The 111990-nt window shown below is 72.4% G+C and carries 101 protein-coding genes (2 of these 101 cut by a window edge); 63 read left to right on the top strand and 38 right to left on the bottom strand.

Going from position 1 to position 111990, the window contains the following annotated elements; translation table 11 throughout:
* The 3 genes in view from ACFVTH_RS11335 to ACFVTH_RS11345 are tightly spaced (at most 54 nt apart) and all read left to right on the top strand, a layout consistent with a single transcriptional unit that may run on beyond the window.
* Positions 1 to 505, top strand: partial view of a CaiB/BaiF CoA transferase family protein gene (locus ACFVTH_RS11335; protein WP_387090596.1) — the final stretch only. It extends 731 nt beyond the left edge of the window; the window shows 505 of its 1236 coding nt (coding positions 732–1236); the start codon falls outside the window, past its left edge; the stop codon is at positions 503 to 505.
* On the top strand, positions 502 to 1629 hold the full coding sequence (locus ACFVTH_RS11340) for a phosphotransferase family protein (RefSeq protein WP_387090599.1): 1128 nt from the start codon (positions 502 to 504) through the stop codon (positions 1627 to 1629). Before ACFVTH_RS11335 ends, ACFVTH_RS11340 begins: the two co-directional genes overlap by 4 nt.
* A 54-nt stretch (positions 1630 to 1683) precedes the next feature.
* Positions 1684 to 3192, top strand: a complete 1509-nt coding sequence (locus ACFVTH_RS11345; RefSeq protein WP_387090602.1) for an aldehyde dehydrogenase family protein — start codon at positions 1684 to 1686, stop codon at positions 3190 to 3192.
* A gap of 41 nt (positions 3193 to 3233) precedes the next feature.
* Here the strand turns inward: ACFVTH_RS11345 and ACFVTH_RS11350 are convergent, their stop codons facing one another.
* Positions 3234 to 4532, bottom strand: coding sequence for a TetR/AcrR family transcriptional regulator (locus ACFVTH_RS11350; protein ID WP_387090604.1), 1299 nt, complete (start codon positions 4530 to 4532; stop codon positions 3234 to 3236).
* Positions 4533 to 4680: 148 nt separating this feature from the next.
* On the opposite strand from ACFVTH_RS11350, the gene ACFVTH_RS11355 reads away from it, so the two are divergent.
* Positions 4681 to 6255 carry a long-chain-fatty-acid--CoA ligase gene (locus ACFVTH_RS11355; protein ID WP_387090607.1) on the top strand — a complete coding sequence of 525 codons (1575 nt, stop codon included), beginning with the start codon at positions 4681 to 4683 and terminating at the stop codon, positions 6253 to 6255.
* Positions 6252 to 7943 carry an alcohol dehydrogenase catalytic domain-containing protein gene (locus ACFVTH_RS11360; RefSeq protein ID WP_387090609.1) on the top strand — a complete coding sequence of 564 codons (1692 nt, stop codon included), beginning with the start codon at positions 6252 to 6254 and terminating at the stop codon, positions 7941 to 7943. Before ACFVTH_RS11355 ends, ACFVTH_RS11360 begins: the two co-directional genes overlap by 4 nt.
* A gap of 89 nt (positions 7944 to 8032) precedes the next feature.
* Here the strand turns inward: ACFVTH_RS11360 and ACFVTH_RS11365 are convergent, their stop codons facing one another.
* Complete coding sequence (locus ACFVTH_RS11365) at positions 8033 to 8827, bottom strand: SDR family NAD(P)-dependent oxidoreductase (protein WP_387090612.1); 795 nt, start codon at positions 8825 to 8827, stop codon at positions 8033 to 8035.
* Entirely contained in the window at positions 8811 to 10133 is a 1323-nt protein-coding gene (locus ACFVTH_RS11370) for an acyl-CoA dehydrogenase family protein (protein WP_387090615.1), read from the bottom strand. Before ACFVTH_RS11370 ends, ACFVTH_RS11365 begins: the two co-directional genes overlap by 17 nt.
* Positions 10134 to 10348: 215 nt before the next feature.
* Between ACFVTH_RS11370 and ACFVTH_RS11375 the strand changes: the two genes are divergently transcribed.
* From ACFVTH_RS11375 to ACFVTH_RS11390, 4 genes are read left to right on the top strand one after another with little or no spacing between them, the layout of a single operon-like run.
* Positions 10349 to 11524, top strand: a complete 1176-nt coding sequence (locus ACFVTH_RS11375; RefSeq protein ID WP_387090618.1) for an acyl-CoA dehydrogenase family protein — start codon at positions 10349 to 10351, stop codon at positions 11522 to 11524.
* An 11-nt stretch (positions 11525 to 11535) separates the two neighbouring features.
* Positions 11536 to 12744 carry an acetyl-CoA C-acetyltransferase gene (locus ACFVTH_RS11380; protein WP_387090621.1) on the top strand — a complete coding sequence of 403 codons (1209 nt, stop codon included), beginning with the start codon at positions 11536 to 11538 and terminating at the stop codon, positions 12742 to 12744.
* A 41-nt stretch (positions 12745 to 12785) separates the two neighbouring features.
* Positions 12786 to 14975, top strand: coding sequence for a 3-hydroxyacyl-CoA dehydrogenase NAD-binding domain-containing protein (locus ACFVTH_RS11385; RefSeq protein WP_387090624.1), 2190 nt, complete (start codon positions 12786 to 12788; stop codon positions 14973 to 14975).
* 9 nt (positions 14976 to 14984) lie between these two features.
* Positions 14985 to 15968, top strand: a complete 984-nt coding sequence (locus ACFVTH_RS11390; protein WP_387090626.1) for an NAD(P)H-dependent flavin oxidoreductase — start codon at positions 14985 to 14987, stop codon at positions 15966 to 15968.
* 63 nt (positions 15969 to 16031) lie between these two features.
* Here the strand turns inward: ACFVTH_RS11390 and ACFVTH_RS11395 are convergent, their stop codons facing one another.
* Positions 16032 to 16685, bottom strand: coding sequence for a TetR/AcrR family transcriptional regulator (locus tag ACFVTH_RS11395; protein ID WP_387090629.1), 654 nt, complete (start codon positions 16683 to 16685; stop codon positions 16032 to 16034).
* Between the two features lie 85 nt (positions 16686 to 16770).
* Between ACFVTH_RS11395 and ACFVTH_RS11400 the strand changes: the two genes are divergently transcribed.
* Entirely contained in the window at positions 16771 to 17514 is a 744-nt protein-coding gene (locus ACFVTH_RS11400) for a formylglycine-generating enzyme family protein (protein WP_387090632.1), read from the top strand.
* Between the two features lie 110 nt (positions 17515 to 17624).
* On the opposite strand, the gene ACFVTH_RS11405 is transcribed toward ACFVTH_RS11400, so the two are convergent.
* A complete protein-coding gene (locus ACFVTH_RS11405) occupies positions 17625 to 19421 on the bottom strand; it encodes an acyl-CoA dehydrogenase (RefSeq protein WP_387090635.1) in 1797 nt (598 codons plus the stop codon).
* A gap of 170 nt (positions 19422 to 19591) precedes the next feature.
* Here ACFVTH_RS11405 and ACFVTH_RS11410 point away from each other — a divergent pair, with 170 nt between their 5' ends.
* Genes ACFVTH_RS11410 through ACFVTH_RS11425 form a run of 4 tightly spaced genes read left to right on the top strand, consistent with a single transcriptional unit; the run spans position 19592 to position 23601 of the window.
* Positions 19592 to 20368 carry an electron transfer flavoprotein subunit beta/FixA family protein gene (locus tag ACFVTH_RS11410; RefSeq protein WP_387090638.1) on the top strand — a complete coding sequence of 259 codons (777 nt, stop codon included), beginning with the start codon at positions 19592 to 19594 and terminating at the stop codon, positions 20366 to 20368.
* A gap of 10 nt (positions 20369 to 20378) precedes the next feature.
* Complete coding sequence (locus ACFVTH_RS11415; RefSeq protein ID WP_387090641.1) at positions 20379 to 21365, top strand: electron transfer flavoprotein subunit alpha/FixB family protein; 987 nt, start codon at positions 20379 to 20381, stop codon at positions 21363 to 21365.
* A 6-nt stretch (positions 21366 to 21371) separates the two neighbouring features.
* Positions 21372 to 23015 (top strand): cytochrome b/b6 domain-containing protein, encoded by a 1644-nt coding sequence (locus ACFVTH_RS11420; RefSeq protein ID WP_387090643.1) that lies wholly within the window; start codon positions 21372 to 21374, stop codon positions 23013 to 23015.
* 1 nt (position 23016) lies between these two features.
* The gene (locus ACFVTH_RS11425) at positions 23017 to 23601 is read left to right on the top strand and encodes a TetR/AcrR family transcriptional regulator (protein ID WP_387090645.1); all 585 of its coding nucleotides are present in this window, start codon (positions 23017 to 23019) and stop codon (positions 23599 to 23601) included.
* Here the strand turns inward: ACFVTH_RS11425 and ACFVTH_RS11430 are convergent.
* Complete coding sequence (locus tag ACFVTH_RS11430) at positions 23591 to 24736, bottom strand: acyl-CoA dehydrogenase family protein (protein ID WP_387091849.1); 1146 nt, start codon at positions 24734 to 24736, stop codon at positions 23591 to 23593. The two genes, ACFVTH_RS11425 and ACFVTH_RS11430, sit on opposite strands and share 11 nt — an antisense overlap.
* A 216-nt stretch (positions 24737 to 24952) precedes the next feature.
* Between ACFVTH_RS11430 and ACFVTH_RS11435 the strand changes: the two genes are divergently transcribed.
* Positions 24953 to 25864, top strand: a complete 912-nt coding sequence (locus ACFVTH_RS11435) for a lytic transglycosylase domain-containing protein (RefSeq protein WP_387090648.1) — start codon at positions 24953 to 24955, stop codon at positions 25862 to 25864.
* A 45-nt stretch (positions 25865 to 25909) separates the two neighbouring features.
* On the opposite strand, the gene ACFVTH_RS11440 is transcribed toward ACFVTH_RS11435, so the two are convergent.
* On the bottom strand, positions 25910 to 26338 hold the full coding sequence (locus tag ACFVTH_RS11440) for a winged helix-turn-helix transcriptional regulator (RefSeq protein ID WP_387090651.1): 429 nt from the start codon (positions 26336 to 26338) through the stop codon (positions 25910 to 25912).
* Positions 26339 to 26466: 128 nt separating this feature from the next.
* Between ACFVTH_RS11440 and ACFVTH_RS11445 the strand changes: the two genes are divergently transcribed.
* Positions 26467 to 26826, top strand: coding sequence for a DoxX family protein (locus ACFVTH_RS11445; protein ID WP_387090654.1), 360 nt, complete (start codon positions 26467 to 26469; stop codon positions 26824 to 26826).
* A 12-nt stretch (positions 26827 to 26838) separates the two neighbouring features.
* On the opposite strand, the gene ACFVTH_RS11450 is transcribed toward ACFVTH_RS11445, so the two are convergent.
* Positions 26839 to 27786, bottom strand: coding sequence for a LysR family transcriptional regulator (locus tag ACFVTH_RS11450; RefSeq protein ID WP_387090656.1), 948 nt, complete (start codon positions 27784 to 27786; stop codon positions 26839 to 26841).
* A 74-nt stretch (positions 27787 to 27860) separates the two neighbouring features.
* Between ACFVTH_RS11450 and ACFVTH_RS11455 the strand changes: the two genes are divergently transcribed.
* Both ACFVTH_RS11455 and ACFVTH_RS11460 read left to right on the top strand, forming a co-directional pair.
* Positions 27861 to 29363 (top strand): aminotransferase class I/II-fold pyridoxal phosphate-dependent enzyme, encoded by a 1503-nt coding sequence (locus ACFVTH_RS11455; protein WP_387090660.1) that lies wholly within the window; start codon positions 27861 to 27863, stop codon positions 29361 to 29363.
* Between the two features lie 81 nt (positions 29364 to 29444).
* Complete coding sequence (locus tag ACFVTH_RS11460; RefSeq protein WP_387090662.1) at positions 29445 to 30923, top strand: amino acid permease; 1479 nt, start codon at positions 29445 to 29447, stop codon at positions 30921 to 30923.
* A gap of 169 nt (positions 30924 to 31092) precedes the next feature.
* Here the strand turns inward: ACFVTH_RS11460 and ACFVTH_RS11465 are convergent, their stop codons facing one another.
* Positions 31093 to 32787, bottom strand: a complete 1695-nt coding sequence (locus ACFVTH_RS11465; RefSeq protein ID WP_387090665.1) for a glycoside hydrolase family 13 protein — start codon at positions 32785 to 32787, stop codon at positions 31093 to 31095.
* A 66-nt stretch (positions 32788 to 32853) separates the two neighbouring features.
* Positions 32854 to 33234 carry a DUF2255 family protein gene (locus ACFVTH_RS11470; RefSeq protein WP_387090668.1) on the bottom strand — a complete coding sequence of 127 codons (381 nt, stop codon included), beginning with the start codon at positions 33232 to 33234 and terminating at the stop codon, positions 32854 to 32856.
* Between the two features lie 139 nt (positions 33235 to 33373).
* On the opposite strand from ACFVTH_RS11470, the gene ACFVTH_RS11475 reads away from it, so the two are divergent.
* The 4 genes from ACFVTH_RS11475 (at position 33374) to ACFVTH_RS11490 (ending at position 39491) form a co-directional block, all read left to right on the top strand.
* Positions 33374 to 33910 carry a bifunctional nuclease family protein gene (locus tag ACFVTH_RS11475; RefSeq protein WP_387090671.1) on the top strand — a complete coding sequence of 179 codons (537 nt, stop codon included), beginning with the start codon at positions 33374 to 33376 and terminating at the stop codon, positions 33908 to 33910.
* A gap of 69 nt (positions 33911 to 33979) precedes the next feature.
* On the top strand, positions 33980 to 34792 hold the full coding sequence (locus ACFVTH_RS11480; RefSeq protein WP_387090674.1) for an alpha/beta fold hydrolase: 813 nt from the start codon (positions 33980 to 33982) through the stop codon (positions 34790 to 34792).
* 182 nt (positions 34793 to 34974) lie between these two features.
* Positions 34975 to 38913 (top strand): hypothetical protein, encoded by a 3939-nt coding sequence (locus ACFVTH_RS11485; protein WP_387090676.1) that lies wholly within the window; start codon positions 34975 to 34977, stop codon positions 38911 to 38913.
* A 113-nt stretch (positions 38914 to 39026) separates the two neighbouring features.
* Positions 39027 to 39491 carry a recombinase family protein gene (locus ACFVTH_RS11490; protein WP_387090678.1) on the top strand — a complete coding sequence of 155 codons (465 nt, stop codon included), beginning with the start codon at positions 39027 to 39029 and terminating at the stop codon, positions 39489 to 39491.
* Between the two features lie 3 nt (positions 39492 to 39494).
* On the opposite strand, the gene ACFVTH_RS11495 is transcribed toward ACFVTH_RS11490, so the two are convergent.
* The gene (locus tag ACFVTH_RS11495; RefSeq protein WP_387090680.1) at positions 39495 to 40052 is read right to left on the bottom strand and encodes a TetR/AcrR family transcriptional regulator; all 558 of its coding nucleotides are present in this window, start codon (positions 40050 to 40052) and stop codon (positions 39495 to 39497) included.
* 136 nt (positions 40053 to 40188) lie between these two features.
* Between ACFVTH_RS11495 and ACFVTH_RS11500 the strand changes: the two genes are divergently transcribed.
* Positions 40189 to 42777 carry an MMPL family transporter gene (locus ACFVTH_RS11500; RefSeq protein WP_387090683.1) on the top strand — a complete coding sequence of 863 codons (2589 nt, stop codon included), beginning with the start codon at positions 40189 to 40191 and terminating at the stop codon, positions 42775 to 42777.
* Between the two features lie 16 nt (positions 42778 to 42793).
* Here ACFVTH_RS11500 and ACFVTH_RS11505 read toward each other — a convergent pair whose 3' ends face one another.
* Positions 42794 to 43684, bottom strand: coding sequence for a LysR family transcriptional regulator (locus tag ACFVTH_RS11505; RefSeq protein ID WP_387090686.1), 891 nt, complete (start codon positions 43682 to 43684; stop codon positions 42794 to 42796).
* Positions 43685 to 43779: 95 nt separating this feature from the next.
* On the opposite strand from ACFVTH_RS11505, the gene ACFVTH_RS11510 reads away from it, so the two are divergent.
* The 7 genes from ACFVTH_RS11510 (at position 43780) to ACFVTH_RS11540 (ending at position 53566) form a co-directional block, all read left to right on the top strand.
* Positions 43780 to 45330 (top strand): aminotransferase class I/II-fold pyridoxal phosphate-dependent enzyme, encoded by a 1551-nt coding sequence (locus ACFVTH_RS11510; protein WP_387090689.1) that lies wholly within the window; start codon positions 43780 to 43782, stop codon positions 45328 to 45330.
* A gap of 61 nt (positions 45331 to 45391) precedes the next feature.
* Positions 45392 to 47854 (top strand): family 20 glycosylhydrolase, encoded by a 2463-nt coding sequence (locus ACFVTH_RS11515; protein WP_387090692.1) that lies wholly within the window; start codon positions 45392 to 45394, stop codon positions 47852 to 47854.
* A 199-nt stretch (positions 47855 to 48053) separates the two neighbouring features.
* Positions 48054 to 49292, top strand: a complete 1239-nt coding sequence (locus ACFVTH_RS11520) for an ROK family protein (RefSeq protein WP_387090695.1) — start codon at positions 48054 to 48056, stop codon at positions 49290 to 49292.
* Between the two features lie 28 nt (positions 49293 to 49320).
* Positions 49321 to 50148 carry an ABC transporter permease gene (locus tag ACFVTH_RS11525; protein WP_387090697.1) on the top strand — a complete coding sequence of 276 codons (828 nt, stop codon included), beginning with the start codon at positions 49321 to 49323 and terminating at the stop codon, positions 50146 to 50148.
* A complete protein-coding gene (locus ACFVTH_RS11530) occupies positions 50145 to 50951 on the top strand; it encodes an ABC transporter ATP-binding protein (RefSeq protein WP_387090699.1) in 807 nt (268 codons plus the stop codon). The genes ACFVTH_RS11525 and ACFVTH_RS11530 overlap by 4 nt, the downstream gene beginning before the upstream one ends.
* A 23-nt stretch (positions 50952 to 50974) precedes the next feature.
* Positions 50975 to 51991 (top strand): aliphatic sulfonate ABC transporter substrate-binding protein, encoded by a 1017-nt coding sequence (locus ACFVTH_RS11535; protein ID WP_387090702.1) that lies wholly within the window; start codon positions 50975 to 50977, stop codon positions 51989 to 51991.
* Positions 51992 to 52102: 111 nt separating this feature from the next.
* Positions 52103 to 53566: a sulfatase gene (locus ACFVTH_RS11540; protein WP_387090705.1), complete on the top strand. Its 1464-nt coding sequence runs from the start codon at positions 52103 to 52105 to the stop codon at positions 53564 to 53566.
* 54 nt (positions 53567 to 53620) lie between these two features.
* Here the strand turns inward: ACFVTH_RS11540 and ACFVTH_RS11545 are convergent, their stop codons facing one another.
* From ACFVTH_RS11545 to ACFVTH_RS11555, 3 genes are all read right to left on the bottom strand, one after another.
* Positions 53621 to 53962 carry a CHY zinc finger protein gene (locus ACFVTH_RS11545; protein WP_387090708.1) on the bottom strand — a complete coding sequence of 114 codons (342 nt, stop codon included), beginning with the start codon at positions 53960 to 53962 and terminating at the stop codon, positions 53621 to 53623.
* Between the two features lie 22 nt (positions 53963 to 53984).
* Positions 53985 to 55259 carry a diaminobutyrate--2-oxoglutarate transaminase gene (ectB, locus tag ACFVTH_RS11550; protein WP_387090711.1) on the bottom strand — a complete coding sequence of 425 codons (1275 nt, stop codon included), beginning with the start codon at positions 55257 to 55259 and terminating at the stop codon, positions 53985 to 53987.
* 128 nt (positions 55260 to 55387) lie between these two features.
* Positions 55388 to 56413 carry a LacI family DNA-binding transcriptional regulator gene (locus ACFVTH_RS11555; protein ID WP_387090714.1) on the bottom strand — a complete coding sequence of 342 codons (1026 nt, stop codon included), beginning with the start codon at positions 56411 to 56413 and terminating at the stop codon, positions 55388 to 55390.
* Between the two features lie 162 nt (positions 56414 to 56575).
* Between ACFVTH_RS11555 and ACFVTH_RS11560 the strand changes: the two genes are divergently transcribed.
* The 7 genes from ACFVTH_RS11560 (at position 56576) to ACFVTH_RS11590 (ending at position 64033) form a co-directional block, all read left to right on the top strand.
* On the top strand, positions 56576 to 58207 hold the full coding sequence (locus ACFVTH_RS11560; RefSeq protein WP_387090717.1) for an ABC transporter substrate-binding protein: 1632 nt from the start codon (positions 56576 to 56578) through the stop codon (positions 58205 to 58207).
* A gap of 26 nt (positions 58208 to 58233) precedes the next feature.
* A complete protein-coding gene (locus tag ACFVTH_RS11565; protein ID WP_387090719.1) occupies positions 58234 to 59181 on the top strand; it encodes an ABC transporter permease in 948 nt (315 codons plus the stop codon).
* Positions 59178 to 60110, top strand: coding sequence for an ABC transporter permease (locus tag ACFVTH_RS11570; RefSeq protein WP_387090722.1), 933 nt, complete (start codon positions 59178 to 59180; stop codon positions 60108 to 60110). The genes ACFVTH_RS11565 and ACFVTH_RS11570 overlap by 4 nt, the downstream gene beginning before the upstream one ends.
* Positions 60110 to 60940 carry an ABC transporter ATP-binding protein gene (locus tag ACFVTH_RS11575; RefSeq protein WP_387090725.1) on the top strand — a complete coding sequence of 277 codons (831 nt, stop codon included), beginning with the start codon at positions 60110 to 60112 and terminating at the stop codon, positions 60938 to 60940. Before ACFVTH_RS11570 ends, ACFVTH_RS11575 begins: the two co-directional genes overlap by 1 nt.
* The gene (locus ACFVTH_RS11580) at positions 60937 to 61764 is read left to right on the top strand and encodes an ABC transporter ATP-binding protein (RefSeq protein WP_387090728.1); all 828 of its coding nucleotides are present in this window, start codon (positions 60937 to 60939) and stop codon (positions 61762 to 61764) included. Before ACFVTH_RS11575 ends, ACFVTH_RS11580 begins: the two co-directional genes overlap by 4 nt.
* A gap of 88 nt (positions 61765 to 61852) precedes the next feature.
* A complete protein-coding gene (locus ACFVTH_RS11585; protein WP_387090731.1) occupies positions 61853 to 62938 on the top strand; it encodes a C45 family autoproteolytic acyltransferase/hydolase in 1086 nt (361 codons plus the stop codon).
* Between the two features lie 111 nt (positions 62939 to 63049).
* Positions 63050 to 64033, top strand: coding sequence for a CPBP family intramembrane glutamic endopeptidase (locus tag ACFVTH_RS11590; RefSeq protein ID WP_387090734.1), 984 nt, complete (start codon positions 63050 to 63052; stop codon positions 64031 to 64033).
* Between the two features lie 45 nt (positions 64034 to 64078).
* Here the strand turns inward: ACFVTH_RS11590 and ACFVTH_RS11595 are convergent, their stop codons facing one another.
* Both ACFVTH_RS11595 and ACFVTH_RS11600 read right to left on the bottom strand, forming a co-directional pair.
* On the bottom strand, positions 64079 to 64369 hold the full coding sequence (locus tag ACFVTH_RS11595) for a DUF4287 domain-containing protein (protein ID WP_387090736.1): 291 nt from the start codon (positions 64367 to 64369) through the stop codon (positions 64079 to 64081).
* Positions 64370 to 64410: 41 nt separating this feature from the next.
* Positions 64411 to 64800 (bottom strand): cupin domain-containing protein, encoded by a 390-nt coding sequence (locus tag ACFVTH_RS11600; protein WP_387090739.1) that lies wholly within the window; start codon positions 64798 to 64800, stop codon positions 64411 to 64413.
* Positions 64801 to 64908: 108 nt separating this feature from the next.
* On the opposite strand from ACFVTH_RS11600, the gene ACFVTH_RS11605 reads away from it, so the two are divergent.
* Positions 64909 to 65898 (top strand): DUF5937 family protein, encoded by a 990-nt coding sequence (locus ACFVTH_RS11605; RefSeq protein WP_387090741.1) that lies wholly within the window; start codon positions 64909 to 64911, stop codon positions 65896 to 65898.
* A gap of 25 nt (positions 65899 to 65923) precedes the next feature.
* On the opposite strand, the gene ACFVTH_RS11610 is transcribed toward ACFVTH_RS11605, so the two are convergent.
* From ACFVTH_RS11610 to ACFVTH_RS11630, 5 genes are all read right to left on the bottom strand, one after another.
* Complete coding sequence (locus tag ACFVTH_RS11610) at positions 65924 to 66868, bottom strand: hypothetical protein (protein ID WP_387090743.1); 945 nt, start codon at positions 66866 to 66868, stop codon at positions 65924 to 65926.
* Between the two features lie 92 nt (positions 66869 to 66960).
* On the bottom strand, positions 66961 to 67386 hold the full coding sequence (locus ACFVTH_RS11615; RefSeq protein WP_387090745.1) for a DUF1801 domain-containing protein: 426 nt from the start codon (positions 67384 to 67386) through the stop codon (positions 66961 to 66963).
* Between the two features lie 31 nt (positions 67387 to 67417).
* The gene (locus ACFVTH_RS11620; protein ID WP_387090747.1) at positions 67418 to 68797 is read right to left on the bottom strand and encodes an FAD-binding oxidoreductase; all 1380 of its coding nucleotides are present in this window, start codon (positions 68795 to 68797) and stop codon (positions 67418 to 67420) included.
* Between the two features lie 100 nt (positions 68798 to 68897).
* Positions 68898 to 72110, bottom strand: a complete 3213-nt coding sequence (locus tag ACFVTH_RS11625) for a glycoside hydrolase N-terminal domain-containing protein (protein WP_387090750.1) — start codon at positions 72108 to 72110, stop codon at positions 68898 to 68900.
* 135 nt (positions 72111 to 72245) lie between these two features.
* Positions 72246 to 72821, bottom strand: a complete 576-nt coding sequence (locus tag ACFVTH_RS11630) for a GNAT family N-acetyltransferase (RefSeq protein ID WP_387090752.1) — start codon at positions 72819 to 72821, stop codon at positions 72246 to 72248.
* A gap of 125 nt (positions 72822 to 72946) precedes the next feature.
* Between ACFVTH_RS11630 and ACFVTH_RS11635 the strand changes: the two genes are divergently transcribed.
* Positions 72947 to 73819, top strand: a complete 873-nt coding sequence (locus tag ACFVTH_RS11635; protein WP_387090754.1) for a bile acid:sodium symporter family protein — start codon at positions 72947 to 72949, stop codon at positions 73817 to 73819.
* 60 nt (positions 73820 to 73879) lie between these two features.
* Here ACFVTH_RS11635 and ACFVTH_RS11640 read toward each other — a convergent pair whose 3' ends face one another.
* The 4 genes from ACFVTH_RS11640 to ACFVTH_RS11655 are packed head-to-tail and all read right to left on the bottom strand — an operon-like array spanning position 73880 to position 76975.
* On the bottom strand, positions 73880 to 74521 hold the full coding sequence (locus tag ACFVTH_RS11640) for a GntR family transcriptional regulator (RefSeq protein WP_387090757.1): 642 nt from the start codon (positions 74519 to 74521) through the stop codon (positions 73880 to 73882).
* A 56-nt stretch (positions 74522 to 74577) separates the two neighbouring features.
* The gene (locus tag ACFVTH_RS11645) at positions 74578 to 75474 is read right to left on the bottom strand and encodes a cytochrome c biogenesis CcdA family protein (protein ID WP_387090760.1); all 897 of its coding nucleotides are present in this window, start codon (positions 75472 to 75474) and stop codon (positions 74578 to 74580) included.
* Between the two features lie 6 nt (positions 75475 to 75480).
* Positions 75481 to 76323 (bottom strand): DsbA family protein, encoded by an 843-nt coding sequence (locus ACFVTH_RS11650; protein WP_387090763.1) that lies wholly within the window; start codon positions 76321 to 76323, stop codon positions 75481 to 75483.
* A 40-nt stretch (positions 76324 to 76363) separates the two neighbouring features.
* Positions 76364 to 76975 carry a hypothetical protein gene (locus ACFVTH_RS11655; protein WP_387090766.1) on the bottom strand — a complete coding sequence of 204 codons (612 nt, stop codon included), beginning with the start codon at positions 76973 to 76975 and terminating at the stop codon, positions 76364 to 76366.
* A 169-nt stretch (positions 76976 to 77144) separates the two neighbouring features.
* On the opposite strand from ACFVTH_RS11655, the gene ACFVTH_RS11660 reads away from it, so the two are divergent.
* The 3 genes from ACFVTH_RS11660 to ACFVTH_RS11670 all read left to right on the top strand — a co-directional run bounded on the left by ACFVTH_RS11660 (position 77145) and on the right by ACFVTH_RS11670 (position 79547).
* A complete protein-coding gene (locus ACFVTH_RS11660; protein ID WP_387090768.1) occupies positions 77145 to 78515 on the top strand; it encodes an NAD(P)/FAD-dependent oxidoreductase in 1371 nt (456 codons plus the stop codon).
* Between the two features lie 124 nt (positions 78516 to 78639).
* Complete coding sequence (locus ACFVTH_RS11665) at positions 78640 to 79020, top strand: cupin domain-containing protein (RefSeq protein WP_387090771.1); 381 nt, start codon at positions 78640 to 78642, stop codon at positions 79018 to 79020.
* A 38-nt stretch (positions 79021 to 79058) separates the two neighbouring features.
* A complete protein-coding gene (locus ACFVTH_RS11670) occupies positions 79059 to 79547 on the top strand; it encodes a GNAT family N-acetyltransferase (RefSeq protein ID WP_387090773.1) in 489 nt (162 codons plus the stop codon).
* Positions 79548 to 79561: 14 nt separating this feature from the next.
* Here the strand turns inward: ACFVTH_RS11670 and ACFVTH_RS11675 are convergent, their stop codons facing one another.
* Entirely contained in the window at positions 79562 to 79936 is a 375-nt protein-coding gene (locus ACFVTH_RS11675; RefSeq protein WP_387090776.1) for a hypothetical protein, read from the bottom strand.
* Positions 79937 to 80001: 65 nt separating this feature from the next.
* Between ACFVTH_RS11675 and ACFVTH_RS11680 the strand changes: the two genes are divergently transcribed.
* Entirely contained in the window at positions 80002 to 80499 is a 498-nt protein-coding gene (locus ACFVTH_RS11680; RefSeq protein WP_387090779.1) for a DUF2975 domain-containing protein, read from the top strand.
* Complete coding sequence (locus ACFVTH_RS11685) at positions 80499 to 80729, top strand: helix-turn-helix domain-containing protein (RefSeq protein ID WP_387090782.1); 231 nt, start codon at positions 80499 to 80501, stop codon at positions 80727 to 80729. Before ACFVTH_RS11680 ends, ACFVTH_RS11685 begins: the two co-directional genes overlap by 1 nt.
* Before the next feature lie 10 nt (positions 80730 to 80739).
* Here ACFVTH_RS11685 and ACFVTH_RS11690 read toward each other — a convergent pair whose 3' ends face one another.
* Entirely contained in the window at positions 80740 to 81207 is a 468-nt protein-coding gene (locus ACFVTH_RS11690; RefSeq protein WP_387090785.1) for a VOC family protein, read from the bottom strand.
* Between the two features lie 322 nt (positions 81208 to 81529).
* On the opposite strand from ACFVTH_RS11690, the gene ACFVTH_RS11695 reads away from it, so the two are divergent.
* Positions 81530 to 82015, top strand: a complete 486-nt coding sequence (locus tag ACFVTH_RS11695; RefSeq protein ID WP_387090788.1) for an FBP domain-containing protein — start codon at positions 81530 to 81532, stop codon at positions 82013 to 82015.
* Between the two features lie 54 nt (positions 82016 to 82069).
* Here the strand turns inward: ACFVTH_RS11695 and ACFVTH_RS11700 are convergent, their stop codons facing one another.
* Positions 82070 to 83626: a PucR family transcriptional regulator gene (locus ACFVTH_RS11700; protein ID WP_387090790.1), complete on the bottom strand. Its 1557-nt coding sequence runs from the start codon at positions 83624 to 83626 to the stop codon at positions 82070 to 82072.
* A gap of 146 nt (positions 83627 to 83772) precedes the next feature.
* On the opposite strand from ACFVTH_RS11700, the gene lysA reads away from it, so the two are divergent.
* The 8 genes from lysA to ACFVTH_RS11740 all read left to right on the top strand — a co-directional run bounded on the left by lysA (position 83773) and on the right by ACFVTH_RS11740 (position 92820).
* Positions 83773 to 85089: a diaminopimelate decarboxylase gene (lysA, locus tag ACFVTH_RS11705; protein ID WP_387090793.1), complete on the top strand. Its 1317-nt coding sequence runs from the start codon at positions 83773 to 83775 to the stop codon at positions 85087 to 85089.
* A 62-nt stretch (positions 85090 to 85151) separates the two neighbouring features.
* On the top strand, positions 85152 to 86087 hold the full coding sequence (locus tag ACFVTH_RS11710) for an ABC transporter substrate-binding protein (RefSeq protein WP_387090796.1): 936 nt from the start codon (positions 85152 to 85154) through the stop codon (positions 86085 to 86087).
* Positions 86084 to 87070: an amino acid ABC transporter permease gene (locus ACFVTH_RS11715; protein WP_387090798.1), complete on the top strand. Its 987-nt coding sequence runs from the start codon at positions 86084 to 86086 to the stop codon at positions 87068 to 87070. The genes ACFVTH_RS11710 and ACFVTH_RS11715 overlap by 4 nt, the downstream gene beginning before the upstream one ends.
* Positions 87067 to 87882, top strand: a complete 816-nt coding sequence (locus ACFVTH_RS11720; protein ID WP_387090800.1) for an amino acid ABC transporter ATP-binding protein — start codon at positions 87067 to 87069, stop codon at positions 87880 to 87882. Before ACFVTH_RS11715 ends, ACFVTH_RS11720 begins: the two co-directional genes overlap by 4 nt.
* Positions 87883 to 88055: 173 nt before the next feature.
* The gene (locus tag ACFVTH_RS11725) at positions 88056 to 88634 is read left to right on the top strand and encodes a TetR/AcrR family transcriptional regulator (protein WP_387090802.1); all 579 of its coding nucleotides are present in this window, start codon (positions 88056 to 88058) and stop codon (positions 88632 to 88634) included.
* Between the two features lie 87 nt (positions 88635 to 88721).
* A complete protein-coding gene (locus tag ACFVTH_RS11730; protein ID WP_387090804.1) occupies positions 88722 to 90116 on the top strand; it encodes a cytosine permease in 1395 nt (464 codons plus the stop codon).
* The gene (locus ACFVTH_RS11735) at positions 90113 to 91240 is read left to right on the top strand and encodes a DUF917 domain-containing protein (RefSeq protein ID WP_387090806.1); all 1128 of its coding nucleotides are present in this window, start codon (positions 90113 to 90115) and stop codon (positions 91238 to 91240) included. Before ACFVTH_RS11730 ends, ACFVTH_RS11735 begins: the two co-directional genes overlap by 4 nt.
* Entirely contained in the window at positions 91240 to 92820 is a 1581-nt protein-coding gene (locus ACFVTH_RS11740; protein ID WP_387090809.1) for a hydantoinase/oxoprolinase N-terminal domain-containing protein, read from the top strand. The genes ACFVTH_RS11735 and ACFVTH_RS11740 overlap by 1 nt, the downstream gene beginning before the upstream one ends.
* 71 nt (positions 92821 to 92891) lie before the next feature.
* On the opposite strand, the gene ACFVTH_RS11745 is transcribed toward ACFVTH_RS11740, so the two are convergent.
* The 3 genes from ACFVTH_RS11745 to ACFVTH_RS11755 all read right to left on the bottom strand — a co-directional run bounded on the left by ACFVTH_RS11745 (position 92892) and on the right by ACFVTH_RS11755 (position 94881).
* Positions 92892 to 93251 (bottom strand): DUF1048 domain-containing protein, encoded by a 360-nt coding sequence (locus tag ACFVTH_RS11745; protein ID WP_387090812.1) that lies wholly within the window; start codon positions 93249 to 93251, stop codon positions 92892 to 92894.
* A 194-nt stretch (positions 93252 to 93445) separates the two neighbouring features.
* Complete coding sequence (locus tag ACFVTH_RS11750) at positions 93446 to 94126, bottom strand: hypothetical protein (RefSeq protein WP_387090815.1); 681 nt, start codon at positions 94124 to 94126, stop codon at positions 93446 to 93448.
* A 62-nt stretch (positions 94127 to 94188) separates the two neighbouring features.
* On the bottom strand, positions 94189 to 94881 hold the full coding sequence (locus ACFVTH_RS11755; RefSeq protein WP_387090818.1) for a TetR/AcrR family transcriptional regulator C-terminal domain-containing protein: 693 nt from the start codon (positions 94879 to 94881) through the stop codon (positions 94189 to 94191).
* A gap of 101 nt (positions 94882 to 94982) precedes the next feature.
* On the opposite strand from ACFVTH_RS11755, the gene ACFVTH_RS11760 reads away from it, so the two are divergent.
* The 3 genes from ACFVTH_RS11760 (at position 94983) to ACFVTH_RS11770 (ending at position 96960) form a co-directional block, all read left to right on the top strand.
* Entirely contained in the window at positions 94983 to 96050 is a 1068-nt protein-coding gene (locus tag ACFVTH_RS11760) for an NAD(P)-dependent alcohol dehydrogenase (RefSeq protein ID WP_387090820.1), read from the top strand.
* 122 nt (positions 96051 to 96172) lie between these two features.
* A complete protein-coding gene (locus ACFVTH_RS11765) occupies positions 96173 to 96646 on the top strand; it encodes an SRPBCC domain-containing protein (RefSeq protein WP_387090823.1) in 474 nt (157 codons plus the stop codon).
* Entirely contained in the window at positions 96643 to 96960 is a 318-nt protein-coding gene (locus tag ACFVTH_RS11770; RefSeq protein WP_386938224.1) for an ArsR/SmtB family transcription factor, read from the top strand. Before ACFVTH_RS11765 ends, ACFVTH_RS11770 begins: the two co-directional genes overlap by 4 nt.
* Here the strand turns inward: ACFVTH_RS11770 and ACFVTH_RS11775 are convergent.
* From ACFVTH_RS11775 to ACFVTH_RS11785, 3 genes are all read right to left on the bottom strand, one after another.
* Positions 96935 to 98206 (bottom strand): glycosyltransferase, encoded by a 1272-nt coding sequence (locus ACFVTH_RS11775; RefSeq protein WP_387090825.1) that lies wholly within the window; start codon positions 98204 to 98206, stop codon positions 96935 to 96937. The genes ACFVTH_RS11770 and ACFVTH_RS11775 overlap by 26 nt on opposite strands.
* A gap of 111 nt (positions 98207 to 98317) precedes the next feature.
* Positions 98318 to 100402: a discoidin domain-containing protein gene (locus ACFVTH_RS11780; RefSeq protein WP_387090828.1), complete on the bottom strand. Its 2085-nt coding sequence runs from the start codon at positions 100400 to 100402 to the stop codon at positions 98318 to 98320.
* 92 nt (positions 100403 to 100494) lie between these two features.
* Positions 100495 to 100947 (bottom strand): Lrp/AsnC family transcriptional regulator, encoded by a 453-nt coding sequence (locus ACFVTH_RS11785; protein WP_386938219.1) that lies wholly within the window; start codon positions 100945 to 100947, stop codon positions 100495 to 100497.
* A gap of 105 nt (positions 100948 to 101052) precedes the next feature.
* Here ACFVTH_RS11785 and ACFVTH_RS11790 point away from each other — a divergent pair, with 105 nt between their 5' ends.
* On the top strand, positions 101053 to 101769 hold the full coding sequence (locus ACFVTH_RS11790) for a LysE family translocator (RefSeq protein WP_387090831.1): 717 nt from the start codon (positions 101053 to 101055) through the stop codon (positions 101767 to 101769).
* Between the two features lie 144 nt (positions 101770 to 101913).
* Here the strand turns inward: ACFVTH_RS11790 and ACFVTH_RS11795 are convergent, their stop codons facing one another.
* Positions 101914 to 102588 carry a CatA-like O-acetyltransferase gene (locus ACFVTH_RS11795; RefSeq protein ID WP_387090834.1) on the bottom strand — a complete coding sequence of 225 codons (675 nt, stop codon included), beginning with the start codon at positions 102586 to 102588 and terminating at the stop codon, positions 101914 to 101916.
* Positions 102589 to 102804: 216 nt separating this feature from the next.
* Between ACFVTH_RS11795 and ACFVTH_RS11800 the strand changes: the two genes are divergently transcribed.
* From ACFVTH_RS11800 to ACFVTH_RS11810, 3 genes are all read left to right on the top strand, one after another.
* Positions 102805 to 104397, top strand: a complete 1593-nt coding sequence (locus ACFVTH_RS11800) for an ABC-F family ATP-binding cassette domain-containing protein (RefSeq protein ID WP_387090837.1) — start codon at positions 102805 to 102807, stop codon at positions 104395 to 104397.
* An 81-nt stretch (positions 104398 to 104478) separates the two neighbouring features.
* Complete coding sequence (locus ACFVTH_RS11805; RefSeq protein ID WP_387090841.1) at positions 104479 to 105555, top strand: winged helix DNA-binding domain-containing protein; 1077 nt, start codon at positions 104479 to 104481, stop codon at positions 105553 to 105555.
* Positions 105556 to 105587: 32 nt separating this feature from the next.
* Positions 105588 to 106124 carry a dihydrofolate reductase family protein gene (locus tag ACFVTH_RS11810; RefSeq protein ID WP_387090844.1) on the top strand — a complete coding sequence of 179 codons (537 nt, stop codon included), beginning with the start codon at positions 105588 to 105590 and terminating at the stop codon, positions 106122 to 106124.
* 322 nt (positions 106125 to 106446) lie between these two features.
* Here ACFVTH_RS11810 and ACFVTH_RS11815 read toward each other — a convergent pair whose 3' ends face one another.
* Positions 106447 to 108807: a beta-N-acetylglucosaminidase domain-containing protein gene (locus tag ACFVTH_RS11815; protein ID WP_387090847.1), complete on the bottom strand. Its 2361-nt coding sequence runs from the start codon at positions 108805 to 108807 to the stop codon at positions 106447 to 106449.
* Positions 108808 to 109111: 304 nt separating this feature from the next.
* Here ACFVTH_RS11815 and ACFVTH_RS11820 point away from each other — a divergent pair, with 304 nt between their 5' ends.
* Both ACFVTH_RS11820 and ACFVTH_RS11825 read left to right on the top strand, forming a co-directional pair.
* Positions 109112 to 110350: an ROK family transcriptional regulator gene (locus ACFVTH_RS11820; protein ID WP_387090850.1), complete on the top strand. Its 1239-nt coding sequence runs from the start codon at positions 109112 to 109114 to the stop codon at positions 110348 to 110350.
* A gap of 4 nt (positions 110351 to 110354) precedes the next feature.
* Entirely contained in the window at positions 110355 to 110777 is a 423-nt protein-coding gene (locus ACFVTH_RS11825; protein WP_387090853.1) for a hypothetical protein, read from the top strand.
* A gap of 19 nt (positions 110778 to 110796) precedes the next feature.
* On the opposite strand, the gene ACFVTH_RS11830 is transcribed toward ACFVTH_RS11825, so the two are convergent.
* Complete coding sequence (locus ACFVTH_RS11830; protein ID WP_387090855.1) at positions 110797 to 111504, bottom strand: flavin reductase family protein; 708 nt, start codon at positions 111502 to 111504, stop codon at positions 110797 to 110799.
* 150 nt (positions 111505 to 111654) lie between these two features.
* Here ACFVTH_RS11830 and ACFVTH_RS11835 point away from each other — a divergent pair, with 150 nt between their 5' ends.
* Positions 111655 to 111990: the 5' portion of a carboxymuconolactone decarboxylase family protein gene (locus tag ACFVTH_RS11835; protein ID WP_387090858.1), read on the top strand. The gene runs 270 nt beyond the window's last position; 336 of the gene's 606 nt are visible here — the first part of the coding sequence; the start codon lies at positions 111655 to 111657; its stop codon lies beyond the right edge, outside the window.

Below are 111990 nucleotides of genomic sequence, written 5' to 3' on the forward strand. Positions count from 1 at the left end.
CTCCGCCAACCTCATCGACGGCGGCGCGCCGTTCTACGACGTCTACGCCTGCGCCGACGGGGGCCACGTCGCGGTCGCCGCCCTCGAGCCGGCGTTCTACGCGGCGCTCGTCGACGGGCTCGGCGACGCGCTCGATCCGGCCGCCGCGAGACTCGACGAGCGCGAGCGGCAGGATCGCGCGAACTGGCCCGTGCTGCGTTCGGCCCTCACCGCCGCCTTCGCGGGCCGGAGCCGCGACGAGTGGGCCGCGCACTTCGACGGGACCGACGCCTGCGTCACGCCGGTGCTCGATCTCGGCGAGGCCGCGCGACATCCGCACCTCGTCGAACGCGGCTGGACCGGATCGTGGGGCGGGCACGAGGCGCCGGCGCCCGCGCCTCGCCTCGACCGCTCGGGTGCCGCGACGCCCGCGTTCCCGCCGCGCCTCGCGGGCTCCCTCGACGAGGCGATCGCGCGGTGGCATGGCCTGGCGGCGCGCCGCCCCGACGAGAGGACCGCCCGATGACGCTGCGCCACGACCCCGACGGGCGCGACGTCGTCGCGACCGACGCCGAGGCATCCGTGCTCGCCGTACCGCCGCTGCTCGTGCTCGATCGCGTCGCCAGCTATCTCGACGAGCAGCGACTCGGCGAGGGGTCCATCGCCTGGTCGCGCGTGGGCGAGGGGCAGTCGAACGCGACCTTCCTGCTGCGCCGCGGCGAGACCGAGCTGGTGCTGCGGCGCGGGCCGCGTCCTCCGCTGCCGAGGTCGGCGCACGACATGCTGCGCGAGGCGCGCGTGCAGCGGATGCTCCGCGACGCGGAGTTCCCGGTGCCGCGCATCCTCGCGGTGTGCGACGACGAGCGACTGCTCGGGGTGCCCTTCTACGTCATGGAGTACCTCCGGGGTGACGTGATCACCGAGACGCTGCCGGCGCGGTTCGACGAGCCGGCGTCGCGCCGGGCCCTCGCCGAGGCGGCGATCGAAGCGCTCGCGAGACTGCACGCGATCGACGTCGCGACCGGGCCGCTCGCCGAGCTCGGCCGCCCCGACGGCTATCTCGAGCGGCAGCTGGCCCGCTTCGGCGGGCTGTGGGAGCAGGTGTCGCGCCGACGTCTCCCCGAGGTCGACGGCGTGGCCCGGCTGCTCGCCGAGCGGGTGCCGCCGACCCCGCGCGCGGCCGTCGTACACGGCGACTTCCGGCTCGGCAACCTCATGTTCGGCCCCGGCGCCCGGCCTGCGGTGTCGGCGGTGCTCGACTGGGAGATGGCGACGCTCGGCGACCCGCTCGCCGACGTGGGCTACTTCACCGCCACCTGGAGCGAGCCGGGATCGCCCGGCACCACCATGGAGCTCTCGCCCGTGACCCGCCTCGACGGGTTCCCCGACCGCGCCGGCCTTGCGGCGCGGTACGCCGAGCTGACCGGCGCCGACCTCGACGCGATCCGCTGGTACCAGTCGCTCGCGCTCTGGAAGTCGGCGGTGTTCAGCGAGGCGATCTACACCCGCTGGCTCGCCGGCGAGCGGCCCGACGACACCGACTTCGCGCCCCGCCTCGAGCACGGCGTGCCCCAGTTGCTCGCCCTCGCCGAGGAGCTCGCGACGGCCGGCCGAGGGGCGTCCCTTGTGGCGGATCGCACCAGACCCTAGAGTGAACCCGCATTCACTTCAGGCTCCAGTTCATTCACTGAGGAAGGGACGGCCATGACGCTCATCGCCGACGACCACACGGATTCGCAACTCGTCTCGACCGACCCCCGCGACGGGTCGCCGGTCGGCAGTTGGCCCATCGACGGCCCGGCGCAGGTCGACGCCGCGATCGCCGATGCGCGGGGCGCCGCCGAGTGGTGGCGCGCCCAGGGCTTCGCCGGCCGCCGCAAGCACCTGCAGGCGTGGAAGACCGAGATCGCCGAGGGCGCGCGCGAGCTCGCCGCGGTCATCTCGCAGGAGACCGGCAAGCCCGAGGGCGACGCGCTCCTCGAGGTCGTGCTCACGCTCACCCACCTCGATTGGGCCTCGAAGCACGCCGGCAAGGTGCTCAAGCGCCGCAAGGTCGCGTCGGGGCTCGCGAGCTACAACCAGTCGGCCAGCGTCGGCTACGAGCCCTACGGCGTGGTCGGCGTCATCGGCCCGTGGAACTACCCCTTCTACACGCCCATGGGCTCGATCTCGTACGCGCTCGCCGCGGGCAACGCCATCGTCTTCAAGCCGAGCGAGCTCGCACCGGCGACTGCCAAGTGGATCGAGGCGGCCTGGAACCGCGCGGTGCCCGGCCACGCCGTCTTCGGCGTCGTCGTCGGCGACGGCGCGACGACCGGCGCCGCGCTCGTCGCCGCGGGCGTCGACAAGGTCGCGTTCACCGGATCGGCCGCGACGGCCAAGCGGGTGATGGCCGCCGCTGCCGAGCGGCTCACCCCCGTCGTGATCGAGGGCGGCGGCAAGGACGCGATGATCGTCGCGGCCGACGCCGACCTCGACGCCGCGGCCGGGTTCGCCGTGTTCGGCGGCATGGGCAACGCCGGCCAGACCTGCGCCGGCGTCGAGCGCGTCTACGTCGAGGAGGGGGTCGCCGAGGCCTTCGTCGTGAAGCTCGCCGCGGCGGTCGGGAAGCTGCACCCCGGGCCCGAGGCATCCGACAGCTACGGACCGATGACGCTCGCGCGCCAGTCCGAGATCGTGGCCCGGCACGTCGGCGAGGCGCTCGATCGCGGCGCGGTCGCCGTCGTCGGCGGACGCGAGTCGATCGCGGGCGGCTACGTGCAGCCGATCGTGCTGCGCGACGTCCCCGAGGACTGCGCCGTCGTCACCGAGGAGACCTTCGGGCCGGTGCTCGTCGTGAACGCGGTGCGCGACCTCGACGAGGCGGTCGCCCGCGCGAACGCCACCGACTACGGCCTCGGCGCCTCGATCTTCACGAAGGACCTGCGCAAGGGACGCGCGCTCGCCGAGCGGCTCCGCACCGGCGCGGTGACGGTCAACTCGGTGCTCGGCTTCGCCGGAATCCCCGGGCTGCCGTTCGGCGGCCGCGGCGAATCGGGCTTCGGGCGCATCCACGGCGCCGACGGCCTGCGCGAGTTCAGCGTGGTGAAGTCGGTCGCGGTGCAGACCATGAAGCCGATGCTCGACCTGCTCACCATGGAGCGCTCCGCGAAGGACATGCACCTCGCCGAGCGCATGCTGCGCATGATGCACGGGCGGCGCGGCAAGCGCTGAGCCGCTGAGCCGCGGCCGGCACGGCCGGCGCGGCCGCGCGGTCAGGAGCTCGGGGCCGGCTCGTAGGTCGGGCCGACCCCGAGCGCCGAGCGCACGAGGGCCGACACCACCGCGCGATTCGAGTCCGACGGCGCGAAGTGCAGCAGCCGCCCGATGTCGACGACCACGTTGAGCCCCGCGTGCACGCGGAACCGCGCCTCGGCGGCCGAGAGCTCGGGGCGCACCGCCCGCAGCAGTGCCGTCCACTCGTCGACGTGGTTGCGCTGCAGCGTGCGCAGCCGCTCCTGTTCGGCGAGCGGCAGTGCTCCGGCGTCGGAGAAGTACACGCTCATGAGGTCGTGGTTCGTGAAGCTGTGGGCGACGTACGCGTCGACGAGCCGGTCGAGCCCGATCGCGGGGGAGTCGGAGCGCCCGAGGGCGTCGGCGGTGGTGGCGACGAGGCGCTCGCTCGCTCGCAGGCACGCCTCGAGCAGCAGGTCGGACTTGCTCGCGAAGTGCCGGTAGAAGCCCGAGGTCGTGAGGCCGACGGCGGCGCTCAGGTCTTCGATACCGGTGTCGTGATAGCCGCGACGGTGGAAGAGCACGAGCGCCTCGCGGATGATGAGCTCGCGCTTGGACGTGCTCGGCAGCCCGGCCGGGTCGGCCGCGGGGGCGTCGACGCGCGCGGGCAGCGCGGTGTCGGCGACGTCGTGCGAGGTGGTCAGCAGCAGCTCGGCGAGCGGTCGCCGGGGAAGGCTCGTGTGGTGGGCGGTGATGCTCGCCACGACGCTGAGCACCCCGGCGGCGAGCAGCATGCCGTCGTCGTGCGACACGGGCCGCCCCGCTGCGCGGCGCATCGGCTCGAGCGCCCGCGCGACCCGGGCGGTGAGCTCGACGAAGTCGCCGCGGATGCGGGAACGGTCGTCGGGCTCGAGGTAGCGCCCCTCCCAGCGGTACAGGCCGCCGGTGCGGCGGTTCTCGATGGTCACCGCCGTGACCGCCGCGACGATCTCGTCGAAGCGGGCGCGCGCCTCGTCGAGCTCGTCGGTCGCGTCGGCCGCCGGGCCGCGGTCGTCGAGATCGGATGCCCCGCCGCCGACGGATGCCGCGTCGAGGCCCTCGGTCGCGTCGAGGAGCCCGTGCGCGAGGCGTTCGGCCGCGTCGACGAAGAGGGCGTACTTGTTGGGGAAGTGCCGGTAGAGCGCGGGCGCCGAGATGCCCACGGCCGCGGCGACCTCGCCCATGCTCACCTGGTGGTAGCCGCGCTCGGAGAACGCCTCGGCGGCCGCCATCGCGATCTTCTGCCGCCGGTCCTTCGGCCTGGTGCGGCCGGGCACGGTGGTCGCTTCGATCGCACTCATCGCCTCAGGCTAGCGCAGGCGATCCGAGATAGGTGAATCGCGATTAACAAAAAGCGTGACATCCTGCGCCGTGCGTTGCATACTGGCTTCACCTCGCCCGCCGACCCGACCGGCGGACGTACAGCGACGTACGAAAGGGACCCCCGACATGAGCACCGCCGCCCAGAGCATCCCGCCGGCCGTCCGCCGCAACCACTGGATGGCGCAGGTCGCGACCCACGCGGCCAACCGGCCCGAGGCGACCGCCTTCAAGTACCTCGGCCGCACGACGAGCTGGCGCGAGGTGCACGAGCGCGTCACGCACCTCGCGGCCGCACTCCGCCGCCGCGGCGTCGCCGAAGGCGACCGGGTGCTGCTGCTCACCCTCAACAGCCCCGAGGTCGTCGAGGCGGTCTTCGCCGTCAACACCCTCGGCGCGATCGCCGTGCCGATCAACGTGCGACTGACGCCGCCCGAGATCGCCTACATCGTCGACGACGCCGACGCCTCGGTCATCATCGTCGACGCGCCGCTCGCGCCGCTCGTCGGCGTCGTCTCGGGCCTCACGCAGCGCCTCACCCGCGTGCTCGTGCTCGGCGAGTCCGGTGACGGCCAGGAGTCGGTGCCCGAGCTCATCGCCGAGCCGCTCGACGGCTTCGAGGCGCCCGACGTCGCCGAGGACGCGACGGCGCTCATCATGTACACCTCGGGCACGACGGGGCGCCCGAAGGGGGCGATGCTCGACCACCTCAACCTCGCCGCGCAGGCGCTCACCTGCATCCGCGCGAACGCCCTGGTCGACGAGAGCGACATCTCGTTCATGACCGCGCCGCTCTTCCACATCGCCGGGCTCGGCTCGATCGCGCCGAACTTCATCGTCGGCATCCCGACCGTCATCCACCCGCTCGGCGCGTTCGACCCTGCCGCGATCGTCGACGCCTGGGAGGCCGAGCGGGCGACCATCGTGTTCAACGTCCCCCAGCAGTGGCAGGCGATCTGCGCGCTGCCCGGCATCCGCGAACGCGACCTCGCCCTCCGCATCATCAGCTGGGGCGCCGCCCCCGCCTCCGACACGCTGCTGCGCCAGATGGAGGAGTGCTTCCCGAACGCGATGAACGTGGCCGTCTTCGGACAGACCGAGATGTCGCCGATCACCTGCGTGCTGCGCGGGCCCGACTCGTTGCGCAAGCTCGGCTCGGTGGGCCGGCCGATCCCCACGATCCAGTCCCGCGTCGTCGACGACGAGATGAACGACGTGGCGATCGGCGAGGTCGGCGAGATCGTCTACCGCGGCCCGACGATGATGAAGGGGTACTGGCGCAAGCCCGTCGAGACCGCCGAGGCCTTCGAGGGCGGCTGGTTCCACTCGGGCGACCTCGTGCGGCAGGACGACGAGGGCTTCGTCTGGGTCGTCGACCGCAAGAAGGACATGATCATCTCGGGCGGTGAGAACGTGTACTGCGCCGAGGTCGAGAACGTGCTGGCCGCACACCCCGAGATCCTCGACGTCGCCGTGTACGGTCGCGCCGACGAGCGCTGGGGCGAGGTGCCGGTCGCCGCGCTCGTGGTCGCGCCGGGCGCGCAGGTCACCGCGGAGAGCCTGGCCGGGTTCCTCGCCGACCGGCTGGCCCGGTTCAAGCAGCCCAAGCACGTCGTCGTGCTCGAGGTGCTGCCGCGCAACGCGGGCGGCAAGGTGAACAAGGTCGCGCTGCGGGCGGCCGATCGCGAACTCACCCCGGCGTGACGACGGTGGCGGTGGCGGCGCTCGTGCGCGAGGCGGGCGGCGGGCCCGCGCTCGCCGAGGTGTCGCTCGCGGCGCCGGGCGAGCACGAGATCGTCGTGCGCGTGAGGGCCTCGGGCGTCTGCCCGACCGACCTGTTCGGCATCGACGGCGGGGCGGGCGACCGGTTCCCCGCGGTGTTCGGGCACGAGGGCGCCGGGGTCGTCGAGGCCGTCGGCCGTTCGGTCACCGCCTTCGCGCCCGGCGACCATGTCGCGCTCGGATTCGCCTCGTGCGGCGACTGCGACGCCTGCCGCGACGGCCACCCCGCCTACTGCGACCGCTTCGCCGCGCTCAACTACGCGGCCCGGCCGGGGGCGGCCGGTGCCGCCGGCGAGCCGGTGACGACCGGGTGGATGGGCCAGTCCGCCTGGGCCACGCACGTCGTCGTCGACGAGGGCAGCGCGGTCGCGATCGGCGAGGACGTCCCGTGGCCGGTCGCCGCGACGCTCGGCTGCGGCGTGCTCACGGGAGCAGGAGCGGTGTTCAACGTGCTGCGCCCCGGCCCCGACGACGGACTCCTCGTGATCGGGGCGGGAACGACGGGGCTCGCCGCCGTCATGGCCGCGGCGCACCGCGGCGTCGCACGCATCGTCGTGAGCGACCCGCTCGCCGAGCGCCGCGCGCTCGCGCTCGAGCTCGGGGCGAGCGCGGCCCTCGCGCCCGGCGACCTCGCTGCGGCGCTCGCCGGCGCCCCGCCGTTCACGCACGCGCTCGACACCGTCGGGTCCGAGCCGGCGATCGACGCCGCGCTGACGGCGCTCGCGCCGCGCGGCGTCGTCGCGACGGTCGCCCTGAAGCCGGGGTCCAACCGCATCGCGGTCTCGCAGACCCGGCTGCTCTGGGGCCGCACGCTCACCGGGGTGATCGAGGGCGACGCCGAGGTCGCCCGCGACGTGCCGATGCTCGCGGCGCTGTGGCGGGCGGGGCGGTTGCCCGTCGAGCGGCTCATCACCCTCTACGCCTTCGACGACGTCGAGACGGCGGTCGCCGACGCCCGCGACGGACGCGTCATCAAGCCGGTGCTCGAGATGCCCGGCGGCATGGGGTCCGCGGCCGTCGACTCCGAGACGACGCGTTCCGAGAGGTTCGGCTCCGCGCCGGTCGGCTCTGCGATCGACGACCGCGACGGCGCCCGCGAACCCGCCCGGTCGGCGACGCGGTCCCGGACGGGCGAACTGCTCGCCGACCTCCTCGCGGGCCGGGTCGCCGCCGACGACCTGCCCCGGATCTGGCGCTCCCTGCCCGCCGTCGACCCGGCCGAGCTGCGCGGCCTCTGGCGGGGCAGCGGTCTGAGCGACGATCACGCCGCCCACCGCATGCTCGTGCGCAGCCGCTGGTACGGAAAGCTCTTCCGTTCCGCCGACGACGTGGCGCCGATCGTGTGCGAGACCGACGACGGCGCGCTCGTCGTCGATGCGGCGCTCGCGCGCGGCGGGGCGAGTCTCTCGCGAGCGGAGCACGACGGGCTGTCGACGGCCGCGATGGGCTACGACGGCCAGCCGATCGTAGATCTGTTCGTGCGGATCGGCCCCGGAGCCGTGCTCGGGGTGATGACCGGCCGCCACGCGCTCGACGACGGGCGCGCCTACTACTTCGTGCTCGAGCGGGTCGCCGACCGCGAGGTGCGTGCCGAGGCCCGCGAACCGTAGCGTCGCGTGCGCGATGGTGACGGTCGCCCCGCGCGACCGCGCCGCGAGCCCGCGCTCGGCTCACGCGCGGGGCGACGGCCCTCGCGGCCTCACGCCCCCCGGAGTCCGCCCTGGGCCCGGTGCACCGCGATCGACGGCACGGCGGCGTTGCGGGAGAGGCGGGTGAGCGAGACCGCGAGCTCGGCGAGGTCGGCCGCCCGGATCATGTCGGCCGGGGCGATCTCGTCGTGCTTCCACGCCGCCATGTCGGTGTCGACGTAGCCCGGGCAGAGGGCGGTGGCGCTGACGCCGGTCGCCGCCTCTTCCAGGCAGATCGACTCGCAGAGCGAGACCACGGCGGCCTTCGTCGCACTGTAGGCCGCGAGATCCGGCTCGGCCATGAGCCCGGCGAGCGAGGCGAGCGCGATCACCCGGGTGCCGCGGGGTTCGTCGACCGCCGTGCGCCTGAGCAGGGGGAGCGCGGCCGCGACCATCGCGAAGGTGCCGCGCAGGTTCAGCGCGTAGTGCTTGTCGACGCGGCGCAGCGGCGTCTCGGCGATCGGGCTCGCGAAGCCCATGCCCGCGTTGAGCACGAGTGCGTCGAGTCTGCCCCAGGCCGCTTCGTGGCGCGCGACGAGCCGTTCGATCGCCTCGGGGTCGGCGGCGTCGGCCTCCACGGCGACGACGTGCGCGCCGCTCGCCTCGAGCGCGCCGGCTGCCGCGTCGAGCGTCTGGCGCGAGCGCGCGGCGATCGTGAGCGAGAAGCCCTCGGCGGCGAGCCGTTCGGCGATCGCGAGCCCGATGCCGCGCGAGCCGCCGGTCACGAGCGCGGCTCGCTGCGGGCCGCCCGGTGCGGCGGACGGCGGCACGGCGGCGGCTTCGGCGTGGTCAGCGGGCGAGGTCATGGCGGAGTCCCTTCCGGTGGAGGCGCGCGGCGCGCTTCGCGATCGACCAGCGATGCGTCTCGCTGGATCCGTCGTAGATGCGGAACGGGCGCACCTCGCGCCAGTACCGCGCGAGCAGCAGCTCCTCGGAGACGCCCTGGCCGCCGGCGAGCTGCATGCTCCGGTCGACGATGCGTCCCACCGCCTCCGCGACGAAGGTCTTCGCGATCGAGGATGCCGCGCCCGGGTCGGCGGCGCCGAGGTCGGCGCCGGTGCCGGGGGCGACCGCGGCGGGCGACTCCGCGGCATCCAGCACGCGCGCCGTCTCGCGCACGAGCGCCCGGGCCGCCGCGAGGTCGATCTCGTTGTCGGCGAGGTGCTGCTGGGCCAGGCCGAGGTCGGCGATCGGCGAGCCGAAGGCACGGCGGTCGACGACGTGCGCGAGTGCGAGGTCGTGGGCGCGGGCCGCGAGGCCGAGCCAGCGCATGCAGTGCGTGAGGCGTGCCGGGGCGAGGCGCACCTGCGCGGCCTCGAAGCCCCGATCGACCTCGCCGAGCACGGCCGAGTCGGGCACGAGGCATCCGTCGAATCGCACGACGCTGTGGCCGCCGTAGAGGCCCGCGTCGAGCGTGCGCACGTCGCGCACGACGGTCATGCCCGGCGTGCCGCCTGCGACGAGGAACATGGTCGCGCCCCCCGCGTCGCCGGGCTCGCCCGAGGTGCGCGCGAGGCAGATGACGAGCCCCGCCCCGCGGGCCCCCGTGATGAACCACTTCTCGCCGGTGATGCGCCAGCCGCCGGCGACGCGCTCGGCGCGCGTCGCGAGCGCTCTCGGGTCGCTGCCCGCGCCGGGCGGCGGCTCGGTCATGGCGAAGGCCGAGTGGAGGTCGCCGGCGGCGAGCGGGCGGAGCCAGCGTTCGCGCTGCTCGTCGGAGGCCGCCTCGAGGAGGAGGTGCATGTTGCCCTCGTCGGGGGCGGCGATGTTGAGGGCGATCGGGCCGAAGAGCGAGTACCCCGCGGCTTCGAAGACCGCGGCGCGCTCGAGGTGCCCGAGCCCGCGGCCGCCCCAGGCGAGTGGCAGTTGCGGCACGAGCAGGCCCGCCGCGCGCGCGGCCGCCTGCAGCTCGCGGCGGAGCGCGCGCTCGCCGGGGTCGATGGCGCCGCGGCGCTCGCCGTCGCCGGTGCCTCCGCCGCCCGCGCGGCCCGACCCGTCGTGGGCCCGGTGCAGCACGCCGTGCTCGGCGAGCTCGACGGGGATGACCTCGTCGCGCACGAAGTCGCGCACGCGGCGCACGAGCGCCTCGGTGGTCGGTTCGGTCTCGTGCACTCGCATCCTCGCGTCGGCTCGGCGGTCGAGGCCGCGGCGACCTCGTCTTCGCATCGGGATTCGAAAACCCCGTGACCCGATTCTGCGAGAGCCCGGGCGGAAGGGCAAGGCGTGCGACGAAGATTTTCTAATCCAATATAGAAAATGCTCGGCGTTCGTCGTAGAGTCGTCGCAGGCCGGGGCGTCGACCCCGATGATCGAGGGAGATCGAGCACATGCCCCAGACGACGCTCGCCGCGGCGGACCGGGTCCGCACCGTCTACGACGAGGAGCACGAGCAGTTCCGCGCGCTCGTGAGGGAGTTCGTCGACACCCACGCGGCACCCCACGCCGATCGATGGGAGGCCGAGGGCCGGGTCGACCGCGAACTCTTCACGAGGGCCGCCGAGGCGGGACTGCTCGGCTTCACCATCCCCGAGGAGTACGGCGGGGGCGGCACCGACGACTTCCGCTTCAACGCGGTCATGGGCGAGGAGCTCGCCCGCAACCCCGTGACGAGCGGGATGGCGGGCATCGCCCTGTCGAACGACATCGTGATCCCGTACTTCCTCGAGCTCACGAACGACGAGCAGAGGGCGCGCTGGCTGCCCGGCATCGCGGCGGGCGAGCTCGTCACGGCCGTGGCGATGACCGAGCCGGGCACCGGCAGCGACCTCGCCGGCATCCGCACCTCCGCGGTGCGCGACGGCGACGACTACGTCGTCAACGGCACGAAGATCTTCATCTCGAACGGGCAGAACGCCGACCTCGTCGTCACCGCCGTCCGCACGAGCGACGACCCGCACCAGGGGCTGAGCCTCCTCGTGATCCCGACCGAGCTGCCGGGCTTCTCGCGAGGCCGCAACCTCGAGAAGATCGGGCTGCACGCGCAGGACACCTCCGAGCTCGTCTTCGTCGACGTGCGGGTGCCCGTCGCGAACCTGCTCGGCGCCGAGGGGCAGGGCTTCCTCGGCCTGATGCGCAACCTGCCGCAGGAGCGGCTCTCGATCGCGGCCGCCGCCGTCGCCTCGAGCGAGGGCGTCGTCGAGCGCACGCTCGCCTACGTGAAGGAGCGCCGGGCGTTCGGCACCTCGATCGGCTCGTTCCAGAACACCCGCTTCGAGCTCGCCGAGATGCACACGGCCGTGCAGGTGAGCCGGGCGTACATCGACCAGTGCATCGTGCGCCACGCGAACGGCGAGCTCTCGGCCGAGGATGCCGCAGCGGCGAAGTTCTGGACGACCGAGCAGTACGTGCAGGTCGTGGGCCGCTGCCTGCAGCTGCACGGCGGGTACGGCTACATGCGCGAGTACCGCATCGCGCGCGACTACGAGGACGCGCGCATCACGACCATTTACGGCGGCACGACCGAGATCATGAAGCAGATCGTCGGCCGAGGCCTGGGACTCTGAGGGGGCATCGCATGGGCGAGGCATACATCTACGACGCGGTGCGTACGCCGCGCGGCAGGAACCGGGGCGGCGCGCTCCGCGGCACCAAGCCGGTCGACCTCGTCGTCGGCCTCATCGACGCCGTGATCGAGCGCAACCCCGGCCTCGATCCGGCCGCCATCGACGATCTCGTGCTCGGGGTCGTCTCGCCGGTCGGCGAGCAGGGAGGCGACATCGCCCGCACCGCCGCGCTCGTCGCGGGCCTCCCCGAGACCGTCGCGGGCGTGCAGCTCAACCGCTTCTGCGCCTCGGGCCTCGAGGCGGTCAACGTCGCCGCGCAGAAGGTCGCCTCGGGCTTCGAGGACCTGGTGATCGCGGGCGGCGTCGAGTCGATGTCGCGGGTGCCGATCGGCTCCGACGGGGGCGCCTACGCGCAGGACCCGACGACGAACTACGACCTCCACTTCGTGCCGCAGGGCATCGGCGCCGACCTCATCGCGACGATCGACGGATTCTCCCGCGACGACGTCGACGCCTACGCGGCCGAGTCGCAGCGCCGCGCCGAACAGGCCTGGAGCAACGGCTGGTTCGACCGCTCGGTCGTGCCGGTGCGCGACCGGAACGGCGTCACCCTGCTCGCCACCGACGAGCACCGCCGCCCCGGCACGACCACCGCGACCCTCGGCGAGCTGCCGGCCTCGTTCGCCGCCCTCGGCGAGAACGCCGGCTTCGACGCGGTCGCCCTGCAGAAGTACCACGCCCTCGAGCGCGTCGCGCACGTGCACACGGCCGGCAACTCCTCGGGCATCGTCGACGGCGCCGCCCTCGTCGTCGTCGGCAGCCGCGAGGTCGGCGAGCGCTTCGGCCTGGCCCCGCGCGCCCGCATCGTCGCGACGGCCGTCACGGGCTCCGAGCCGACGATCATGCTCACCGGCCCGACCCCCGCGACGCGCAAGGTGCTCGACCGGGCCGGGCTCACCGTCGACGACATCGACCTCTTCGAGCTCAACGAGGCCTTCGCGGCCGTCGTCATGCGCTGGATGGGCGACCTCGACATCCCGCACGAGAAGGTCAACGTCAACGGCGGCGCGATCGCCATGGGGCACCCCCTCGGCGCCACCGGTGCGATGATCCTCGGCACCCTGCTCGACGAGCTCGAGCGCCGAGACCTCCGGCGCGGGCTGGCGACGCTCTGCGTCGGCGCCGGCATGGGCATCGCGACCGTCATCGAGCGGGTCTGACCGCCGCGCACCCCCGCGGAACGAACTGAGAAGAGGCATCCATGACCAGCACCATCGAGGACGTGCGCGTGGCCGAGGGCTACGCCTGGCAGCAGCACGACGACGGCATCGTCGTCATCACCCTCGACGACCCCGACAGCGTCGTCAACACCATGAACGCGCATTTCGTCGCCTCGCTGCGCGCGACCGTCGACCGGCTCGAGGCCGAGCGCGAGGGCATCACCGGGGTGATCCTCGTCTCGGCCAAGCGCAGCTGGTTCGCCGGCGGCGACCTCAACCTGCTGCGCGCGGCCGACCCGGCGAACTCGGCGGCCGAGACCGCCCACATCGACGCGGTGAAGCACGACATGCGGCGCCTCGAGCTGCTCGGCCGGCCCGTGGTCGCGGCCATGAACGGCACCGCGCTCGGCGGCGGTCTCGAGGTCGCCCTCGCCTGCCACCGACGCATCGCGGTCGACGCGAAGGGCGCGCAGTTCGGCGTGCCCGAGGTGACCCTCGGCCTGCTGCCCGGCGGCGGCGGCATCACCCGACTCGTGCGCATGCTGGGGCTTCAGCGGGCGCTCGCCGAGGTGATCCTGCCCGGCACGAAGTTCGGCCCCCGCGATGCGCTGGCCGTCGGCATCGTCGACGAGCTGGTCGCGTCCGAGGCCGAGCTCGTGCCGGCCGCGAAGGCGTGGATCGCCGAGCACCCGACGGCGGCGAAGCCGTGGGACGAGCCCGGCTTCGCGCTCCCGGGCGGTGCGCCGACCTCGCCCTCCGTGGCATCCATGCTGCCCGCGATGCCCGCGCTGCTGCGCAAGCAGCTCAAGGGCTCGCCCATGCCCGCGCCGCGCGCCGCGATGGCCGCCGCGGTCGAGGGCGCCCACGTCGACTTCGAGACCGCCTCGAAGATCGAGACCCGCTACCTCGTCTCGCTCACCCACACGCAGGTCGCGAAGAACATGATCAAGGCCTTCTTCTTCGACCTCCAGCACATCAACGCGGGCGGCAGCCGCCCCGACGGGTTCCCGAAGCACACGGCCCGCAAGGTCGGCGTCATCGGCGCCGGCATGATGGGCGCGGCGATCGCGTACGTCTCCGCCAGGGCGGGCATCGAGGTGGTGCTGAAGGACGTCTCGACCGACGCCGCCGAGCGCGGCAAGGACTACTCGCGCGGGCTCGAGGAGCGTGCGCTCGCCCGCGGGAAGACCACGCCCGAGCGCTCGGCCGAACTGCTCGCCCGCATCACGCCGACCGGCGACGCGGCCGACTTCGCGGGCGTCGACTTCGTGATCGAGGCCGTGTTCGAGTCGGTGCCCGTCAAGCAGGGCGTGTTCCACGAGATCCAGCACGTCGTCGAACCCGATGCCGTGCTCGGCTCGAACACCTCGACGCTGCCGATCTCGCTGCTCGCCGAGGGCGTCGATCGCAGCGACGACTTCATCGGCATCCACTTCTTCTCGCCCGTCGACAAGATGCCGCTCGTCGAGATCGTGCGCGGCGAGCGCACGAGCGACGAGGTGCTCGCGAAGACCTTCGACTTCGTGCAGCAGATCCGCAAGACGCCGATCGTCGTGAACGACGCCCGCGGCTTCTTCACCTCGCGCGTGATCGGCGAGTTCATCGCCGAGGCCGTCGCCGCCGTCGGCGAGGGGGTCGAGCCCGCGTCGATCGAGCAGGCCGCCCTCCAGGCCGGCTACCCGGCCGGGGCGCTGCAGCTGCTCGACGAGCTCACCCTCTCGCTCACGCAGAAGATCCGTCGCGAGACGCAGGCGGCCGTCCTCGCCGAGGGCGGCGAGTGGACCGAGCACGCCTCGCACGCCGTCGTCGACTGGATGATCGACGTCGAGGGGCGCACCGGCCGCAAGGCCGGACGCGGCTTCTACGACTACGACGCCGACGGCCGGCGCCTCGGCATCTGGCCCGGGCTGCGCGAGCGCTTCGGCTCGGGTCGCACCGAGCTGCCGCTCGTCGACCTGCAGGAGCGCATGCTCTTCGCCGAGGCGATCGACGCGATCCGCTGTCTCGACGACGGCGTGCTCACGAGCGTCGCCGACGCCAACATCGGCTCGATCTACGGCATCGGGTTCCCGGCGTGGACGGGCGGCGTGCTGCAGTACGTCAACCAGTACGAGGGCGGCCTCCAGGGCTTCGTCGAGCGGGCGCGGGAGCTCGCGGCGACGTACGGCGACCGCTTCCTGCCCCCGGCGTCGCTCGTCGAGCGCGTCGCTGCCGGCGAGACCTACGAGTAGGAGATCCGGATGCTCACCACGCGATTCACCGAGGCGCTCGGCATCGAGCACCCCGTCGTGCAGGGCGGCATGATGTGGGTCGGCCGCGCCGAGCTCGCCGCAGCCGTCTCCGAGGCGGGCGGCCTCGGCATCATCACCGCGCTCACCCAGCCGACGCCCGCCGACCTCGTGCGCGAGGTCGAGCGGGCGCGCACGATGACCGACAAGCCGATCGGCGTGAACCTCACGATCCTGCCGTCGATCAACCCGCCGCCCTACGACGAGTACCGCCGGGCCATCATCGACTCCGGGGTCACGATCGTCGAGACCGCCGGCTCCAACCCCGAGCCGCACGTCGAGGCGTTCGCGCCGCACGGCATCCGCGTGATCCACAAGTGCACGAGCGTGCGCCACGCTCTGAAGGCCGAGCGCGTCGGCGTCACGGCCGTGTCGATCGACGGCTTCGAGTGCGCGGGGCACCCCGGCGAGGACGACGTGCCCGGCCTGGTGCTCATCCCGGCCGCGGCCGACGCCCTCACGATCCCGTTCATCGCCTCCGGAGGCATCGCCGACGGGCGCGGCCTCGCCGCCGCCCTCGCGCTCGGCGCCGACGGCGTCAACATGGGCTCGCGGTTCATGTGCACGGTCGAGTCGCCGATCTCGCAGGTGGTGAAGGAGCGGATCGTCGAGGCGAGCGAGCTCGACACCAACCTCATCTTCCGGAGCCTGCGCAACACCGCGCGCGTCGCGAAGAACGCGGTGAGCGACGAGGTCGTCGAGATCCTCGCGCAGGGCGGCGAGTTCGCCGACATCCGCGAGCTCGTCGCCGGCGCTCGCGGTCGCAAGGTCTTCGAGGAGGGCGAGCTCGACGCCGGCATCTGGACGGTCGGGCTCGTGCAGGGGCTCATCCGCGACATCCCCCACGCGGGCGAGGTGGTGCGGCGCATCGTCGCCGACGCCGAGGAGGTGCTGCGCGCCCGGATCGCGCAGTTCGGGGTGCCGGTCACGGCGTGACCCCGTCACCTCACGGGCCGGTGCCGCGTCCCTCCCCGACGCGGTGCCGGCCCGCTCCGGCGGTTACCGCTGCGGCAGCGCCATGCCGTAGCGCACCATGTCCTGCGTGGCGCCGATGAGGTCCTCGAGGGTGCGGTGGCGCGGGTTCCACCACTCGGCCGCCCAGTTCATCGCCCCGAGCAGCAGCAGCCGCGACACCGAGATGTCGAGGTCGGGGCGCAGCTGTCCCGCGTCCATCGCATCGTTCAGCAGGTCGCGCCAGAGCTTCGCGTAGACGGCCTCCTCGGCCGCGGCCTTCGCGCGCAGGCCTTCGGGCACCTGGTTCGCGTTGCGGATCGAGGCGGTCGTGTAGTCGGAGATGAGCAGCTCGTAGCGCAGGTGCGCCTCGACGGCGGTGAGGATGCGATCGAGGGGCGTCGTCTCGGCGGGCAGCGCCGCGAGCTCGTCGACGACGTGCAGGTGCACCCGCGCCGCACCGACCCACATGACCTCTTCGATGAGCTCGTCGCGCGAGGCGAAGTGGTAGTAGATCGTCGGGGCCTGCAGGTTCGCGTGCGCGGCGACGTCGACGAGTCGCGTTCCCGCGTAGCCCTTGCGGCTCAGCACGTGCGCGGCGGAGTCGAGGATGCGCTCGCGCGTGCGCGCCGACTTGCTCGCCGTCTTGCCCGCGAGCGTCTTCGTCGGTGCCGCTGCGTCGTCGTCGACCGGATTCGCCATGATTTCGAATCATAGTTAGATTTCGTGGCGCGGGGGAGGGGGCGGCAGGCGGTCGCGGTCGCCGCACCCGTGCGAGACTGCCCGGATGACCGACATCGAGCTCGCCCGCATCGAGGCGGGCAGCGTCACCCTGCACGACGCCCGCCGCAGGGTGCGCCGGACCGTCGAGCTCGAGCCGTTCGAGATCGGGGTGTACCCGGTGACCCAGGCACAGCTCGGCGAGCTGCTCGGCGAGACCGCCGCGCATCCGCGGAGGCCGGCCGGCGACGTCAGCTGGCTCCGCGCCGTGCGGTTCTGCAACGCGGCCTCCGAGTGGGAGGGCCTCGACCCGGCGTACTCGTTCGACGGCGAAGCGGTCGCATGGCACGTCGACTCCGACGGCTACCGGCTGCCCACCGAGGCCGAGTGGGAGTACGCCTGTCGTGCCGGCTCGACCGGTCCGCACTACGGGCCGCTCGCCGAGGTCGCCTGGACCGCCGCGGACGGCGTGACCACGCCACAGCCGATCGGGGGCCGGCTGCCGAACCTCAACGGCCTCTTCGACACGCTCGGCAACGTGTGGGAGTGGTGCTGGGACCTGCTGGACCCCGCCCGCTACGACGACTACCGCGTCTTCCGCGGCGGCGGCTTCGCCGACGACGCCTGGAGCGTACGGGCGTCGACCCGTCGCGGCGGCGCGCCGCGCATGCACCACGAGGACCTCGGGTTCCGCGTCGCCCGCGGCGGCTTCGACGGGGAGGACGCCGCCCAGGGCTGGTCGGCGGCCGCCGACCGCGAGCGCGCCGAGGTCGACGGGCCGCTGCCGCCCGGCTGGACGCCGCGGCGCTGAGGAGTCGGGGCCGAGGAGCCGGGCCGAAGGGCAGCCGGCTCGCCGAACGCCGGAAGGCCCGACACCTCGTTCGAGGTGCCGGGCCTTCCTGTTCGAGCGATCGCGTGCGGTCAGACGCGAACCCCGCGCGCCACCGCGTCGCCGAGCGCGTCGGCGTCGAGGGCGAAGAGGTCGCGCGAACCGGCCGTCGCGGCGCCGACGAGACCCGCGGCCTGCGGCAGCAGCTGCTCGGCGTAGAAGCGGGCGAGCGGCAGCTGCGTCTCGGCGATGCCGTCGGCGTCGAGGCCGCGGGCGGCCAGTGCCGACTTCGCGAGCAGCCAGCCGCCGATGACGAGGCCCCAGATGCGCTGGTACGGGCTCGAGCCCGAGAGCACCGCGTTCGGGTCGGTCGCGCCGGTGCGGAGCATCCACGCGGTGGTCTGCTCGAGCGCGTCGAGCTGCGCGTTCAGGTTGCTGCGGATCGAGGCGAACTCCTCGCCCGCGGCGGCCAGCTCGGCGTCGAGCCCGCGCATGCTCGCGATGAACTCGAGGGCGCTCGCGCCGTCTCGCACGGGGAGCTTGCGGGCCACGAGGTCGGCGGCCTGGATGCCGTTGGTGCCCTCGTAGATCGCGGCGATGCGCACGTCCCGGTAGTGCTGGGCGGCCCCGGTCTCCTCGATGAAGCCCATGCCGCCGTGGATCTGCAGCGCGAGCGAGGTGAGCTCGTTGCCGAGGTCGGTGCCGAACGACTTGCAGATCGGGGTGAGCAGTCCCACGATCTCGTTGGCGCGGGCGCGCACGGCGGGGTCGGGGTTGTTCGTCGACTGGTCGGTGTACGTCGCGTTCAGCAGCATCATGCGGCGCATCGCGGCGATGTACGCCTTCTGCGTCATGAGCATGCGTCGCACGTCGGGGAAGTCGATGATCGGGGAGTCGCTGGTCGCGCCGACCGCGCGGCCCTGGATGCGCTCCTGCGCGTAGTCGAGCGACTGCTGGTAGGCGCGCTCGGCGACGGCGAGGCCCTGCGTGCCGACCGAGAGGCGGGCGCTGTTCATCATGACGAACATGATGCGCATGCCGATGTTCTCCTCGCCGATGAGGTAGCCGGTCGCGTCCTCGTAGGAGAGCACGCACGTGGGCGAGCCGTGGATGCCCATCTTGTGCTCGACGCCGACGGTGTGGACGCCGTTGCGCTCGCCGAGCGAGCCGTCGTCGTTCATGAGGAACTTCGGCACGATGAAGATCGAGATGCCCCGGGTGCCGGCGGGCGCGTCGGGCGTGCGGGCGAGCACGAGGTGCACGATCTGCTCGCTCATGTCGTGGTCGCCGAAGGTGATGAAGATCTTCTGGCCGGTGATGCCGTAGGTGCCGTCGGCGCGCTTGACGGCCTTCGTCGTGAGGGCGCCCACATCGCTGCCGGCGTGCGGCTCGGTGAGGTTCATGGTGCCCGACCACTCGCCCGAGACCATCTTCGGCAGCCACTGCTGCTTCTGCTCGTCGCTGCCGTAGTGCAGGAGCGCCTCGATCGCGCCCTGCGTGAGCAGCGGGGCCAGTGAGAACGCCATGTTGGAGGTCATCATGAGCTCCTGGATGGCGAGGCCGACCGAGCGCGGGAAGTTGCCGCCGCCGTACTCCTCGGGCAGCGGGACCGAGCCCCAGCCGGCGTCGACGTAGGCGGCGTAGGCCTCCTTGAATCCGGTCGCCGTCGTGACGGTGCCGTCGGGGTTCAGCGTCGAACCCTCGAGGTCGCCGGCGCGGTTGGTCGGGGACACCACCTCGGCCATGAAGCTGCCGACCTCGTCGAGGATCTCGGAGACCGTCTCCAGGTCGGCGTGCTCGAATCCGGGCAGCTGTGCGACGGCGTCGTAGTCGACGACGTGCTCGAGGGCGAAGGCGATGTCTGCAACAGGGGGTCGGAATCCGCTCATGCCCGCAGCGTAACCCCGGCACGCCGAGCGCCCGCCCGGAACTGTGGGGGTTCCACGAGGCATCCGTCGCCCGCTCAAACGGCTTTGGCGATACACCACAAAAGAGTGCCGTTTCCAGGCAAGCAAGTGCTTGGTTAGGATGGAGCGACTCGCGTGCACAAGGGAGCGGAATGAAGATCGTCGTCCTGGTCAAGGAGGTCCCCGACACCTACGGGGACCGCAAGCTGAACCTGCAGACCGGCCTCGCCGATCGTGCGGCGAGCGACACCGTGCTCGACGAGATCGGCGAACGCGCCCTCGAGGTCGCGCTGTCGTACGCCGACGCGAACCCCGGCACCGAGGTGGTCGTGCTCTCCATGTCGCCCGAATCGGCGGCGGCGACGGTGCGGAAGGGCCTCGCCATGGGAGCGTCCTCGGCCGTGCAGCTCGTCGACGAGGCGCTCGTCGGCGCCGACCTCGGGCTCACCGCCGAAGCGCTCGCCGCGACGCTGCAGCACATCGGGTACGACCTGGTGATCGCGGGCAACGAGTCGACCGACGGCTCGGGCGGCGTGCTGCCGGCGATGATCGCCGAACTCCTCGATGTGCCGAACGCGACGAGCCTGAACACGGTCGAGATCGCCGACGGCGAGGTGCGCGGCGAGCGCGCCAGCGACCACGGCACGATGCAGGTCACGGCGTCGCTCCCCGCGGTGGTCTCGATCACCGAACGCCTGCCCGACGCCCGGTTCCCGAACTTCAAGGGCATCATGGCCGCGAAGAAGAAGCCGTTCGAGACCCTCTCGCTGGCCGAGGTCGGCGTCGAGGCCGACACCGTCGAGGCGTCGCGGTCGATCATGATCTCGCTCGCCGAGAAGCCGCCGCGCACGGCGGGAACCAAGATCGTCGACGAGGGCGACGCCGGGGAGCGCCTCGCCGAGTACCTCGTCCAGAACCGGCTCGCGTAAGGAACCGACGATGACTGACTACCAGGCCGACTCGATCCTCGTCCTCCTCGACGTCCTGCCCTCCGGTGGGCTCACCAAGAGCGCTGCGGGGCTCCTCGGCGCCGCAGCCGGCGTCGGCACGCCCGTCGCCCTGCTCGTCGCCGCGGCCGGCGAGGGCGAGCAGGCCGCGACGGATGCCGCCGCGCTCGGCGCGGCCCACGTGCTCGTGGCCGAGCACGCCGAGGCCGGCGCGCAGCTGACCGTGCCCGCCGCCGACGCCCTCGCCGCGGCGGCCGACGTCGTGCGACCCGATGCCGTGCTCGTCTCGAACTCCATCGAGGGGCGCGAGGTCGCGGCGCGCTTCGCGGCTCGTTCCCGCTCGGGCCTCGCCGTCGACGCCGTCGGGGTCTCCCGCGACGCCGAGGGCGTCGTCGCCCACCACTCCGTCTACGGCGGCGCCTACAACGTCGACTCGGCCGTCACCTGGGGCGCCCCCGTCATCACCGTTCGCGAGGGTGCCGTCGACGCCCGCGCGGAGGCGCGGCCCGCCTCGATCGAGCGGCTCGCGGTCGAGGCATCCGGCCGCCGTGCCGCGGTGATCGGCAGCGTCGAGGAGGCCGTCGTCACCTCGTCGCGCCCCGAGCTGCGCGGCGCGGCGAAGGTCGTCTCGGGCGGCCGGGGTCTCGGGTCGGAGGAGCAGTTCGCACTCGTCGACCAGCTCGCCGACGTGCTCGGCGCCGCGGTCGGCGCCTCGCGGGCGGCCGTCGACGCGGGCTACGTGCCGCAGTCGTACCAGGTCGGCCAGACCGGCGTCTCGGTCTCGCCGCAGCTCTACATCGCCCTCGGCATCTCGGGCGCGATCCAGCACCGGGCCGGAATGCAGACGGCGAAGACGATCGTCGCGATCAACAAGGACGCGGACGCCCCGATCTTCGAGATCGCCGACTTCGGCGTCGTGGGCGACCTGTTCACGGTCGTGCCGCAACTGATCGCCGCGCTCGAGGCGCGGAAGGCGTAGCACCCGATGGCGACGTACGGGCGAACGACGCGGCAGGGCCTGCCCCGTGTGGCGGGCGGCGATCCCTGGCCGCCGGTGACCGAGCTTTCGGCGGCGGCTCCGGCCGAGGCGCCGCCGGGCGCGGCCGCGACGGCGACCGTGGACGGCGCGGCCGCCGTGGCGGATCGGGCGCCGTTGACGGCCGCACCCGTCACCGCTGCCGCCGCCGCCGTCGCGACGGCGCGCACGGCGCGCACGCTGCGCCGCGGACTTCCGCGCACGCCCGGCGGCGAGCCCTGGCCGCCCGCATCCGCAGCGCCCGTGGCGGCGAGCGCTGCCGCCGGTCGCGCAGCCCCGAACTCGACGGCCGTCGCCGCTCCCGCCGAGGCCGCCCCGTCTGGCGGAGCCCCCGCGACCGCGGCAGCCGCGGCAGCCGCGGCACCCGCAGCGACGCAGCCCGCCGCGACCGTCGTCGCCGGGGGAGTCGTCCTGCGCCGCGGACTCCCGCGCACGCCCGACGGCGAGCCCTGGCCCCCGGCCGGCACGGCCCCCGTGCGACCCGAGCGGGTGGTGGCGGCGCCGGTCGAGGTCCCGCCGGCGGTCGAGCCCGAGCCCGAGCCCGTCGCCGCGCCCGCGCCCGCTGCACCGGCGGCGGCCGCCGCGACGCCCGCGCCCGCGCCGGCGCCTCGGCCCGCCCCGACGCCGCAGCCGCGGCGTGCGGCGGTCGCCGTGGCATCCGCCCGCCCTGACGCCGCGCCGTGGCCGAAGCGCTACGGACCGTACACCCGGGCCGAGTGGGCCGGCGGCCTCGCCATCGGCGGCTTCGGCCTGCTGCTCGCCGCGACCGGGGTCGTCGTCGTGGTCAACTGGCTGCTCGCCCTCGCGCCGATGCAGGACTTCATCGCCACGTATCCGGGGGAGTACCACCTGCCCGAGTCGGCGCCGGTCGGCATCCCCGCGTGGATCGGCTGGCAGCACTTCTTCAACGTGTTCCTGATCGTGCTCATCATCCGCTCGGGCCTGCAGGTCCGCACGCAGAAGCGGCCGACCGCGTTCTGGTCGCCGCGGTGGAACGCGAAGCGGAAGATCAGCCTGTCGCTGTGGTTCCACCAGTCCCTCGACATCCTGTGGCTCGTCAACGGCCTCGTGTTCGTCGTGCTGCTCTTCGCGACCGGGCAGTGGATGCGGATCGTGCCGACCAGCTGGGAGGTCTTCCCGAACGCGATCTCGGCGCTGCTCCAGTACCTGTCGCTCGACTGGCCGACCGAGAACGGCTGGGTGAACTACAACAGCCTGCAGCAGATCGCCTACTTCGTCACCGTCTTCGTCGCGGCGCCGCTCGCGGTGATCACCGGCGTGCGGATGTCGGGCCTCTGGCCGAAGAACGCGAAGACGCTGAACCGCATCTACCCGGTCGAGTGGGCCCGGGCCGTGCACTTCCCGGTCATGCTCTACTTCGTGCTCTTCATCATCGTGCACGTCGGGCTCGTCTTCGCGACCGGCGCCCTGCGCAACCTCAACCACATGTACGCCAGCCAGGACGTCGTGAACTGGACGGGGTTCTGGATCTTCGTCGGCTCGCTCGCGGTGATCGCCGCCGCGTGGGTCGCGGCGCGACCGCTCGTGCTCGCGCCCATCGCGCGGCTGTTCGGCAAGGTCAGCGGGCGCTGACGTGGGCGACGCACCGGGCCGGCGCGACGAGATCCTCGCGATCGCGACGAGGCAGATCGCCTCGCGCGGCTACTCGTCGACGACCGTCCGCGACATCGCCGACGAGGCCGGCATCCTCTCGGGCAGCCTGTACCACCACTTCTCGTCGAAGGAGGCGGTGCTGCAGGAGATCCTGCGCTCCTTCATGGGCGACACGCTCGCGCACTTCGAGCGGATCGTCGCGAGCGAGGGCAGCCATCGCGAGCACCTCGACCAGCTCGTCGAGCACGCCTTCCTCACGATCGAGCAGCGCCCCGACGAGGTGAGCATCTACCAGAACGAGACCGGGTTCCTGATGACCCAGCCCGGCTTCGAGTTCCTCGTCGAGGGGGCGGCGCGCATCGAGGAGCTCTGGCTCGAGCAGATCACGGCGGGCCAGCGCGACGGCGTCTTCCGGGAGTCGATCGACCCCCGACTCGCCTTCCGCTTCATCCGCGACGCCGTCTGGTCGACGGTGCGCTGGTACCGCCCGGGCGGCAGCCACACGGCGGCGAGCGTCAGCGCGAACTACCTCGAGCTGCTGCACTCGGGGCTGCTCACGAGCTGAGCGCCAGCAGCCGTCGGGCGATGATCATGCGCATCACCTCGTTCGTGCCCTCGAGGATCTGGTGCACGCGCAGGTCGCGCACGACCCGCTCGATGCCGTACTCCGAGAGATAGCCGTACCCGCCGTGCAGCTGCAGGGCGCTGTTCGCGACGGCGAAGGCGGCATCGGTCGCGAACCGTTTGGCCATCGCGCACCTCGCGGAGGCGTCGGGGTCGCGAGCATCGATCGCGGCGGCCGCGTCGTGCACGAGCAGGCGCGCGGCGTGGAGCTCGGTCGCCATGTCGGCGAGCGCGAACCCGATCGACTGGTGCTCGGCGAGCGGGTGCCCGAAGGTCTCGCGCTCGCGCACGTAGCGCAGCGTGCGGTCGAGCGCCCACTGGGCGCCGCCGAGCGAGCAGGCCGCGATGTTCACCCGGCCGCCGTCGAGCCCCGACATCGCGATCGCGAAGCCGTCGCCCTCCTCGCCGAGGCGGTTGCCGACCGGAACGCGCACGTCGTCGAGCACGACCTGGCGCGTCGGCTGGGCGTTCCAGCCCATCTTCTTCTCCTCGGCCCCGAACGAGAGGCCGGATGCCTCGCCGGGGACGACGATCGCGCTGATCCCGTGCGAGCCCGCGCCGCCGGTGCGGGCGAAGACGAGGTAGACCGCCGACGAGCCCGCGCCCGAGATGAACTGCTTCACCCCGTTCAGCACGTACTCGTCGCCGTCCCGCCGTGCTGAGGTGGTCACCGCGGCCGCGTCGGACCCCGCCGACGGCTCGGTCAGGCAGTAGCTGCCGCGGTCGACGAGCGAGCTCATGCCGGGCAGCCACCGCTCGCGCTGCTCCCGGTCGCCGTATCGGTCGATCATCCACGCCACCATGTTGTGGATGGACAGGTACGCGGCGATGGCCGTGTCGCCCTTGGCGAGCTCCTCGAACGCGAGCGCGGCGGTGAACCTGCCCAGGGCCGACCCGCCGACGTCCTCGGCGACGTAGATGCCGCCGAGGCCGAGCCGGCCCGCTCGTTCGAGGGTGTCCACCGGGAAGTGCTTGGTCTGGTCGCGCTCGTTCGCGAACGGGGCGAGCTCGGCCGCCGTGAACTCGCGGACCGCGGCCACGATCGCGAGCTGATCCTCTGAGAGTGCGTTCGACATGGCTCGCATCAGCCCTTCCTCGGTGCCCGCGAGGCCGAGCCTAGCCGGGCGGGCGGCGATCCACGAGGAGTCGGCGTGCGAGCCGACTGGCACGATCTGGGCGCAGGATCCGCGAAGGGCGCGTACTGTGGATGCGGGGTCGTCGCCGTCGCGTTCGAACGAGCGACCACGGTCGGCCCCGCGGGCACCCTGAACCAACGCCCGAACGGAGCAACGATGTCCTGGGACGACGATTTCGACGCCGACGATGCCGGCGAGCGTCGTCCAGCCCGCACGGCGGGCGGCTGGCGGAAGGCGATCGGCCGCGTCGCGATGTACCTGGGCGCGACGGTCGGCGTCGTCGCGCTCGTGGCCGGCGTCGTCGTGGCCGTGAATCTTATCGGCACGGCACGCAACCCCGACGGGTTCGCCGCTCCGGCCGCCTACGGTTCGTACGTCGCCCTGCCGCCCACCACCGCGCAGCCCGACGAGCTCGACCGGTCCGAAGGCGATCCCTCTGCCGACGGGGGCACCGCGTCGCCCGAGGATCCCGCAGACGTGTCCGGCTCCGGTCCCAAGCGACTGCCGATGCCCGTGATCGACGGCGACTGGCTCGAGACCGTCGCCGACGCGACCGGCATCCCGGTGCGGGCGCTCGCGGCCTACACGCTCGCCCACGTCGCAGTCGCCCAGGAGGAGCCGCAGTGCGGGGTCGACTGGGCGACGATCGCCGCGATCGGGTCGATCGAGTCGGATCACGGCCGTCACGGCGACTCGTCGCTCGGCGAGTCGGGCGACGTCCGCCCGCCGATCATCGGCCGCGCACTCGACGGCGACGGGGTCGCCACGATCCACGACACCGATGACGGCGTCCTCGACGGCGACGCCACGTGGGATCGCGCCGTCGGGCCGATGCAGTTCATCCCCTCGACCTGGGACCGGTGGGCGAGCGACGCGAACGGCGACGACGTGGCGGACCCCCATCAGATCGACGACGCCGCCCTCACGACGGCTCGCTACCTGTGCGTGGCGGGCTCCATGGCGAGCGCCGAGGGCTGGCGCACGGCGGTGTACTCGTACAACCACGACAACGACTACGTCGACAAGGTGGCGCGGGTCGCGCAGGAGTACGCGGACGCGGTCGGCTGACGCGCGCAACGGCCCGGTCGACGCTCGGCGGGTCGCATCGCCCGGTCAGCGCTCGGCGTCGTAGGCCTCGCGGGCGTCGAGGATGTCGGCGCGGTGGGCGGCGGCCCATCGGGCGAGCTCGATGACGGGCTCGGAGAGCGAGCGGCCGAGCGGGGTCGCCGCGTACTCGACGCGGGGCGGGATCTCGGGGTAGCTCGTGCGCGTGACGAGGCCGTCGCGCTCGAGGCTGCGCAGCGTCTGCGTGAGCATGCGGTGCGAGATGCCGTCGATCTTGCGCTGCAGTTCGGTGAAGCGCAGGGGGCCGTCGTGCAGCACGCCGATGACGAGCATGCTCCACTTGTCGCCGACTCGGGCGAGGATCTCGCGGATGAGCCCGCTCGCCGGGTTGTCGACGCTGCACGCGGCGGTGCCCTCGTGCCCGAACGGGGCGTCGACGGGCGGGGTGAGCAGGGGGCGCGGGGACGGACTCGGCATGCACGGCTCCTTTCGCAGGCCCGATACGCACCTCGAGGTGCGCGACGCACGGAGAAGTGCCGGGCGCTCGAGGAATACGATACCCGATCGTGCGTTACGAACTGTTCGTAACCGAGAAGGGAACCCCCATGATCATCGCCCTCTGGATCGTCACCGCCGTGCTCGCCCTCGCCTTCGTGATGGCCGGCACCATGAAGGTCGTCACCCCGTACGAGCGCGTCGGGGAGAAGATGTCGTGGGTCGAGGTCGTGAATCCCGCCCAGCTCAAGGGGATCGGCGCGCTCGAGGTGATCGGCGCGCTCGGCCTGATCCTGCCCGCGGCGACGGGCATCGCACCCTGGCTGACGCCGATCGCCGCCTTCGGGCTCGCCGGCATGATGGCCGTCGCGGTCGGCCTCCACCTCCGTCGTCGCGAGCCCTTTGCCCCGAGCCTCGTGCTCGGCATCGTCGCGGTCGCGATCGGCACGGGCTGGCTCGTCTTCGCCTGAGCCGGGCGCGCCTCACCGTCGGTCCGGCGTGCGGGGCCGGACGGCCGTCGCGACTGCGGTCGCGGTCGCAAGCTCGGCCGCCGCCTCGACCAGGATCTCGCGGAGGCGGGCGAGCGCCGGCGGCTGCCCGTCGCCGCGGGTGACGAAGGCGAGACGCCGCATCCCGAGCTCCTGCACCGACGGGCGCGCCACCACGCCGAACCCCGGCACGAGCGTCGACGGAACCGTGAGCGCGACGGCGAGGTCGGCCGCGACGAGGCCGTGGATCATGTTGAGGTCGTCGGTGCGGGTGAACACGTGCAGCTCCTGGCCGAGCGCGGCGCTCGCCCGGCGGAGCACCCGCTGGGACGCCTCGTCGTCGTTGCGGCTGCCGATCCAGTTGCGCCCGAGTTCGCCGAGGTCGAGCTCGTCGAGCCGGGCGAGGGGACTCCGGGCCCCCACGAGCACGTGGAACGGCTCGGACATGAGCAGGGTGGACTCGAGGTCGGGTGCGTCGAACGCCGGGTCGCCCTCGAGGTCGTAGATGATCGCCGCATGGAGGGCGCCCTCGCCGAGCATGCGCACGAGCTCGGTCGGCTCGCCCTCGACGAGCTCGACCTCGACGTGCATCGACTCCCGAAGCGCCCGGATCGCCTCGGGCAGGAGCCGGGAGCCGATCGAGGGGAAGGTGCCGACGACGAGCGTCATCGCGCCCGCGTCGCGGTAGGTGGCGACGAGTCGCTCGGCGTGCGCGACCCGCGCGAGGATCTGCTCGCCCTCCTCGGCGAGCAGCTCGCCGATCGGGGTCAGCCGCGCGCCCCGCGGCGTGCGCTCGACGAGGCGTGCGCCGAGGCGGGACTCGAGGGCGTCGAGGTGGTGCGTGACGGTCGGGACGCCGTAGTGGAGGGCGTTCGCCGCCTTCGTGAGGCTGCCGTTCGCGCGCACGGCGAGGATGACGCGGAGCTGCTGCAACGAGATCACTCATAGAGCGTATGTCGCTGTGGCACAGATTCACCCACTTCTCATGCCGCCCGAGGCTTCCTAGCCTGAACCTCATGTTCCACGCCGCACCGACGCAGCTCCCCACGCAGACCGAGGTCCCGTACGCCGATGCGCTCCGCGCGCTCGCCGCCGGCGACTGGCAGCACATCCACGTGCCCGCCCACCACGGCCACGCCGAGAACGCGCCCGGGATCGCCTCGTTCATCGGCGAGCAGGCGCTGCGCATGGACAAGCCGATGCTGTTCAGCGGCATCGACCAGGACAGCTGGCGCATGATCAACCCCGCGAAGCCGACGCCGCTCGCCCGCTCGCTCGAGCTCGCGGCCGACGCCTGGGGCGCCCGCCGCGCCTGGTTCCTCACCAACGGGGCGTCGCAGGGCAACCACATCGCGACGATGGTCGCCCGCGCGCTCGGCCGTGAGCTCGTCGTGCAGCGCGGCGTGCACTCGAGCGTCATCGACGGCATCGCCCACGGCGGCATCGACGCGCACTTCGTGCAGGGTGCGGTCGACAGCGCGCTCGGCTCGTCGCACGGGCTGACGGCCGAGCAGGTCGACGCCGCCCTCACCGCGCACCCCGCGAGCGGCGCCGTCTACCTCACGAGCCCCAGCTACTTCGGCGCCGTCTCCGACATCGCCGCGATCGCCGAGGTCGCCCACGCGCACGGCGTGCCCCTCATCGTCGACGAGGCCTGGGGCGCGCACTTCGGCTTCCACCCCGGACTGCCGACGAACGCCGCGCGGCTCGGAGCCGACCTCGTCGTCTCGAGCACGCACAAGGGCGGCGGCTCGCTCACCCAGTCGGCCATGCTCTTCCTCGGCGAGGGGCCGTTCGGGCAGCGCCTCGAGGGGCTCGTCGACCGCGTGCACCGCTCGTACCAGTCGACCTCGTCGAGCGCGCTCCTCATGGCCTCGCTCGACGAGGCCCGCCGCCGGCTCGTCGTCGACGGCGAGCGGTCGATCGGCGAGACGCTCGCCGCCGCCGACGCGATCCGCCGCGGCATCCGCGAGGGCGGTCGCTTCCGCGACGCGAGCGACGACATCCGCCGCAGCGCGGGCACCGTCGACCTCGACCCCTTCAAGATCGTCATCGACACCCGCGCCGGCGGCATCTCGGGCGGCGAGGCGCACCACCGGCTCATCCGCGATCACGGGGTCGTCGTCGAGCTCTCGACGCACTCCGCGATCCTCCTGCTGCTCGGCGCGACGAGCCGGGTCGACGTCGGTCGCTTCCTCGCCGCGCTGCACGCGCTGCCCGTGGTGGCCGAGAGCCTCAGCGACCCCCGCCCGCTGCCAGCCGTCGCGCCGCTCGCGATGAGCGTGCAGGACGCGTTCCTCAGCGAGACCGAGGTGATTCCGTGGGAGGAAGCGGTCGGCCGAATTTCGGCTGACGCGCTCGCCGCGTATCCTCCTGGTATCCCCAATGTGCTTCCCGGTGAACCGTTCACCCGCGAAGTGCTCGATTTCCTCCGCGCCACCGCTGCCGATGCCTCGGGCTACGTGCGCGGCAGCGTCGATCCCCGGCTCGACCGCGTGCGCGTCGTCGCCCGAGCCTGAGCCGGGCGCCGCGCCGGGTCAGACGCCCGGCGCGGGCCTCGAGCACCCCGCCCCGATCCGCACAGACGAAGGAGTCCCCCGATGACCGAAGCGGTATCGCCCCCCAGACCGACCGGCGCCTCGAGTGAGGCCCCGCCCGCCGAGCTCGAACGCGGGCTGAAGAACCGGCACCTCCAGCTGATCGCGATCGGCGGCGCCATCGGCACCGGCCTGTTCCTCGGCTCGGGCACCGTCATCAGCCTCACCGGCCCGTCGATCATCTTCGTGTACATGATCATCGGCGTCTTCGTGTTCTTCATCATGCGGGCGCTCGGCGAACTGCTGCTGTCGAACCTGCACTACAAGACCTTCGGCGACATCGCGAAGGACATGCTGGGCCCGTGGGCCGGGTTCTTCGTCTCGTGGACCTACTGGTTCTCGTGGGTGGTCGCCTGCGTCGCCGACATCGTCGCGATCACCGCGTACACGCAGTACTTCGCGCCCGACCTGCCCGTCTGGGTGCCGGCGCTCCTCACGGCGATCGGCCTCACGATCCTCAACCTGCAGCCGGTGAAGTGGTTCGGCGAGACCGAGTTCTGGTTCGCCATCGTGAAGATCGTCGCGATCCTCGGGCTCATCGCCGTCGGCATCGTGCTGATCGTGACGGGCTACACGAGCCCCGACGGCGTGCAGGCCTCGGTCACGAACCTGTGGGAGCACGGCGGGCTGTTCCCGCTCGGCGCCTCAGGCTTCATCATGGGCTTCCAGATGGGCGTGTTCGCCTTCATCGGCGTCGAACTCGTCGGCACCGCCGCCGCCGAGACGCAGAACCCGCGCCGCAACCTGCCGAAGGCGATCAACTCCATCGTCGTGCGCATCATCGTCTTCTACGTGGGCGCGATGGTCGTCATCATGAGCATCACGCCGTGGGACCGGATCGAGGCCGGCACGAGCCCGTTCACCTCGACCCTGCTGCTCGCGGGGTTCGGGGCGGCGGCCTTCGCCATCAACCTCGTCGTGCTCACCTCGGCGGCGTCGAGCGCGAACTCCGGGCTGTATTCCGGAACGCGCATGCTGTTCGGCCTCGCGAAGGACGGCCACGCCGCACGCGTCTTCGCGAAGGTCGACCGACGGTTCATCCCGCGCAACGCCGTCTTCTTCACCTGCGTGTTCCTCTTCGCGGCGATCCCGCTGCTCTACGCCGGCGACGGCGTCGTGCAGGCGTTCACCTTCGTGAGCTCGGTGTGCGCGAGCCTCGTGCTCTTCACCTGGGGATCGATCGTCGCGAGCCACCTCGTGTACCAGCGCCGCCACCCCGAGAAGCACGCGGCCTCGGCGTTCCGCATGCCGTTCGCGAAGGTCACGCCGTGGCTCGTGTTCGCCTTCTTCGCGTTCATCATCGTGACGCTGCTGCTCGGCGAGAGCACGCGCCCCGCGCTTCTCGCAGCCCCCGTCTGGTTCGTCGTGCTCGCGTTCCTGTGGATGCTCCGCCGTCGCCGCCTGCTCCGCGACGGGCTGCCGCTCACCGGGGCGATCCCGACGACCACGCACCCGCTCGACGAGGTCGACGCGGAGCACTGAGCCGGGCCTGCGACCTCCTTCGGGAAACGGGGGGAGGATGGTCGCAGGCCCATTCCCGAACCGCGGGGGCGGTGGTGCGGGGCACGGAGCGCGGGGAGACGCGGCACGGGCGACGACGGGACGCACGAGGGGCCGCCTGCTGGCTGAGGCCGCGGAGCCCGCCCGTCGCTCAGCGCAGCCAGACCGTCGTCGCGCCCGGCAGCGTGCCGTCGCCGGGCAGTGGGCCGCTCGCGACGAGCACCTCGCCGTCGGGCAGCGGCACGGCCTCGTCGCCGAAGTTCGTCACCGAGCGCCAACCGCCGGGCCGGGCGAAGGCGAGCGCCGTCGGCGCGGGGGCCTCGAGCCACTCGAGCGTCTCGGCGCCCTGCAGCTCGCGACGCAGCCGCAGCGCGTCGCGGTAGAGCTCGAGCGTCGAGCCCGGCACCCCTGCCTCGACGTCGACGGCGTAGCGGGCGAACCATTCGGGCTGCGGCAGGTGCGGGGCCGCGCCGCCGGCCGGGCCGAACCCGAACGAGGGTCCCTCCGCCGTCCAGGGCAGCGGGACGCGGCATCCGTCCCGGCCGACCTCGACGCCCGTGTTGCGGAAGAACACCGGGTCCTGCCGTTCGACGTCGGGGATCTCGCCGACCTCGGGCAGGCCGAGCTCCTCGCCCTGGTAGAGGTACGCCGAGCCCGGCAGCGCGAGCATGAGCAGCGTCGCCGCACGGGCGCGACGGAGGCCGAGCTCGGCGTCGACGAACTCGGGGTCGCCGCCCGCGAGCAGCCACGCCTTGCCCTCCGCGCCGGTCGGCGTGCCGCCCACGGCGCCCGACTCGTCGGTCAGGCCGTAGCGGGTCGCATGCCGCACGACGTCGTGGTTCGAGAACACCCACGTCGACGAGGCGCCCGTCGCGGCCGCCTCGGCGAGGTTCTTCGCGATCACCTCGCGGAAGCCCGCCGCCTCGAAGCCCGCCTGGAGCAGGTCGAAGTTGAACGCCTGGCCGAGCCCCTCGGGCGAGGCGTAGCGGGCGCGCCGGTCGGCGTGCACCCACGCCTCGGCGACCGCCGTGCGCGGCGGGTCGTACTCGTCGAACACGCGCCGCCACTCGGCGTAGACCTCGTGCACGTCGTCGCGGTCCCAGAGAGGGTGGGAGCCGTCGGCGAAGAGGTCGGCGCGGTGGATCGTCGCGAGGTCGTCGTGCGAGCCGTCCAGGTCCTTCTTCAGCCCGTGGGCGACGTCGACGCGGAAGCCGTCGACGCCCCGGTCGCTCCAGAACCGCAGCGTCCGCCGGAAGTCCTCGTGCACCTCGGGCAGCTCCCAGTTGAGGTCGGGCTGCTCCTTCGCGAAGAGGTGGAAGTACCACTGGCCCGGGGTGCCGTCGGGCTCGGTGACGCGCTCCCAGGCGCTGCCGCCGAAGATCGAGGTCCACGCGTTCGGCGGCAGTTCGCCGTTCGCGCCGCGCCCGTCGCGGAAGAGGTACCGCTCGCGCTCGGGCGAGCCCCGGCCTGCGGCGAGCGCCGCGCGGAACCACTCGTGCCGGTCGGAGCTGTGGTTCGGCACGATGTCGACGACCACCTTGATGCCCGCACCGTGCAGCGCGGCGACCATCTCGTCGAACTCGGCGAGGGTGCCGATCTTCGGATCGACGTCGCGGTAGTCGTCGACGTCGTAGCCGCCGTCGGCGAGCGCCGAGGGGTAGAACGGGCTGAGCCACACCGCGTCGACGCCGAGCTCGGCGAGGTAGGGCACCCGCGAGGTGATGCCGACGAGGTCGCCGATGCCGTCGCCGTTGCGGTCGGCGAAGCTGCGCGGGTAGATCTGGTAGACGGCCGCCTGGCGCCACCAGTTCGGGTCGGATGCCACGTGCTCGGCCTCGTTCGTCATGCGGTCCTCTCGGGGCACGGCGTTCGCCGCGCATCCCGCCATTCTTCACGAGGCGGTGGCGACGGGCTACGCCTCGTTCGGGGCGAGTCGCACCGTGACGCCGTAGCGGTGCTCGCCGACGACGGTGCCCACGATCTTCGGACCGTGGCGGTCGTACTTGCGGTGGTAGTCGGCGTCGAGCGGCGCGTTCGCCTCGGGGTCGCCGGGTTCGAACCGCACCTCGCGCTCGAGGCCGCCGGCGCGGATGCGGCCACGGCCGCTCGCGAGGGCGTGCCGGTACCAGGCGGCGTCGGGGCCGTACGCCGACCGGGTGTACAGCTCGTCGCCGGCCCTCGCGACCCACATCACGACGTACGGGCGGAGCGTGCCGTCGGCACGGTAGGAGGCGAGGCTCAGCTCCTCCGCGTCGCCGATCCTGTCGAGCTCGTCGGGGGTCCAGGCGGTCATGCGGGTGCTCCTTCGATCGCGGTCCGGCTCGTTCCATCCTGAACCCGGTGAGCGGCGCGCGCCAGCGCGCTCGCTACGGGCGAACCGCACGTCGTCGAACGCCCTGTCGGCGGGCGGTGAAGGCGCCTACCCTCGAACCATGGTCCAGGTCCGCGTGCTCGGCATCGCGCTCGACGCCGCGCAGCAGCACCTCGTGCTGCTGAAGCCGCTCGACGGCCTCGAGCCCGGCGCTCCGCGCGTGCTGCCGATCTGGATCGGCTCGCAGGAGGCGACCTCGATCCTCGTCGCGCTCGAGGGCGAGCGGCCGCCCCGCCCGCTCTCGCACGACCTCATCACGACGCTCTTCGCGACGCTCGACTCGCGGGTCGAGCGCGTCGACGTGACCCGCATCGAGAACGGCACCTTCTACGCGGAGCTCACGATCACCACCCCGAGCGGGCGGCAGGTCGTCGATGCGCGGCCGTCGGACGCGGTCGCCCTCGCGCTGCGGGCCGCGGCGCCGATCTTCGTCGCCGACGAGGTGCTCGACGAAGCGGCCGTCCCCGCCGCGTTCGCCGGTGAGGAGGAGGATGCCGCCGACGGCGGCTCGGGCGACGAGGGGCGAGACGACGAGGCCAAGCTCGCCGAGTTCAAGCGCTTCCTCGACGACGTCGACCCCGAGGACTTCCAGGGCTGAGCGGTCCGCCGGGGCCGGAGTCCGGCCGGCCTGCTGCGCGAGGCATCCGCAACCGGGAGAATGGCCGACATGGATGCCTCGCTTCCGCAGCTGACCGCGATGCCCGCCCCCCAGTTCGTGATGACCGCGGAGGGGCGGCGCATCGCGACGTACTCCTGGGGCGACGAGTCGGCGCCGACCGTGCTCGCGGTGCACGGCTTCGCGTCGAGCTGCCGCGACAACTGGGTCAACACCGGCTGGGTGCGCGACCTGCTCGGCGCCGGGTACCGGGTGCTCGGGGTCGACCAACTCGGGCACGGCGCGAGCGACAAGCCGCGCGAGGCGTCCGAGTACGCGATGTCGGCGCTCGTGCAGGACCTCGTGACCGTGCTCGACACCTATCTCCTCGACACCGTGCGCTACGCGGGGTACTCGCTCGGCGCGCGCGTGGGCTGGCAGCTCGCCGTGCAGGCGCCCGAGCACGTCGACTGCGCGGTGCTCGGCGGCATCCCCGACGGGCGGCCCCTCGCCCGACTCGACATCGCGCAGGCGCGCGAGTACGCCCTGCACGGCACCCCCATCGACGACCCCGTGACCCGCAACTACGCGGCGCTCGCCGAACGGGTCGAGGGCAACGACCTGCTCGCGCTGATCGCGCTCGCCGAGGGCATGCGGCACGGCGGCGACGCCGACCCCGACGTGTCGCGGCCGCCGCGCCAGCGGATCCTCTTCGCGACCGGCACGAAGGACGCGATCATCGAGGAGTCGCGCCTCCTCGCAGCGGCGACGCCGAGCGGCGAGTTCGTCGAGCTGCCCGGGCGCCACCACTTCAACGCGCCGGGGTCGCGGGTGTTCCGCGAGGCGGCGATCGAGTTCTTCGGGGCGCACGCGCCCCGCGGCTGAGCGCGCTGCGCGGCGACCCTGTACCCCGTGGCGCGAGTCCGCTACGGTGAAAACGTGCGCACCCCGGGGGGAACGGGCCAGCTGATCAGCGCGACGGCAACGCCGTCGCCCCACCCCCGTGCGCGATCGGCGGCCGGCCGAGCATGACCGTGCGTCGGCGGAGGGGCGCGGCGGCGATCGCCGTGGCACTGCTCGCAGCCGTCCTCGTGCCGCTCGGCGCCGCGGGCCCCGCCTCCGCGGCGACCCTGTCGCCGTCGGGACTCCAGACGGGCATGGTCGTCAACGGCACCACGACTCCCGCCTCCCCGCCGAACACCTTCAACTGGGGCGACTTCATCACCGGCGTCCAGTCCGACGGCAGCTTCACCTTCGTGCCGACCGGCGCGTACACGACCCCGCAGGGGCTCCAGTCGAGCGGCGTCATCCAGGCGGCCTTCGACTGGGACAACAACTCGGCGACCGCGGCGTGCGCCGTCGGTGCCGAGCCGACCGGCGCGCCGCCGAGCCAGAGCCCGAACACGAACCCGTGGCTCCCCGGCTCGGCCAAGCCGAACGAGAAGGGTGACCTCTGCTCGACCGGCTACGGACTCGAGGTCGTCGTCGCCGCCGACGGCACGCGGCACGCCATCCTCTACGGCTACTGGACGAGGTACGCGGGCAACGGCGAGGTGAGCATCTTCCAGGACCTCGAGGGGCCCGCCGCCGGCCGGTGCGACGACGTGCTCATCGAGTTCGACTACGCCTCGTCGGGCACGACCGCCCGGGTGCTGCGCTGGACGCCGACGGCGGGCGACGCCTGCGCGAACCCGCTCGGCGCCGGAACCTGGCAGGCGCAGCCGGGCACGGCCGACATCGCCTGGTCGACCGGGGTGCGGCAGGAGGGGCCGCCGCTCACGAACCAGCCGCTCGAGACCTTCGGCGAGTTCGCGATCGACCTGAACACCGCGGGCATCTTCGCGCCGACGCAGTGCAGCACGTTCGAGGTGTCCGAGATGTTCACGCGCACCGGCAACTCGCCGCAGGCGAACATCCAGGACTTCGCGGAGCACACCCCCGACCCGATGACCCTGTCGAACTGCGGGGCGCTCACGGTGACGAAGGAGACCGTGCCCGACGGGGTCGTGGCCGACGACGAGTTCGGCTTCACGATCGCCCGCGACGGGGGAGTGGTGATCCCCGGTCCTCCGCCGGTCGGCACGATCGTCGACACGGTCGCCGCGGGCGAGACGAAGACGTACCCCGACGTGCTCGCCGCGTCGGACTACCACCTGACGGAGACGCAGATCCCGCCCCCGTGGTCGCTGCAGTCGGTCGTCTGCACCGCGATCCCCCTCGCCGGCGGCCCTCCGCAGCAGTTCGTGCTCGACGACCCGGCCGACCGGTTCCTCGTCTCGCCCGAGAACACGACCGACTGCGTGATCACCAACTCGGCCGCGGTGATCACCGTCGTGAAGCAGACCGAGCCCGACGGCGCGACCGCCGACTTCGGCTTCGAGGTCACCGGGCAGCCGCCGTTCGAGCTCGGCGACGGCGGCAGCCGCTCGTTCGCGGTGCCGGTCGGCGAGCCCGTCTCGATCGCCGAGGGCCCCGCCGAGGGCTGGCTGCCGCCGGGCATCAGCTGCGACGCCGAGGCCGAGACGGGCGAGCGCTCGGTCACCGTCACCCCGGAGGCCGGACAGAACATCACCTGCACCTTCACGAACACCCAGCTCGGCACCGTCATCGTCTCCAAGGAGGCGCATGGCGTCGACGGCCGCACCTTCGACTTCACGAGCGACCTGCCCGGCGGGGAGGAGTTCAGCATCGCCGTGCCGAACGGCGACGGGACCCTCTACGAGGAGGTCTTCACGGGGGTCGAGCCGGGCGACTACACGATCACCGAGGCCACCGACGAGGCGGACCCGGCGACCAGGCTGGCCGACCTCTCGTGCACGTACGGCGGCAGCGACAACACGGGCGACCTCGAACAGCGCACGATCGACTTCACCGTGCTGCCGGGCGAGACGGTGCGGTGCTTCTTCACGAACAGCCTCCCGGGCTCGATCGCGGTCATCAAGCGCACGGTGCCGGTGGAGTACGACCAGCAGTTCGCGTTCCTCTTCACCCCGCCCGACGACGAGCCGACCGCGTTCGAGCTCAACGGCAGCTCGACGCCGCCGAACGTCGCCCTGGCCTCGTTCGGCGGGCTGGAACCCGGCAGCTACACGATCACCGAGCCCGCCGACGTCGACGGGTGGTCGCTCGACGGCCTCGACTGCAACGGCGCCGACTGGACGCCGAGCGCCGACGGGCGCGGCGTCGTCGTCGAGCTCGCCGACACCGAGGCGGCGGTCTGCTTCTTCACCAACCGCGCGGCGCCGGCCTCGCTGGCCGTCGAGAAGTCGGTCAGCGGCGCCGACCCCGGACTCGCCTGGTCGTTCGACTTCGAGCTCGTCGCCCCCGACGGCGGCGTCGAGGGCCGCACCGCGACCGACGGGGCGCCCGTGGTCGAGTGGGGCGAGCTCACGCCGGGTGCCACCTACACGGTGCGCGAGGCCGGGGCCGCGCAGCCCGGCTGGACGCGCGGCGAGCTCGCCTGCGAGGGGATCGCCGACCTCGACCCCGCCCTTCCCGGCGTGCAGTTCGTGCCCGCTCCCGGCCAGACGATCTCGTGCTCGGTCGAGAATGCGGCGGCGACGTCGTCGATCACCGTGGCGAAGATCGCCGGCGGCATCGCCTCCGACTTCGCGTGGTCGTTCGACCTGTCGATCGCACCGGTTCCCGAGGGCGAGACGGACCCCAAGGCGGTGAGCGGCGTCGGGCAGTCGGCACAGAGCGTGAGCTGGTCGGGCCTCGTGCCGGGGCGGAGCTACTCGATCACCGAGGACGTGCCCCCGGGCTGGACCGGCAGTGTCGACTGCGGCGGCCTCGTCGACGAGGAGCCCGACACGCCCGGCGTGCAGTTCACGGCGCCGGTGGGGCAGGAGCTCGCCTGCACGTTCACGAACCAGGCCGTGCCGGGCACCGGCACGCTGACCAAGACCTCGCTCGGCGGCGACGGCACGTTCGAGTTCGTGCTCGTGGATCTCGACCACGAGGTCGACCCCCTGACCGTCGGCGCCGTGACCGAGGGAGGCACCGCGACCATCCCGCTGCCCGTCATCGTCCCCGGCGTCCGCTACTCCTTCGTCGAGGCCGACCGCCCCGACTGGATCGAGGGCACGCTCAGCTGCACGATCACGCCGGGCGACGGGGGCGCGCCGTTCGAGATCGACGACCTCTCGGAGTTCTCGGTCGGCCCGGGCGACGTCGGTGAGTGCCGCGCCGTGAACACGGCGCCGGGGCGCATCGTGATCGCGAAGGCGGTCGACGGCGCCGACGGCACCTTCGCGTTCACCGGAGACTGGCTCGACCCGCCCGAGTTCACCGTGACCACGAGCGACGGCACGGGAGCCGCGATCTTCGACGCGATCCCGCCCGGGAGCTACACGGTCGCGGAGTCGGAGGAGGACGGCTACGACACCACTGACCTCAGGTGCGTCGACGGCGACGCCGAGGGCACGCCGTCGACCGACGCCGATCTCGTCGGCTCGATCGAGCTCGACCCCGGCGAGACGGTCACCTGCACCTTCACGAACGTGGAGTGGGGCGTGCTCGTCGTCGACAAGACGACCGACCCGAGCGGGTCGTCGCAGGAGTTCGCCTTCGAATGGAGCGCCGCGGGCGAACCGCGCGAGGGCTTCACGCTGACGGATGCCTCGCCGCCGTTCTCGACCGCGCCGCTCGCGCCCGGCGAGGTCGTCGTGACCGAGCTCGACGCCGCCGGGTGGGAACTCGCGGCGATCACCTGCACGGGCGCGAGCGACGGGGTCGAGGTCGAGGGCTCGACCGCGATCGTCGGCCTCGGCCTGGGCGACACGGCGGTGTGCACCTTCGCGAACGAGCAGACCTCGCCGCCCGGCCCGACGCCAGGGCCGAGTCCCGGTCCGCCGGCCCCGTCCGGCCCGGGTGCGCTCTCGGACACGGGGTTCGGGGGAGCGGGCTGGGCGCTGCTCGCGTTCGTCGCGGTGCTGCTCGGCGCGGCGGCCGTCGTTCGCGCCCGGGCGCTGGGGCGCCGGGCGCGCGTGCGCGCCGACGACTGACGACGGATCGGCCGGACGGGCTCGGGAGCTCTGCGCGGGCGCGGCCGGGCCCGATGTCGCCGTGACCGCGTACGATGAATGCCGGACGAACGGGCAGGAGCGAGGCGAGCACGATGAGCGACGAGGGTCCCATGAACGGCACGGGGCAGGTCGCGCACACGCCGACCGAGTGCCCCGAGTGCTTCGTCGAGGTGCGGCACGACGGCCACTGGTGGATGGCGCGGCCCGAGGGCTCGCGACTCGTCGGCCTCGTCGTCGCGCGCGACGACATGCCGCCGATCCTCGAGCAGCGACAGGACCTGCTCGCCTTCGGCGTCGCCATCCTCGACTTCCGCTATCCGGCGCCCGAGAACCTCGGCGAATCGTGGGAGCAGCGGCTCGCCCGCTTCTTCGGCACGCTCCACGACGGCGACGTGCTCGTCGTGGCGAACGTGCACGCCCTCGGCCGCGACCTCGACGAAGAGGTGCGCACGCTCGGCGAGCTGCGGCGGCGCGGGGTCGTCGTCAAGGTGCTGAGCCACGGCGCCCGGCACCTCGCCGACACCGCGATCGAGCAGGGCGCCGGCGAGCCGGGCTGAGCCTCACCGCCAGTCGTCGCCGGGGCCGAGCAGCACCCGCCACAGCCACTCCGCCGCCGTCTCGACGGGTGGGCGGGGGTCTCGCGCGAGCCAGGCCTCGATGACCCCGAGCGCGGAGCCCGCGATGCCCGCGCCGACGATGTCGAGGGGAAGCCCGTCGAACACGCGGGCGCCCGAGGCCTCGATGCCGTCGCGCACGATGCCCTCGATCTTCGTGCGCAGGCGTGCGGTGACGAGTGCCGAGCCCTGAGCGCCGAGCACGCGGCGGTAGACCTCGGCGTTGGCGTCGAAGTGGCGGAGGTAGTCGAAGAGCGCCTGCGGCGGCGCCGGCAACGGCTCGCTGATCCGCGGGAGCGAGGCGCCCGCCGCCTCCGCCGCGGCGTCGAGGGCGTCGGCGAGCAGGGTCTCCTTGTCGGCGTAGTGCTGGTAGAAGCTCGACCGGTTGACCCCGGCGTGCTGCGCGATGTCGGCCACGGTGAGGTCCTCGAGCGGGCGCTCCCTGGCGAGCTCGAACAGCGCCTCCTGCAGGGCCCGGCGGGTGCGTTCGACGCGGACATCCATACCGCGATTCTGTCAGGCGGATGCCTCGGCCCGGCCAAGCGTCCGACAGATGTCGGATATCCGACAGGTGTCGGTTATCCTCGAAGCGGCCCGACGACGCGCCGCCGACTCCGCGACTCGAAAGGGCAGTACCGCCATGGCCGAACTCCTCTACCGCCTCGGGCGGTTCGCCGCGCACCGGCCCTGGCGCGTGATCCTCGCGTGGGTGGTCGCCCTCGGGCTCGCGGTCGGCGGCTTCCTCGCCTTCGGCGGCACGCTGACCTCGAGCATGAGCATCCCGGGCACCGAGACCGACCGGGTGACCGCCGAGCTGCAGGGCGAGCTCGACGACCTCGGCGGAGCGACGGGCACGGTCGTGTTCCAGACCGACGACGGCGCGGCGTTCACCGACGAGCAGCAGGCCGCGATCGGCGATCTGCTCAGCGGCATCGCCGAACTCGACGGCGTCGCCGACGTCGTCGACCCCTTCGACGCCGACGCCCAGCGCACCGACGCGCAGGCGCAGCTCGACGACGGCGCCGCGCAGCTCGACGCCGCCGAGCAGCAGCTCGACGACGGCCGGGCGCAGCTCGACGCCGCCGAGCAGCAGCTCGACGCAGGGCAGGCTCAGCTCGACGCGGCCGTCGAGCAGGCGAAGGCCGCCGGCGCGTACGACGCGGCCGCCGCGCAGTTCGCGGCGCAGCAGGCGCAGCTCGACGCCGGGCAGGCCGAGCTCGAGGCGAAGCGCGCCGAGCTCGGCACGGGCACCGAGGAGCTCGAGGCGCAGCACGCGCAGCTCGACGCGGGCGTGCGGCTCGCCGACGCCGCCTCCGAGATCAGCACCGTCTCCGACGACGGCGCCACCGCACTCGGGGCCGTCATGTTCGAGGAGGACCTCTTCAGCCTGCCCGACGAGCAGAAGTCGGCCGTCGCCGCCGAGCTCGACGGCGCCGACATCGACGGCGTCACGATCGACTACTCCTCCGAGATCGCGGCCTCGATCGACGGGCTCATCGGCGCAGGCGAGATCATCGGCGTGGTGCTCGCGCTGCTCGTGCTCATCATCATGTTCCGGGCGCTGCTGCCCGCCGTGCTGCCGATCCTCTCGTCGCTCGTCGGCGTCGGGGTGGGCGTCGCCGGCTCGCTCGCCTTCTCGGGCGTCGTCGACATGTCGTCGGTCACGCCGGTGCTCGGCGTCATGCTCGGCCTCGCGGTCGGCATCGACTACGCGCTGTTCATCTTCAACCGCCACCGCCGCCAGCTGCTCGCCGGCATGGAGCTCGACGAGTCGATCGCGCTGGCGAACGGCACCTCGGGCAATGCTGTCGTGTTCGCGGGCTCGACGGTGCTCGTCGCGCTGCTCGCGCTGAACGTGACCGGCACCCCGTTCCTCGGCGTCATGGGCACGGTCGGCGCAGTGTGCGTGCTCATCGCGGTGCTCGTCGCCGTAACGCTGAGCCCCGCGCTCCTCGGGCTCATCGGCCCGCGGGTGCTGAGCCGTCGCGCCCGGGTGCAGATCGGGCACGCCGCGCACGCGCAGCCCGAGCTGAAGCCCATGAAGACCTCGCGGGCCCTGTTGCGCGCGGGGATCGCGATCGTCGCGCTGCTCGTGGTCGCCATCCCCGCGCTGTCGATGCGCCTCGGCCTGCCCGACGGCTCCTCGGAGGCCGCCGACTCGACCCAGTACCGCGCCTACACCGCGGTCGCCGACGCGTTCGGCGCGGGCCAGAACGGCACACTCCTCGTCACGGTCTCGCTGCCCGAGGGTCTCGACGAGGACGGCGTCGTGCCGGCGCAGGCCGAGCTCGCCGAACTGCTGCACGGCCAGCCCGGCGTCGTCGCCGTGGCCCCCGTCGGCGTCTCGGACGACCGAGACTTCCTCGCGTTCCAGGTGGTGCCCGAGGACGGGCCCTCGAGCGTGTCGACCGAAGAGCTCGTGCACGAGTTGCGGTCGCTCTCGCCGCTCGACGCCGCCGATGCGGGCCTCGACGGCACGGGCGAGCTCGCCCTCGGCGTCGCCGGTCAGGCGAGCGGCAACATCGACATCTCCGAGAAGCTCGCGAACGTGCTGCCGCTCTACCTCGGCCTCGTCGTCGGCCTCTCGATGCTCATCCTGATCCTCGTGTTCCGCTCGATCCTCGTGCCGCTCATCGCGACCGCGGGCTTCGTGCTCTCGCTGTTCGCGGCCTTCGGCGCAGTCGTCGCGATCTTCCAATGGGGATGGCTCGGACCGCTGTTCGACGTGCACGACCCCGGGCCCGTGCTGAACTTCGCGCCGATCATCATCATGGGCGTGCTGTTCGGGCTCGCGATGGACTACCAGCTGTTCCTGGTGTCGGGCATGCGCGAGGCGTGGGTGCACGGCGTTCCCGCCCGCACGGCGGTCGTCGCCGGGCTCAGGGGCGGCCGCGCGGTCGTGACCGCCGCCGCGATCATCATGGCGGCGGTGTTCGGCGGCTTCGTGTTCTCGCACCTCACGATGGTGCGCCCGCTCGGCTTCGGCCTCGCGGCGGGCGTGCTGCTCGACGCCTTCGTCGTGCGCATGCTGCTCATCCCCGCGGTCATGCACCTGCTCGGCGAGAAGGCGTGGTGGCTGCCGAAGTGGCTCGACCGCCTCCTGCCCGACGTCGACGTCGAGGGCGCCGCGCTCGAGCGGACGCACCCCGTGCACGGGGCGGCTCCCGCCGCGCCCGGGCCCGAGCCCGACGACGTGGAGCCGGCACCCGCCGGCGCTGGGCGGGACTGAGCGGAGCCGAGCCGGATCACGCGAGCGCGCGCACCATGAGCTCGCGCAGTTCAGGGGCGAGGGTCGGCGCGGTCGCGAGCTCGACCTCGCGCGCGAGCGCCGGCCCCTCGACCTCGACGACGGCCAGGTCGTCGCGGCCGTCGGGCACCGCGAGCTCGGGCACGAACGCGACGCCGAGCCCCGCCGCGACGTACTCGACCACGACGCGATAGTCGTCGCTGCGCGGGCCGAGCAGCGGGTCGAAGCCGGCCTGCAGGGCGGCCGACCGGAAGGCGACGTCGACCGGGTCGTCGTCGAGCGTGCCGACGACCCAGCGCTCGCCCGCGAGCTCGGCGAGCCGCACCTCGCCGGCGTGCGCGAGGGGGTGGCCGACCGGCGCGACGAGCGCGAAGCGCTCGGTGAACAGGGGCGCGCGCGTCACGCCCGACCGGGACCGGCGGACGCCGTGCCGCGGGGCGCCCGGCGTGGAATAGACGACGGCCGCGTCGAGCTCGAGCCGGTCGAGCGCCGAGACCAGCACGTCGAGCTCGGCCTCCAGGATCGCAGGCACGAGCCCCGCCTCGTCGAAGGCGGCGACGAGTCGCGGGAGCAGCCGGGCCGCCGCAGTCGGGAAGACGCCCAGCCGAACTGTGCGGCGCGCGGACTCGAGGGTCGCGGCGACCTCGAGGAGCGCGCGGTCGGTGCGGTCGACGATCGCGGCGGCGTGGGGGAGCCAGAGGCGGCCGGCCGGCGTGAGCGAGGTGCCCACGGCGGTGCTCTCGACGACCGGCGCGCCGGTGGCCCGGCCGAGGCCGGCGAGATGGTGCGACACCGTCGGCTGGCTCCAGCCGAGTGCGCGGGCCGCGGCCGCGACCGAGCCGTGATCAGCGATCGCGCGGAGCGCGCGAAGCTGGCGGAGATCGATCACCGGCGTCCCTTCCGACCACAGGATCAATAGGTGGTATTGATCATTCCAGAAAGGCCGGTATTCCGTATCGATCGCCGATCGAGCAGGCTTGAGACATGCCCACCCCCTATGCCGATGCCGTCGCCCGCTACGCCGACACCGACCGTGCCCGCGTCTACGTGCCCGGCCACGCGGCCGACCCCGACGCGGCGCCCGCGCTCACCGAGTTCTTCGGGGCCGAGGTGCTGCGGCGCGACGTCCCGCCGCTCCTCGCCGGCATCGACAAGGGGCCCGGCAACCCGCTTGCACAGGCGCTGGCGCTCGCCGCCGAGGCGTGGAGCGCTCGGCGGACCTGGTTCGTCACCAACGGCGCCTCCCAGGCGAACCGCATCGCCGCGCTCGCGCTCGGGGCGTTCCGCGGGGCCGGCGATCCCGTGGTCGGGCAGCGCAGCGCCCACTCCTCGTTCACCGACGGGGTGATCCTCGCGGGGCTCTCGCCGAGCTTCGTGGCGCCCGCGATCGACCCCGTCCTCGGCATCAACCACGGAGTCTCGCCCGACGCGCTCCGCGACGCGCTCGCCCGCGTCGAGCGCCCGAAGGGCGTCTACCTCATCTCGCCCAGCTACTTCGGCGCCGTCGCCGACATCCCCGCGCTCGCCGAGGTCGCGCACGCCGCGGGCGCCCCGCTCATCGTCGACGCCGCCTGGGGCGCGCACTTCGGGTTCCATCCCGAACTCCCCGAGAACCCGGTGCGCCAGGGCGCCGACCTCGTCATCTCGAGCACCCACAAGCTCGGCGGCAGCCTGACCCAGTCGGCCATGCTCCACCTCGCCGACGGGCCGTTCGCCGACGAGCTCGAACCGCTCGTCGATCGCGGCTTCACGCTCACCCAGTCGACCAGCGCGAGCGCGCTGCTGCTGGCCTCGCTCGATCTCGCGCGCGAGACCCTGCAGACGGGCGAGGCGCGCATCACCGCGTCGATCGCGGCCGCCGACCGCCTGCGCGACGAGATCCGCAGCCGTGGTCGCTTCGGGATCGTGAGCGACGGCTTCGGCGACTTCGCCGACATCGTCGACGCCGACCCGCTGCGCGTCTCGATCGACGTCGCCCGCGGCGGGCTGCACGGGCACACCGTGCGCGATCGGCTCGAGCGCGACGGCGTCTCCTTCGAGATCGCGACCGATTCGGCCGTCGTGGCGGTGCTCGGCGCGGGGGTCGTGCCCGACGTCGACCGCATCGTCGAGGCGCTGCACGCCCTCGCGCCCGAGGAGACGGCGTTCGAGGCATCCGGCTCGACCGAGACCGCTCCCGCCTCGCCGGTCGCGCTGCCCGACCCGGGGCCGCTCGCGATGCTGCCGCGCGACGCGTTCTTCGCGTCGGGCGCGCAGGTGCCCGTCGAGGAGGCGATCGGGCGGGTGTCGACCGATGCCCTCGCCGCGTACCCGCCCGGCATCCCCAACGTGCTGCCCGGCGAGGTCATCACCGCCGAGGTCGTCGAGTTCCTGCAGCGCATCGCCGCGACCCCGGGGGGCTACGTGCGCGGGGCCGTCGACCCGACGCTCGCGACGCTCCGGGTCGTGGGGGCGGGGGAGTCGGCGAGCGCGTCGGACGCCCGTCGCGACGCGCGCTCTGAGGGGGTTCCGGGCCGAATTCTGCAGGGGTGTTGACGGAAAAAAACGGGCTCCTTAGCGTGAGGCGCGATTCCCTGCATCTCGACGAGGAGACCTCATGCCACGCAGATTCCGACTCGCCGCGGCCGCACTCGCCGCGGCCCTGATCGTGCCGGCGGCGCCGTTCGCGGCGGCCGCCGACGACGCGCCGGAGCCCGGTCCGACCACGCTCCGCGCGGCGATGCCCGCGAACCTCGCGCTCGACGCCGTCGCGACGGCGTCGTCGACCGAGCTCGACGACGCGCGCTTCATCCCGGCGCACGTCAACGACGGGGACACCTCGACCCGCTGGTCGTCGAAGTACGTCGACGCGAGCTGGGTGCAGCTCGAGCTCGCCGAGCCCGCGGAGGTCGCGACCGTCGTGCTCGAGTGGCCGAACGCCTGCGCACGCGCGTACCGCATCCAGACCTCCGTCGACGGCGTCGAGTGGACGACGCAGGCCGAACGGACTGCGCAGGCCACCTGCCCGCGCGTCGACGAGCTGAGCCTCGACGTCGACGAGCCGGTCGGCTTCGTGCGGATGCAGGGCATCACCCGCTGGTCGAGCTGGGGGTACTCGCTCTCCGAGTTCCGGGTGTACGACGCGCCCCTGCCCGAGCCCGAACCGCAACTGCCGCTCGTTCCCGCCCCCGTCTCGCTCGAGCGCGGCGACGGCGCGCTCATCCTCACGGACGAGGTCGAGATCGAGGCATCCGGCGACGCCCTCGCGGCCGCCGAGTACCTCGCCGACGTCATGCGGCCCTCGACCGGCTTCGCGCTGCCCGTCGTCGCCGAGGCCGACGGGCAGGCGATCGAGATCTCGGTGGCGGGGGGCAACGCGCCCGCCGGCCACGAGGCCGAGGGCTACACCCTCGAGGTCGACGCCGCCGGCATCGAGCTCGCCGCCGACACCGAGGCCGGGGCGCTGAACGGCGTCCAGACGCTCCGCCAGCTGCTGCCGGCCTGGATCGAGTCGGCGCAGCGCACCGACGTCGAATGGGCGGTGCCGTTCGTCTCGATCAGCGACTACCCGCGCTTCGAGCACCGGGGGCTCATGGTCGACACGGCCCGCAGCTTCTACACGGTCGACGAGGTCAGGCGCCTCATCGACAGTGCCGCCCCGCTGAAGCTGAACCGGCTGCACCTGCACCTGACCGACGACCAGGGCTGGCGCATCGCGATGGACACCCCGGCCGAGAACCCCTCGGGCATCGACTACACCGACCTCACCGCGATCAGCGGCGCGACCGCGATGACCTACAACCGGGCCGGCCAGCTCATGGGCACCGAGCTCGGCCGGACGGGCTACTACACGAAGGACGACTACCGCGAGATCGTCGCGTACGCCGCCCGCAACGGCATGACGGTGATCCCCGAGATCGACCTGCCGGGCCACACGAACGCGGCGCTCCACGCCATCCCGCAGCTCAACTCGGCGGGGTCGAACCCCAAGCCGCTGCCCGGCGAGGACACCGCGCCGCACCAGGGCACGGGCGACGTGGGCATCTCGACGTTCGACGCGGACAACGAGCACACCTACGCCTTCATCACCGAGGTGCTGGGCCAGCTCGCCGAGCTCACGCCGGGCGACTACCTCCACATCGGCGGCGACGAGGCGCACAGCACCTCGCATGCGGACTACCTCAGGATGGTGGACTTCGCGAACGAGACCGTCGCCGACCTCGGCAAGACCGTCGTCGGCTGGAACGAGTACGCGAGCTCGGCGCTGCCGCAGGGCGACGCGGTCGTGCAGTACTGGAACGGGAACGGCGCATCGACGCGCGACGCGGTGAACGCGCGAGGCGCGAAGGTGATCCTCTCGCCGGCGAACAAGACCTACATGCCGCAGAAGCAGGACGGCCGGCAGCCGCTCGGCGGCACGTGGGCCTGCGGCGGCCCGTGCACGCTCGAGAACGCGTACGACTGGAACCCCGCGACCCACATCTCCGGAATTCCCGAGAGCGCGATCCTCGGCGTCGAGGCCGCGTTCTGGGGCGAGTTCATCCGCGGGGTCGACCAGGCGCAGTTCTACACCTTCCCGCGCCTGCTCGCGACCGCCGAGGCCGGCTGGACCCCGCAGTCGGGCAAGGTGCTCGCCGAGTTCATCGACCGCGCCGGTCAGCTCGGCACCCGCATGACGGTGCAGGGCGTCAACTTCTTCCCGACTGCGACCGTCGACTGGCGGATCGACGCCGCGCCGAGCGTGACGCGACTGCCGGTGACCGCGACGCCCGCCGCCGCCGGTGATGCGCCGAGGTCGTCGAAGGTCGAGATCGACTGGCGGGTGATCGCGCCGAGCACGGCGCCCGCCGACGTCGCGGCCGAGCTCGTCTGGAGCGACGGCGTGCGCCAGCGCGTCGAGCTCTCGAGCGCGAAGGCCGTCGACATCGCTGCGATGTCGCAGAGTTCGCCGTACACGGGTGAATCGAGCCGCAACTTCCACACCTCCGGCGTCCACACCGCGCAGCTCGAGGTGACCGTCGGCGACGCCGATCCGGTGGTGGCCGGAACGGTCCAGGTGACGGTTCCCGGCAGGCGCTGAGCGGCGCCGCCGCGGGCCCCGGGCAGGGCGCGTGGCGATGCGGGCGGGCGCGACGGTCGACGACCGTCGCGCCCGTTCGTCGTCGGCGCGAGGTGCCATGCGACCGGGCCCGGAGGCCATTCGTCCGGCGGATGTCGGATTTCGAAGCGAATTATGTCGGTGTGTTGACGGAAAAAATCGACCCTCTTAGCGTGTCCGTGTGACCTTGCCCAGCGGAGTGCACGCACTCGTCAGACGGACCCATGAAGACCGGGTCCTCCAGGTGCTGCGCGAGCACGGCGCGATGACCCGCGGCGAGCTCGCCGCGCGCATCGGCCTCTCGCGCACCACCCTCTCGGAGATCACGTCGCAGCTGCTCGAGCGCGGCGTGATCTCGGTCTCGGACGACGAGACCCCTCGCCTCGGGCGCGGCCGGCCCGCCGAGAAGCTCACGCTCGACCCGGCCGCCGGGCAGTACCTCGGCGTCGACTTCGGCCGGCGGCGCGTGCGCATCGTGGTCGCCAACGCCGCCCACGACCTCATCGCCTCGGACGTCGTCGCCTACGACGCGACGGCGTCGTGGCAGGAGCGCATCGACGCGGCCTTCGACCTCGTCGACCGCATGGGCGCCGAACGCGGGCTGCACTTCGACGGCGTGCTCGGCGTCGGCATCGGGTTCCCCGGCCCGTTCTCGCCCCGGGTGCCGCACGAGCCCTCCGAGCCGGTGGCCGAGGCACGCCGGGCGGGGGCCGTGCTCATGCGCACCGCGTTCGCCGAACGCTTCGCCGCCCCCGTGCTGCTCGACAACAACACCCGCCTCGCCGGACTCGCGGAGGCGACCTGGGACAGCGCCGCCGAGGCCGAGCACCTGCTCTACCTGCGGCTGTCCGACGGCATCGGCGGCGGGCTCGTCGTCGGCGGGCGACTCGTCACCGGCGCCTCCGGTCTCGCCGGCGAGTTCGGCCACATCAGCCTCGGCGGGCACGGCGAGCTCTGCCGCTGCGGCAAGCGCGGCTGCCTCGAGACGGTCGCCTCGATCGGCGCGATCCTCCGGCGATCCGCCGAGGCCGGCGCGCCGATGGCCTCGCTCGAGGCGCTCGCCGAGGCGGCGGCCAAGGGCGACCCCCTCGTCGTCGGCGTGCTGCGCGACGCCGGCGAGGCCGTGGGCCGCGTGATCGGCTCGCTCGCGGTCGCGCTGAACCCCTCGGAGATCGTCGTCGGCGGCGAGGTCGCCCAGATCTCCGAGGTCATCCTCGAGCAGGCCGCGGCGACGACCGCCTACGAGCTGCTGCCCGTCGGCGAGTACTCGCCCCGCATCCGCGGTGCCGCGCTCGGCGACGAGGGCGGCGCCATCGGCGGCATCATCGCCATCTTCCAGAACTCCCCCCTGCTCGCCGGCTACCAGTCGGCGACGAACGTCGCCCCCGCGGCCACCCGATTGCGAAGGAGCACCACCTGATGTCCCCCCTGAACCGAGGAGGCCGCGCATGGTCGCGCTGACCGATGCCACCGTGAAGCGCCGCGACGCCTCCGAACGCGCGAAGGCGACGGCGAGGGCGAAGGATGCCGCGCCCCGGCGCCGCATGCTCGCACTGAACCTCATCAGCGTCGCCGCGGGCATCCTGCTGTGGTGGGCGCTCTCGGCCGCGGGCCTGCGGCTGCCCTCGCCCGTCGAGGTCGCCGTGCGCGGCTGGGAGCTGCTCGTCGACGGCACGCTGCTCTCCGACACCGTCGCGAGCCTCACGCGCGTGCTGATCGGCTTCGCGCTCGGCACCCTCGTCGCGATCCCGGTCGGCTTCCTGATGGGCTGGTACGCCTGGGCGCGCGGACTCGTCGAACCGTGGATCCAGTTCTTCCGCACGATCCCGCCGCTCGCCATCATCCCCCTCGCGATCGTGCTCCTCGGCATCGGCGAGGAGCCCAAGATCCTCGTGATCTTCCTCGCGGCGTTCTTCGCCTGCGTGATCTCGACGTTCCAGGGCGTCGTGAACATCGACCGCACCCTGATCAACGCGGCGCGGGTGCTCGGCACGAAGGACGCCGGCATCTTCCTCCGCGTCGTCGTGCCCGCCTCCGTGCCGTTCATCCTCGTCGGCATGCGCGTGGGCCTCGGCGCGGCCTGGGCGACCCTCGTCGCGGCCGAACTCATCGCCGCACAGGCCGGCCTCGGCTACCGCATGCAGCAGGCCCAGCTCTACTACGACCTCCCGACGATCTTCGTCGGGCTGATCGTGATCGGCATCCTCGGACTCCTCATGGACCGGGTGCTGCTCTACGCCGAGACGAAGCTCACCGGATGGCAGGAACGACGATGACCACCACGACCCTCACCGACGCCCGCATCTCGGTGCGCGACGTCACCAAGACCTTCGAGCTCAAGGGCGAGGAGTTCACCGCCCTCGGCGGCGTCTCGCTCGACGTCGCCGACAACGAGTTCATCACCGTCGTCGGCCCCTCCGGCTGCGGCAAGTCGACGCTCATGAACATCCTCGCGGGGCTCGACCGGCCGAGCGCGGGCGAGGCGCTCGTCGACGGACGCGCGGTCGACGGTCCCGGCCCCGAGCGCGGCGTCATCTTCCAGCAGTACGCGCTCTTCCCCTGGCTGACGGTGCGCAAGAACGTCGAGTTCGGACTCAGGACCGCCGGGCTCGGGGCGAAGGAGCGACGCGAGAAGGCCGAGCACTTCATCGAGCTCGTCGGGCTCACGGAGTTCGCCGACGCCCTGCCGAAGATGCTCTCGGGCGGCATGAAGCAGCGCTGCGCGATCGCCCGCGCCTACGCGGTGAACCCCAGCATCCTGCTCATGGACGAGCCGTTCGGCGCGCTCGACGCGCTCACCCGGGTGACGCTGCAGGACCAGCTGCTCGAGACCTGGAACCGCGACAAGCGCACCGTCGTCTTCATCACGCACGACGTCGATGAGGCCGTGTACCTCGCCAACCGCGTCATCGTGATGGCGGCACGACCCGGGCGCATCTTCGACATCGTCGACGTCGACCTGCCGTACCCCCGCACCGAGGAGATGCGGCTCAGCCCCGAGTTCGCGGCGCTCCGCAACCGCGTCTGGAACGCGGTCTACCACCAGAACCCCGGCACGACCCCCACCGCTGTCGACTGACAGCACGACATCAAGGAAGATCCATGACCAACACCCCCCGCACGCGCGGCCTCTTCGCCGCCGCTGCCGCAGTCGTCGCCCTCGCCCTCGCGGGATGCTCCAGCAGCGCCGCAGGCGACTCGGGCTCCGGCGCCCCGGCCGAGCTCGAGCACGTGCGCTTCGGCTACATCGCCGACTTCAACGGCGCCAGCCTGCTCGCCATCGCCGACGACCAGGGCCTCTGGGAGAAGCACGGCATCGACGTCGAGACGCCGGTCTTCACCAACGGGCCGCTGCAGATCCAGGCACTCGGCACCGACGACCTCGACTTCGGGTACATCGGCCCGGGTGCGATGTGGCTGCCCGCGTCCGGCCAGGCGAAGGTCGCGGCCATCAACAGCCTCGGCAACGCCGACCGCGTCATCGCGCAGGCCGGCATCACCTCGATCGAGGAGCTGAAGGGCAAGAAGGTCGCCGTTCCCGAGGGCACCTCGGGCGACATGATCCTCACCATGGCGCTGCGCGAGGCCGGCATGACCATCGACGACGTCGAGAAGGTCGCGATGGACCCGGCCACCGTCGTCTCGGCGTTCGCCTCGAAGCAGGTCGACGCCGCGGGCATCTGGTACCCGCTCATCGACACCATCCAGGAGCAGGTGCCCGACCTCGAGATCCTCGCCGAGAACGAGGACTTCATCGACGAGGTCGCCTTCCCGAGCGCCTTCGTCGCGAGCCCGTCGTTCGTCGACGAGCAGCCCGAGGCGACCGCAAAGGTGCTCGCCGTGCTGCGCGAGGCGATGGACTACCGGGTCGAGAACCTCGACGAGACGATCGAGCTCACCTCGAAGATGCTGAAGATCGAGGCCGAGGCGCTCGCCGTCGAGGCCGAGAACGCGAAGTACATGACGGCCGCCGAGGTCGACGCACTCACCGACGACGGCACCGTCGTGACGTGGCTCAGCGCACTCAACGAGTACTTCGTGACGGCCGGCAAGGTCACCGACCCGCTCGACCCCGCCGAGTACTCCCTCGGCGAGCAGTTCGTGGAGGCCGGCGAGTAGCACGCCGCCGCCGTCCGCCCCCTGTCGCACGGCGGAGCGCCTGCTCCGCCGTGCGGCCCCGTCGGCAGCGGATGCCTCGCCCTGCCGTTTCCCGCCAGACGAATGAGATCGATGAGTTCCACCGAACGCCGCCCGAACATCCTGCTGATCCTCACCGACGACCACGCGTCGCACGCCATCGGCGCGTACGGCTCGGTCGTCAACCGAACGCCGCGCATCGACGAGATCGCCGCCGCCGGCGTGCGCGTCGACAACTGCTTCTGCACGAACGCGCTGTGCACGCCGAGCCGCGCGTCGATCCTCACCGGCACCTACAGCCACGTCAACGGCGTCACCACCCTCGAGACGCCCATCGACGCGAGCCAGCCGACGTTCGTCTCGCAGTTGCGCGAGTCGGGCTACCGTACGGCGATCATCGGCAAGTGGCACATGGGCGAGGGCCCCGGCCACGACCCCGAGGGCTTCGACCACTGGGCCGTGCTGCGCGACCAGGGCGAGTACTTCGACCCGCAGATCCTCACCGCGGACGGGGTGCGGATCGTCGACGGCTACGCGACCGACGTCATCACCGACCTCTCGCTCGCCTGGCTCGAGTCGCTCGAGGGCGACGAGCCGTGGTGCCTCCTCATCCACCACAAGGCCCCGCACCGGCCGTGGGAGCCCGACGAGAAGCACCGGGGCATGTACGCCGAGCCGATCCCGGTGCCCGCGACGTTCACCGACGACTACCGCACCCGATCGTCGGCCGCGCACCGTGCGGCGATGCGCATCGCCGACCACCTGACCCTCACCGACCTCAAGCAGGCCCCGCCCGAGGGCCTCGACTACGAGCAGGCCGCCCTCTGGAAGTACCAGCGCTACATGGAGGACTACCTCGCGTGCGTGGCCTCCGTCGACGACAACGTCGGCCGGGTCGTCGACTGGCTGCGCGACCGCGGCCAGTTCGAGGACACCCTCACCATGTACACCTCCGACCAGGGGTTCTTCCTCGGCGATCACGGCTGGTTCGACAAGCGCTTCATGTACGACGAGTCGCTGCGGATGCCGCTCGTGATCAGCTGCCCGTCGCGGATCCCGCACCGCGACGCGCCGCTCGAGCAGATCGTCACGAACGTCGACTTCGCGCAGACGATCCTCGAGAGCGCGGGGGTGGCCGCGCACCCGCGGATGCAGGGCCAGAGCTTCTGGCCCCAGCTGACCGACGAGCCCGCCCGGCCGACGCGTCCCGCGATGTACTACCGCTACTTCGAGAACGACGACGCGAACCACCAGGCCTTCGCCCATTACGGGGTGCGCACGGAGCGGCACAAGCTCATCTACTTCTACAACGACGGGCTCGGGCTGCCGGGGTCGTCGGCCCACAGCTATCCGCCCGAGTGGGAGCTCTACGACCTCGTCGAGGACCCCGACGAGGTGAACAACGTCTATCTCGACCCGGCCTACGCAGAGCTCCGCGAGGAGCTGAAGGTCGTGCTGTGGGAGCTGCAGGCCGAGCTCCTCGACACCCCGCATCCGTCCCAGCCGCGGCCCGAGCGGCTCGGCGTCGAGGTCGAGGCGGTCGCGCTGGGCGGCTGAGGCTTCGCGCACGAGGGCGGGCGGATGCCGCGCGGCACCCGCCCCCGGCGGTCGTCAGCGCGTCTCGAAGTACAGGTGCGTGTGCAGCCGGCAGCGTTCGTTGAAGCGCGACGCGCACGCGGGACAGGCGTCGGCGAGGAGATAGGCCTCGATCGTGAGCTCGGTGCGGCAGACGCCGCAGAGCACCGCCTCGCGCCCGCGCTCGGCGAGCGGCCACTGCTCGGCCGGGTGATCGGCCGCCTCCTCGTGGCAGGCGTGGCAGGGGTAGTACTCGCCGCAGCACGCGAAGCGGATCGCGACGATGTCGACCTCGGTGCGGTAGTGCACGCACCGGGTCTCGTCGTCGACGGTCGCCCCGAGCACGCGCGGCGCGCGCGGGGCATCCGTCTCGGTCATGTCGTCGACGACGCTCGCCCGCTCAGCCCTCGAGGACGGCGGCGAGGCTCTCGCGCACGATCGCGAGGCCGCGACGCAGCTCGTCCTCGCCGATGGTGAGGGCGGGCAGGAACTTCAGCACCTCGTCGTGGGCGCCCGAGGTCTCGATCACGAGGCCGCGCGCGAAGGCCGCCTTCGAGATGCGGCCGGCGAGCGTCGGGTCGCCGTCGCAGACGAGGCCGTACATGAGGCCGCGTCCGCGCACCGTGAGGCCGAGCGCGGGGTTCGCCGCGGCGATCTCCTCGAGCTCGGCGGCGAGCACCGACGAGGTGCGGGCGATGGCGTCGACGAACGCGTCGTCGGCCCAGTAGTTCTCGAGCGCGACGCGCGCCGAGACGAAGGCGAGGTTGTTGCCGCGGAAGGTGCCGGTGTGGGCGCCGGGCTTCCACACGTCGACCTCGGGGCGCAGCAGCACGAGCGACATCGGCAGGCCCGAGCCCGAGATCGACTTCGAGACGGTGACGAGGTCGGGCACGATGCCCGCGGCCTCGAAGGCGAAGAACGCGCCGGTGCGGCCGACGCCCGCCTGGATCTCGTCGAGGATGAGCAGGATGCCGCGCTCGGCCGTGATGGCGCGGAGACGCTGGAGCCACGGCACGCTCGCGACGTTGATGCCGCCCTCGCCCTGCACCGCCTCGACGATGACGGCGGCCGGGAGGTCGAGGCCCGATCCGGGGTCGCCGAGCATCTTCTCGAACAGGTCGAGGGTGTCGACGCCGTCGCCGAGGTAGCCGTCGTAGGGGAGACGCACGATGTCGCCCAGCGAGACGCCCGCGGCCTCGCGGTAGTGGCTGTTGCCGGTCGCGGCGAGGGCGCCGAGGCTGAGCCCGTGGAACGCGTTCGTGAACGCCACGACGGTCGAGCGGCCGGTCGCCTGGCGGGCGACCTTCAGGGCGGCCTCGACGGCGTTGGCGCCGGTCGGGCCGGTGAACTGCAGCTTGTGGTCGAGGCCGCGCGGCTCGAGGATGTGCCGCTCGAACGCCTCGATGAACGCCTGCTTGGCCGAGGTCGCCATGTCGAGCCCGTGGATGATGCCGTCGCGCTCGAGGTACTCGATGAGGGCGCGCGTGAACAGCGGGTTGTTGTGCCCGTAGTTCAGGACGCCCGCGCCGGCGAAGAAGTCGAGGTACTCGGTGCCGTCGGCGCCGACGAGGGTCGAGCCCGTCGCACGGTCGAAGACGGTCGGGAACGAGCGCACGTAGCCGCGCACCTCGGACTCGCGGCGGTTGAAGACGTCAAGGTTCGCGGCGTCGCTCATGGCAGGCGGACTCCTCTGCAGTTCGGGGGTTGCGGTGCCATCGAGCCTACGGCCTCGAACGGTGAGTCGGCTGCGAGCGGATGCCCCGGGGCCGGCCCGTCGGCGCCGGGCCGCCGCGTGGTGCCGGCTCAGCGCCGGGAGGTCGACTCGCGGACCACGAGGAGGCTCTCCGGGTCCATGAGGGACCAGTCGACGGGCTCGCCCTCGAGCACGCGGATGAGCGACTCGACGGCGAGCCGTGCCGTCTCCACCGGGCGCATGTCGAGGGCGGTGATCGTGGGCTTCGAGGTGCGGGTCACGACCGCGTCGGAGCCGGCGGCGACGAGGAGGTCGCCGGGGACCCGGAGGCCGAGCTCGCCGGCCCCGGCCACGAGTCCGGCCGCGTGCCGGCCGGTGAGGCAGTACACGCCGTCGGGCCGCTGCGGGCCGGCGAGGAGTTCGCGGGCGATCGCCCGGCCGCCGTCGACGCCGCTCGTCTCGTCGAGTGCGCGGATCACCGGCTCGATGCCGTGCCGGGCCGCCCAGCTCTCGTAGCCGCGGCGGGCGAGGGTGTTCCACGAGTTCTCGTCGGTGCCCGTCACGAGCGCGATGCGCTCGGCCCCGGCCTCGCGCAGGTGGTCGAGCACGAGGAAGGTGTCGCGCTCGGTCTGCTGCGCGATCGCGGGGAAGTCGTCGGGCCTGGCCGGATCGACGCCGATCGCCACGAAGGGGATGCGCTTGCGGTCGAGGAGCGTCAGGGCCGGGTCGTTGCGGATCGGGGCCTCGACGAGGCATCCGTCGGCCGCGAGGGACGAGGGCGGAGCACCGGGCTTCGCCGGGTCGGTGATGAGCATGAGCGAGTAGCCGTGGTCCATCGCGGCGAGGGCGGCGGAGCCGGCGAAGCGGAGGAAGTAGTCGACGCCCTCGGGCAGCGCGGTGTCGAGCGACTCGAGCGGCCGGATGAGCAGGGAGATCACCCCGAGCTTCGACTGGCGGAGTCCCCGGGCCACCGCGTTCGGCTCGTAGCCGAGCTCGTCGGCGACGCGCTTGACGCGCTCGATGGTCTCGGCGCCGATCGTGCCCTTGCCGTTGAGCGCGTTGGAGACCGTGGTGCGCGAGACGCCGGCGCGTTCGGCCACGTCGTTGATGGTCGGTCTGGCGGCTTCGAGGGACACCCGCACAGCGTAGCAAGCGGATCGCCTCGTGGACCGGAAGGAGAATCGATTCAGGGAATCGATTTACAAGAATCGATTTTCCTAGTACCGTCGCCGTAGCTCAACGCACCACGCAGCGAGGGATTCAACGAAGAAGCTCAGGAGGACACAGTGAAAACCGCATTGACGAGAGCATCGATCGCGCTCCTCGCGGTCGCGAGCCTGGGGCTCGCCGGCTGCACGGCGGACCGCGGCGGCGACTCCGGCCAGGCGCTCGACGACGCCGAGCTCCTGCAGGTCACGCCCGAGGCGACCGGCGAGATCGACACGGTCACGTGGAACTCGACGTACGGCGAGCTCGCCACGCTCGACCCCGTGAAGGCATTCAACTACCCCGAGAACACGATCATCTCGAACCTCTGCGAGTCGCTGTTCCAGATGCAGCCCGACTTCTCGGTCGAGCCGAACCTCGCCTCGGGCTACGAGGTGTCCGACGACGCCAAGACCTACGTGTTCCAGATCCGCGACGACGTCACGTTCTGGGACGGCACGCCGATGACGGTCGACGACGTCGTCTACAGCCTCAACCGCCATCTCGACCCCGCCGAGGGCAGCTACCTCGCGTCGAGCTTCGCCGACGTCACCGGCATCGAGAAGACCGGCGACCAGGAGGTCACGCTCACCCTCTCCGAGCCGAACACCATCCTCGTCGAGGAGCTCGCCACGAACCTGGGCGCCGTCGTGCAGCAGCAGCAGCGCGAGGCGGCCGGCGAGAACTACGGGAACCCCGAGGCGGGCGTCATGTGCACCGGGCCGTTCCAGGTCGGGGAGTGGAAGCAGGGGCAGTCGATCTCGCTCGACCGCTACGACGGCTACTGGAACGCCGACAAGCGCGCCAAGGCCAAGGAGGTCGTGATCGGCTTCGTGGTCGACCCGACGGCCATCGCGACGGGCCTCTCCACCGGTGAGATCCAGGGCTCCTACGACGTGCCGCTGCCCGCGCTCGGCCAGCTCTCCTCGAGCGCGACGGGCTCGCTCTCGTACGGCCAGGGCATGCAGATCATGGCCATCATCTCGACCGGCAACGGCACCTTCGGCGACCCCGCCGTGCGACGCGCCCTCACCCGGGCGACCGACCGCCAGGCGATCGCCGACACCGTCTACGAGGGCACCGGCACGCCGTCGCGCTCGATCGTGCCGCAGGGGCCGTGGAACCACTACCCCGACGTCGCCGAGCTGCGCGACGCCGAGCTGCCCGATCTCAGCCACGACCTCGAGGCCGCCAAGGAGGAGCTGAAGGCGGCGAAGGTCGACCTCTCCCAGCCGATCAAGATCGCCTACCCGAGCGAGCGCGCGTTCTACGCCGACATCCTCAACGAGATGGCGAACGGCGCGAAGGAGCTCGGGCTCACCCTCGAGCCGACCGGCGTGCCGAGCGCGCAGTTCGGCGCGTTCTTCTCCGACCCCGAGGCGCGCAAGGGCTACGACGGCTTCGTCACCACGAACTACCTGTCGAGCCCGTCGCCGCTCGCACACCTCGACAACGTCGCCTACTCGGGCAGCCAGCAGAACTACTCGGGCTTCTCCGACCCCGCGATCGACGCGGCGATCGACGCCGCCTACGCCGAGACCGACCCCGAGAAGCGGGCCGAGCTCACGGTCGCGGCCGAGGCGCTCGTCATGGAGCAGCAGCCGTGGGTGCCGATCAACGACCTCGCGGTGCGGCTCTACCTCGACGAGTCGGTGACCGGGGTCCCGGCCTCGTTCATCTACCTCTACTACCCCTGGGCCGCCGACCTCGGCTCGGCCGAGTAACGGGTGCCGACGGGAGGGGATCGTCCATGATCTACGTACTGAAACGGATCGTCGCGCTGGCGCTGGTGCTGCTCGTCTCGAGCTTCATCGTCTTCAGCGGCATGTACCTCGCTCCGGGAAGCCCCGAGCAGTTCCTCGTGCAGGGCCGAACGGTCACGCCCGAGGTGCTCGAGGCCATCCGCGCGCAGTACGGGCTGGACGATCCCTTCCTGGTCCGCTACTGGAACTGGCTGGTCGGCGTGCTCCAGGGCGACTTCGGCCGCTCGCTCATCACGCAGCAGGATGTCTCGACGCTCGTCGAGTCGCGCCTGCCCACCACGCTCTTCCTCGCCGCCTACGCGGCGATCCTCATCATCGTCGTCGGCGTCGGCCTCGGCGTGCTCGCCGCCACCCGCTCGGGCGTCTTCGAGAAGGTCGTGGTGTTCGGCTCGAACCTCGGCTTCGCGGTGCCGACCTTCTTCGCCGCGCTCCTGCTGATGGCGCTGTTCGGCGCCAACCTCGGATGGTTCCCCGTCTCGGGCTCGGGCGAGGGGTTCACCGACCGGGTCTGGCATCTGACGCTGCCGGCGATCGCGCTCGCCTTCCCGGCCGTCGCGGTCGTCGCCCGCATCACCCGCACCGCCGTGCGCGAGGAGCAGGGCTCCGAGCACGTCGTCATGGCGATCGCCCGCGGCGTCCCGAAGCGGATCGTGCTCGCCCGCCACACCATCCGCAACTCGATGCTGCCCGTCACCACCGTGCTCGGCACGAACATCGCGGGCCTCCTCGCGAGCGCCTTCGTGATCGAGTACGCGTTCACCCTCGACGGCATCGGCTCGCTGCTCGTGAACTCCGTGCAGAAGAAGGACTTCGCCGTCGTGCAGGCGATCGCGCTGATCATGGTGCTCGCGTTCGGCGTGATCAATCTCATCGTCGACCTGCTCTACGCCGTGATCGATCCGCGCGTGCGCCTGGCCAAGGAGGTGTCGGCATGAGTCGGCAGACCAGCACGGAGCCGCCGGCGAACACCGTCGGCCAGGACACCGTCTCGGTGCAGGCGATCCGCCGCCGGCGCCTCGACGGGCCCGCCTCGGGGTGGAGCCTGCTGCAGCGCCGTCTCGGCACGCTCGGACTCGTCTGCGCCGGCGTGCTCGCGATCGTCCTGCTCACGGCGATCTTCGCGCCGCTCATCGCACCGTACGACCCCTACCAGGGCTCGGTCGTCGACCGGCACCTCCCGCCGAGCCCCGAGCACTGGTTCGGCACCGACCAGTCGGGCCGCGACATCCTCTCGCGCATCATCTGGGGTGCCAGGACGAGCCTCATCGGGCCGATGATCGTCGTCCTGGTGGCCGCGACCGCCGCCGTCACGCTCGCGCTCACCGCGGTGTGGTTCGGCGGCCGGGTCGACGCGTTCATCGGGCGCGTGCTCGACATCCTGTTCGCCTTCCCCAACATGCTGCTCGCGATCCTCGCCGTCGCGATCTTCGGGCCGTCGCTGCTCACCGCCTCGATCGCCCTCGCCATCGGCTTCACGCCGTACTCGGCCCGGGTCGTCCGCTCGGTGGCGCTGCGCGAGCGCAACCTGCCGTACGTGGCCTCGGCGCAGTTGCAGGGCATCTCGGGGTTCCTCATCACCGTGCGGCACATCCTCCCGAACGTCCGCACCCAGATCTTCACCGGTATGACCATCAACTTCGGCTACGCGATGATCGACCTCGCCGCCCTCTCGTTCCTCGGCCTCGGCGTGCAGCCCCCGACGCCCGACTGGGGCCTCATGGTCTCGAACGGCCAGGCATCGCTCCTCCAGGGGTACTGGGAGCAGAGCGTCTTCGCGGGGCTCGCGATCGTGATCACCGTGGCCGCACTCGGCTACGTCGGCGAGCAGCTCGGCGGTCGCCGCGCTGCGGGAAGGATGCGCTGATGCTCGACGTCAACGGACTGACGCTCTCGGTCACCGACCCCGACACCGGGAACGAGACCGAGATCCTCCGCGGCAACTCGTTCTCGCTCGGCCAGGGCGAGGCGCTCGGCCTCGTCGGCGAGTCGGGCTCGGGCAAGTCGATGACCCTGAAGTGCCTGCTCGGCATCGAGCCCGCAGGGGCGAAGGTCGGCGGCTCGATCGAGTTCGCCGGCACCGACCTCCTCACCGCGAGCGGCGAGAAGCTGCGGAGGATCCGGGCGAACGAGCTCGCCCTCATCGCGCAGAACCCGCACGGCGCGCTCAACCCCGTGCTCCACGTCGAGCGGTTCCTCATCGAGGGCATGGCCGACGCCCGGGGGATCCCGAAGGCCGAGGCGAAGGCGCGGGCGGCAGGGCTCCTGCGGCAGGTCGGCATCACCGACACCGAGCGGGTGCTGCGCTCGTACCCGCACCAGCTGTCGGGCGGCATGCTGCAGCGCGTCGTGATCGCGGGCGCCGTCTCGGGCCAGCCGCGGCTGCTGCTCGCCGACGAGCCCACGACGGCGCTCGACGTGACGACGCAGGCCGAGGTCGTCGCGATCCTGGACGAGAAGCGCCGGGAGCACGGACTCTCGATGATCTTCGTCACCCACGACCTCGACCTCGCGGCGGCGGTCTGCGACCGGCTCGCGGTCATGAAGGACGGCGCGATCCTCGAGATCGGCACGCCCGAGGAGATCCGCGACCGGCCGAAGACCGAGTACACCCGCGCCCTGATGGCGGCGCGCCCGCTGCTCCACCCCGAGCCGCGCGACACGGTGCTGAACGGCGGAACGGAGGCGCACGCATGAGCACGGACCTCATCCTCGAGGCGGAGGGCCTCCGCCGCACCTTCCACCTCGGCCGGCGTTCGAGCGTCACCGCGCTCGACGAGGTCTCCTGCGTGCTGCGCCGCGGCACCTGCCTCGCGGTCGTCGGCGAGTCGGGGTCGGGCAAGTCGACGCTCGCGCGTGTGATCGTCGGGCTCGAGACGGCCGACGCCGGCACGGTCGCGATCGACGGCGTCGAGGTCAGGCCGACCACCTCGCGGTCGCGCCTGCGGGCGCGCGCCAAGCTCGTGCAGATGGTCTTCCAGGACCCGCAGGGCTCGCTCAACCGCTCGCTTCCGGTGGCGGCGACCATCGACGAGATGCTGCGCGTGCACCGGCCCGATCTCGACCGGGCCGGGCGACGGGCCCGGGTGCTCGAGCTCTTCGCCGAGGTCGGCCTCACCGAGCGGCACGCCGACGCGAAGCCCTCGGCGCTCTCGGGCGGCCAGAAGCAGCGCGTCGCGATCGCCCGCGCGCTCGCGGCCGAGCCCGAGATCATCGTGCTCGACGAGGCGGTCTCGGCCCTCGACGTCTCGGTGCAGGCGCAGGTGCTCGACCTGCTCGACCGACTCCGCGGCGAGAAGGGCCTCAGCTACCTGTTCATCACGCACGACCTCTCGGTGGTGCGCGCCGTGGCCGACGACGTGATCGTCATGCGGCGCGGGCGTATCGTCGAGCGTGGGACGGTCGACGAGATCCTCGACCGCCCCTCGCATCCGTACACGAAGCTGCTGCTCGAGTGCGCGCCCCAGCCGGGCTGGGTGCCGCGCCGCGGGGTCATCGACGAGCTCGCCCGGCAGATCTGAACACCCGGCGACGGCGGCTCCGCCGCACCGGCGGCACCGACCGCATCGCCGACCGACGCACCGAATGCACATCCGAAGGAACGATCCATTGCACAGCATCACCGACCGCCTGCACGTCGTCGCGAACGGCAGCGACCCCCTCGAACGCGGTCGCGAGCGGGGCGCGCAGCTCCGCGACGCGCTCCCGGCGGGGCTGCAGACCTATCTCGAGCTCTTCGCGAAGTACGAGCTCGACGAGGCCGTGGTGCGCACGCTCGCGCTCCGCTGCGCCGACGCGGTCGGCGCCTGGCGCCCGGCCCGCCTCGCCGAGATGGACGGCATCGCCGCCGGGGCCGGCGTCGAGCCGTGGCACGTCTACGCGCTGAACGCCCGCACCGAGATCCTGTCGCAGGGGCTCGGCGCCGCGCCGGGCGAGTGCTCGACGATCGGTCGCCGGGTCGAGCTGGGCGACGGCACGGTACGCACGTTCGGCCTGCAGACCTGGGACTGGCACCACCAGCTCGACGGCGAGTGGCACACCCACGAGACGCGGGGCGGCCGGCACGACTTCGCGGGGCTCACCGAGCACGGCATGCTCGGCAAGATCGGCGTGAACAGCGCCGGACTCGCGGTGCACTTCAACATCCTCGGGCACCGCACCGACGGCGCAGGCGGGGTGCCGGTGCACGTGCTGTCGGCCACCGTGCTCGAGGAGGCGGCGTCGGTGGACGAGGCCGTCGCGCTCGTGCGGGATGCCCCGCGCAGCGCCTCGAGCTCGTTCACGCTGCTCGACGCCGAGCGCGTCGTGACGACCGACATCACGCCGATCGGGGTGTTCGTCGTCGAGCCCGTCGACGGCACGGTGGTGCGCACGAACCACTTCCTCAGCCCCGAGGCGCAGGCCGACGAGAAGACCGAGGTCTACCAGCCCGACTCCGACGAGCGGTACGGACTCATCGCGAGCCGCTTCGCCGACTATCCCGAGCCGCGCACCGACGAGGAGCTGCTCGCGTTCCTCTACTCCGACCCGGGCCAGCCGCTGCTCTGCCACCGTCCCGACCCGGCCCTGCCGTTCGGCGAACGCTGGGCGACGCTCGCGACCGTGCAGCTCGACCCCGCGGCGCGCACGGCGCGCATCGCGAACGGCTCGCCGATCGACGCGCGCGCGGGCGACTGGCGGACGCTGGTCGCGTAGCGCGGAGCGCGGGGCGGCCACCGCCGAACGTCTCGCACCGGCCGCGTCGCGCGCCCGATCTCCGTCGCGCGACGGATCCGCGGCGCGACGGGGCTCGGTAGCGTGAGCCGGGTGAGCGACCAGATCGAGACCCGAGCCGCCGCCGACGCTGAGACGCCCGAGGTGCGCGCAACGGTTCCCTGGCTGCCGGTCGGCGTGTTCGCGGTCGTGTCGTGCGGGCTCGCCTGGCTCGTCGCCTCGCCGCTGTGGGCACGCGGACAGGGTCTCGCCGACCCGCTGCTGCCGCTCATCGCGATGGCGATGATGCTGACCCCCGCCGCGGCGACGTTCGTCGCGATCGTCGTCGAGGCGCGGCTCCGCGGCCGGCGTCCGGCACGCGACATCCTGCGCGGGCTCGGCATGTGGCCGCTGCGGCCGGTCGGCCGCACGATCGGCACGAGCGTCGTGATGATCTTCGCCATGCCGCTCGTGGTCGGCGCGGGCCTCGTCATGGTCGGCCTGCTCGGGCTCGCGGTACTCGACCCCGTCGGCTTCTCGGGGTTCACCGAGCTGATCGCGGGGCAGCTGCCGCCGGGACAGCCCCTGCCGCCCATGGGGCTCGTGGTCGCGGCGCAGCTCATGATGATCCCGGTCGGCGCGATCGTCAATGCCCCGCTCGCGTTCGGCGAGGAGGTCGGCTGGCGCGGCTGGCTGCTGCCCGCACTGCGCCCGCTCGGCGTGTGGCCCGCCCTGCTGATCTCGGGGGCGTTCTGGGGCTTCTGGCACAGCCCGCTCATCCTGCTGGGCTACAACTACGGCCTCACGGACGGCACCGGGGTGCTGCTCATGATGCTCGCGTGCACCCTCTTCGGGGTGCTGCTCGGCTGGACGAGGCTGCGCACCGGCTCGGTCTGGCCCGCGGTCTTCGGGCACGGCGCGTTCAACGCCTCGGCCGGGCTCGGCGCCCTCGTCGTCGCCGCGGGATCGCCGGTGCCCGAGGCCTGGCTCGCGAGCCCGCTCGGGCTCATCACCTGCGGGGTGTTCGCCGCGCTGATCGTGCTGCTCGTCGTCACGGGGCAGTTCCGGGGCTCGCGGCTCGCGGCCCGGCTCGATTGAACCGGGCCGCAGTTCGGCCCAACCGGGCCGCGCCGCCGCGCGGCGTCAGGGATTCGGGTTGGTCGCCTTCCCGTCGAGCCAGAGGGTGTCGGTGACGTCGCGGTGCACGCCGTCGGTGCCGACGTGCTTCGTGCTGATCTGCGGCCCCTTCGTGATGACGTGCACGAGCGCCATCGCATGGCCGCGGCCGAGGCCGTAGTCCTCGGCGAGCCACGCGACGATCGGCGTCGCCTTGGTGGTCTCGTCGTAGCCGCGTTCGTGCGCGAGGTCGACGAGCTGGCGCGGGGTGAGCCCGGTCTTCGTCTCGATGTTGTCGAGGTAGGCCTGGAACGACATTCGGATGCTCCTTCGGTCGGTCGGTCGGTCGGTCGGCGGGCCTACTCGGCCCAGGTCTGGACGATGGTCTCGGCGGCGTGGATGCCGATGAGCTGCAGCCGGCCCTCGCCGGCGTTCTTGAAACCGTGCCACACACCGGCCGGCGCCGTCGCGGTGTCGCCGGCGCGGGCGATGAGCTCGGTGTCGCCGACGGTGATGCGCGCGACGCCCTCGAGCACGATCCACGTCTCGGCGTACGGATGCCAGTGCAGGTCGGGCCCCTCGCCGGGCTCGTTGTCGACGAAGAAGTACGAGATGCGCGCCCCGTGCTCGAGTCCCACGAAGCGGCGGGTGCGGCCGCTGCTGCCGATGCGGAGCTCGTCGGCGGAGACGACGCGCGGGGCGGTGGGCGGGGTCATGGTGGGCGAGAGGGTGATCTCGGCGGCGTTCACAGCGGCTCCTTCGGTCGGTTCGTGCGGGGTCGGATGCCTCGGCGTCGCCCCTGATTCCATCTGCGAACAGCCTCCGCCCGGGGCATCCCGAGCCGTTAGAGTTTCGATGTGAGTCGAAACTTCGTGGAGTTCGGGCTCGCCCAGGGTGACATCTCGGCGATCCGATTCGGCATCTCGCCCGGCCACGAGCTCTGCCATGCGGTGCGCGTGCTGCAGCGCCCGGCCGAGCACCCGCTGCAGTGGGGCTGGTTGCGGGCGGTCCGCGGGCGCCTGCCGCGCGAGTCCTTCGAGCTCCTCGCCGTGCTCATCGGGGTCGACGGCTACATGCCCGACTTCCTCACCTCCGAGCCCGGGTGGGACCTCGAACCCGATGAGGAGGTCGCCCGGCTCCGTGTCGCCCCCGTCGAGCCGATGCTCGTCGACCTGCAGAAGATGGTGCTGCGGTCGAGCGGCGCGAGGCAGCAGGCGATCCGGCGCATGATCGCCGAGCCCGAGCGGGCGCGGGCGATGATCGCCGACGCCTGGGTCGAGGTGTGGGCGGCCGTCCTGGCGCCCGTATGGACGCAGCTCGAGCGGCTGCTGCGCGCCGACATCGCGGTGCGCTCGCGCCGCGTCGCGACCGACGGCATCGCCGCGATGGCCGGCGAGCTGCACCCCTCGATCAGCTGGCACGACCACGCCGTGCGGGTGGGACTCCGACTCCACCACGAGGTGCTCGACTGCCGCGGCAGCGGGCTCGTGCTCGTGCCCTCGGTCATGTCGTCGTACGGGTGCATGGTGCTGACCGAACCGCCCGCGCAGCCCACCGTGTTCTATCCCGCGCAGGGCGTCACCGAGACGTGGGCGCGCGATCCCGGCGAGACGGCGACAGCGCTCGGGGCGCTCATCGGTCCGGCGCGCGCGGCGATCCTGCTCGCGGCGCACCGCTCCCGCACGACCTCGCAGGTCGCTGCCGAGCACGGCATCGCGGTGTCGACGGCGTCGCACCACCTGTCGGTGCTGCGCGACGGCGGCTTGGTCTCCTCGACGCGCGAGGGGGCGAGGATGCTCCACCTGCGCACGCCGCTCGGCGAGGCGCTCGTCGGCGCGATGCTCTGATCAGCGGCCCTGATCGGCCGTCGGCTCAGGCCGCCGAGGCGTCGACCCAGCGCAGCACCCGCAGCGCGCGGAGTGTGTTCCACCGGCTCGGTTCGCCCTCGGCAGCGTCGAGCGCGAAATAGACCTCGCCGTGCCACGGCCGACCGGCGGCCCAGCGGCCGTCGTCGGCCCGCTGCTCGAGCAGCAGGTCGATCGCGGGGGCGATTCGCGCGTCGGGCGCGGCGCCCGCATCCCGGAAGTGGTCGAGCGCGCGCAGCACGTCGTAGAACCAGTACGACGGGAACGCGAAGTTCGCATAGCGGGGCAGCACGAGCTCGCCGGTCGTTCGCCGCCGGAAGAGGTTGCGCTCGAGCAGGTACTCCTCGCCGCGACGGCGCGCGGCCGCGACGGTCGACACGTCGCCGTTGGAGGCGTCGTCGCCGACCGCCCGCTCGTAGGCGAGCAGGCCCTCGAGCACGCAGACGGTCGAGTCGAACGAGGAGCGCTCCGACTCCTCGCGCGGTTCGCAGTTCCAGCCGCCGTCGGGCAGCTGCTGGTCGAGGAGGCGGCCGACGATGCGGTCGCTGCCCGTGCCGAGCACGCCGAAGTACGAGGCGAGGGCGAGCACGCCGCCGTTCACGCATTCCTCGACCTCGCCGTCGAAGAACGGCAGCGCGCCGTGATGACGCCACACGACGCTGTCGCGGACCCGGGCGATCGCCGAGCGCACGACGGATGCCTCGGGGTCGACGCCGAGCCGGCGCAGCGACTGCAGCGACCAGATGGTGCTGCGGCGGTCGCCGTCCTCGCCGTACTCCTCGCCGCTCCAGTAGCCGTCGTCGCCCTGGAGGGCGAGGAGCCGCGCACCCCAGCCCTCGGTCGCGACGCGGCGACGCTCGGCGGCGGCGCCGTCGACGTCGTCGTGCAGGTCGAGGAGCACCTGCCAGCGGATCGCGGGATCAGCGTCGAGCAGCCACTCGGTGAGGTCCATGCCGCCATGCTCGTGCATCGGCCCGCCCGCCGCCAGCCGCCCGGGGCCGGTCGGATCTGATCGGCGCGGTGTGCGGGCGCCCGGTTCGCCCCTCACCAGCGGGCGAGCCATGCGCGGACGACGGCGATGACGCGCGCCCTGGTCTCGTCATCGGCGCCCGACCCGGCCCCGGGTGCGGCGAGGCTCGCCCGGATGTCGGAATGCCAGGTGAGGAGCCCCGAGGGGTCTCCCGAGAAGCTCGGCGCGGCGGTGCGGTCTTCGGCGCGCGCGGCGCCGAAGTGCAGGATGAGCCGGACGGGACCGCGCCCCGCGGCGTTGATCGTCAGCCGGTCGAGGCCGTCGAGGGTGTAGTCGGGCGAGTTCCACTTGACGATCTCGACGAGCCGGGGTTCGGCCTCGCGGACGAGTTCGCGCAGGATCTCGACCTCGGCGCGCCGCTCGGGCGGCTGCGCCGCGAGGAACTCGTCGACGGTGCGGTATCGCTCGGCCATGCTGCCTTCTTCGCTCTCTTCGCTCATCCTGCGCTCGTCGGGCTCGCCGCCTCGGGCGTCAGCGCAGCGGGCGATTGCTGCGGATCAGCCCCTCGGGGTCGAGGCGGTGCTTCACCGCCTCGAGCCGCTCGAGCACCTCGGGACCGTACGCGTCGGCGAGGCTCGTCTGCATGCCGAGGAAGCTCGGCACCATGCCCTCGGCCGGGTACCTCGCGGCGAGTTCGCGCAGCGGCGCGAGGGCGGCCTCGGGGTCGACCGAGGGATCGAGCAGCAGGGCCCCCGAGCTGAGCAGCCCGGGGGCGTGCACCGCACCGATGACCGAGAGCTCGGCGCCGAGCTCGTCGGCGATCGCGCCGCCCATCGCCCGGATGCTGCATCGGGTCAGCCCTCGGTCGGCGCCGCGGACGAAGGCCTCGGCGAAGTCGCGCGCGAAGGCCTGGTCGAGCGGACCGACCGCGGCGCCGAAGTCGGCGGTCGGCATGGGGTCGACCGGTTCGGCGGCGACCGCCGCGAGCTGGCCGATCGTGAAGGCGGTGAGCGCGTTCGCGATCGGTTCGGCGACGGCGAGCAGCCGATCGGCGAACGCCTGCCCGGTCACCTCGTCGCCGACGTGCACCAGACCGACGGTGGCGACGACGCGCCCCCGCAGGTGCGGCGGGAACACCGGCGCGTCGGGGAAGCGCATCATTCCGATGTCGAGCCCGAGCTCGGGCTCGTCGCGCGCGAGCGCGAAGGCGGCCGAGAGCACCTCGGTCGCCGACTCGGCGGGGAACACGAGGCCGCCGCCGTAGAGGGTGTCGCCGGGGTGCAGCGCGAGCTCGATCGCGGTGATCACGCCGAACAGCCCGCCGCCTCCGCGGAGCGCCCAGAGCAGCTCGCCGTCGTCGGCGTCGGTCACCCGGCGGACCTCGCCCGCGGCATCGACCATCTCGACCGCGATGATCGAGCGCGCCGTGAGTCCGTAGCGGCGACTGAACATCGACTGGCCACCGGCGATCGCGAGCGCGACGACGCTGACCTCGGGGTTCGAGCCGGCGAGCCCGATGAGACCCGTTCCGTCGAGCGCCGCCAGCGCTCGGCCCCAGTTGACGCCGGCACCTGCGCGCAGCACTCGTGCCTCGGCGTCGACGTGCAACTCGTCGAGCCGCCGCGGGCGCACCAGCACGACACCGTCGAGACCGTCGGAGGCGCCGTGCCCGTTCGGCTGCGTGGTGACGCCGAGCCCCGCTTCGCGCGCGGCGAGCACGATGGCGCGGACGTCGTCGACGTCGGCGGGCTCGGCGATCGCGGCGGGGCGCTGCTCGACCGAGAGGTTCCACGGGGCGCGTGCGGCGTCGTAGCCCTCGTCGCCGGGCAGCAGCAGCGTGCCCCGGAGGTCGGTGCGGAGCCGCTCGAACGGAGCGAGGTCGATCGGGGCGGAGTCGTGCGAGGCGGTCATCGGTGTCCCTTCGTCGGGTCGACGCTAGCGTGCCCCGCCGACACCGCGGATGCCCCGGGCTCGCGCCCGGGGCATCCTCGTCTCGATCCCGCGTTCGGGCTCAGTCGGCCGTGCCGAGCTCGCGCATGGGCTTGCCGTTCTTCGGGTTCGCGGGCTTCACCTTGCGCCGCTTCCCGCCGACGACGACCGTGACGTTCGACATGTTCGGTGCACGGTCGGCGACGACGTCGTACGAGACGACCTCGCCGTCCTTCCACTCGCAGCTCACCTTGTAGCCGCCGCGGGCCCGCAGGCCCGTGAACGAGCCCGAGGCGGCCCAATCGGCGGGCAGCGCCGGCAGGAGGCGGATCGTGCCGTCGTGGCTCTGCAGCAGCATCTCGGCGATGGCGCCCGTGATGCCGAAGTTGCCGTCGAGCTGGAACGGCGGGTGGTTGCACCACAGGTTCGACAGCGTGTTGTAGGTGAGCAGGCCGCGCACCATGATGCCGGCGCGCTCGGCGTCGCCCAGGCGGGCGAACAGTGCGGTGCGCCACGGCCACGTCCACGAGCGGCGGCTGTCGCCCGAGACGGTGCCCGCGGTGAACGGCACGCCCTCCTTCTCGCCGCAGCGCGCCTTGAGCGATACGAGCGCAGCCGCCGCGAGCTCGGGCGAGGACGGCGTGATCTGCCGGCCGGGGTAGACCGCGAAGAGGTGCGAGGTGTGCCGGTGGATGTCGGTCGGGCTGTCGCGGTCGGCCTGCCATTCCTGGAGCTGGCCCCAGCTGCCGATCTTGTTCGGCGCGAGCCGCGACTGCAGGTCGGCGATCGTCGCCCGGTACGCGACGTCGTCGCCGAGCTCCTCGTCGCCGAGCGCGTCGGCGCAGTCGAGGTAGTTCTGGAAGAGGTCCCAGATGATCTGCTGGTCGTACATGACGCCGTCCTCGCGCGGCCCGTGCTCGGGCGACCAGCCGTCGGGCGCCACGAGGCTGCCGTCGGGCAGCTCCTTCAGGCGGTCCTCCCAGAACTCGCAGATCTCCTTGATCATCGGGTACGCGACGTCGCGCAGGTACTTCTTGTCTTGCGTGAAGGCCCAGTGCTCGTACACGTGCTGCATGTACCAGGCGCTCGCGACGGTGTTCCACTCCCACGAGTTGCCGCCGAAGATGCTCTGCGAGGTGCGCGCCGTCCAGCCGCGGGTGCGCTCGCCGAAGGCGTTGCGGGTCGCGACGCGGCTCGGCACGGCCACCTGCTGCACGAAGGCGACGAGTGCCTCGTGCGCCTCGGGCAGGTCGGTCGTCTCGGCGCCCCAGTAGTTCATCTGCACGTTGATGTTGGTGTGGTAGTCGCTCGCCCACGCCGGCTGGTTGCTGTTGTTCCAGAGTCCCTGCAGGTTGGCGGGCAGCCCGCCCGGTCGCGACGAGCTCAGCAGCAGGTACCGGCCGAAGTCGTACATCGACTGCTCGAGCGTCGGGTCGGACTCGCCGGCGCCGTAGCGCGCGAGGCGCGCGGTGGTGGGCAGCGCCAGCACCGAGGCATCCGTCTCGCCCCATTCGACCGCCGCGCGCGACATGAGCGCGGAGACCTGCGCGACGTGCTCCTCGAGCAGCTCGTCGACGTCGCGCGCGCTCGCCGCGTCGAGCGCCGCGTCGATGCGGGGCTGCGGGGCGTCGCCGCGCCAGCCGTCGGCCGCGCTCAGCTTGTAGTCGGTGCGCGCGTCGAGGATGAGCGTGATGGTCGACGCCCCGGTCACGCGGAGGCCCGCGCCGTCGGCGGCGACCTCGCCGTCGGTGTCGGCGATGCGCACCGTCGCCGCGTGGCTGAGGTCGTTGGCCATCGTGCCGGCGAAGCCGAGCCTCCGGCCCGCCGCGTCGACCGTCGTCGGCGAGTTCTCCTGCTCGGAGACGAGGCCGATCGTGCCCGTCAGCGCGCCGGCCGTGTCGCTCGTGTAGCGCAGCACCACGACGTCGGCCTCGCGGCTGGCGAAGGCCTCGCGGAGCACGGTGCCCGCGACGGTCGCGAAGTGCGCGGTGTGCACGCCGATCGCGGGGTCGAGCGCCCTGCGGTAGCCGACGACGTTGCGCTGGCCGCGGGTCGTGTAGCCGCTGCCCGTGAACGCGACGCCGGCGAGGCGGAACGCCCCTGGCGCGGTGAAGGTCAGACGGTAGCGCGAGTACGTGGTCGAGTTGGCGAATGAGAAGCTCTTCGCCTCCCCGCGCCCGGCGAACGCGACGCCCGCCCGGGTGTCGAGGGTCTTCCAGGTGACGCCGTCGTTCGAGGCGGCGAGCACCCAGTCGCGAGGGTCGGCCTCGGGCGCGTCGGGCGCGCTCGTCAGCACGTAGCCGGTGAGCGCGCGCTTCGCGGTCAGCTCGAGCTGCCACGCGGCGCCCGACCCGGCGTCGTCGACCCGCCAGACGGTGGATGCCTCGCCGTCGATGCTGCCGACGAGCGAGTCGGCGTGGCCCGTGGGCGACGAGACGTAGACGCTGCCGCCCTGCGCGAGCTCGATGCCGCCGAGCCCGATCTCGGAGAGCTGGAAGTGGCTCACGCCCGCCTTCGGCACGAAGTCGATGCGGTAGAAGCGGTAGGCGGTCGCGTTCTGGAACTCGTAGGTCTTCGTCTGGAAGCGCTGCTCGAACGGCGCACCGGTGCGCGAGTCGAGCGTCGCCCAGGCGCTGCCGTCGTTCGAGCCGAGCACGCGCCACTCCTGGGGGTCTCGCGCCGGCACGTCGTTCGCGCTCGTGAGGCTGTACGACGTGACGACCGCGGCCGACGGCAGCTCGACCTGCCAGAGCACGTGCGCGGGCGGCCCGTCGATGCACCACTTCGTGCCGCTGTTGCCGTCGTAGCTCTTGTCGACGTCTTCGGCGCCCCAGATCTTGTACGGGCCGCCGGGTGCGGTGACCTTGGGCTTCGCGCCGAAGCCGATCGTCAGCGTGCCGAAGTCGCGGTACGAACCGAAGCCCGTCACGCTCGTGTCGTAGGCGCCGTCGGGCTTGCCCGCGAGGGCGTTGTCGTAGTCGTTGAGCCCGCCCCAGAGGCTCTGCTCGTTGAACTGCACGACCTCCTCGTCGGGGTTGCCGAAGAGCATCGCGCCGAGGCGGCCGTTGCCGATCGGAAGCGCCTGCGTCTCCCAGTCGCTCGCGGGGGTGCCGTACCAGAGCGCCTTCGGCGAGAGCTCGGGGATCGGGATGCCTCCGCCGGCGGCAGCGGCGGCACGGCCCCCGACGAGTGCGGCGGCGGGCTGGGCGGCGAGGAACTGGGGCACGAGCGGTGCCAGGGCGACGAGCCCGCCGAGCTGCAGGGCGCGGCGGCGCGGAATCTCGCGGTGAAGCATGCGGGGGAACCTCCGGAGCATCATTGATCTGGTGTTTCGGTGCGGAATCATCGCGATTCGTCGGGAATCTGCGACCACGGCTCATCCTGCCCGATTAAAGATCGGATGTATAGACCGAGGCTCGAGTCGGTTCGATTACCGGAGGTCGAGCCGCATCAGGACACGGGGAAAGCCGTTGATCACCGAATCGGTGTCGGCCGCCTTCGTGAAGCCGCCCTGCTCGAACAGGCGCCGCGTGCCGACGTACGCCATCGTGAGGTCGACCTTCGCGCCCTCGTTGTCGACCGGATAGCCCTCGATCGCGGGCGCGCCGTTCGCCCGCGCGAACTCGACCGCCCCGGCGAGCAGGCGGTGCGAGATGCCCTCGCCGCGGTGACCGGGCCGCACGCGGATGCACCACACCGACCACACGTCGAGGTCGTCGACGTGCGGGATCTTTCGGTTGGTCGCGAAGGCGGTGTCGGCACGCGGATGCACCGCGGCCCAGCCGACGGGCTCGTCGCCGTCGTAGGCGAGCACGCCGGGCGGGGGAGTCTGGGCGCACAGCTCGCGCACGCGCTCGCCGCGCGCGGGACCTGCGAGCGCCAGGTTCTCCTTCGAGGAGCGCAGCCGGTAGCTCAGGCAGAAGCACACGTTGGACGTCGGCTTCTTCGGCCCGATGACCGCCGCCGCATCGTCGAACACCGTCGCCGGTCGCACGTCGATCGCCATGCGCCCCAGCATGCCACGTGCCACCGTCACCCCGGGTCGGCCGACCCCCGAGGATCCGCTCGTGACAAGGCACCGCCCGTCCACGAGACTGTCTCTCACCGTCATCACGAAGGAGTGATCACCACATGGGTCCATTGACCACGATCGGGCTGCCCGTCGCGCTCGGCATCATCATGTTCGGCCTCGGGCTCTCGCTCACCCCGCGAGACTTCGCCCGGGTCGCGAAGCAGCCGAAGGCGGTGCTCGTCGCTCTCGCCTGCCAGCTCGTGCTGCTGCCGCTGATCTGCTTCGGGCTCGTCCTCCTGTTCCAGCTGCCGCCGGTGCTCGCGGTGGGCATGATGCTGCTCGCGGCATCCCCCGGCGGCACGACCGCGAACCTCTACAGCCACCTGTTCCGCGGCGACGTCGCGCTGAACATCTCGCTCACCGCCGTGAACTCGGTGCTCGCCGTGTTCACCCTGCCGCTCATCACGAACCTCGCGATCACGTACTTCCTGCCGGGCGACGACGCCCTCGGGCTGCAGTTCGCCAAGACGATCGAGGTGTTCGCGATCGTGCTCGGGCCGGTCGTGCTCGGCATGCTCGTGCGCTGGTGGAAGCCGGCGTTCGCCGACCGCATGGACAAGCCCGTGCGCATCGCGTCGGTGGTCATCCTCGTCGTCGTCATCGCGGGTGCGATCGCGACGAACCTCGAGCTGCTCCTCGAGAACGCGGGCACGCTCGCGCTCATCACCGTGCTGTTCTGCGTGCTGAGCCTCGCCGTCGGGTTCGCGGTGCCGCGCCTGTTGCGCGTCGGGCGGGCGCAGTCGGTCGCGAGCTCGTTCGAGATCGGCATCCACAACGCGACCCTCGCGATCGTCATCGCGCAGACGGTGATCGGCAGCGTCGAGATGAGCCTGCCCGCGGCGGTCTACGGCGTGCTGATGTTCTTCGTCGCGCTCGCGTTCGGGTTCCTCATCCGCGAGCGCAAGCCCGCGGAGGTCGCGGTCCCCGCGTAGCCCGCGGTTGCGCCTGGGCCGCGCGGCGCGCCGGAGTCCCGGTGCGCCGCGCGCCGCGGCTCAGACGGGCCCGAGCTCGGGCCCGTGCGTGTCCATGATGTGGACGCGCAGCGCCTCGGCGAAGCCCGCGGGGTCGTCGGCCCGCAGCGCCTCGAGGAGGGCGAGGTGCTCGGCGATCGTCTCGTCGACGCGATCGAAGAGCGTGTCGCGGTGGGCGCTGAGCAGCAGCCGCTGCCGGTCGGCGAGCCGGTCGCCGATCTCGACGAGCACGGCATTGCCGGATGCCTCGACGAACGAGCGGTGGAAGGCGATCGTCAGCTCGACGAACCGGTCGAGGTCGCGGGCGACGAGCGCCGTCCGCTGGTCGACGAGCTGCGGCTCGAGCCGATCGGCGAGGGCGCGGCGCACCGCACTCGTCGCCCGCTGCACGCCCATCGCCTCGAGGATGAGGCGGGCGTCGGCGAGGTCGGCGATCTCTCGGGGGCCGAGCTCGCGCACGAGCGCGCCGCGCTTGGGGTAGATCGTGATCCACCCCTCGTCCTGCAGGCGGGCGAGCGCCGCCCGCACCGGGGTCCGGCTCATGCCGAGCCGCCCGGCGAGCTCGTTCTCGCTCAGCATGGTGCCCGGGCGATGGGTGCCGTCGAGGATCGCCGCTCGGGTCGCGGCGTAGGCGCGCAGTGCAGCGCTGTCGATGGTCGGCACCCGCCCATCATGGCCGCTCGCGCGGCCCGTCGCATCCACCGGTGCCGCTTCGCGACTCACGGGGCCGGTGCCCCGGACTCCGACTGCGCCGAGGCGGCGCCGTCGACCCGGGCGGCACGCCGCGCGACCGCGGCGGCACGTCGCGCTGCTCGGCGGTGCAGGAGCCACACGACCACGAGGATCGCGACGGCGATCGCGACGAAGACGAGGTCGGGTACCCCCGCGGTGACCCGCAGCGCGCTCGACTCGATCGCGAACTGCTGCGATGCGCCCAGCAGCCCGGTCAGTCCGGCGGTGCCGTCGGTGGCGATGAGCAGGACGCCGAGGCCGATGCCGAGGAGGCCGGCGACGAGCTGCGTCCACGTGTTCGACCAGCGGCCGATGCGGATCGTCCGCGGGCGCACGATCCGGCGGATCCACGGCGACCGCGACCAGGCGAACGCGAGCACGAAGAGGGGCACCGTCATGCCGAGGGCGAAGACCGCGAGGGCGAGCCCGCCGTAGAGCGGGCTGCCGCCGAGCGCGGCGAGCGTGAGCACCGAGCCGAGCACCGGCCCGGCGCAGATCCCGGCGAGCCCGTAGACGGTGCCGAGCAGGTACACGGATGCCGCGGAGCCGGCGTCGCCCGCCCCGTCGCCCGCGCCCGTGTCGCGAGTGAACCAGGGCAGGGGGATCCCGAGCGCCTGCACGAGTCCGAGCGCGATGACGACGCCCGCGGCGATCGTGACGAGGAGGGTGCGGTTGGCGCTGACGAACGCGCCGACCGTGCCCGAGAGCACGCCGATCGGCACGAGGGTGGTCATGAGGCCGAGCGCGAAGACCCCGGTGCGGGCGACGAGCCGCGTCGGTGACGTGAACGCGTAGGCGAAGAAGGCGGGCAGCAGCATCACCGAGCACGGGCTCAGCAGGGTGAGGATGCCGCCGAGGAACGCGCCGGCGAAGCCGAGGTCCACGACCCGCTAGCCGGCGGTCGGGAGGTCGGCGGCGTCGACGCCCGCGGCGAGCAGCTGCTCGTCGAGGAACGAGCGGACGGCGTCGAGCGGCTGCGCGCCCGAGAGCGCCTGGTCGCCGACGACGAAGAACGGCACGCCCGTCACGCCGAGCTGCTGCGCCTGCGCGGTGCTCGCGGCGACGGCGTCGTGGAGGTCGGCTCGATCGAGGTCGGCCTCGAACGTCGCGAGGTCGGGGACGCCCGCCTCCTTCGCGAAGCCGACGAGCTTCTCGCGAGGCATGTCGGGGTGGCCCTGCTCGGGGGCGGCGGCGTAGAGCGCCTCGAGGTACTCGGGGAAGCGGCCCTGCTCGCCCGCCGCGCGGGCGGCCACCGCTGCGGCGGTCGAGTCGTCGCCGAAGAAGGCGACGTCGCGGAACTCGTACCGGACGAGCCCCGTCTCGACGTACTCGTCGAGGATGACGGGGAGGGTCTGGTTGGTGAACACGGCGCAGAAGGGGCAGCGGAAGTCGGCCCATTCGACGAGCACGACGGGCGCGTCGACGTCGCCGATGGCGAGCGGGTCGTCGGGGTCGCGGAGCGCGATCGCGGGGTTCTCGGCCGGCGCGCTCGGCTGGGCGGATGCCTCGGGCCCGTGGACCGGGCCCGGCGCCGCCGCGCTCGTCGTCTGCGGGAACGCCTGGGCGATGGCGACCACGAGGAGGAACGCGGTGGCCGCGCCGAGCACGACGTTGAGCGTGCGCGCGCGGCGCAGCCGTCGTTCGAGGCCGGCGGCGTGCGCCGTCGCGTGCCCCGGTCGGTCGCGCGCCGCGGTCGGTTCGCCGGGAGTCGGGGTCGTCTGCATGCTGCCCATCTCCGAAGGATACAACTTGTATCCAAGTAGGGACTGAACGTCAGCGCGCCCCGGCGCCGTCGAAGACGAGCGCCCGCAGCAGCACCTCGAGCGAGGCCTGCACGCGGCCGTCGGTCCAGGCCACCGGGTCCTCCACTGCCTTGACCTCGTAGCCGCGGCAGTACAGGTAGAGGATGTCGGCGATGTGCGCGGCGGCCACGCGGTCGACCGGCTCGCCGCTCGCCACGATGTGCTCCGCGCCCGCGAGGAACTTGCCGTAGGTGGCATCCGTCACGCCCCTGACCACCTCGTAGGCGCGTCGGTTCGCGCCGCGCACGTCGGCGATGACCTCGATCCAGAGGCTGCGCAGCACGTTCTCCTCGGGGGAGGACGAGCACATCCAGCGGGTGAGCTCGGCGAGGCGCTCGACGCCGACGAGGTCGCCGAGGTGGGCGGCGCGCGACTCGTCCCACTGGGCGCGGGCGTGGTCGAGGGCGTTGGCCATGAGCAGCGCGCGCGACGGCACGAAGTTCGTGATGTACGCGGTCGAGCGGTCGAGGCGCTCGGCGACGGCGCGCAACGTCACGGCGCGCGTGCCGCGCTCGCGTGCGACCTCGACCGTCGCTCGGGCGATGTCGGCGAGGCGCTCGTCGGGGTCGACCTCGATCGGCACGGGCCCTCCCTCCGCTCGGTCCTGGGGTCGTCGTTTGACAGCCTGACACGTCGAGGGTACGTTTCAAAACACTGTTGTACAACACGCCGATATCTCCGCATCGAACCGGATGCCTCGGCGACCTGCCGCTCGCGGCCGAAACCCTCGATGAAGATGGAGAACACCCCGCATGACGGTGAACGGCGGCGTCTCGTTCTGGCTGCAGCAGGTCGGCGTGCCGACCCCCAGGCCCGCACTGCCCGGAGATCTCGACGTCGACGTCGCGATCGTCGGCGGCGGCTACACGGGGCTGTGGGCCGCCTACTACCTGAAGCGCGACCAGCCCGACCTGCGCGTCGCGGTGCTCGAGCGCCGCTTCGCGGGCTACGGCGCCTCGGGCCGCAATGGGGGCTGGCTCACCAACTCGGTCACGGGCGGTCGCGCCCAGTACGTGAAGACGCACGGCCGCGACGCGGCGATCGCCCAGCAGCGGGCGCTCAACGCGACGGTCGACGAGGTCATCGCGATCGCGGCGGCCGAGGGCATCGACGCCGACATCCACAAGGGCGGCGAGTTCGAGGTCGCGCTGAACCCGGCCCAGCTCGCCCGGCTGAAGGCCGCGGCCGCGTCGGAGCAGTCGTGGCCCGCGACCGACGTCGAGGTGCTCGACGCGACGGCCGCCGCCGCCCGCATCAACGTGGCCGGCGTGCAGGGCGGCGTCTGGCACCCGCACGCCGCGCGCATCCACCCCGCGAAGCTCGCGCTCGGCCTCGCCGCCGCGGTCGAGCGACTCGGCGTGGCGATCTACGAGGGCACGACGGTCACCGAGATCGTGCCGGGGGAGGCCCGTACCGACCACGGCACCGTGCGCGCGGCGCACGTGCTGCGGGCCACCGAGGGCTTCACGCCCGACCTCAAGGGCCTGCACCGCACGTGGCTGCCGATGAACTCCTCGCTCATCGTGACCGAGCCGCTCGCACCCGCCGTCTGGGACGAGATCGGCTGGAACGGCCGTGAGGTCCTCGGCGATTTCGCGCACGTCTACATGTACGCGCAGCGCACCGCCGACGACCGCATCGCGTTCGGCGGCCGCGGCGTGCCCTACCGCTACGGCTCGCATGTCGACCAGGACGGGCAGACGCAGCAGCGCACGATCGAGAGCCTCACGGCCCTCCTCAACCGCTTCTTCCCGTCGACCCGGAGCGCCGCGATCGACCACGCCTGGTCGGGCGTGCTCGGCGTGCCGCGCGACTGGGCCGCCACCGTCGGCCACGACCGGACGACCGGGCTCGGCTGGGCCGGCGGCTACGTCGGCACCGGCGTCACCGCGACGAACCTCGCCGGCCGCACTTTGCGCGACCTCGTGCTCGGGCAGGACACCGAGCTCACCCGCCTGCCCTGGGTCGGCCACCGAGCCCGCAACTGGGAGATCGAGCCGCTGCGCTGGCTCGCCGTCCAGGCGATCTACACGGCCTACCACGCGGCCGACCGGGGCGAGCAGCGCGGCCGCGCGACGACCTCGCCGATCGCCCGCGTCGCCGACCTCGTCGCCGGCCGCTGACCCCGCTGCTGCTGCTTCCGCTGCTTCTGCAGGAGAACTGCACTCAGACGCCCGAATATCGACCCATCGCGACCAATTTCCTGCAGAGGCCGCTCTGCAGGGGGTGCTGACCCAGGAGGAGACCATGACCGACCAGCCCGACGTGGCGACCGTCGCCGCGCTCGACCCGCTCGCACGCGACCTCGGCCCCTTCGCCCCGAAGCCGACCGCGCTCGAAGAGGGGGTGCTCGAGGCATCCGACTCGCTCTGGAGCGTTCCCGGCGTGGACGCCGGGTACTGGGAGTGCACGCCGGGCCGCTTCGCCGCCACCCGCGTGGGCTACGCCGAGGTCTGCCAGTTCCTCTCGGGGCGGGTGACCGTCGAGGTCGAGGGCGAGGAGCCCGTGACGTTCGGCGCCGGCGACACTCTCGTGACGCCGAGCGGCTGGCGCGGCGTGTGGCACGTGCACGAGACCGTGCGCAAACTCTACGTGATCATCGACGACGCCGCCGCGACGGGGGAGTAGCGGCGACGCGGCAGCCGGCCGTGTGAGAGCGTGGTCGGGTGACCCTCACCACGATCGAGACCCCGAACGCCGCCTACACCCTTCGCCGCGCCCGCCGCGACGACGTCGACGCGCTCGTCGCGCTCATGGCCGCCGACCAGCTGCGCTCGGCCGAGTTCGCCTTCGACGACGAGACGCTCGCGGGGTACCGTCGCGCGTTCGACGTCATCGATGCGGATGCCGCGCAGCTGCTGGTCGCGCTCGACGACCCCGACGGGCGGATCGTCGGCACGATGCAGCTCACCTTCATCCCGGGACTCTCCCGCGGCGGCGCGACGCGGATGCAGATCGAGGCCGTGCGCGTCGCGGAGGACCTGCGGGGCGGCGGCGTCGGATCGGCGATGATCGGCTGGGCCGTCGAGCACGCGCGTGCCCGAGGTGCGCGCCTCGTGCAGCTGACGAGCGATGCGCGTCGCGACGACGCGCATCGTTTCTACGAGCGGCTCGGCTTCGAGGCATCCCACGTGGGGTTCAAGCAGTACCTCTGAGCGCGACGCTCGCGTCAGCCGAGCGCGACGAGGAGGCTGAGCACGGCGAGCACCGCGCTGACGGGCGCCATGGTGAGGCGCTCGGGGCGGCTGCGCGAGATCGCGTTGAGCGCGATGCCGAGCACGAAGTAGCCGAACACGATCCACATCGCGACGGTCGAGACCGCATCGGGCACGACGTCGATGAGCCCGGCCCGGTCGAGGGCGACCGTGCCGATGAGCGCGTAGATCACGATCGACACCGCACTGCCGATGCGCAGGCGCGTCGGGAGCACCTCGTGCTGCCCGCCCCAGGCGAACCGCCCGATCGGGGCGCCGAGGATCAGGGCGAGCTGGAACACGGCGAGAAGGCCGAGGACGACGCAGAGCAGGACCGCGGCAAGGGGCATGCGGCGAGCCTAACGGACCGCTTCAATCGATTGACAATCGATCGATAATGAACGAGAGTCGATTCATGGTGAAGATCGACCAGGTCATCGTGCCCCTCAAGGTGCTGCTCGTGCTCGTGTTCGCCGGGCTCCTCGTGGCGCAGTTGCTCAGCCTGCCCGGGCAGTTCTCGCACATGGCGGCCGAGCACCCCGAACGCGGCGTGCTCCCGTGGCTCATGCTCGCGGTCGCCGTGCTCGAGGCCGCGTGCTTCCAGGTCGTCATCGTCTGCATCTGGCGCCTGCTCGACCTGGTGCGCGACGACCGCATCTTCAGCGAGCGGGCCTTCCACTGGGTCGACGCGATCGTCTGGGCGATGGTCGTCGGCTGGCTGCTGCTCGCCGGCCTCGCCGCCACGCTCGTCACCGTCATCTACGTCACCCCCGAGCTGCGCGACCCCGGGCTGCCGATCCTGCTCACGGGCATGGTGCTGATCGGCGCCGTCGTCGTGCTCACGATGGTCGTCATGCGCGTGCTGCTGCGCCGGGCCACCGTGCTGCGCAGCGACCTCGACGAGGTGATCTGATGCCCATCGTCGTGCGCATCGACGTCGAGCTCGCCCGCCGCAAGATGAGCGTCGGCGAGTTCGCCGAGCGCATCGGGCTCACTCCCGCGAACGTCGGCGTGCTGAAGAACGGGCGGGCGAAGGCCGTGCGCTTCTCGACGCTCGACGCCATGTGCCGGGTGCTCGAGTGCCAGCCCGGCGACCTGCTCGAGTGGGTGCCCGACGACGCCGGGGCGCCGGCGATCGAGTAGCGGCGCCGGCTCAGGCGTTCTCGAGCTCGGCGATCACGACCTTCTTCTGCCGCATCATGACCTGGATCTGCTCGGGCCGCCGCGTCAGCTCGCCCATGTTCGCCGGGATGACCTGCCAGCTCACGCCGAAGCGGTCCTTGCACCAGCCGCACTGCTCCGACTCGGGCACGTGCGAGAGCGCGATCCAGTAGCGGTCGATCTCGGCCTGGTCGGCGCACGAGACGACGAACGAGATCGACTCGGTGAACGTGAACAGCGGGCCGCCGTCGAGGCAGACGAAGTCGACCCCGTTCAGGGTGAACTGCCCGTTGAGCACCTTGCCGCCCATGCCCGCGAAGTGCTCGTCCAGCGACTCGTCGGGGTACTCGTCGATATGGGTGATGCGCGAGTTCGGGAAGACCCCGACGTAGTACTCCATCGCCTCGCGCGCCTGGTCGTCGAACCACAGGCACGGCTGGATGGGTGAGAGCTCGGCCATCGGTGACCCCCTTGTTCGGCCATTCGCTTCGGCGGACACGATACGCCGCCGGGCCTCGGCGGTCGAGAGGAGCGCAGGGGCGTGCGCCGGACGGGTCGCCGGATGCCGTGTGTAGACTGCCCCACTGTGAATCGTGCTGAGCTGCCCGCGATCGTGCGCGGGCGTGAGGGGGTCGCGGGCGCCTCGTGCGCCGCGATGAGGTGACCCCGCCCTCGGCCGGTGGCGTTCGACGCCGCGGGCCGCGGTCGGTCGCGCCTGCGACCGGTCACCCCCACGTCAGCGTGCCGCCGGTCTCGGCGGCGAACTGAACAGGTTCAGATTCATGCTCCCCATCACCGACGCGCAGATCCGCGCATCGTTCATCAACGCCAGCGTGCGCGAGCGCGCCACCCTCAGCCTGCCGGCCGACTTCGCCGAGCTCGACTGGGAGCGCCGCGACTTCCTCGGCTGGCGCGATCGCAAGCTGCCGAACGTCGCCTACGTGGTGGCGCCGGTCGGCGGCGAGCTCGTCGGCGTCATGCTGAAGCGCGCCGAGGGCCGGCTGCGCTCGCGGCCGCAGTGCTCGTGGTGCGAGGACGTGCACCTGCCGAACGACGTGCTCTTCTTCGTGGCGCGGCGGGCCGGAGCCGCAGGCCGCAAGGGCGACACCGTCGGCACGCTCGTGTGCGCCGACTTCCAGTGCTCGGCGAACGCGCGCAAGCGCCCGCCCGTCGCCTACCTCGGCTTCGACGTCGAGGCGGCCCGCGACCGCCGTGTCGAGGCGCTGCGCGATCACGTGGTCGGCTTCATCCGCGAGGTGGCCGAGTAGGCGCTCGGGGCCACGCGGCGGCCGTGCGGCGCGGTGGACTCGCCGTCGTCGGGCTCAGCGTGCCGCCGCGCGCAGCTGGAGCCAGGCGGCGAGCCGGTCGTCGGGGTGCTCGAGGCGGAGGCCGTGCGCCTCGGCGGCGCGACGCAGGCGGTGACGAACGGTGTTCTCGTGCACGCGCAGCCGGTCGGCGGTCTGGGCGACGTTGCCGAAGCACTCGAGCCAGGCGAGCACGGTCTCGGCGACGGTCGCCGTCGCCTCGCGCTCGGCGAGCGCGTCGATCGCGGGGTCGCGCAGCTCGGGCGCCGTCGCCAACAGCTCGGCGGCGCGTTCGACCACGAGCTGGGGTCGCAGCTCGGCGGCCGTCACGATGCGCCGGGCGCGGGGGTCGCCCGCGCGTGCCGCCGTCTCGAGCAGCCGGTCGGCGAGCTCGCGCGCGCCCGCGACGTCGCCCGAGCGGTGCGCGGGCCCCGAGGCCGCGATGCGGATGCCGTCGCCCACGAGGCGGTCGACGAGCGGCAGGAGCGGCTCCGCCGTGCGCACGGCCTCGTCGACGGAGCCGGCCGCGAAGAGTGCGTAGACGCGACCGCGGTGCGCGACGGCGACGGCGTCGGGCCGGTGCAGCACGAGGTGGCGGATGACGGTCGAACGGAGCTGCGCGATCGCCGTCGGCCCGGCGCCCGGTGCGTCGACGGCGAGGAGCGCCGCCCCGCGCTCCTCGTCGATGCCGAGCTCGGCGAACTCGGTGCCGGTGAGCTCGATGCCGGTGAGGAGGGTGCGCAGGCGGTCCTCGCGGGGCCGCTGGTTGGTCGCGTGCGCGCGGAGGTCGTCGAGCAGGTGGGCTCCCGCGAGGGCGCTCGCCCGCCGCATCCGCTCCGCCTGCTCGGGCGTGGTCGGGCCCTCGCCCGAGGCGTCGATCGCCCAGATCGAGCCGAGCGGCAATGCACCCGCGCGGATCGCGAATGCGACCCGCGGCTCCTCGTCGCCGAGGCGCGGGTACTTGATGGGGTGATCGCTGCGCAGCACCGTGCGGTACTGGTCGTCGTTGTAGGGGGAGGCGGGCACCTGCCGCGCGAGGATGCCGTGGGTGCGGAGCGCGTCGATGACCTGCCCCGGCACCGAGGAGTACGCGAGGATGTTGCGGCTGAGGTCCTCGATGGCGACGGAGCCGCCGAAGAACTCGGCGAGCTCGTTCGCGATCGCGAACAACGGCTCGGCGCCACGGTCCTGCGGGCCGGCGAGCGGCGCGTCGGCCTCGCCGAGCAGGTGGGTGAGCTGCGCGTCGAGCAGCCGCCAGCTGATGCGGTCGGCGACCCGCACGATCGGCAGCCCGGTCGCGTCGGCGATCGCCGCGAGGGCGGGCACGCGCTCGGCGCTGCACTTCACGGCCAGTCCGGCGGCCCCCTGCTCGGCCGCGGCGGCGGCGATGGCGGCGAGGCGGGCCGTCGAGAGCGACGCGGTCGACGGGGCGAGCAGCAGCGTGCCCGGGGCATCCGTCATCTCGTCGACGATGTCGATGAACTCCGTACCGGTGACGGCGATTCCCGGCCCGAGCGTGCCGATCGGGGTCGCGGTGCGCGGTCCGAGCTGCTCGACGAGCTCGGCGAGCGTCACGCGCGGACCCGACGAGCGCAGCACACCGCTTGGAGAAATCCCTGCATCCATATGGTGAATCTATCCGAGATCGACAACCACACGGGGAGGCGATCTTTCTAGGCTGGCCAGCGCGACGGCGAAGGCGCCGCGCAGAGGAGGACAGCATGACCACGGACCGGCCCGCACCCGACGGCACTCGCCTCGGCGAGCTCTGGCGGATCCTGCCCGAGGAGGCGACCGCGAACGCCGACGGCGTGCTCGAGCTCGGCGGCGTCGCCGTCACCGAGCTCGCCGAGCGCTTCGGCACCCCGCTGCACGTCTACGACGAGACCGGGCTGCGCCGCCAGATCCGCCGCTTCATCGACGGGCTCCGCGAGCGCTGGCCGAACTCCGACGTGCTCTTCGCCTCGAAGTCGCTCCCGGCCGTCGGCATGTACCGGCTCGCCCAGGAGGAAGGCCTCGCGGTCGACATCGCGGGCGGGGGCGAGCTGCGGCTCGCGCTCGCCGCGGGCGTCGACCCCGAGCGCCTGTACTTCCACGGCAACGCGAAGACCGATGCCGAGCTGCGCATGGCGCTCGACGCCGGCATCGGGGCGATCATCGTCGACAACGACGACGAGCTCGACCGGCTCGAGCGGCTGCTCGAGCGGCCCCAGCGGCTGCTCCTCCGCGTCATCCCCGGCGTCGAGGCGAAGACGCACGCCTCGCAGGCGACGGGCGGCCAGAACTCGAAGTTCGGCCTGCCGATCGATCAGGCCGCCCGGGCGATCGCCCGCATGCAGGCCCACCCGCTCATGCACTTCGAGGGCGTGCACCTCCACATCGGCTCGCAGATCCTGGATGTCGCGCAGTTCGCGGAGGCCGTCGAGAAGATCTCGGGCGTCGGCACCTTCGGCACCTACGACGTCGGCGGCGGGCTGGGTATCGCCTACACCTACGAGGAGGAGGCGCCCGAGGTGGGCGCCTACCTCGACGCGATCGTCGCCGCCGCCCGGGCGCACCTCCCCGCCGATGCGAAGCTCATGATCGAGCCCGGCCGCTCGGTCGTCGCCCGGGCGGGCGTCACGCTCTACCGCGTCACGACGGTCAAGCGCACGGGGCGCACCTTCGTCGCCGTCGACGGCGGCCTCGCCGACCAGATGGACATCGCGCTCACCCAGCAGCGCTACGAGGCGATCCTCGCCGACCGGCTCCACGAGCCGTGGACCGAGTCGGTGCAGCTCGTCGGCCGACAGTGCGAGTCGGGCGACCTGCTCGTCGACGGCGCTCCCATGCCCTCGGCCCGCGTCGGCGACCTCGTCGTCATGGCCGCGACCGGCGCCTACGCCTACACGATGTCGAACAACTACAACGGCGCCCTCAAGCCGGCGATCGTCTTCGCCCGGGAGGGCGATGTCCGGCTCGTCGCCCGTCGTGAGAGCTACGACGACCTGCTCGCCACGCACGCCCCGGCGATGGCCGACGCCGAGGCGTTCGCCTGAGGCATCCGGCCGCCCTTTCGAACCCACGACAACCCGTCCCACCCCACGACAAGGAAGTCACGATGAACGCACGCACCACCACCCTCGTCGGCGCGACCGCCGCCGCGGCCGCCCTCGCCCTCGCGCTGACCGGCTGCTCCGGCTCCGGCTCGGGCGCCACGGCCGCGCAGGGCCCCGAGCTGCCGACGGGCGACGAGGTCTCGACGACCGTCGACGCGAAGCTCACCGCCCTGCTGCCCGAGGAGATCGTCGAGAAGGGTCGGCTCGACATCGCCCTCGACATCCCGTTCCCGCCGATGGCGATGTACGACGAGACGAACCGCGCCGTCGGCTTCGACCCCGAGCTCGGGCGCCTCCTCGGCCAGAAGCTCGGCATCGACGTCTCGCTCAACAAGCAGGCCTTCGACTCGGTCATCCCGTCGCTGCAGGCGAACAAGAACGACCTCATCATGAGCGGCATGAACGACACCCCCGAGCGTCAGGAGACGGTGAGCTTCGTCGACTACACGCACGGCGGCTTCGCGATCCTCGTGCAAGCCGGCAACGAGGTCGGCGTCACGACCCAGCAGGACCTCTGCGGCAAGACCGTCGCCGTGCAGAAGGCGACCGTGCAGGGCGAGCTGCTGCGGGCGATGGACTGCGACGGCGAGCCGGTCACCGTCACCGAGCTGCCGAGCGACCTCGACGCGCAGACGGCCCTGCGCGCGGGCAAGAGCGACGCCTACGTCGCCGACGCGGTCGTGGCCGAGTACGTCGCCGCGACGACCGACGACGGGGAGGCCTTCGACGTCGTGCGCGACCCCGAGAACCCGGCCGGCTTCAACCCCGTCTACAGCGGCATCGGCATCCTCAAGGACGAGACCGAGCTCATCGAGGCGGTGCGCCAGGCCCTGCAGGCGCTCATCGACGAGGGCGCCTACCAGGCGGTGCTCGAGCGGAACAACATCGCCGCCTACGCCGTCGAGTCGGCCGAGGTGAACCAGGGGGCCACGGAATGACGACCGCGCCGACGGCGCCCGCCGGACGGGCGGCCGCCTTCGCACCGGATGCCACGGACGACGACGTGCGGGCGATCCCGCTGCGCCGCCCGTGGCGGTGGATCAGCGCCGCCGTGGTGCTGCTCCTCGCCGCCGGGTTCGTGAGCTCGGTGCTGACGAACCCCAACATCGACTTCGCCGCGATCGGGCAGTTCCTCGTCGACCCGCGCATCATCGACGGCGTCGTGCTGACGCTCGTGATCACCCTCGTCGCGATGGTGGTCTCGACGCTGCTCGCGATCGTCATCGCTGCGATGCGGCTCTCGTCGAACCCGGTGCTCTCGACGGTCGCCTGGTTCTACGTGTGGGCGTTCCGCGGCACCCCGTTGCTCGTGCAGATCGTGCTGTGGGGCTACCTCGGGCTGCTGTACGAGCAGCTCACCATCGGCATCCCGTTCACCGACATCGTGTTCTGGCAGGTCGACACGAACGTGCTGATCACGGCGATGGTCGCGGGCCTGCTCGCGCTGACGCTCAACCAGGCCGCGTACTCGTCGGAGATCGTGCGCGCCGGCATGGTGTCGGTCGACGAGGGGCAGCGCGAGGCCGCGTTCTCGCTGGGGATGTCTCCGCTCTACACCTTCCGCCGGGTGCTGCTGCCGCAGGCGATGCGCGTGATCATCCCGCCGATGGGCAACGAGACCATCTCGATGCTGAAGAACACCTCGCTGCTCTCGGTCATCGCAGTGCTCGAGATCTACACCCAGGCGACCGTGATCTCGTCGCAGAACCTCAAGCAGGTCGAGCTGCTCATCGTCGCGAGCCTCTGGTACCTGCTGATGACGAGCATCCTCTCCATCCCGCAGTACTACCTGGAACGCCGGTTCGGACGCGGCTCGAGCCGCACCCTGCCGCCGACGCCGTGGCAGCGGCTGCGGGCGACGTTCACCACGCGCAGGGCCGTCGAGCCCGCGCCCGAGACGAAGGCGGTCAGCGCCGTATGAACAGCATCGCCACCACCGCAGCCTCCTCCGACGCGGGGACCGCAGCCGAGGCCCGGCCGCTCGTCGAGATCCGCCGGGTGCGCAAGAGCTTCGGCGCCCACCAGGTGCTCCGCGACGTCTCGCTCGCGGTGCCCGAGGGCACCGTGACGGTGCTGCTCGGCCCCTCGGGCTCGGGCAAGTCGACGCTGCTGCGCTGCATCAACCACCTCGAGTCGATCGACGGCGGCCGCATCATCGTCGACGGCGAGCTCATCGGCTACCGCCAGGCTGGCCACGACATCCACGAGATGACGCCGCGGCAGATCGCCAGGCAGCGCCGCGACATCGGCATGGTGTTCCAGAGGTTCAACCTCTTCCCGCACCTCACCGCGCTCGAGAACATCACCGAGGCGCCCGTCGGCATCGCCGGCGTTCCACGGGCGAAGGCGAAGGCGCGCGCGCTCGAGCTGCTCGACCGCGTCGGCCTCGCCGACTTCGCGGGGCACTACCCGTCGCAGCTCTCGGGCGGCCAGCAGCAGCGCGTCGCGATCGCCCGCGCGCTCGCCATGGACCCGAAGCTCATGCTCTTCGACGAGCCGACCTCGGCGCTCGACCCCGAGCTCGTCGGCGACGTGCTCGACGTGATGCGCGAGCTCGCGAACGACGGCATGACCATGATCGTCGTCACCCACGAGATCGGCTTCGCCCGCGGCGTCGCCGACCAGGTGGTGTTCATGGACGGCGGCGTCGTCGTGGAGGCGGGCCGGCCCGAGGAGGTGCTCGACCGTCCGCAGCGGCAGCGGACGCGCGACTTCCTCGAGAGCGTGCGCTGAGGGGGACTCGAGAACGAGGGGGCTGGGGGAGCCGAGGGCCTCGGTGCGACGACTCGTCGCCGGGGCCCTTCGGCGCGCCGCCTGCCCTCGAACGCGTCGCCTGCGGAACAGAGGCTTGCGGCGGCCGGCGACGCAGGCTATCGTCTGCCTAACTAATGATCGTTAGGCAGGCGATGACCAGAGCACAGATCCTCTCCGAAGCCCGCGTGGTCTTCGGGCGCCGGGGCTACGCCGAGGCCAGCCTGCGCGAGATCGCCGGGGCCGTCGGCATCAAGACGCCCTCGCTGTACGCGCACTTCCCCAGCAAGGAGGCGCTGTACGAGGCGGTCTACGCCGAGGTCGTCGTCGAGCACACCGCGTTCTTCGACGAACTCGCCCGGGCGAGCGGCGAACTGCCGCCCCTCGAGCGCCTCGGCCATCTGCTCGGCGGCATCGAGGCGTACTACCGTGATCGCCCCGACCTCGCCGAGTTCAGCCTGCGCGCCGCCGTCGCCGAGTACGGACCTGGCGGCCAGAACCTGCGCGAGATCTTCCTCGACTCCGAGTCGACCCTCGCCGCCGCCGTGCGCGCCGCGTACGACGACGGCGTGACCGCGGGCGCGTTCGCACCCGGCGACGCCGAGGGCTTCACCGCCCTCGTCTTCGTCATCATGGACGGCCTGTTCCTCCAGCTCACCCATTACGAGCCCGAGGTCTACCGCGAGCGATTCGACCGCGCGTGGCGACATCTCTCCGCCGCACTCGCAGCCTGAGGCATCCCCCACCCCACCCCCATCACCGCCGACCCGTCGCCCCTCATCGAGGCGAGCGTTCGCGACGGTCTCCTCGAAAGACATCTCATGGAATCCACCGACTACGAGCACGGAGCCGTGCCCGCCGACCAGCGCAAGAGCTGGATCTCGATCGCCGCCGTCTGGATCGCGATCGGCATCGACCTCTCCGGCGCCTTCCTCGGCGTCGCCCTCGCGACCGGCATGTCGTTCTTGCCGGCGATCGCCGCGACCGTCACCGGCTCACTGCTGCTCGGCCTGCTCGCCATGGCGTGCGCGTACGTCGGCGCCGCCACCGGCCTGTCGACCGCGATGCTCTCGCGCGCGGTGTTCGGCAAGATCGGCGGCGCGGTGCTCGCGATCGCCCTCGCCGTGAGCCTCCTCGGATGGTTCGCGGTGCAGGCGGGCTTCTTCGGCAGCAACGCCCAGATCGCCTTCGCCGAACTCACGGGGCTCGACGTCCCGGTGCAGCTGTTCACCGCGATCGGCGGCGTGCTCATGGTGCTCACCGCGCTCTGGGGCTACCGGTCGATCTCGCGGCTCAGCACCCTCGCCGTTCCGCTGCTGCTCCTGCTGCTCGTCGTCGGCGTCGTCGTCGCGTTCGCCGAGTTCGGCACGGGCGGCCTCGACGCGCCGGTCGAGGCGACGATCACCTTCGGCGGCGCGGTGTCGCTCGTCATGGGCATCTTCATCCTCGGCGTCGTCTCGGCGCCCGACATGGCGCGCTGGGCGAAGACGCCGCGACAGGCGATGGCGGCGGGCTTCGTCGGCTTCTTCTTCGGCAACTCGATCATCATCGTCGTCGCGATCCTGCTCGCCCGGGTCATGGACCAGTCCGAGCTCATGACCATCTACTTCACGCTCGGGCTCGGTCTCGTCGCCGTCGTGGTGCTGATCCTCGCACAGTGGACGACGAACACCACCAACATCTACTCGGCGGCGCTCAGCTTCTCGTCGATCAGCGGTCGACTGAACCGACGCACGCTGACCATCGTCGGCGGCGCCGTCGGCATCGTCATCGCCGTGCTCGGTGCGGCCGACTTCTTCGTGCCCTTCATCCTGGCCATCGGCGTGGTCATCGCACCGTACGGCGGGGTCTACCTCGCGGCGTACCTCACGGGCCGCCGCGGCTCGCGCTTCACGCCGGGCGCCGCCGTGCCGACGGTCGACGTGTGGTCGGTCGTCGCCTGGGCGGCGGGCATCCTCGTCGCGCTCGCGACCACGAATCCCGCCGACGGCCTCGGCTTCGGCTGGGCCTCGATCACGACGATCTCGGCCCTCGACGGGCTGCTCGCCGGCTTCGTCGTCTACCTGGCGCTCGCGCCGCTGCGGCACCGCGAGCTGCCCGGTGCCGACCCGACGGGCGAGGATGCCTCAGCGCCCACCGCTGCCGACGACGACGAGCCGAGCGGAGCCGCGGAGCCACGGGAGACCGCCCGCACCAGCGGAGAGGCGACCGCATGAGCGAGCGTTTCATCACCGAGGCCGACGTCGACGCGATCGCCCTCGGCGCCGCGGTGCTCGGAACCGGGGGCGGCGGCGACCCGCACGTCGGCTCCCTCATCGCCAAGCGACTCATCCGGCTGCACGGCCCGGTGCGCCTCATCGAGGTCGACGAACTCGACGACGGCGACTTCGTCGTGCCGATCGGCGGCATCGGCGCGCCGTCGGTGAGCGTCGAGCGCATCCAGGCCGAATCCGAGCTGACCGCAGCCCTCCGGGCCATCGAGGGAGCGACCCGGCGCGTGCCGACCGCGGTCATGCCGATCGAGGTCGGCGGCGGCAACTCGATGATCCCGATCGCCGCCGCGGCGCTCGCCGGGCTGCCGGTCGTCGACGGCGACGCGATGGGCCGCGCGTTCCCCGAGGCGCAGATGGTGACCTTCCACCTCGCGGGCTACGGGCCGGGCGCGACGGTGCTCGTCGACCACCACGGCAACGAGGTCGTCAGCCGCCCCGTCGACGGGGCCTGGTCCGAACGGCTCGCCCGCGCGGCGACCGTCGAGATGGGCGGCGCCGCGACCATGATCGACTACGCCTACGGCGGCGCCGTCGTGCGCGAATGCGCCATCCCGGCGACGCTCACCGCGGCGAAGCGGATCGGTGCCATCCTCCTCGGTCGCGGTGCCGGCGGCGTCGAGCTCCGCGACGACGAGAAGATCGACGCGCTCTGCGCGGAGCTCGGCGGCGTGCGGCTCTTCGACGGCAAGGTCGCCGACCTGCAGCGGCAGGTCGAGGGCGGCTTCACCCGCGGGGCTGCCGAGCTCGAGGGCGTCGGCGCCGACCGGGGCGCCGGGTTCCGGCTCGACTTCCAGAACGAGATGCTGCTCGCCCGGCGCGACGGCGAGCTCGCGGCCGTGACCCCCGACCTGATCTCGGTGCTCGACCTCGCGACGGGGCAGCCGATCACGACCGAGGCGCTGCGGTACGGCGCCCGCGTGGCGGTCGTCGCGATGCCCTGCCACGAGAAGTGGCGCACTCCGGTCGGGCTCGAGAACGCGGGACCCGCCCACTTCGGCTACGACGTCGAGTGGCAGCCCGTCGAGCGGCTCACCCGACGTCGGAACGAGCGGAAGGAGGCCGCGTGATGGTTGGGATCAGCGCGGGCGCGTACCGCATCGGCATCGACGTCGGCGGCACCAACACCGACGCCGTCATCCTCGACGAGCGACTCGCCGTCGTGGCGTCGGTGAAGCGGCCGACGACGGCCGACACCGGCGAGGGCGTGGCCGCGGCGATCGATGCGGTGCTCGAGGCATCCGGCATCGACCCGTCGCTCGTGACGCACGCCATGCTGGGCACCACGCACTGCACGAACGCGATCGTCGAACGGCGCGGCCTCGGCCGGGTCGGCGTCCTGCGCCTCGGCGCACCCGCGACGACGGCGGTGCCGCCGCTCGAAGGCTGGCCCGACGAGCTGCGCCGTGCGATCGGCGAGCACGCCCACGTCGTGCACGGCGGGTTCGAGGTCGACGGGCGTCTGCTCGCCGCCCTCGACGAGGACGAGGTGCGCGAGGCCTGCCGGCGCATGCGGGGCGAGGTCGACGCGGTCGCCGTCGTCGGCGTGTTCTCGCCCGTCGACGAACGCCAGGAGGAGCGGGTCGCCGAGATCGTCGCCGAGGAGCTCGGCGTGCCCGTCTCGCGCTCGGCCCGGATCGGCTCGCTGGGCTTGCTCGAGCGCGAGAACGCGACCGTGCTCAACGCGGCGCTCATGCGGACGCTGCAGCAGATGGCGACGGGCTTCGTCGCCGCATTGCAGGCGAGGGGCATCGACGCGACGCCCTACTTCGGGCAGAACGACGGCACGCTCATGCAGCTCGAGTACGCGCTCGAGTTCCCGGTGCTCACGATCGGCTGCGGGCCGACGAACTCGATCCGCGGAGCGGCGCACCTCTCGGGTGCGAGCGACGCGCTCGTCGTCGACATCGGCGGCACGACGACCGACATCGGCGTGCTCGTCGACGGGTTCCCGCGGCAGTCGGCGCACGCGGTCGAGATCGGCGGCATCCGTACGAACTTCCGCATGCCCGACGTGCTCTCCGTCGGCCTCGGCGGCGGCACGATCGTGCGCACGGAGCCGACGGACTCCGGGCGCCGGATCGTGCTCGGCCCCGACAGCGTCGGATACCGGCTGCCCGAGGAGGCGCTCGCCTTCGGCGGCTCGACCCTCACCGCGACCGATGTCGCGCTCACGGTCGGAGGGGTGCGCCTCGACGGAATCGAAGCGCCCGCCGTCGACCCAGGGCAGGCACGCGCCGCGTGGGCGGCGATCCGCGAGCTCCTCGAGGACACCATCGACCGCATGAAGCCGAGTGCCGCGCCCGTGCCCGTGATCCTGGTGGGCGGCGGCAGCATCATCGCCCCCGACGAGCTCGACGGCGTCGGCACGCTCATCCGCCCCGATCACTTCGGTGCGGCGAACGCCGTCGGTGCCGCGCTCGGCGAGATCGCCGGCCAGATCGAGAAGATCTATCGGCTCGACGGGCCCCGCGCCGACCGGCGTGCCGCGCGCGCCGACGCCTCGACCGAGGCCGTGGACCGTGCACGACTCGCCGGCGCCGACCCGGCGACGGTCGAGGTCGTCGCGATCGAGGAACTCCCCGTCGCGTACAGCGACGGACAGGCGGTGCTCATCCGGGCGCGCGCGGTGGGGCGGCTCGCGGCCTGAAACTGCGACGCTCGACCGCAACGACGACCGAGGACCCGGGGCATCGCCCCGGGTCCTCGGTCGGGCACGGGTCAGCCGTCGGCCGGCCCGATCGCATCGATCGCGCGCCGCAGCTCGGCGCGCAGCCTCGCCGACTCCCGGCCGGCGGTGTGATGCGCACGCAGGGCGTCCACGACGGCGGCGGGGTCGTCGCCGGCGAACTCGCCGACCGAACGGCCGTCGGCGTGGGCCTGCTCCAGGCACGCGGCCAGGTCGTCGAGCGTCGCGCCGAGCGCGCGCTCACCGGAGACGTCGAGGCATTGCGCGAGGTAGGCCGCGAACGCGTCGAACGCCGCGCGGAAGTCGGTCGGCAGGTGGTCGACGGCCGGATCGGTCGGACGCTGCTCGCGGACGTCGCCTGCCGTGGACCGTGGCGACTCGATGATGCTCATTGCGTGCTCCTCCTTCGTCCGACGACACCCGGGTGTGGTGTCATCGGACGCTAACATCCGCGTCCCTCCTCGAACGGGCCCCGTCGTCGGGCGCGGGATCATTGGCAGGAATTCCTCGAACCCGAGGCGGGGATGCGGGGATCACGGTGCCCCGCGTCGGCTCCCCGCCCGAAGTGCGTCGGGAACGCCGAGCGCTACAGGTACGGCAGGTACCGCAGGATCAGGAAGGCGATCAGGAACCCGACGATCGCGCACATCACCCAGGCGATCGCCGCCCCGAGGTACCAGCTCTGCGCGAGTTCGAGCCGCTCACGGGCGGGGTCGTCGCGTTCGTGGCGCCGGATGACCCGATCCGTCGCCCGGACCACGGGAAGGACGACCGCGAGCATCAGCAGGAACGCCCCGAACTGCAGCGCGAGCCACCATGATCGGGCGCCCGCGCTCGCGGCGTCGAGGCCGTCGAGGAGTGCGAGGGTCACCGGCTGCGGCCCGCAGAGCGCGAGGAGGGTCACCGCGCCGATCGTCACGATCGCCGCGCGCGCCCAGCGCTCGCGGGCTGAGAGCTGCTCCTTCGGCACGGGCGCGGTCGGCTCGGCGCCCCAGCGCACGGGTTCGCCCGGCCGTCTGCCACGGGCGTGCCAGAGCTGACGCCGCGCGCCGCGGATCGCGATCGGCCAGAGCACCAGCGCGACGAGGGCGGCCGTGAGCCACGCGAAGATCCCGTCCGCGGTGAGACCCCAGCCGAGGCGGTCGCCCGCGAGCACGAGCCCGATCCATGCGCCGAGGCAGAGCGGCACCCCGACGCCGACGGCGAGCCCGGCCCAGAGGAGCTGCTTCGCGAGCGACGGCCGGGTGGGTTCGGGTGCCGAGGTCACTCGCACAGCCTAGGGAGCCGGAGTCGCGTCGGGGTGCAGCATCTGGCGCGCGTCAGCGGGCGTCAGCGCCGCGGCGACGCCTCGGCGGCGCGTCGGCGCTCGAGCCCCTCGAGCACCAGGTCGAGCCCGAACTCGAACTCGGTCTGGTCGTCGCACCAGCCCAGCGTCGAATCGGGGTCGTCGTGCACGACGTCGGCGAGCATCGCGGCGAGGTGCGGCGCGAGGGCGGCGAACTGCGCGGGGTCGGCGGGCGGCTCGGCGGCGTTGTCGTCGTTGAGCTCCTGCACGTAGCCGTACATTCGGCTGCCGATGGCGTGCAGCCCGTGGTGGATGAGGTCGTGCGTGAGCCCGCCGCCGCGCATGATGCCCACGACGCCGTCGGCGTAGGCGATCGCGAGCGTGCCGGGGGTGCCGCGCACGTTCATGAGGGCAGGGGCCCAGGGATGCCGCAGCAGCACCCGGCGCGCGGTGAGGATGCGCGAGCGCAGGGCGGCCGTCCAGGTCGAGGCATCCGTGGGGGGCGGCGCGAAGCCGCCCGTCTCGGCCGCCATCTCGGCGAAGACCTGCTCGATGAGGCCGTCGAGGATCGCCGGCTTGTTGGGCAGGTGGTAGTAGATCGACATCGCCTCGACGCCGAGCTCGTCGGCGAGGGCGCGCATCGTCAGCCGGTCGAGGCCGTCGCGGTCGGCGAGCTGCATCGCGGTCTGCAGCACGCGTTCGCGACTGAGCGGAGTGCGCTCGGCGGTTCTCGGCATGGTCTCACCGTACAGCGTCAGGTAGCTCGGCGGGGGTCTGGACGGGCGTCCTCTCACGGCGTATCTTACCTCGTAAGACTTACGACGTAAGGGAGCATCGCATGTCCATCGGATCGCACCAGGACACCACGGGCCGTCAGGGCGAGCCTGTCGAATCGCCCCGTGAGACGGGCGGGCGGCCGCCCGCGACGATGCGCGCCGCCCGCATCGATCGATTCGGCCCGCCCGAGGTCGTGCGCCTCGTCGAGCTGCCGCGACCCGAACCGGGCCCGGGGGAGCTGCTCGTGCGGGTGCGGGCCGCAAGCGTGAGCGTCGCCGACGAGCGGATGCGCTCGCGCCGGCTACCGCGCGGCTTCAGCCTGATGGTGGCGCCGACGGTCGGGCTGTTCCGACCGAAGGTGCGCGTGCTCGGCATGGACGCCGCCGGCGTCGTCGCGGCGGTCGGCGACGGGGTCGAGCGCTTCGCCGTCGGCGACGAGGTCGTCGTGATGCGCGGCTCGCGCATGGGCTGCCACGCCGAGTACGTGACGATCGCCGCCGACGGCCAGGTCGCGCGCAAGCCTGCGAACCTCTCGTTCGAGGAGGCCGCGGCGATCGTCTTCGGCGGGCACACGGCGCTGCGCTATCTCGATCGCGTCGACGTCGGCCCGGGCAGCGAGGTGCTCGTGAACGGCGCCTCCGGCGCGGTCGGCTCGGCGACGGTGCAGCTCGCCGCGGCCCGGGGCGCCACGGTGACGGCGGTCACGAGCGGCCGCAACGCCGAGCTCATGCGCTCGCTCGGCGCCGACCGCGTCATCGACTACTCGAAGCAGGACTTCGCGGCGCCGGGCGCGGCGGCCCGCTACGACGTCATCGTCGAATGCGTCGGCAACGCCCCCTTCGAGCGGGTCGCGCACCTCCTCCGGCCGGGCGGTGCGCTGCTCCTCGTGATCCTCGACCTGCACGGGCTCCTCTTCGCGAAGCGGCAGTCGCGTCGCAGCGGGCTCGTCGTCGACCACGAGGGCGGCCGCATGGATGCCGCGGGCATGGAGCGGCTGGCTGCGCTCGCCGAGACCGGGGCGCTGCGACCGGTGATCGATCGCGTCGTCGATCTCGACGAGGTGGTCGAGGCGCACCGCTACGTCGACGGCGGCCGCAAGCGCGGGAGCGTGGTCCTTCGGGTGGCGTGAGTAAATGCAACCAAAGGGTTGCGTCCCGACGAATGGTGTGCAACTCTTGAGTTGCAGGTGATCGCACGATCGCCGAGACATCCACCACGGCATTCGCCGGAAGGAGCGCGATCATGGTGAGCATGACCCGCAACGAAGCATCCGTCATCGATGAAGGGGCCTTCACGGTTCGACGCACGATCCGCATCGCCGCGCCCCTCGACAAGGTGTGGCGCGCCGTCACCGAACCCGAGCACATCTCGCGCTGGTTCGGCGAGACCGTGCTCGACGGGGCCGGCGCCGGCGCCACCGGCACGATGACGTTCGACGGGTACGGCGTCATCCCGCTGCGCGTCGAGGCGATCGACGCCCCGCGCTCGGTCTCGTACCGCTGGGGCAACGACGACGCACAGCCCCGACGGCCCGAGGGCATCGACGAGGCGACGACGACCGTCTTCACGTTCACCCTCGACGAGGTCGACGGCGGCACCGAGCTCACGGTCGTCGAGACCGGGTTCGACCGCACGAGCGACCCGAAGTTCAACATGACCGAGCACGCCGACGGCTGGGTCTCCGAACTCGACAAGCTCGTCGCCCTGCTCGAGGGCGACGCATGAGCTCAGCGACGCTGGTTCCCGTGTTCGCCGCCCTGGGTGACGAGACGCGGTGGAGCATCCTCGCGGCGCTCGGCGAGGGGGATGCCTCGGCATCGGCCCTCGCCGAGCGGCTGCCCGTGACCCGCCAGGCGATCGCGAAGCACCTCGCGGTGCTCGCCGAGGTCGGCCTCGTCGAACCCGTGCGGGTCGGCCGCGAGGTGCGCTACCGCGTGCTCGGCTCGTCGCTGAGCGCGACCGCGGCACGGCTCGACGCCATCGGCCGCGAGTGGGAGCGCCGCCTGGCCGCGATCAAGGAGATCGCGGAGGGGCTGTGACCGGGGCGAGGCTCCCGAGCTCGTCGAGCAGGGTGTTCGCCGCGACATCCCGGTTGATCGCCTCGCCGAGGCGGGCCGCGGCCAGCCGGTACCGGTCGTTCGCGAGCACCTTCTCGATGGCCGCGGCGATCTCGTCGGCCGGCGCACGCCGCGGCACGGCCACGCCCGCGCCCCGCTTCACGACGCGGGCGGCGTTGTCGGCCTGATCGCGGCCGTGGTGCAGCACCACGAGCGGGAGGCCGGCGGCGAGCGCCTTCATGACCGTGCCGTGACCGCCGTGCGTCACGACGACGCGTGCGTGGCGCATCGCCTCGCGATGGGGCGCGGATGCCACGACGACCGTGTTGCCCGGCGCGTCGATCAGCTCGGGCGGAATGGCTGGCCCGGTCGTCATGTACCCGCGCACCGGCAGGGTGCGCAGCGCGTCGGCGATGCGCTGCAGGCAGTCGGCGTGGTTCTGGAAGGTCGACGAGAGCGCCACGAGGACGAGCGGCGCATCGCCGTCGGGCGGTGCGAAGTGCTCGGCGACGGCCCATGCGGGGTCGTCGAGCACCGGGCCGACGAAGCGCACGTTCGCGGGGTAGTCGCCGGGGAACTCGAACTCGGCGGTCGTCAGCACGAGCTCCCGGCGCGCGCGGTGCAGCTGGTCCCAGGTGTGCTCGATCGGCTCGAGGCCGTTGCGCGCCCGAACCCGGTTCAGCGGCTCGACCGTGTAGCGATCGAGCAGTCTCGTGGTGGCGGAACCGGCCAGTCGATCGCGCACCCTGCCGATCGGGCCCCGCATCGGGCGCATCCCGGCTCCGCCGGGCGGACGGCCAGGCACCGGAGCGATGTAGACGTTGGGCATGAGCACGTCGAACGGCACCGATCGCGCCTCGGCCGCGATCATCGCGCCGAGCGTGAAGAAGGTCGTCACGACGAGATCGGGACGCGCGGAGTCGATCGCGGCGAGGGTGTCGGCCGAGTGGCCCGGGGCCGGGCCCGTCAGGTAGTGCTCCGACATGCTCTTCGCGAGCTCGAGCGGGTTCCTGATCGCCCAGTCGCGGAACTCGGTGCTCGGCCGGGCGCTCCAGAGGTGCACCGCCGCCCCGGTCGCCCGGCTCGCGCCGGCCATCGACTCGTCGACGAGCGCGGTGACCCGGTGGCCGCGATCCACCAGCCGGCGCGCGACGCCGAGCTCGGCGGGCACCGTGCCGCCCCCGTCGGCGAGCGCGACGAGGTAGTGGTGCGACGTCGAGCCGCTCATGGAGGCAGCGTAGGTGCGGCGCGGGTGCGGAGCATCCGTGCTGGCGCGGAGATGCCGACGACGCGAAGCGGGCCCGGCGACGACGTCGCCGGGCCCGCGATGCCGAGGGGGTCAGCTTCCGAAGACGCCGAGCTCCCAGATCGAGTAGCCGTACTTCGTGGTGCGCTCGGTGCAGTGCACCCGCACGTACCGGGCGCTCGTCGGCGCGAACGACGCCGTGTCGAGTCCGCCGTCTCCGGTGGTGGTCGACCAGACCGTGCGCCAGCTCTGCCCGTCGTCGGAGAGCTGCACCTCGTACGCCTTCGCGGCCGAACGCTCCCACGTCACGGTCACACGGCTGAGCGGGCGGGACTCGCCGAGGTCGACGCGCAGCCACTGCGGGCTCGTGCCCCAGTTGCCGCTCGCCCAGCGGGTGTCGGCCTTGCCGTCGACCGCCCGGCCGGGCGCGAAGCTCGTGAACGGGTTCCACTCGCTCGAGCTCGACGTCGCGGCCCTGCCGGTCGCGAGGTTCTGCGAGCTCTCGTGGCCGCGCGTCGCCTCCCAGGTCTGCAGGTACGACTCGGCGCCCGACATCAGGTCGTCGACGAGCTCGTCGCCGCCGCCCGCGAGCCGGAGCTGCTCGATGTAGTCGGGTGCGAGGCCCGAGTGGGCGAATCCGTCGGTGTTGATGTCGAAGGTGCGCTGGCCGCTGACCTGGCGGTCGACGACGGTGCTGCCGTCGGCGGCCGTGAACGGGTACGACACGGCGACGGGGGCGGTGCCGCCGGCAGGGTGGCTGCCGACGCCGTTGAAGTCGAGGCCGAAGCCGTAGCCCTTGCCGTACTCCGCGCGGAGCGCCGCGGTGTCGCGCCACTCGTCGAGGAAGCCCTCGGCGTCGTGCGGGTAGCCGGTCTTGAACCCGCCGAGCCGGTACAGGCGCTCGGACCAGTTCGAGTCCATCCAGCTGTGGCTCGAGAGCACGCCGGGGTAGTCCTCGGCCTCGAGGATGTCGAGGGCGCGCCCCGCGGCCTTCACGCTCATGTGGTCGAGCTCGACCATCATGTTGCGCGACATCACCGCGCGCAGGGCGTACTCGCCGAGCGAGGTGAGCCCGCGGGTGTTGCACTGGGCCCCCTCGGGGTACGTGGGCGGGTCGGCGCCGGGCAGCTGCTCGGGCACCTCGGCGTTGCCGATCGGGTTGTCGTGCTGCGGGCCCGTGCATGCCTCGGTCTGCCAGTAGGTGCCGGTCGAATAGAACTGGCCGACGTTGATGATCGTGCCCTGCGTGCCGGTGTCGAACCGCACGCCGCAGAGCGCGTTGTCGAACTTGTGGCAGAGGAACATGCTCGAGATGCCGAGCGATTCGAACTCGTCGAGCCCCCGGTCGATGTCGGCCTTGGAGCACTGGGCGACGTCGAGGATCATCTTGCAGCCGAACGGCTCGCTCATCTCGACGCCGAGCACGACGGCGAGCTTGCCGTCCTCGATCACGTCGCGCGCCTGCTCGGGCGTCGTGACGATGCGGAAGAAGCCCTTGCCCGCCCCGCCGTAGATGCCGTCGATGTACGACTCCATCTCACGCGCCTTCTGCGCCTCGAGCCGGATCGCGGTCATCTCGTCGCACGAGCGGTCCTTCGGCATGATCGGCAGCGAGCAGATCACCCCGTTCGTGACGAGGTCGTTGACGAGCACCCGCTGGCCGGCTCGCCAGGAGCGTTCGACCCAGGCGTAGTACGAGGCCTGATGGCTCATCGACGTAGTCTTCGGCCAGTCGGCGAACGTCGGCCAGCCAACGGGGTCGTGCGTGCCGTCGGGGTCGCTCGTGAGCATCTCGAAGAGGGCGCCGCGCCCGTCGGGGTAGTGCTCGGGGCAGTCCTTCAGGGCGTCGGCGACCCCGTTCGGCGAGAACGGGGCGCCGCAGATCATGCGGCCGCCGAAGCCCTCGTTCGAGTTGAGGTGCGTGTGCGAGTCGATGAATCCCCGTACCTCGCCGCCGGGTGCGCCCGTGATCGGGGCCCCCGTGACGTTGAGCTCGACGTCGACGGCCGGGCGGTTCGGGGCGTCCCACCAGTTCTCGGCGGCGGACGCCGGGGCGGCGGGAATGGTGAGGAGCAGAGCGCCGATCGCGGCGATGCCGAGGACGGAGCGGATGGAGCGTCGTCGCCGGCCTTCGGCGAGCGGTGTTGCGGCGGATCTCGAGTGAACGTGGTGCGCCATGTGAGCCTCCTTGCTCGATGGCTCGCAGCGTATTGTGGGACGCGCGTCCCAGTCAAGCGTCCCAAACGATCCATGCGTCCGGATCGAACGCCTCAGATGGGCAGGGGCCGATCGTCGACGATGGTCTTCATGACGAGCGTCGATTCGACGCGTCGCACGCCCGGAAGCGCCGAGAGTCGCTCGTCCCACAGCCGCTGGTACGCCGCGAGGTCGGGCACGGCGACCCGGAGGAGGTAGTCGGGGTCGCCGAACAGGCGCAGCGCCTGGATGACCTCGGGGATCTCGGCCACGGCGGCGTCGAACGCGGGCACGGTCGCGCGATTCGCCTGGTCCATGGTGATGAACACGAGCGCGCCGAAGCCGAGCCCGACCCGCTCGGGGTCGATGACCGCCCGATAGCCCGTGATCGCGCCCGCCTCCTCGAGCGCGCGCAGACGGCGGTGGGTCGGCGACATGCTGAGCTGCACGCGTTCGGCCAGCTCGGTGAGGCTCAGGCGTCCGTCCTGCTGCAGTTCAGCAAGGATTCTCCGATCAGTGGCATCCATGGGGTGGATTCTTCCACGCGCGCGATCTTGAGAAGTGGAATTCAGCAGCGGCTTCCCTCGCGATTCGCCTACCTTCGAGGAGTCCGAAACGAAGGAGGCCCCGCCATGGACGTGCAACTGCTGCTCGCGTGCTCGGTCATGATGACGCTCATGGTGCTGCTGCCGGGCCCCGACTGGGCGTACCTCATCGCGGCGGGCGCGAGCGGGCGGAGCATCGTGCCCCCGCTCGCCGGCGTCCTCCTCGGCTACCTCGCGATCGTCGCCGCCGTCGCGGTCGGCGTCGGCGCGGCGGTCGCGGCGGTGCCTGCGGTGATCGTCGCGCTCACCTTCGCGGCGGCCGCGTACCTGATCCACCTCGGCGTGCGGGTGCTGCGCGACCCGCCGGTCGTCGTCGCGCCCGCGGGCGCTGCGGGTGCTGGGGGTGCTGGGGGCGCTGCGAGCGCTGGGGGCGCTGCGGCGGGCGGCGACCTCGACGGTCGGCCGCCCGCCGTGGCTTCCGACCGCCCGTGGCGGCGACTCGCGCAGGGCGCGGGCGTCAGCGGGCTCAATCCGAAGGGGCTGCTCGTGCTCGTGGTGCTGCTGCCCCAGTTCACGGATGCCGCGGGGTCGTGGCCGATCCCGGTGCAGCTGGCCGTGCTCGGCCTGCTCTTCGTCGGCTGCTGCGCGCTGGTCTACACGGGGGTCGGCCTCGGGGCGCGAGCGGTGCTGCGCCTGCGGCCCTCGGCGATGCGCATCGTCTCCCGGGTGTCGGGTGCCGCCATGATCGTGCTCGCCGTGGTGCTCGTCGCCGAGCAGGTGTCGCACCTGGCCGGGTGGGTGTGAGCCATCAGGACCGGGGCGGCTCGACGGTCTCGAGGTCGGCGTCGGTGCGCACCTCGACGCGGTCGCGCCGGGCCTCGATGACCTCGACGTCGGGCCGGTGACGCGTTCGTACAGTCGCGAGGCGGCCGGATGCGTCGGGTCGCCTCAGCCGTCGACCCACGACGGGTCGGCGAAGAGCGCCTCGAGCTCGACGATCAGCCGGGCCGTGTGGAACCCGTCGGCCGAGGCGTGGTGGATCTGCACCGCGAAGGGGAGCAGGGTGCGCCCCGCACGCTCGACGTAGCGGCCGAGGGTGAAGATCGGGGCGAAGTGGTTCGAGCCTCCGTCGATCTGCAGGGTGAAGCCCGTGAAGCTCGCCCAGGGGATGCTCGACACGTCGAAGCCGTTCGCCGGCAGGCCGCCCTGCGGGAACATCTCGGTCGCCGTCGACGCGCTCGCGAGCACCTCGGTCGCGGTGTCGTGGAACCGCCCGAAGTCGGCGTCGTACGGCACCGAGACCGCGGCGAAGGTCTCGCGCGCGGGGTTGAACACCGTGAAGGCCGGATGCACGACCGGCCACGTCGCCGGCCGGCCGTCGTCGGTGAGCGTCATGCGGAACTCGGAGTGCCGGTTGACGACGTTCGCGATCGCCCAGATCTGCGCCGGGTAGGTCTTGCGCGACGAGGTTCGCAGCGCCGCGACGAACGCCGTGACGTCGAGCTCGACCGTCATCGCGTACGTGCAGGGCACGCGGTGCCGGTAGTGCTCGAACGTCTCGCGGCGCGGCCAGGTCTCGAGATCGATCGGCGTGGGCTGCGGGGTCGGCTGCGGTGTCGGCATGCGTCCGATCCTCGCACCCCGGCGTTCCGGCACGTCGACGGCCCGACCAACCCGACCCCTCCCGACCTCGCCATGCTGCCGTCGCATCACGAACGAGCACGGCACTTCGAGGGGGCGCGCAGGCGCCGTCGATAGACTCGACGCCGGCTCGAGGCATCCGTCTCGCCGACTCTCGCCCCCTGCGCAACGCACCGCACCCCGAAATCGAGGACGCCCGTGAGCCTGATCCGCCTGAACGACGTGAGCATCGACATCGAGGGACGGCCGGTGCTGAAGGAGGCGTTCCTCAAGCTCAAGCAGGGCGACCGCGTCGGCCTCATCGGCAAGAACGGCACCGGCAAGACGACGCTGCTCGAGGTCGTGCTCGGCCGACGCGAACCCTCGGGCGGCACCCGTGACGTCACGCTCGGCACCACGATCGGGTACTTCTCGCAGTTCTCGGAGCTCGACGGCGAGCAGAGCATCCAGCAGACGCTGAGCGCCCACTTCGCCGACGTGCACGAGACGCAGGCCCGGCTCGACGAGATCGGCCTCGCGCTCGCCGAGCCCATGGCCGACGACGAGATGACGCGACTGCTCACGGAGCAGGGCGAGCTGTTCGAGCGCATGGACCACATCGGCGGCTGGACCTACGAGACGACGATCGACACCGTGCTCACCCGTCTCGGCTTCGACACCGAACGCCGAGCGTTGCCCGTCGACCGCCTCTCGGGCGGGTGGCGCAACCGGGCCGCGCTCGCGCAGATCCTGGTGCAGGCGCCCGACGTCCTGTTGCTCGACGAGCCGACGAACTTCCTCGACCTCGACGGCGTGAAGTGGATCGAGAACTGGCTGCAGTCGTTCGCGGGCGCCGTGCTCGTCGTGTCGCACGACCGGCAGTTCCTCGACGGGGTGGTCGACCGCATCATCGAGGTCGAGAACTACCGCCTCCAGGAGTACGAGGGCGACTACTCGGCCTACGTGCACGCCAAGCAGTCGCGGCTCAAGATGCTCGAGAAGCAGTTCGCCCACGAGGAGGAGCTGCTCGCCTACGAGCAGGCCGCGTCGACCGCACGCCGTGAAGCCGCCCGCAACCCGTCGAACGCCGTGGCCCGGCGCCTCGCCGACATCAAGAAGCGGCAGGCACCTCGCCCGATCGACCAGATCATCACCTCGATCTACGACGGGCTGAAGGTCTCGAACGACCTGCTCACCGTGACCGGGCTCTCGAAGGGCTTCGGCGGCGAGCCGCTCTTCGACGGGGTCGCGTTCGACCTCCAGCGGGGCGACCGCGTCGCGGTGATCGGCTCGAACGGCTCGGGCAAGTCGACGCTGCTCGACGTGCTCGCGGGCGAGACCGAGCCCGACTCGGGCAGCGTGCGCTGGGCGAAGGGCGCCCGCTTCGTCTCGTACAACCGGGTGTACGCCGAGCTCGACCTCACCGACACCGTGGGGCACGCGGTGAACGCCTACCCCGACTCGCTCGCGTTCACGGCGACGAAGAAGAGCGTGGGCCGGTTCCTCGCGATGCTCCAGTTCTCCGAGGACGACCTGAAGCAGAAGATCGGCACCCTCTCGGGCGGCCAGCGGGCGCGCGTGGCGATCGCCCAGTGCCTGCTCTCGGGGGCGGCGGTGATCGTGCTCGACGAGCCGACGAACCACCTCGACATCACGTCGACGCAGGTCATGGAGCGGGCGCTCACGCACTTCCCCGGCGCGGTCGTGGTGGTGTCGCACGACCGATTCTTCGTCGACAAGCTCGCCGACCGCCTGCTCGTGTTCGAGGGCGGCGGGCGGGTCGTCGAGAAGCCGGCGACCGGGGCGCTGTAGCCGGAACCAGCGCGAGGGATCCTCTCGCCCTGCGCGGGCGGTGCGCTGGTCTCGCCGGGGCATCGCAAATACGCTGCAATGGTGCTCACCGATCGCGATCTCGCCCGCTGGCGGCTGCGCTCGCAGCTGCTCGCCGCTCCCGTCCACAGCGCCGAGGAGGTGGTGGGCGCCCTCACCGCCGTGCAGGCCGAGAACCCGTCGCAGTCGGCCTGGGCGGTCGCGACGCGTACGACGACCCCCGACCGACGCGATCTGGCGGCCGCGCTCGCCGAGGGGCGCGTGCTGCGGATCCACGTGCTGCGATCGACCTGGCACTACGTGCGCGCGGAGGACGCGCAGTGGCTGCAGGAGCTCACGGCGCCCCGCGTGATGCCGGTGTTCGAGCAGCAGCTGCAACCGCTCGGCGACCGCGTCGACGCGCTCGGCGACGCCGTGGTGGCGATGCTCGACGAGACACCCGACCGCACCAGGGGCGAACTCGCCGAGGCGCTCGCCGCCCGTGGCGATCAGCTCACCGGCCAGCAGCTCATGCTGCTGCTCGGGCGCCTCGAGGTGCTCGGACTGGTGTGCAGCGGTGTGCCGCGCGACGGGGAACACAGCTACGCGCTGTTCGCCGATCGGGTGCCCGGCCCGCGGCGCCTCGACCGCGACGAGGCGCTCGCCGAACTCGCGCTGCGCTACTTCACCTCGCACGGGCCGGCCACCGAACGCGACCTCGCGTACTGGGCGACCCTCACCGTGACCGATGTCCGCCGAGGCCTCGCCGCGGTCGCCGACCGGCTCGACTCGTTCGAGCACGACGGACGCACCTTCTGGCACGCGCCGGGCGGGCCGCCGAACTCCGTCGAGCCGGCCGGCCACCTGCTGCAGGTGCTCGACGAGATGTACCGCGGGTATCAGGACTCGCGCTGGGTGCTCGACGGCGAGGGTGTCGTTCCCCGCGCCAGGGAGACGGCGATCGGCATGGCGCTGGTCGACGCGCAGCTGCTCGGGGCGATGAAGCGCACGGTGACGAGCAAGGCCGTGACCTTCGCGGTGCGACCGTATCGCGCCCTCGCGGGGGCAGAGCAGGCCGCCCTCGACGACGCGGCGGCACGATACGCCGCCTACCTCGGCCTCGAGTCCCGCGTGGAGGTCGCTGCGGCCGATCGTCCGTGACATCCGGCGACCCGAGGCGCATGCTGGGGCGCATGGGCAACGTGACGATCTCCTTCGAAATGACGCTCGACGGGGCGTTCGACCAGATGGAGCACTGGTTCGACGAGAACGACCCGGGCCTGCAGCGGGCGAGCGACGAGCTCGTGTTCGGCGCCGACGCCGTGCTGCTCGGCCGCCGGAGCTACGAGTTCTTCCGCGAGTACTGGCCCGCGCAGACCGACGAGCGCGGCTTCGCGGCGCACTACAACGCGCTGCCGAAGTTCGTCGCCTCGACGACGCTGACCGGCCCCCTCGACTGGAACTGCACCCTCATCGAGGGCGATCTCGCCGAGTACGTGCGGGGGCTCCTCGAGCGGTACGACTCGATCATCTCGCACGGGTACGGCGGGGTCGCCGCCGCGCTCGTCGACGCCGGCCTCGTCGACGAGGTGCACGCGGGCATCCACCCGTTCATCGTCGGCAATGCCGAGGACCGGCTGCGCTCGCCGCATCCGGTCGGGCTGCGGCTGCTCGACACGCAGGTCTCCGACTCGGGCATCATCGCGGCGAGGTACGCGCCGCTCGGCTGAGGGCTCGCTCCCTGCGAGCCGGCTGCGCGTTCCGGCGCGCCGACGCTCCCGCTGCGAATGCCCGTGAGGCGACCCGAACGCTCCGGACCTTCCCGTACGGCTGTGCTGGTTCCGCCTCACGATGAGGCGGAACTGGCACAGGCCCGAATGAGGAGCCCCCAGCCGCAGCGAGCCGAGATCGTGACCGGGGCTCGACGCCGGGGCCCGACGCCGGCGCCCGACGTCGGGGCCCGACGCCGGGGCTCTGCGTGAGCGCCGAGACGCGAAGCGCCCTCCCGCTCGATCGAGCGGGAGGGCGCTTCGCCTCAGTTCGTCGTCGGCCTCACTTCGCCGCGTAGATGCCGAACTCCCAGATCGAGTAGCCCCACGTGGTCTTGCGGTCGATGCCCTGCATGCGCACGTACTGCACCGGGTCGGCCTCGTCGAAGGTGAAGAGGTCGAGCCCGCAGGTCGAGTCGTCGACGGTGCGGATCGTCGTCCAGGTCACCCCGTCGGTCGAGGTCTGCAGCTCGTAGGCGTTCGCGCAGGCCGACTCCCAGTTGAGGGTGACGCCGCGCACGACCGTCGGCTCGGCGAGCTTCACCTGCACCCACGAGTCGTCGGTGTAGCCCGAGGCCCAGCGGGTCGACGGCTTGTCGTCGTTGACGTTCGCGGCGCCGAACTGCGGCACCTCGACGCTCGACGCGGTCGCCGTGCCCTTCGGCGCGACGTTGACGACGTCACCGGCGTCCCACATGGCGAGCGTGAAGCCGATGCGGCCGTGGAAGACGTCGAGCACGCCGTCGGCGATGCGCACCTTGGCCTTGCCCCACGTGTTGTCGGGCGGGTCGACGAGCACCGCGGCGGCCTGCGCGGCAGTCGCCTTCGCCGAAGCCGCGAGCTCGTCGGAGCCCGCCTCGTCGCCGTCGAGGCGCGCCTGCACCGCGTCGAGCAGTTCGACCGTCGACTCGCCCCAGAGCGCCGTCGCGTCGAGCCACGGGCTCGCGTCGGAGAGGAAGGCGGGGTCGGTCGGGCCGCTGCGGATCGCGTCGGGCGCCTCGCTGACGGCGACGGCGTACTCGCGGAGCTCGGCGACGGCGCCGGCCTTGTCGCCGGCCTCCCAGCTCTCCCAGAACGCCGTGATGCGGGCGTTCAGCTCGGGCGACTGCGGCTGCCACGGCGCTCCGAAGCTCGGGGCGAGGTGGTTCAGGTCGGCGAAGACGCGGAGCGAAGCGGCCGTCGAGGCATCCCCGTTCGCGACGTAGCGCAGCGCCTGCGACCAGTTCTCGCCGGCGTCGTAGGCCTCGTCGTTCCAGGTGAAGTCGGCGACGCCGAAGATCGCGATCTTGCTGGCGGCGGCCTGGTTCATCGGGTTCGAGACGATGCCGGAGAGGTACTCGCCGAGGCCGGCCTCGCGCTTGTCGTACGGGGCGAGCAGCAGGCGGCCCGAGGTCTGGCCGTAGTCGTTCACCGGGTAGTTGTCCCACAGGAACGTCGGGCCGCCGAAGACCGTCGCGGCCTTCTGCGCCTGCGCGACGGTGACCTCCTGCGGCACGACGCCCTCGCCGGTCCACATCACGACGACGTCCTCGTCCATGCCGCGGAGCGCGGTCTTGTAGCCCGAGTCGGTGGTGTTGTAGTACTCGGTCGGCACCATCTGCAGGGGGTACGCCCCCTCGTGCGTCTCGATGAACTCCTTCTGCACGCGGTCGAGGAACGAGGCCTGCGCGATGCCCGCGGTGCGCCCGCTCGGGGCGCCGAACGCGGTGCGGTCGCCGTCGCAGTGCCAGCGCGCGTAGTCGATGTCGTCGAGCGGGATGTTGAAGGCCCGCACGCCGAGGTCGTACATCTGCTGCAGCTTGCCCGTGAGCGCCTCGTAGTCGGCGTCGCTCGAGTAGCAGACGGTGTTGCCGGGCGAGAGCGCGAAGGTGAAGCGAACGTGGTTCGCGGTCGCGGCCTGCACGAGGTCGCCGAGCTCGGCGAGCTTGTCGGCGGGGTACGGGTCGCGCCACTTGTCGCGGTGGTACGGGTCGTCCTTCGGGGCGTAGATGTAGGTGTTCGCCTTGACGTCGCCGTAGAACTCGAGCTGGTCGAGCCGCTCGTCGTGCGACCACGGCTCGCCGTAGAAGCCCTCGATCGTGCCGCGCAGCGGCATCGAGGGGAAGTCGCTCACCGCGGCACCGGCGATGCGGTACCCGCCGTCGTCCTTCGGCACGAACAGCTGCTCGAGCGTCTTCACGGCGTAGTACTGGCCGGCCGCGTCGACGCCGCCGAGCGCGACGGTGCCGAGCGGACCCGTGGAGGCATCGGCCCGGATCGCATAGCCCTCGGCGTGCGTGGGCACCTCGGTCTCGCCGAGCACCGATCGGATGTCGCTGCGGGACGCCGCACCCAGCCCGATCGTGAGCGGGGCCCGCCCCGAGCGCGTGGTGCGTTCGTCGATGCGATCGACGCCGTGCTCGGTGAGGGTCTCGCGAAGCGCGGCCAGCGCCGCGGCGTCGGTGCCGTCGTCGACGACGAGCTCGACGCGACCCGGCACGTTGAGGTCGGAGCCCGCGCGGTCGATCGACTGCGGGGTCGGGCTCACGGCGGGCAGCGGTCCCGTCGGCGGGGCCGCAGCGGCGGGGAGCGGGACGAGCACCCCGGCCAGGGCGACGGCGCAGACTCCTGCCGTGGCCAGCGTCTTGCGAATTGATTGCATCATTGCCTCCAACTTCTCGACGATCGTCGTGTCGCCCGAGGCACGGAGTCGTCGCCGCGCCCGACGGCGCGCAGCACCGCGGATCGGCGGTAGGGCGCGCTGACGGAGCGGGGGAGTCCCGCGGCCAATCCCCGACCGCGGGACCCGTGCGACGGAGGAGATCCGTGCATCCGGCCCACTTTGTTGACTTAGTAAACTAAGTTGGGTCGAACCTAGGCGATCGCTGTGGACGCGTCAAGGGGCAAGATGTTCTCGTGCCCGGCAGCGCGGCCGGCGACCGTTTCGCCCGACCGAGGAGACGATGACCGTGAGCACCGCCAGCCCGCAGCGCAGATCCGCTCTCCTGCGCCGATTCGCGAGCACCGGGCTGCCCGACGCCCAGACGGTGATCCGCCGCGAGAACCTGCTCCGGGCGCTCGCGCTCATCGCGCGCGAACCCGCCCCCGTGACCCGGGCCGTCATCGCGCGGCGCACCGGCCTCACCTCGGCGACCGCGTCGTCGCTCGTCGCCGAGCTCATCGAGGTCGGCCTCGTCACTGAGACCGGGCCCGCCGAGAGCACCGGCGGCAAGCGCGCGACCCGCCTCGAGATCGACGGCGACACCCACCTCATCGTCGTCGCGGTCGTGCGCACCCGGGCCGTCGACACCGCGCTCGTCGACCTCGCCGGCCGCACCGTCGCGAGCCGTCGGGTCGACCACGCCGGCGGGGTGGAGGTCGAGGCGGTCGTCGACGCGGTCCGCGAGATCACGCGGGGCGTCGAGTCGCGGGTGCTCGCCGCGTGCGTGCAGGTGCCCGGCGTCACGGCCGAGGGGGTCGTCGTCGACAGCGTGCAGCTCGGCTGGTTCGGCGTGCCGCTCGCGAGCCTGCTGGAGGAGGCGATCGGCGCGCCGACCTCGGTCGTCAACGACGTCGACGCCGAGGCGCTCACGGAGGCCGCCGACGCCGGGGAGGGCGTGATCCGGCTCGTCGTGCACCTCGGCGAGGGTGTCGGCGCCGCGGTCACGAACGGCGGCACGCTCATGTCGGGCGCGACCGGGCGGGCCGGCGAGATCGGCCACGTCCGCGTGGTCTTCGAGGGCGACCGCGCGACGTGCCGGTGCGGCCTGTCGGGATGCCTCGAGTCGGCGGCCTCGATGAGCGCGATGCTCGGCGACGCCTACACCGACGAGCTCGACGGGCACGACACGAGCCTGCTCGCCTCGACCGCCGACTCCCGCGAGCGCATGGCCGTCGGCGCCCGCGCGCTGTCGCGGGCCCTGCGCATCATGGCGGCCCTGCTCGACCCCCAGGAGGTCGTCATCGCCGGCGCCGCCCCGGCGCTCGGGCCCCACTTCCTCGGCACCCTGCGCGACGAGTACGAGATGTACCCGGCCAAGGGCACGGCCCCGGTGCCGATCCGCTACGGGCGGGCCGAACTCGGCCGGTACCTCGGTCCGGCACGGTCGGCGCTCGCGCCGATCCTCGGCGATGCGCTGCCGCTGACGGAGGCAGCCCCGGCCTCGGAGGCGCCGTCGGACGAGACACCGCCCGCCCTCGTACAGTGAGGGGATGGACGCCTGCGCCGCCCTCGCCGACTCGATCGCCCGCCTCGCCGACCACGGCTACTCGAACCGGCGGTTCCTCACGGAGCTCGGCCGGATCGCCGGAGTCCGACGCGGACCGCTCTGGGTGTTCGACGCGGCGAGCGGCGGCCGCAACCGGCTCAGCGGCCGCGGGTTCCGCCGGCTCGTCGACGATCAGACCGACGGACAGGCGCGGCACTTCGCCGGCACCGTGGCGGTCACGGCACGGATCGGGGGTCGGCTCACGAGGTGGCTCACCGTCGCGGTGCTGCGCGACGGTCCTGACACGGCCGACGGCCGGCTGAGCGAGGAGGCCATCGAGTTCGCGCGTGCGATCCGCTCGGGCGAGCTCGAGCAGTCGGAGGCCTCGGGCTGGGTGCGTCGCCGCCTCTGCCACGCCGCGGCGTGACGGGCGCTGCCGTACTGGATCACCGCCGGGATGCTCCGACCGCCGAGGTCTCGCCCGACGGATCGCGCGTCGCACGCTGCCCGCCCGTCGGGGTCTCGGAGCGGGAGGAATGCCCCAGCTGCTTCCCGAGTCCGAAGTAGTGCCGGAAGTTGTAGATCAGCGGACTCCACCTTCCCGGGTCGAGGTGATTCGTGCCGGGCACCACGATGTCGGAGGCGGCATGGACCATGCTCACGGCGACCTCGACGATCATGAAACCGCCCGCCGATCCGGCGCGCAGGCCGACGGCCGTCCCCTCGAGCTGCAACGGGCATTCGGCCACCCGCGGCGGGCCGACCGTCGTCGACCGCATCGGGGTCAGGCCGGCCGCCGCGAACTTGTCGGGCTCGAATCGCATCCCCGACGGCTTGGACGGGGGCACGGGGAACATGCCCGTCAGCGGCGCGAGCCGTTCGACCTGCTCCCACGACTCGGGCGACGGCACGTTCACGACGAGTTCGGGTCGTTCGAGGAGGTTGGCCGCCGATCGACCGTCGGCACCGAGGCCGAGCACGAGCGTCCGGTCGAGGGCCCAGGCCGACGAGATCGGAGCGAGGTTGCACGTCCCGTCGGGATTCGTCGTCGTGATCAGCACGACCGGAGTCCCGAAGTAGAGGATGCTCGGCTCGACGACCAGGTGCCCGCCGTGGGTCGCGGGCGAATCCATGTCAGCTGATGAAGAGGTCACCGCACGACGATACGGTCGCATCGTTTCGCCCGAGGTCGAAACATCGATGCCCGGCGGATGTCACACGCCCGCGCCGGCCGGTGTCTTCATGTGCGACGGGATGATCCCGGGAACCGAACCCCGGACCGTCGACGATCGCAGGAGGACACGATGACCACCCAGACCCGCATTCCGCCGACCGAGCTCACGGGCGTCTTCGGCGCGGTCGTGAAGGCCGCAGCGAAGCGAATGATCGGCCGGGTGCCCGACTCGATGGGCGTGCTCGCGCATCACCCCGCGCTCATGCGCGCCTCGATGGGCATCGGCCGCAAGATCGAGGCGCTCGACGAGCTCGACCGGAACCTGGCGAGCTACGCCGTGATGGCGACGGCGGCGACCATCGGCTGCAGCTGGTGCCTCGACTTCAACTACTACAAGGCGCACAACGAGGGGCTCGACGAGGCGAAGGCCCGTCAGGTGCCGGTGTGGCGCGAGGCATCCGTCTTC

The organism is Agromyces sp. NPDC058104, from assembly GCF_042884835.1.
Taxonomy (GTDB): domain Bacteria; phylum Actinomycetota; class Actinomycetes; order Actinomycetales; family Microbacteriaceae; genus Agromyces.

Coding starts and splice junctions, on each gene's coding strand:
- ACFVTH_RS11495 (WP_387090680.1), bottom strand. CDS start 40,052: ATGGATGTCCGCGTCGAACGCACCCGCCGGGCCCTGCAGGAGGCGCTG.
- ACFVTH_RS11615 (WP_387090745.1), bottom strand. CDS start 67,386: ATGAGCGAAGAGAGCGAAGAAGGCAGCATGGCCGAGCGATACCGCACC.
- ACFVTH_RS11535 (WP_387090702.1), top strand. CDS start 50,975: ATGACCAACACCCCCCGCACGCGCGGCCTCTTCGCCGCCGCTGCCGCA.
- ACFVTH_RS11410 (WP_387090638.1), top strand. CDS start 19,592: ATGAAGATCGTCGTCCTGGTCAAGGAGGTCCCCGACACCTACGGGGAC.
- ACFVTH_RS11635 (WP_387090754.1), top strand. CDS start 72,947: ATGGGTCCATTGACCACGATCGGGCTGCCCGTCGCGCTCGGCATCATC.
- ACFVTH_RS11765 (WP_387090823.1), top strand. CDS start 96,173: ATGACCCGCAACGAAGCATCCGTCATCGATGAAGGGGCCTTCACGGTT.
- ACFVTH_RS11650 (WP_387090763.1), bottom strand. CDS start 76,323: ATGGGCAGCATGCAGACGACCCCGACTCCCGGCGAACCGACCGCGGCG.
- ACFVTH_RS11755 (WP_387090818.1), bottom strand. CDS start 94,881: ATGCCGAGAACCGCCGAGCGCACTCCGCTCAGTCGCGAACGCGTGCTG.
- ACFVTH_RS11625 (WP_387090750.1), bottom strand. CDS start 72,110: ATGCTTCACCGCGAGATTCCGCGCCGCCGCGCCCTGCAGCTCGGCGGG.
- ACFVTH_RS11785 (WP_386938219.1), bottom strand. CDS start 100,947: ATGGATGCCACTGATCGGAGAATCCTTGCTGAACTGCAGCAGGACGGA.
- ACFVTH_RS11775 (WP_387090825.1), bottom strand. CDS start 98,206: ATGAGCGGCTCGACGTCGCACCACTACCTCGTCGCGCTCGCCGACGGG.
- ACFVTH_RS11610 (WP_387090743.1), bottom strand. CDS start 66,868: ATGGACCTCACCGAGTGGCTGCTCGACGCTGATCCCGCGATCCGCTGG.
- ACFVTH_RS11350 (WP_387090604.1), bottom strand. CDS start 4,532: ATGAGTGCGATCGAAGCGACCACCGTGCCCGGCCGCACCAGGCCGAAG.
- ACFVTH_RS11570 (WP_387090722.1), top strand. CDS start 59,178: ATGAGTCGGCAGACCAGCACGGAGCCGCCGGCGAACACCGTCGGCCAG.
- ACFVTH_RS11680 (WP_387090779.1), top strand. CDS start 80,002: ATGGTGAAGATCGACCAGGTCATCGTGCCCCTCAAGGTGCTGCTCGTG.
- ACFVTH_RS11735 (WP_387090806.1), top strand. CDS start 90,113: ATGAGCGAGCGTTTCATCACCGAGGCCGACGTCGACGCGATCGCCCTC.
- ACFVTH_RS11490 (WP_387090678.1), top strand. CDS start 39,027: ATGAGCGACGAGGGTCCCATGAACGGCACGGGGCAGGTCGCGCACACG.
- ACFVTH_RS11575 (WP_387090725.1), top strand. CDS start 60,110: ATGCTCGACGTCAACGGACTGACGCTCTCGGTCACCGACCCCGACACC.
- ACFVTH_RS11720 (WP_387090800.1), top strand. CDS start 87,067: ATGAACAGCATCGCCACCACCGCAGCCTCCTCCGACGCGGGGACCGCA.
- ACFVTH_RS11355 (WP_387090607.1), top strand. CDS start 4,681: ATGAGCACCGCCGCCCAGAGCATCCCGCCGGCCGTCCGCCGCAACCAC.
- ACFVTH_RS11730 (WP_387090804.1), top strand. CDS start 88,722: ATGGAATCCACCGACTACGAGCACGGAGCCGTGCCCGCCGACCAGCGC.
- ACFVTH_RS11395 (WP_387090629.1), bottom strand. CDS start 16,685: ATGGCGAATCCGGTCGACGACGACGCAGCGGCACCGACGAAGACGCTC.
- ACFVTH_RS11620 (WP_387090747.1), bottom strand. CDS start 68,797: ATGACCGCCTCGCACGACTCCGCCCCGATCGACCTCGCTCCGTTCGAG.
- ACFVTH_RS11365 (WP_387090612.1), bottom strand. CDS start 8,827: ATGACCTCGCCCGCTGACCACGCCGAAGCCGCCGCCGTGCCGCCGTCC.
- ectB (WP_387090711.1), bottom strand. CDS start 55,259: ATGAGCGACGCCGCGAACCTTGACGTCTTCAACCGCCGCGAGTCCGAG.
- ACFVTH_RS11630 (WP_387090752.1), bottom strand. CDS start 72,821: ATGGCGATCGACGTGCGACCGGCGACGGTGTTCGACGATGCGGCGGCG.
- ACFVTH_RS11565 (WP_387090719.1), top strand. CDS start 58,234: ATGATCTACGTACTGAAACGGATCGTCGCGCTGGCGCTGGTGCTGCTC.
- lysA (WP_387090793.1), top strand. CDS start 83,773: ATGACCACGGACCGGCCCGCACCCGACGGCACTCGCCTCGGCGAGCTC.
- ACFVTH_RS11470 (WP_387090668.1), bottom strand. CDS start 33,234: ATGACCGCCTGGACCCCCGACGAGCTCGACAGGATCGGCGACGCGGAG.
- ACFVTH_RS11465 (WP_387090665.1), bottom strand. CDS start 32,787: ATGACGAACGAGGCCGAGCACGTGGCATCCGACCCGAACTGGTGGCGC.
- ACFVTH_RS11530 (WP_387090699.1), top strand. CDS start 50,145: ATGACCACCACGACCCTCACCGACGCCCGCATCTCGGTGCGCGACGTC.
- ACFVTH_RS11770 (WP_386938224.1), top strand. CDS start 96,643: ATGAGCTCAGCGACGCTGGTTCCCGTGTTCGCCGCCCTGGGTGACGAG.
- ACFVTH_RS11665 (WP_387090771.1), top strand. CDS start 78,640: ATGACCGACCAGCCCGACGTGGCGACCGTCGCCGCGCTCGACCCGCTC.
- ACFVTH_RS11405 (WP_387090635.1), bottom strand. CDS start 19,421: ATGAGCGGATTCCGACCCCCTGTTGCAGACATCGCCTTCGCCCTCGAG.
- ACFVTH_RS11545 (WP_387090708.1), bottom strand. CDS start 53,962: ATGACCGAGACGGATGCCCCGCGCGCGCCGCGCGTGCTCGGGGCGACC.
- ACFVTH_RS11780 (WP_387090828.1), bottom strand. CDS start 100,402: ATGGCGCACCACGTTCACTCGAGATCCGCCGCAACACCGCTCGCCGAA.
- ACFVTH_RS11760 (WP_387090820.1), top strand. CDS start 94,983: ATGTCCATCGGATCGCACCAGGACACCACGGGCCGTCAGGGCGAGCCT.
- ACFVTH_RS11415 (WP_387090641.1), top strand. CDS start 20,379: ATGACTGACTACCAGGCCGACTCGATCCTCGTCCTCCTCGACGTCCTG.
- ACFVTH_RS11515 (WP_387090692.1), top strand. CDS start 45,392: ATGCCACGCAGATTCCGACTCGCCGCGGCCGCACTCGCCGCGGCCCTG.
- ACFVTH_RS11375 (WP_387090618.1), top strand. CDS start 10,349: ATGCCCCAGACGACGCTCGCCGCGGCGGACCGGGTCCGCACCGTCTAC.
- ACFVTH_RS11580 (WP_387090728.1), top strand. CDS start 60,937: ATGAGCACGGACCTCATCCTCGAGGCGGAGGGCCTCCGCCGCACCTTC.
- ACFVTH_RS11460 (WP_387090662.1), top strand. CDS start 29,445: ATGACCGAAGCGGTATCGCCCCCCAGACCGACCGGCGCCTCGAGTGAG.
- ACFVTH_RS11685 (WP_387090782.1), top strand. CDS start 80,499: ATGCCCATCGTCGTGCGCATCGACGTCGAGCTCGCCCGCCGCAAGATG.
- ACFVTH_RS11400 (WP_387090632.1), top strand. CDS start 16,771: ATGACCGACATCGAGCTCGCCCGCATCGAGGCGGGCAGCGTCACCCTG.
- ACFVTH_RS11445 (WP_387090654.1), top strand. CDS start 26,467: ATGATCATCGCCCTCTGGATCGTCACCGCCGTGCTCGCCCTCGCCTTC.
- ACFVTH_RS11340 (WP_387090599.1), top strand. CDS start 502: ATGACGCTGCGCCACGACCCCGACGGGCGCGACGTCGTCGCGACCGAC.
- ACFVTH_RS11825 (WP_387090853.1), top strand. CDS start 110,355: ATGGACGCCTGCGCCGCCCTCGCCGACTCGATCGCCCGCCTCGCCGAC.
- ACFVTH_RS11795 (WP_387090834.1), bottom strand. CDS start 102,588: ATGCCGACACCGCAGCCGACCCCGCAGCCCACGCCGATCGATCTCGAG.
- ACFVTH_RS11690 (WP_387090785.1), bottom strand. CDS start 81,207: ATGGCCGAGCTCTCACCCATCCAGCCGTGCCTGTGGTTCGACGACCAG.
- ACFVTH_RS11345 (WP_387090602.1), top strand. CDS start 1,684: ATGACGCTCATCGCCGACGACCACACGGATTCGCAACTCGTCTCGACC.
- ACFVTH_RS11725 (WP_387090802.1), top strand. CDS start 88,056: ATGACCAGAGCACAGATCCTCTCCGAAGCCCGCGTGGTCTTCGGGCGC.
- ACFVTH_RS11710 (WP_387090796.1), top strand. CDS start 85,152: ATGAACGCACGCACCACCACCCTCGTCGGCGCGACCGCCGCCGCGGCC.
- ACFVTH_RS11790 (WP_387090831.1), top strand. CDS start 101,053: ATGGACGTGCAACTGCTGCTCGCGTGCTCGGTCATGATGACGCTCATG.
- ACFVTH_RS11510 (WP_387090689.1), top strand. CDS start 43,780: ATGCCCACCCCCTATGCCGATGCCGTCGCCCGCTACGCCGACACCGAC.
- ACFVTH_RS11595 (WP_387090736.1), bottom strand. CDS start 64,369: ATGTCGTTCCAGGCCTACCTCGACAACATCGAGACGAAGACCGGGCTC.
- ACFVTH_RS11380 (WP_387090621.1), top strand. CDS start 11,536: ATGGGCGAGGCATACATCTACGACGCGGTGCGTACGCCGCGCGGCAGG.
- ACFVTH_RS11420 (WP_387090643.1), top strand. CDS start 21,372: ATGGCGACGTACGGGCGAACGACGCGGCAGGGCCTGCCCCGTGTGGCG.
- ACFVTH_RS11430 (WP_387091849.1), bottom strand. CDS start 24,736: ATGTCGAACGCACTCTCAGAGGATCAGCTCGCGATCGTGGCCGCGGTC.
- ACFVTH_RS11500 (WP_387090683.1), top strand. CDS start 40,189: ATGGCCGAACTCCTCTACCGCCTCGGGCGGTTCGCCGCGCACCGGCCC.
- ACFVTH_RS11455 (WP_387090660.1), top strand. CDS start 27,861: ATGTTCCACGCCGCACCGACGCAGCTCCCCACGCAGACCGAGGTCCCG.
- ACFVTH_RS11675 (WP_387090776.1), bottom strand. CDS start 79,936: ATGCCCCTTGCCGCGGTCCTGCTCTGCGTCGTCCTCGGCCTTCTCGCC.
- ACFVTH_RS11540 (WP_387090705.1), top strand. CDS start 52,103: ATGAGTTCCACCGAACGCCGCCCGAACATCCTGCTGATCCTCACCGAC.
- ACFVTH_RS11660 (WP_387090768.1), top strand. CDS start 77,145: ATGACGGTGAACGGCGGCGTCTCGTTCTGGCTGCAGCAGGTCGGCGTG.
- ACFVTH_RS11715 (WP_387090798.1), top strand. CDS start 86,084: ATGACGACCGCGCCGACGGCGCCCGCCGGACGGGCGGCCGCCTTCGCA.
- ACFVTH_RS11740 (WP_387090809.1), top strand. CDS start 91,240: ATGGTTGGGATCAGCGCGGGCGCGTACCGCATCGGCATCGACGTCGGC.
- ACFVTH_RS11390 (WP_387090626.1), top strand. CDS start 14,985: ATGCTCACCACGCGATTCACCGAGGCGCTCGGCATCGAGCACCCCGTC.
- ACFVTH_RS11525 (WP_387090697.1), top strand. CDS start 49,321: ATGGTCGCGCTGACCGATGCCACCGTGAAGCGCCGCGACGCCTCCGAA.
- ACFVTH_RS11815 (WP_387090847.1), bottom strand. CDS start 108,807: ATGATGCAATCAATTCGCAAGACGCTGGCCACGGCAGGAGTCTGCGCC.
- ACFVTH_RS11695 (WP_387090788.1), top strand. CDS start 81,530: ATGCTCCCCATCACCGACGCGCAGATCCGCGCATCGTTCATCAACGCC.
- ACFVTH_RS11480 (WP_387090674.1), top strand. CDS start 33,980: ATGGATGCCTCGCTTCCGCAGCTGACCGCGATGCCCGCCCCCCAGTTC.
- ACFVTH_RS11810 (WP_387090844.1), top strand. CDS start 105,588: ATGGGCAACGTGACGATCTCCTTCGAAATGACGCTCGACGGGGCGTTC.
- ACFVTH_RS11385 (WP_387090624.1), top strand. CDS start 12,786: ATGACCAGCACCATCGAGGACGTGCGCGTGGCCGAGGGCTACGCCTGG.
- ACFVTH_RS11745 (WP_387090812.1), bottom strand. CDS start 93,251: ATGAGCATCATCGAGTCGCCACGGTCCACGGCAGGCGACGTCCGCGAG.
- ACFVTH_RS11435 (WP_387090648.1), top strand. CDS start 24,953: ATGTCCTGGGACGACGATTTCGACGCCGACGATGCCGGCGAGCGTCGT.
- ACFVTH_RS11475 (WP_387090671.1), top strand. CDS start 33,374: ATGGTCCAGGTCCGCGTGCTCGGCATCGCGCTCGACGCCGCGCAGCAG.
- ACFVTH_RS11440 (WP_387090651.1), bottom strand. CDS start 26,338: ATGCCGAGTCCGTCCCCGCGCCCCCTGCTCACCCCGCCCGTCGACGCC.